At 61.2% G+C, this 115,343-nt stretch carries 100 protein-coding genes and 1 tRNA gene; 79 read left to right on the forward strand and 22 right to left on the reverse strand.

Going from position 1 to position 115,343, the window contains the following annotated elements:
* Positions 1–100: 100 nt before the first annotated feature.
* Together BSZ35_RS16040 and BSZ35_RS16045 are read right to left on the reverse strand one after the other, a co-directional pair.
* Positions 101–1,054 (reverse strand): IS110 family transposase, encoded by a 954-nt coding sequence (locus tag BSZ35_RS16040; RefSeq protein ID WP_105013385.1) that lies wholly within the window; start codon positions 1,052–1,054, stop codon positions 101–103.
* 497 nt (positions 1,055–1,551) lie between these two features.
* Positions 1,552–2,277 (reverse strand): ABC transporter ATP-binding protein, encoded by a 726-nt coding sequence (locus tag BSZ35_RS16045; RefSeq protein WP_105013386.1) that lies wholly within the window; start codon positions 2,275–2,277, stop codon positions 1,552–1,554.
* A gap of 424 nt (positions 2,278–2,701) precedes the next feature.
* Between BSZ35_RS16045 and BSZ35_RS16050 the strand changes: the two genes are divergently transcribed.
* The 4 genes from BSZ35_RS16050 to BSZ35_RS16065 all read left to right on the forward strand — a co-directional run bounded on the left by BSZ35_RS16050 (position 2,702) and on the right by BSZ35_RS16065 (position 10,121).
* A complete protein-coding gene (locus tag BSZ35_RS16050) occupies positions 2,702–3,601 on the forward strand; it encodes an ABC transporter ATP-binding protein (RefSeq protein WP_105013387.1) in 900 nt (299 codons plus the stop codon).
* A 116-nt stretch (positions 3,602–3,717) separates the two neighbouring features.
* Positions 3,718–7,392 (forward strand): M1 family aminopeptidase, encoded by a 3,675-nt coding sequence (locus tag BSZ35_RS16055; RefSeq protein WP_105013388.1) that lies wholly within the window; start codon positions 3,718–3,720, stop codon positions 7,390–7,392.
* A gap of 51 nt (positions 7,393–7,443) precedes the next feature.
* Positions 7,444–9,189 carry a serine hydrolase gene (locus BSZ35_RS16060; RefSeq protein WP_105013389.1) on the forward strand — a complete coding sequence of 582 codons (1,746 nt, stop codon included), beginning with the start codon at positions 7,444–7,446 and terminating at the stop codon, positions 9,187–9,189.
* A 47-nt stretch (positions 9,190–9,236) separates the two neighbouring features.
* On the forward strand, positions 9,237–10,121 hold the full coding sequence (locus BSZ35_RS16065; RefSeq protein WP_105013390.1) for a DUF4097 family beta strand repeat-containing protein: 885 nt from the start codon (positions 9,237–9,239) through the stop codon (positions 10,119–10,121).
* Between the two features lie 223 nt (positions 10,122–10,344).
* Here BSZ35_RS16065 and BSZ35_RS16070 read toward each other — a convergent pair.
* The 3 genes from BSZ35_RS16070 to BSZ35_RS16080 all read right to left on the reverse strand — a co-directional run bounded on the left by BSZ35_RS16070 (position 10,345) and on the right by BSZ35_RS16080 (position 12,498).
* A tRNA-Met gene (locus tag BSZ35_RS16070) sits at positions 10,345–10,421 on the reverse strand.
* Between the two features lie 91 nt (positions 10,422–10,512).
* Positions 10,513–12,060, reverse strand: coding sequence for an amidase family protein (locus BSZ35_RS16075; RefSeq protein ID WP_105013391.1), 1,548 nt, complete (start codon positions 12,058–12,060; stop codon positions 10,513–10,515).
* Between the two features lie 93 nt (positions 12,061–12,153).
* Positions 12,154–12,498: a twin-arginine translocase TatA/TatE family subunit gene (locus tag BSZ35_RS16080; protein ID WP_105013392.1), complete on the reverse strand. Its 345-nt coding sequence runs from the start codon at positions 12,496–12,498 to the stop codon at positions 12,154–12,156.
* 454 nt (positions 12,499–12,952) lie between these two features.
* On the opposite strand from BSZ35_RS16080, the gene add reads away from it, so the two are divergent.
* The 4 genes from add to BSZ35_RS16100 all read left to right on the forward strand — a co-directional run bounded on the left by add (position 12,953) and on the right by BSZ35_RS16100 (position 23,235).
* Positions 12,953–14,038: an adenosine deaminase gene (gene add, locus BSZ35_RS16085; protein ID WP_105013393.1), complete on the forward strand. Its 1,086-nt coding sequence runs from the start codon at positions 12,953–12,955 to the stop codon at positions 14,036–14,038.
* Positions 14,039–14,410: 372 nt separating this feature from the next.
* Complete coding sequence (locus BSZ35_RS16090) at positions 14,411–15,922, forward strand: aminotransferase class V-fold PLP-dependent enzyme (protein ID WP_105013394.1); 1,512 nt, start codon at positions 14,411–14,413, stop codon at positions 15,920–15,922.
* A 430-nt stretch (positions 15,923–16,352) separates the two neighbouring features.
* The gene (locus BSZ35_RS16095; RefSeq protein ID WP_105013395.1) at positions 16,353–19,478 is read left to right on the forward strand and encodes a PD-(D/E)XK nuclease family protein; all 3,126 of its coding nucleotides are present in this window, start codon (positions 16,353–16,355) and stop codon (positions 19,476–19,478) included.
* Between the two features lie 349 nt (positions 19,479–19,827).
* Positions 19,828–23,235 (forward strand): UvrD-helicase domain-containing protein, encoded by a 3,408-nt coding sequence (locus BSZ35_RS16100; RefSeq protein WP_105013396.1) that lies wholly within the window; start codon positions 19,828–19,830, stop codon positions 23,233–23,235.
* Here the strand turns inward: BSZ35_RS16100 and BSZ35_RS16105 are convergent, their stop codons facing one another.
* The 3 genes from BSZ35_RS16105 to ruvB form a co-directional block, all read right to left on the reverse strand.
* Positions 23,236–23,766 carry a gluconokinase, GntK/IdnK-type gene (locus tag BSZ35_RS16105; protein ID WP_219846659.1) on the reverse strand — a complete coding sequence of 177 codons (531 nt, stop codon included), beginning with the start codon at positions 23,764–23,766 and terminating at the stop codon, positions 23,236–23,238. It lies immediately after the preceding gene.
* Positions 23,767–23,799: 33 nt separating this feature from the next.
* Positions 23,800–24,144, reverse strand: a complete 345-nt coding sequence (fdxA, locus tag BSZ35_RS16110; protein ID WP_105013398.1) for a ferredoxin FdxA — start codon at positions 24,142–24,144, stop codon at positions 23,800–23,802.
* Positions 24,145–24,366: 222 nt separating this feature from the next.
* Positions 24,367–25,431, reverse strand: a complete 1,065-nt coding sequence (gene ruvB, locus BSZ35_RS16115; RefSeq protein WP_105013399.1) for a Holliday junction branch migration DNA helicase RuvB — start codon at positions 25,429–25,431, stop codon at positions 24,367–24,369.
* 326 nt (positions 25,432–25,757) lie between these two features.
* Here ruvB and rpoN point away from each other — a divergent pair, with 326 nt between their 5' ends.
* Positions 25,758–27,263: an RNA polymerase factor sigma-54 gene (rpoN, locus tag BSZ35_RS16120; protein WP_105013400.1), complete on the forward strand. Its 1,506-nt coding sequence runs from the start codon at positions 25,758–25,760 to the stop codon at positions 27,261–27,263.
* A gap of 122 nt (positions 27,264–27,385) precedes the next feature.
* Here rpoN and BSZ35_RS16125 read toward each other — a convergent pair whose 3' ends face one another.
* Positions 27,386–28,168, reverse strand: a complete 783-nt coding sequence (locus BSZ35_RS16125; RefSeq protein ID WP_105013401.1) for a hypothetical protein — start codon at positions 28,166–28,168, stop codon at positions 27,386–27,388.
* A 202-nt stretch (positions 28,169–28,370) separates the two neighbouring features.
* Here BSZ35_RS16125 and BSZ35_RS16130 point away from each other — a divergent pair, with 202 nt between their 5' ends.
* The 40 genes from BSZ35_RS16130 to BSZ35_RS16325 all read left to right on the forward strand — a co-directional run bounded on the left by BSZ35_RS16130 (position 28,371) and on the right by BSZ35_RS16325 (position 66,310).
* The gene (locus tag BSZ35_RS16130; RefSeq protein ID WP_181149379.1) at positions 28,371–28,577 is read left to right on the forward strand and encodes a heavy-metal-associated domain-containing protein; all 207 of its coding nucleotides are present in this window, start codon (positions 28,371–28,373) and stop codon (positions 28,575–28,577) included.
* Between the two features lie 27 nt (positions 28,578–28,604).
* Complete coding sequence (locus BSZ35_RS16135; protein WP_105013403.1) at positions 28,605–28,883, forward strand: metal-sensitive transcriptional regulator; 279 nt, start codon at positions 28,605–28,607, stop codon at positions 28,881–28,883.
* Between the two features lie 82 nt (positions 28,884–28,965).
* A complete protein-coding gene (locus BSZ35_RS16140) occupies positions 28,966–31,590 on the forward strand; it encodes a heavy metal translocating P-type ATPase (protein WP_105013404.1) in 2,625 nt (874 codons plus the stop codon).
* A 58-nt stretch (positions 31,591–31,648) separates the two neighbouring features.
* A complete protein-coding gene (locus BSZ35_RS16145) occupies positions 31,649–32,587 on the forward strand; it encodes an alpha/beta hydrolase (protein ID WP_181149380.1) in 939 nt (312 codons plus the stop codon).
* Positions 32,588–32,703: 116 nt separating this feature from the next.
* Complete coding sequence (locus BSZ35_RS16150; RefSeq protein ID WP_105013406.1) at positions 32,704–32,970, forward strand: thioredoxin family protein; 267 nt, start codon at positions 32,704–32,706, stop codon at positions 32,968–32,970.
* Positions 32,971–32,997: 27 nt separating this feature from the next.
* Positions 32,998–33,435 (forward strand): heavy metal-responsive transcriptional regulator, encoded by a 438-nt coding sequence (locus tag BSZ35_RS16155; protein ID WP_105013407.1) that lies wholly within the window; start codon positions 32,998–33,000, stop codon positions 33,433–33,435.
* A 2-nt stretch (positions 33,436–33,437) separates the two neighbouring features.
* Positions 33,438–34,082, forward strand: a complete 645-nt coding sequence (locus tag BSZ35_RS20240) for a mercuric transporter MerT family protein (RefSeq protein WP_105013408.1) — start codon at positions 33,438–33,440, stop codon at positions 34,080–34,082.
* An 11-nt stretch (positions 34,083–34,093) separates the two neighbouring features.
* Positions 34,094–34,300: a GDCCVxC domain-containing (seleno)protein gene (locus BSZ35_RS20080; protein WP_105013891.1), complete on the forward strand. Its 207-nt coding sequence runs from the start codon at positions 34,094–34,096 to the stop codon at positions 34,298–34,300.
* Positions 34,301–34,420: 120 nt separating this feature from the next.
* Positions 34,421–35,653, forward strand: a complete 1,233-nt coding sequence (locus BSZ35_RS16170) for a permease (RefSeq protein ID WP_105013409.1) — start codon at positions 34,421–34,423, stop codon at positions 35,651–35,653.
* Between the two features lie 24 nt (positions 35,654–35,677).
* Positions 35,678–36,100, forward strand: coding sequence for a hypothetical protein (locus BSZ35_RS16175; protein ID WP_105013410.1), 423 nt, complete (start codon positions 35,678–35,680; stop codon positions 36,098–36,100).
* Between the two features lie 36 nt (positions 36,101–36,136).
* Positions 36,137–37,183 (forward strand): DUF2231 domain-containing protein, encoded by a 1,047-nt coding sequence (locus BSZ35_RS16180; protein WP_105013411.1) that lies wholly within the window; start codon positions 36,137–36,139, stop codon positions 37,181–37,183.
* Positions 37,184–37,418: 235 nt separating this feature from the next.
* On the forward strand, positions 37,419–37,844 hold the full coding sequence (locus BSZ35_RS16185; RefSeq protein ID WP_146110134.1) for a hypothetical protein: 426 nt from the start codon (positions 37,419–37,421) through the stop codon (positions 37,842–37,844).
* Positions 37,845–37,978: 134 nt separating this feature from the next.
* Complete coding sequence (locus BSZ35_RS16190; RefSeq protein WP_105013892.1) at positions 37,979–38,746, forward strand: Spy/CpxP family protein refolding chaperone; 768 nt, start codon at positions 37,979–37,981, stop codon at positions 38,744–38,746.
* Between the two features lie 181 nt (positions 38,747–38,927).
* Positions 38,928–39,557, forward strand: coding sequence for a hypothetical protein (locus BSZ35_RS16195; RefSeq protein ID WP_146110135.1), 630 nt, complete (start codon positions 38,928–38,930; stop codon positions 39,555–39,557).
* A gap of 73 nt (positions 39,558–39,630) precedes the next feature.
* Positions 39,631–39,855, forward strand: coding sequence for an SHOCT domain-containing protein (locus tag BSZ35_RS16200; protein ID WP_105013893.1), 225 nt, complete (start codon positions 39,631–39,633; stop codon positions 39,853–39,855).
* Between the two features lie 23 nt (positions 39,856–39,878).
* On the forward strand, positions 39,879–40,547 hold the full coding sequence (locus BSZ35_RS16205; RefSeq protein ID WP_105013414.1) for a class I SAM-dependent methyltransferase: 669 nt from the start codon (positions 39,879–39,881) through the stop codon (positions 40,545–40,547).
* Between the two features lie 210 nt (positions 40,548–40,757).
* Positions 40,758–42,689 carry a copper-translocating P-type ATPase gene (locus BSZ35_RS16210; protein ID WP_105013894.1) on the forward strand — a complete coding sequence of 644 codons (1,932 nt, stop codon included), beginning with the start codon at positions 40,758–40,760 and terminating at the stop codon, positions 42,687–42,689.
* A gap of 95 nt (positions 42,690–42,784) precedes the next feature.
* The gene (locus BSZ35_RS16215; RefSeq protein ID WP_105013415.1) at positions 42,785–43,213 is read left to right on the forward strand and encodes a hypothetical protein; all 429 of its coding nucleotides are present in this window, start codon (positions 42,785–42,787) and stop codon (positions 43,211–43,213) included.
* 67 nt (positions 43,214–43,280) lie between these two features.
* The gene (locus tag BSZ35_RS16220; protein WP_105013416.1) at positions 43,281–43,970 is read left to right on the forward strand and encodes an NAD(P)-binding oxidoreductase; all 690 of its coding nucleotides are present in this window, start codon (positions 43,281–43,283) and stop codon (positions 43,968–43,970) included.
* Positions 43,971–44,039: 69 nt separating this feature from the next.
* Complete coding sequence (locus tag BSZ35_RS16225; protein WP_105013417.1) at positions 44,040–44,462, forward strand: MerR family transcriptional regulator; 423 nt, start codon at positions 44,040–44,042, stop codon at positions 44,460–44,462.
* 228 nt (positions 44,463–44,690) lie between these two features.
* Complete coding sequence (locus BSZ35_RS16230; RefSeq protein WP_258096751.1) at positions 44,691–45,194, forward strand: cupredoxin domain-containing protein; 504 nt, start codon at positions 44,691–44,693, stop codon at positions 45,192–45,194.
* Positions 45,195–46,091: 897 nt separating this feature from the next.
* Complete coding sequence (locus BSZ35_RS16235) at positions 46,092–48,038, forward strand: copper resistance system multicopper oxidase (RefSeq protein WP_105013419.1); 1,947 nt, start codon at positions 46,092–46,094, stop codon at positions 48,036–48,038.
* A 148-nt stretch (positions 48,039–48,186) separates the two neighbouring features.
* On the forward strand, positions 48,187–48,915 hold the full coding sequence (locus BSZ35_RS16240; protein WP_219846660.1) for a copper resistance protein B: 729 nt from the start codon (positions 48,187–48,189) through the stop codon (positions 48,913–48,915).
* A gap of 384 nt (positions 48,916–49,299) precedes the next feature.
* On the forward strand, positions 49,300–49,989 hold the full coding sequence (locus BSZ35_RS16245; protein ID WP_105013421.1) for a class I SAM-dependent methyltransferase: 690 nt from the start codon (positions 49,300–49,302) through the stop codon (positions 49,987–49,989).
* Between the two features lie 35 nt (positions 49,990–50,024).
* Entirely contained in the window at positions 50,025–50,423 is a 399-nt protein-coding gene (locus BSZ35_RS16250; protein WP_105013422.1) for a DUF302 domain-containing protein, read from the forward strand.
* A gap of 97 nt (positions 50,424–50,520) precedes the next feature.
* Positions 50,521–51,447 carry a cytochrome c gene (locus tag BSZ35_RS16255; protein WP_181149381.1) on the forward strand — a complete coding sequence of 309 codons (927 nt, stop codon included), beginning with the start codon at positions 50,521–50,523 and terminating at the stop codon, positions 51,445–51,447.
* Positions 51,448–51,509: 62 nt separating this feature from the next.
* Positions 51,510–52,166, forward strand: coding sequence for a class I SAM-dependent methyltransferase (locus BSZ35_RS16260; RefSeq protein WP_105013424.1), 657 nt, complete (start codon positions 51,510–51,512; stop codon positions 52,164–52,166).
* 143 nt (positions 52,167–52,309) lie between these two features.
* Complete coding sequence (locus BSZ35_RS16265) at positions 52,310–53,320, forward strand: zinc-binding dehydrogenase (RefSeq protein ID WP_105013425.1); 1,011 nt, start codon at positions 52,310–52,312, stop codon at positions 53,318–53,320.
* 5 nt (positions 53,321–53,325) lie between these two features.
* Positions 53,326–53,634, forward strand: coding sequence for a hypothetical protein (locus BSZ35_RS16270; RefSeq protein WP_181149382.1), 309 nt, complete (start codon positions 53,326–53,328; stop codon positions 53,632–53,634).
* A gap of 128 nt (positions 53,635–53,762) precedes the next feature.
* Positions 53,763–54,377, forward strand: a complete 615-nt coding sequence (locus BSZ35_RS16275) for a superoxide dismutase (protein ID WP_105013427.1) — start codon at positions 53,763–53,765, stop codon at positions 54,375–54,377.
* A gap of 376 nt (positions 54,378–54,753) precedes the next feature.
* Positions 54,754–55,062: a monovalent cation/H+ antiporter complex subunit F gene (locus tag BSZ35_RS16280; protein ID WP_105013428.1), complete on the forward strand. Its 309-nt coding sequence runs from the start codon at positions 54,754–54,756 to the stop codon at positions 55,060–55,062.
* Positions 55,059–55,418, forward strand: coding sequence for a monovalent cation/H(+) antiporter subunit G (mnhG, locus tag BSZ35_RS16285; protein WP_105013429.1), 360 nt, complete (start codon positions 55,059–55,061; stop codon positions 55,416–55,418). The genes BSZ35_RS16280 and mnhG overlap by 4 nt, the downstream gene beginning before the upstream one ends.
* A 107-nt stretch (positions 55,419–55,525) precedes the next feature.
* The gene (locus tag BSZ35_RS16290) at positions 55,526–57,883 is read left to right on the forward strand and encodes a putative monovalent cation/H+ antiporter subunit A (protein WP_105013430.1); all 2,358 of its coding nucleotides are present in this window, start codon (positions 55,526–55,528) and stop codon (positions 57,881–57,883) included.
* 64 nt (positions 57,884–57,947) lie between these two features.
* The gene (locus BSZ35_RS16295) at positions 57,948–58,388 is read left to right on the forward strand and encodes a Na+/H+ antiporter subunit B (protein ID WP_181149415.1); all 441 of its coding nucleotides are present in this window, start codon (positions 57,948–57,950) and stop codon (positions 58,386–58,388) included.
* 38 nt (positions 58,389–58,426) lie between these two features.
* Positions 58,427–58,819 carry a Na+/H+ antiporter subunit C gene (locus BSZ35_RS16300; RefSeq protein ID WP_105013432.1) on the forward strand — a complete coding sequence of 131 codons (393 nt, stop codon included), beginning with the start codon at positions 58,427–58,429 and terminating at the stop codon, positions 58,817–58,819.
* 50 nt (positions 58,820–58,869) lie between these two features.
* Positions 58,870–60,357, forward strand: coding sequence for a Na+/H+ antiporter subunit D (locus BSZ35_RS16305; RefSeq protein WP_105013433.1), 1,488 nt, complete (start codon positions 58,870–58,872; stop codon positions 60,355–60,357).
* A gap of 48 nt (positions 60,358–60,405) precedes the next feature.
* Positions 60,406–60,930 (forward strand): Na+/H+ antiporter subunit E, encoded by a 525-nt coding sequence (locus BSZ35_RS16310; protein ID WP_105013434.1) that lies wholly within the window; start codon positions 60,406–60,408, stop codon positions 60,928–60,930.
* Between the two features lie 89 nt (positions 60,931–61,019).
* The gene (locus tag BSZ35_RS16315; protein ID WP_105013435.1) at positions 61,020–61,670 is read left to right on the forward strand and encodes a 4'-phosphopantetheinyl transferase superfamily protein; all 651 of its coding nucleotides are present in this window, start codon (positions 61,020–61,022) and stop codon (positions 61,668–61,670) included.
* Positions 61,671–61,948: 278 nt separating this feature from the next.
* Entirely contained in the window at positions 61,949–65,455 is a 3,507-nt protein-coding gene (locus BSZ35_RS16320; RefSeq protein ID WP_105013436.1) for a methylmalonyl-CoA mutase family protein, read from the forward strand.
* A 312-nt stretch (positions 65,456–65,767) separates the two neighbouring features.
* Positions 65,768–66,310: a hypothetical protein gene (locus BSZ35_RS16325; protein WP_105013437.1), complete on the forward strand. Its 543-nt coding sequence runs from the start codon at positions 65,768–65,770 to the stop codon at positions 66,308–66,310.
* Positions 66,311–66,334: 24 nt separating this feature from the next.
* Here the strand turns inward: BSZ35_RS16325 and BSZ35_RS16330 are convergent, their stop codons facing one another.
* The 4 genes from BSZ35_RS16330 to truA form a co-directional block, all read right to left on the reverse strand.
* Positions 66,335–67,153: an MBL fold metallo-hydrolase gene (locus tag BSZ35_RS16330; RefSeq protein ID WP_219846661.1), complete on the reverse strand. Its 819-nt coding sequence runs from the start codon at positions 67,151–67,153 to the stop codon at positions 66,335–66,337.
* Between the two features lie 138 nt (positions 67,154–67,291).
* Entirely contained in the window at positions 67,292–68,590 is a 1,299-nt protein-coding gene (locus BSZ35_RS16335; protein ID WP_105013439.1) for an arginine deiminase family protein, read from the reverse strand.
* 397 nt (positions 68,591–68,987) lie between these two features.
* A complete protein-coding gene (locus BSZ35_RS16340) occupies positions 68,988–69,173 on the reverse strand; it encodes a hypothetical protein (RefSeq protein WP_105013440.1) in 186 nt (61 codons plus the stop codon).
* A 133-nt stretch (positions 69,174–69,306) separates the two neighbouring features.
* Positions 69,307–70,092 carry a tRNA pseudouridine(38-40) synthase TruA gene (gene truA, locus BSZ35_RS16345; protein ID WP_105013441.1) on the reverse strand — a complete coding sequence of 262 codons (786 nt, stop codon included), beginning with the start codon at positions 70,090–70,092 and terminating at the stop codon, positions 69,307–69,309.
* Between the two features lie 183 nt (positions 70,093–70,275).
* Here truA and BSZ35_RS16350 point away from each other — a divergent pair, with 183 nt between their 5' ends.
* Positions 70,276–70,827 carry a shikimate kinase gene (locus tag BSZ35_RS16350; RefSeq protein WP_105013442.1) on the forward strand — a complete coding sequence of 184 codons (552 nt, stop codon included), beginning with the start codon at positions 70,276–70,278 and terminating at the stop codon, positions 70,825–70,827.
* Between the two features lie 12 nt (positions 70,828–70,839).
* On the opposite strand, the gene BSZ35_RS16355 is transcribed toward BSZ35_RS16350, so the two are convergent.
* On the reverse strand, positions 70,840–72,036 hold the full coding sequence (locus tag BSZ35_RS16355; protein ID WP_258096752.1) for a DUF819 family protein: 1,197 nt from the start codon (positions 72,034–72,036) through the stop codon (positions 70,840–70,842).
* A gap of 185 nt (positions 72,037–72,221) precedes the next feature.
* Here BSZ35_RS16355 and BSZ35_RS16360 point away from each other — a divergent pair, with 185 nt between their 5' ends.
* The 5 genes from BSZ35_RS16360 to BSZ35_RS16380 all read left to right on the forward strand — a co-directional run bounded on the left by BSZ35_RS16360 (position 72,222) and on the right by BSZ35_RS16380 (position 78,301).
* Positions 72,222–72,953 carry an acetylglutamate kinase gene (locus tag BSZ35_RS16360; RefSeq protein WP_105013443.1) on the forward strand — a complete coding sequence of 244 codons (732 nt, stop codon included), beginning with the start codon at positions 72,222–72,224 and terminating at the stop codon, positions 72,951–72,953.
* Between the two features lie 173 nt (positions 72,954–73,126).
* Positions 73,127–73,318, forward strand: a complete 192-nt coding sequence (locus tag BSZ35_RS16365) for a histone H1 (protein WP_105013444.1) — start codon at positions 73,127–73,129, stop codon at positions 73,316–73,318.
* Positions 73,319–73,567: 249 nt separating this feature from the next.
* Positions 73,568–74,539 carry a DUF3078 domain-containing protein gene (locus tag BSZ35_RS16370; protein WP_105013445.1) on the forward strand — a complete coding sequence of 324 codons (972 nt, stop codon included), beginning with the start codon at positions 73,568–73,570 and terminating at the stop codon, positions 74,537–74,539.
* 91 nt (positions 74,540–74,630) lie between these two features.
* Positions 74,631–76,919: a hypothetical protein gene (locus tag BSZ35_RS16375; RefSeq protein ID WP_146110138.1), complete on the forward strand. Its 2,289-nt coding sequence runs from the start codon at positions 74,631–74,633 to the stop codon at positions 76,917–76,919.
* A 62-nt stretch (positions 76,920–76,981) separates the two neighbouring features.
* Positions 76,982–78,301, forward strand: coding sequence for a type IX secretion system plug protein domain-containing protein (locus BSZ35_RS16380; protein WP_105013447.1), 1,320 nt, complete (start codon positions 76,982–76,984; stop codon positions 78,299–78,301).
* 153 nt (positions 78,302–78,454) lie between these two features.
* On the opposite strand, the gene BSZ35_RS16385 is transcribed toward BSZ35_RS16380, so the two are convergent.
* A complete protein-coding gene (locus tag BSZ35_RS16385; protein WP_105013448.1) occupies positions 78,455–78,670 on the reverse strand; it encodes a cold shock domain-containing protein in 216 nt (71 codons plus the stop codon).
* Between the two features lie 343 nt (positions 78,671–79,013).
* On the opposite strand from BSZ35_RS16385, the gene BSZ35_RS16390 reads away from it, so the two are divergent.
* The gene (locus tag BSZ35_RS16390) at positions 79,014–80,054 is read left to right on the forward strand and encodes a saccharopine dehydrogenase NADP-binding domain-containing protein (RefSeq protein ID WP_105013449.1); all 1,041 of its coding nucleotides are present in this window, start codon (positions 79,014–79,016) and stop codon (positions 80,052–80,054) included.
* A 127-nt stretch (positions 80,055–80,181) separates the two neighbouring features.
* Here BSZ35_RS16390 and BSZ35_RS16395 read toward each other — a convergent pair whose 3' ends face one another.
* The gene (locus BSZ35_RS16395; RefSeq protein WP_105013450.1) at positions 80,182–80,613 is read right to left on the reverse strand and encodes a CoA-binding protein; all 432 of its coding nucleotides are present in this window, start codon (positions 80,611–80,613) and stop codon (positions 80,182–80,184) included.
* 406 nt (positions 80,614–81,019) lie between these two features.
* Between BSZ35_RS16395 and leuS the strand changes: the two genes are divergently transcribed.
* Complete coding sequence (gene leuS / locus BSZ35_RS16400; RefSeq protein WP_105013451.1) at positions 81,020–83,626, forward strand: leucine--tRNA ligase; 2,607 nt, start codon at positions 81,020–81,022, stop codon at positions 83,624–83,626.
* A 56-nt stretch (positions 83,627–83,682) separates the two neighbouring features.
* On the opposite strand, the gene BSZ35_RS16405 is transcribed toward leuS, so the two are convergent.
* The gene (locus BSZ35_RS16405; RefSeq protein WP_105013452.1) at positions 83,683–83,910 is read right to left on the reverse strand and encodes a hypothetical protein; all 228 of its coding nucleotides are present in this window, start codon (positions 83,908–83,910) and stop codon (positions 83,683–83,685) included.
* Positions 83,911–84,032: 122 nt separating this feature from the next.
* On the opposite strand from BSZ35_RS16405, the gene bshB1 reads away from it, so the two are divergent.
* The 15 genes from bshB1 to prmC all read left to right on the forward strand — a co-directional run bounded on the left by bshB1 (position 84,033) and on the right by prmC (position 98,971).
* A complete protein-coding gene (bshB1, locus tag BSZ35_RS16410; protein ID WP_105013453.1) occupies positions 84,033–84,800 on the forward strand; it encodes a bacillithiol biosynthesis deacetylase BshB1 in 768 nt (255 codons plus the stop codon).
* A 341-nt stretch (positions 84,801–85,141) separates the two neighbouring features.
* Positions 85,142–86,320 (forward strand): cell division protein FtsZ, encoded by a 1,179-nt coding sequence (ftsZ, locus tag BSZ35_RS16415; RefSeq protein WP_105013454.1) that lies wholly within the window; start codon positions 85,142–85,144, stop codon positions 86,318–86,320.
* A gap of 489 nt (positions 86,321–86,809) precedes the next feature.
* Positions 86,810–87,394: an elongation factor P gene (efp, locus tag BSZ35_RS16420; RefSeq protein ID WP_105013455.1), complete on the forward strand. Its 585-nt coding sequence runs from the start codon at positions 86,810–86,812 to the stop codon at positions 87,392–87,394.
* A gap of 22 nt (positions 87,395–87,416) precedes the next feature.
* Positions 87,417–88,109: an acetyl-CoA carboxylase biotin carboxyl carrier protein gene (gene accB, locus BSZ35_RS16425; protein ID WP_258096753.1), complete on the forward strand. Its 693-nt coding sequence runs from the start codon at positions 87,417–87,419 to the stop codon at positions 88,107–88,109.
* A 179-nt stretch (positions 88,110–88,288) separates the two neighbouring features.
* Positions 88,289–89,650 (forward strand): acetyl-CoA carboxylase biotin carboxylase subunit, encoded by a 1,362-nt coding sequence (accC, locus tag BSZ35_RS16430; RefSeq protein ID WP_105013456.1) that lies wholly within the window; start codon positions 88,289–88,291, stop codon positions 89,648–89,650.
* An 89-nt stretch (positions 89,651–89,739) separates the two neighbouring features.
* On the forward strand, positions 89,740–90,114 hold the full coding sequence (gene gcvH / locus BSZ35_RS16435) for a glycine cleavage system protein GcvH (protein WP_105013457.1): 375 nt from the start codon (positions 89,740–89,742) through the stop codon (positions 90,112–90,114).
* A gap of 137 nt (positions 90,115–90,251) precedes the next feature.
* Complete coding sequence (gene guaA, locus BSZ35_RS16440; RefSeq protein ID WP_105013458.1) at positions 90,252–91,829, forward strand: glutamine-hydrolyzing GMP synthase; 1,578 nt, start codon at positions 90,252–90,254, stop codon at positions 91,827–91,829.
* A gap of 190 nt (positions 91,830–92,019) precedes the next feature.
* Positions 92,020–93,675, forward strand: a complete 1,656-nt coding sequence (locus BSZ35_RS16445) for an ABC transporter substrate-binding protein (RefSeq protein ID WP_105013459.1) — start codon at positions 92,020–92,022, stop codon at positions 93,673–93,675.
* A gap of 224 nt (positions 93,676–93,899) precedes the next feature.
* Positions 93,900–94,760 carry an outer membrane protein assembly factor BamD gene (gene bamD, locus BSZ35_RS16450; RefSeq protein WP_105013460.1) on the forward strand — a complete coding sequence of 287 codons (861 nt, stop codon included), beginning with the start codon at positions 93,900–93,902 and terminating at the stop codon, positions 94,758–94,760.
* Between the two features lie 88 nt (positions 94,761–94,848).
* Positions 94,849–95,448 (forward strand): nicotinate (nicotinamide) nucleotide adenylyltransferase, encoded by a 600-nt coding sequence (nadD, locus tag BSZ35_RS16455; protein WP_105013461.1) that lies wholly within the window; start codon positions 94,849–94,851, stop codon positions 95,446–95,448.
* A gap of 181 nt (positions 95,449–95,629) precedes the next feature.
* Positions 95,630–96,223 carry a thioredoxin family protein gene (locus BSZ35_RS16460; RefSeq protein WP_105013462.1) on the forward strand — a complete coding sequence of 198 codons (594 nt, stop codon included), beginning with the start codon at positions 95,630–95,632 and terminating at the stop codon, positions 96,221–96,223.
* Between the two features lie 150 nt (positions 96,224–96,373).
* Complete coding sequence (locus BSZ35_RS16465; protein WP_105013463.1) at positions 96,374–96,613, forward strand: ABC transporter permease; 240 nt, start codon at positions 96,374–96,376, stop codon at positions 96,611–96,613.
* A gap of 131 nt (positions 96,614–96,744) precedes the next feature.
* Positions 96,745–97,584 (forward strand): phenylalanine 4-monooxygenase, encoded by an 840-nt coding sequence (locus BSZ35_RS16470; RefSeq protein ID WP_105013464.1) that lies wholly within the window; start codon positions 96,745–96,747, stop codon positions 97,582–97,584.
* 177 nt (positions 97,585–97,761) lie between these two features.
* Complete coding sequence (locus BSZ35_RS16475; protein ID WP_105013465.1) at positions 97,762–98,049, forward strand: acylphosphatase; 288 nt, start codon at positions 97,762–97,764, stop codon at positions 98,047–98,049.
* Between the two features lie 28 nt (positions 98,050–98,077).
* Entirely contained in the window at positions 98,078–98,971 is an 894-nt protein-coding gene (prmC, locus tag BSZ35_RS16480) for a peptide chain release factor N(5)-glutamine methyltransferase (RefSeq protein WP_258096754.1), read from the forward strand.
* A 63-nt stretch (positions 98,972–99,034) separates the two neighbouring features.
* Here prmC and BSZ35_RS16485 read toward each other — a convergent pair whose 3' ends face one another.
* The 4 genes from BSZ35_RS16485 to BSZ35_RS16500 all read right to left on the reverse strand — a co-directional run bounded on the left by BSZ35_RS16485 (position 99,035) and on the right by BSZ35_RS16500 (position 103,163).
* On the reverse strand, positions 99,035–100,822 hold the full coding sequence (locus tag BSZ35_RS16485; RefSeq protein ID WP_105013467.1) for a lytic transglycosylase domain-containing protein: 1,788 nt from the start codon (positions 100,820–100,822) through the stop codon (positions 99,035–99,037).
* Between the two features lie 284 nt (positions 100,823–101,106).
* Complete coding sequence (locus tag BSZ35_RS16490; RefSeq protein ID WP_105013468.1) at positions 101,107–102,078, reverse strand: cation diffusion facilitator family transporter; 972 nt, start codon at positions 102,076–102,078, stop codon at positions 101,107–101,109.
* A 169-nt stretch (positions 102,079–102,247) separates the two neighbouring features.
* Complete coding sequence (locus BSZ35_RS16495; RefSeq protein ID WP_105013469.1) at positions 102,248–102,895, reverse strand: CDGSH iron-sulfur domain-containing protein; 648 nt, start codon at positions 102,893–102,895, stop codon at positions 102,248–102,250.
* A gap of 85 nt (positions 102,896–102,980) precedes the next feature.
* Positions 102,981–103,163, reverse strand: coding sequence for a hypothetical protein (locus BSZ35_RS16500; RefSeq protein ID WP_146110139.1), 183 nt, complete (start codon positions 103,161–103,163; stop codon positions 102,981–102,983).
* A gap of 782 nt (positions 103,164–103,945) precedes the next feature.
* On the opposite strand from BSZ35_RS16500, the gene recQ reads away from it, so the two are divergent.
* The 3 genes from recQ (at position 103,946) to bioB (ending at position 108,625) form a co-directional block, all read left to right on the forward strand.
* Complete coding sequence (gene recQ / locus BSZ35_RS16510; RefSeq protein ID WP_105013472.1) at positions 103,946–105,784, forward strand: DNA helicase RecQ; 1,839 nt, start codon at positions 103,946–103,948, stop codon at positions 105,782–105,784.
* Between the two features lie 67 nt (positions 105,785–105,851).
* Entirely contained in the window at positions 105,852–107,195 is a 1,344-nt protein-coding gene (locus BSZ35_RS16515; RefSeq protein WP_105013473.1) for a hypothetical protein, read from the forward strand.
* A gap of 398 nt (positions 107,196–107,593) precedes the next feature.
* Positions 107,594–108,625, forward strand: coding sequence for a biotin synthase BioB (gene bioB, locus BSZ35_RS16520; protein WP_105013474.1), 1,032 nt, complete (start codon positions 107,594–107,596; stop codon positions 108,623–108,625).
* A 240-nt stretch (positions 108,626–108,865) separates the two neighbouring features.
* On the opposite strand, the gene BSZ35_RS16525 is transcribed toward bioB, so the two are convergent.
* Entirely contained in the window at positions 108,866–109,150 is a 285-nt protein-coding gene (locus tag BSZ35_RS16525; RefSeq protein WP_105013475.1) for a hypothetical protein, read from the reverse strand.
* 303 nt (positions 109,151–109,453) lie between these two features.
* Between BSZ35_RS16525 and BSZ35_RS16530 the strand changes: the two genes are divergently transcribed.
* From BSZ35_RS16530 to BSZ35_RS16545, 4 genes are all read left to right on the forward strand, one after another.
* Positions 109,454–110,005, forward strand: a complete 552-nt coding sequence (locus BSZ35_RS16530) for a sigma-70 family RNA polymerase sigma factor (RefSeq protein ID WP_105013476.1) — start codon at positions 109,454–109,456, stop codon at positions 110,003–110,005.
* 189 nt (positions 110,006–110,194) lie between these two features.
* Complete coding sequence (locus tag BSZ35_RS16535; protein ID WP_105013477.1) at positions 110,195–111,403, forward strand: FecR domain-containing protein; 1,209 nt, start codon at positions 110,195–110,197, stop codon at positions 111,401–111,403.
* Between the two features lie 191 nt (positions 111,404–111,594).
* Complete coding sequence (locus BSZ35_RS16540; protein ID WP_258096755.1) at positions 111,595–114,225, forward strand: TonB-dependent receptor; 2,631 nt, start codon at positions 111,595–111,597, stop codon at positions 114,223–114,225.
* A gap of 47 nt (positions 114,226–114,272) precedes the next feature.
* Complete coding sequence (locus BSZ35_RS16545; RefSeq protein WP_105013478.1) at positions 114,273–115,220, forward strand: hypothetical protein; 948 nt, start codon at positions 114,273–114,275, stop codon at positions 115,218–115,220.
* Positions 115,221–115,343: the final 123 nt, after the last annotated feature.

The following is a 115,343-nucleotide window of genomic DNA, read 5'->3' on the forward strand; positions in this document are numbered from 1 at the left end:
CGTCGCTCTAGGACATCTGAGATGTCCAAGCTTGACTGAGAGCCTATCTGCTGGACGGAAGAGGCTTCCTCATTCTGCTGAATAGCAACGGTGTTGATTGTCAAGCAGAAGAAGCCTGATACTCCGGATTCCAATGGGTGCCATTTTTCATCATCGTGTTCATGATCACAAGGAGCTTTCGCATGCAGGCCACCAGCGCTGTCTTCTTGGCCTTTCCTCGATCGACCAACCGATCGTAGAACTCCCGAATTTTTCGGTTATACTGGGTAGCCGAGAGAGCTGCCATATACAGGGCTTTTCGAACCGAGGCCCGACCGCCCCAGGTACTTCGTTCTCCACGATGTTTGCCGCTATCTCGGTTGAGCGGAGCCACGCCCGCGAGTTTGGCAATTTCCTGACGATTTGCTTCACCAAGTTCCGGAAGCTCCGCCATGAGAACGTGGGCGGTTGCCTCTGCCACGCCTGGAATTGAACAGAGAAGTTCCTCTTCCTGGCGCCAAAGCGGACTGTTTTCGACTGCTTCCTCGATTTGACGTTCGGTTTCTTCGAGACGCTCTTCCAGAAAGGCCAAATGCTCTTCGATGTCCGAGCGCACAGCCTCGGAAGGGGCCGTCCCGAGCCGGTTCTCCTCTGCGGTCTTCATCTTCTGTAGTTGCCGTCTGCGAGCCACAAGAGCCGAAAAGACCTCCTGATCGGCGGAAGGAGCCGGGCGAACCTCCGGTTTAATTCGTTCGGCAAAGAGAGCCAAAACGCAAGCATCGATCTCATCGGTCTTAGCCAGGCGACCTGTCGCCCGAGCAAAGTCTCTGGTCTGACGGGGGTTGACAACTGCTACCGGAAGGCCAGCGGCCGCAAGGGCGGCGCTAACCGGTCGTTCGTAGCCGCCAGTGGCTTCCAGAACGATTCGCTCGGGCTCGACCTGGGTGAGCTGTTCTTCGAGCTGATCGATACCATCGGAATTGTTGTCAAAGCGGCGAGTTCTCTTCTTATCGGAATCAAACCGAATAGCCAAGTCCAAGTGATCTTTGGCCACGTCAATGCCAACGCACGTCATAACGGGCAGGAAGACAATGAGCGAGATAGCATGTGTCGCCGCGGCCCCACCTTGCAGGATACGAACTCGAAGCGGAAGGTCTTTTCCGACTCCGGTTCAGGCAACGGTTCGGGCTCCAAAGCGACAAATTGAGGCAGCGCTCCAGCTAACAGACGGTCTCTCTTCCGGACCTGGTTGGTTACGAGCTACTGCCTCCAGAACGCGAAAGTGCTGTGTTCTGGAAGATACAAGGCTCCAAATCAAGTTTGGAGCGACGGTGTATGTCATTTCCATAGTTAATGCGATAGTTCTGGACTCTCCTGATAAGATTGGGGGAGTGGGAACTGCGACCCGGACACATCAATCCGGAATTTACGACTGGGACGCTCCGAGTTCTGTCTGAGTATGAGCGACCCGATCGGCCTTCATAGTGGTTGCAGAGCGCGAAAAGCAGAAGGTGAGCGTTCGGGGGCGAACCATTGGATAGACCTCCGGTGACTCCAAAGAGGGGAGAAGCATCATGCACTCGTCGTGAGAAAGTCGGGCTCCCCCTCGTGAAGAACGCCGCCGCGCAGGTGAAGGAGGCGGTCCGCTCGGTCAAGGGCCTCGCGGTCGTGTGTGGCGATGAGCAGGGTGGTGTCGGTCTCGCGCACGAGCTCATCCAGCAGGGCGAGGACCTGCTGTCCCGTCTCATAGTCGAGGTTGCCCGTCGGTTCATCGGCCAGCACGAACAACGGATTGTGGGCGAGGGCGCGGGCCACGGCCACACGCTGCTGCTCGCCTCCCGACAGTCGGTCGGGAAAGCTGTCGGTGCGGTCGGCCAATCCCACGCGACCCAGAATCTCCTCCGCGCGTTGGCGGGCGTCGTCAGACGTTTCCCCGGCCAGTTCGAGGGGCAGCAGCACGTTCTCGACCACCGTGAGCGTCGAGATCAGGTTGAACGACTGGAAGACGAAGCCGATATTCGACCGCCGGAACAGCGTGCGGTCGGTTTCGGACAGTTCCGTCAGCTCCGTGCCGTCGATCGAAATTCGCCCCGAGGTGGGTAGGTCGATGCCGCTGATGAGGTTAAGGAGCGTACTCTTTCCAGCGCCGCTCCGCCCCATGAGAACCGCAGTCTTGCCGCGGGCGAGCGACAGCGACAGGTCGCGGAGCACGGCCCGTTCGGCATCGCCCTCGCGGTACGTCTTGGTCACGTTGGTCAGCTGGAGAAGCGGAGACTGGGCCGGAGACTCAGAAGCCATAAACAGCAGGATCGATCAGGAAAAATAGTGTCTGTTGCACCTCTCCGGTCTGAGAAGGTTCTTGGGGGAGAGTGGACTGAGAATGATCGTGCACGCATTTTTACAGCGTTGGTGCACACGGCGAACGTGTAACGGTTCGACGGCCGTGTACGTACCCCAATCTAGTGCTCAGTCAAGCTGAGGATGTCGGGTACCGAATTGTGCTCTGCGTCCAAAGGTTGCTGTCTGCTACGAAATTATGATTCGATGAGCAACGTTCAACCCGACACGGAGAACATGACGCAGCACTAGCATCGGCGGGCGCTCATCGAATCCCGTCGACGAGCGAGCGTGTTGCTCGCATCTTCTGCCGTGGACGACGATACTCCCTCGTGTCTGAACATCGACAATCCTCACTGCTTCTCTGGTACAGTCCCGATCGTTCATGCAGCTCTCCATTGAGAACGTCTCGAAGACCTATCCGAACGGTACGCAGGCCCTAAAGGACGTGTCGCTTACCATTCCGCCCGGGATGTTTGGACTCCTCGGTCCGAACGGTGCCGGCAAATCGACACTCATGCGCACGGTTGCCACCCTTCAGGAGCCCGACACCGGCTCGATCCACCTCGGCGACATTGACGTGCTAGATGACGAGCACGCCCTCCGCAAGCGTCTCGGGTATCTGCCGCAGGAGGTGGGGGTATACGACAATGTGACGGCAGAGTCGCTGCTCGACCACTTCGCCACGCTCAAAGGCATCGACGGGCGGACGAAGCGCCGCGAGGTGGTCGATGCCCTGCTGGACCGCGTGAACCTAGCGGATGCCCGCGACCAAGAGCTCGGGGGCTACTCGGGCGGCATGAAGCGGCGCTTTGGGATTGCGGTGGCGCTCATCGGCAACCCGGAGCTTATTATCGTTGATGAGCCGACCGCCGGCTTGGATCCCGCCGAGCGGGTGCGCTTCCTCAATCTGCTGAGCGAGATTGGAGAGGACAGCGTCGTCATCCTCTCCACTCACATCGTGGCTGACGTGCGAGAGCTGTGCACGCAGATGGCCATCATCCGTGCCGGGGAGATCATCTTTGAGGGCGAGCCGCAATCCGCTATTGCCGACCTCGACGGGCAGATCTGGCGCAAAACGGTCACAAAGGACACACTGCCCGATCACGAGGCGGAGTTCGACGTCATTTCGACGAAGCTCGTGGCCGGTCGTCCCGTCATCCACGTCCACAGCGCCGAGCAGCCGCACGACTCCTTTGAGCCGGTCGAGCCCGATTTGGAGGACGTGTACTTTACCCGGATGAAGGATGGGGCGCAGTCCGAGCCTGCTCCCGCTGTCAGCTGATTTCTGTTGCGTATTTCGTATTGTGTATTCCGTTCACTTGGGCTGATCCGCAATACGCACTACGCAATACGTTATGGTTTCCACTGCTCTTTCAACGTTGACTCAGTTCCCTCTCCATGTTCTTCACCCTCGTCGGCCAGGAGGTCTCGTACCGCCTCCGGCAGATGTCCACGCACGTCTACTTCCTCATCTTCTTCAGCATCAGTTTCCTGCTGATGAATGCGCTGGGGGGCGCGTTCACGGACACCACGGTCGTGATTTTCGGCATGGGGCCGAATACGCACGCCAACAGTCCCTTCGCGATCAACGTGTGCACCCTGTTCTTGAGCCTGCTGGGCCTCATCCTCACGGCGCCGTTCATGGGGCAATCGGTGTATCGCGACTATGAAAGCGGCATCTACCCGCTCATCTTCACGACACCGATCTCGAAAGCGCAGTACCTCGGCAGTCGGTTCGTGGGGGCCGTGCTCGTGCACCTGTACATCTACGCGGGCCTCACGGGCGGCCTCATGCTGGGGGAGGTGGTGCCGTGGGTCGATGCGAGCCAATTCGGGCCGTTCAGTCTGGCGGCCTACCTCAAGCCCTATCTCCTGTACGTCCTGCCCAACCTGCTGTGGGTCGGCGGACTCTTTGTGGCCATTCCGGCGCTCACACGGAAGATGCTGCCGAACTACATCGGCGGCGTGCTGCTCTTCATGGGTTACAACATCGCTGCGGTTCTGATGGGGGCCGATGCCATGCGCAACAGCACGGTCGCGTCCATCGCCGACCCGTTCGGCCTCATCCCCACGCAGCAGCTGACGCGCTACTGGACCGTGGCGGAGCAGAACGCTCAACTGGTGCCGTTTGAGGGCATGGTGCTCATGAACCGTCTCGTCTGGATCAGCGTGGGCGTGGTGTTGATTGCGGGGCTCTATGCCGCGTTTCAGTTCTCATATCTTTCAGGCGGGAGCACGAGCAGTGGCGAGGAGACGGACGACGGGCCGCAGTCGCTCGCGGAGGTGGCCCCGACCTCGCTCATCCATGCGGTGGACCTGCCGACGATAGCGCTGTCAGAGAGCTGGGGCGCGCGGTGGCGCCAGTTTTGGTCGATCGTGCGGCAGTCCTTCACGTACGTCGTGCGCGACGTCTACTTCTACGCCATCGTGGGGGCGAGCGTCATCTTTCTGGTCATTGCGGCCTCGCAGGCCGGGCAGATGTACGGCACGGCGGTGCAGCCCGTCACCTACCACGTGCTCGACCAGCTGAGCGGCCAGTTCACGCTCTTCATGATCATTCTCATCACCTTCTACGCCGGGCAGCTCGTGTGGCGGGAACGCGACGCCCACATTCAGCAGATCCAGGACGCCCTGCCGCTCCCGAGCAGCCTCGTGATGATGGCAAAAGGGCTGGGCCTTGGGCTCGTCTGCGCCATGCTAATGCTGGTGATTCTCGTGACGGGGATCGGGACTCAGCTCAGCTATGGATTTACGGACATCGACCTTGGACTCTATCTCACCGACCTCTACGCGGTGCAGCTCGTCGACTACCTGCTGCTGGTCGTGCTGGCGTTCACGATTCACGCCGTAATCAACCACAAGTACTTCGGCCACTTCGTGATGGTGGCCTTTTTCATCGGTCTGCTCTTTAGCAGTCAGCTTGGCATTGAGCACTCGCTCTGGCAGTACGGCTCGGATCCCGGCCTGCCGTACTCCGCCATGAACGGCTACGGCCACTTTGCGACGGCCTTCGCGTGGTACAAGCTGCTCTGGGCGGCGGTGGCCGTCCTGATGGCGGTCCTGGCGCGGCTCGCGTGGGTCCGGGGCGAGGACGTGACGATTCCGATGCGGCTGCGGAAGGCCCGGCAGCGGCTCTCGCCTGCGTTGATGAGTACGGCGGGTGGGGCGCTCGTCGTGGCGCTTGCGGTCGGAGGCTTCATCTACATGAATACCACGGTGTGGAATACCTTCCGCACCAGCGAGGAGCAGACGGCCCTTCAGGTGGAGTACGAGACCACGTACGAGCGGTATGCGCAGATTCCCCAGCCGCGCATCGATGCCGTGGACCTGGACGTGGATCTCTATCCCGATCGGCGCGACGCCCGAATGGCGGGGGAGTACGTCCTTGTGAACGACACGAAGGCGGCCGTCGACACGATCTTCGTCGAAACGCCCGCCGACCTGGAGGTGAATCGAATGGAATTCGGTCGGGAGGCGGAGGTGGCCCGTCACGATGAGACGCACGGCGTGCGGCTCGTGCACCTTGCGTCGGCACTGGCGCCGGGCGACACGACGACACTCGACTTCGACGTGTGGAACCGCAACGACGGCTTCACGGACAGCGGCAGTCAGACCTCCGTCGTTCACAACGGCACGTTCATCAACAGCGCCGTCCTGCCGCATATCGGCTACAACGAGAATGCTGAGCTCAGCTCCCGGTCCCAGCGCGAGGAGCAGGGGCTCGACGAGGAGCCGCGGATGCAGCCCCGCAGCGACACGACGGCCCGGATGCGACCCTACGTCTCCCGCGACGCGACGTGGCTCGACTACGAGGCCACCGTCAGCACCAGCGCCGAGCAGATTCCGCTGGCGCCGGGCACGCGCGACTCCTCGTGGACGGCGGAGGGGCGCCGGCACGTCCGCTTCCGGACGACGGCCCCGACGCTCGGCTTCTTCTCGTTCTTGTCCGCCCGCTACGAGGCGGTGCGTGAGACCTGGACGCCTGCCGACTCGTCCCAGAACCGCGGGCAGCCGGTCGACATTGAGATTTTCCATCACCCGTCGCACGACTACAACGTGGACCGGATGGTGGAGGCGACCAAGAAGTCGCTGGACTACTATACCGAGCACTTTGGGCCGTATCAGAGCAAAGAGGTGCGCATTGCGGAGTTCCCGCGGTACGCGACGTTCGCGCAGTCCTTCCTCGGCACCATTCCGTACTCGGAGAGCATCGGCTTCATTGCCCGCGTCGATCCGGAGACGGACATCGACTATCCGTACTACGTGACGGCGCACGAGATGGGGCACCAGTGGTGGGCGCACCAGGTGGTGAGCGGGCCGGTGTGGGGGGCGACGATGCTCGTGGAAACGCTGGCCCAGTACAGCGCGCTCATGGTGATGGAGGACACGTACGGGCGCGACAAGATGAAACGGTTCCTGGAGTACGAGCTCGACGATTATCTGAGTGGGCGGAGCACGGAGCCGCGCGAGGAACGACCGCTGATGGACGTGGCCGCGAGTCAACAGTACATCCACTACCGGAAAGGCTCCGTGGTCATGTACGCGATGAAGGAGTACCTGGGCGAGGAGACCGTGAACCGCGTGCTGCGGGAGTTTCTGCGCGAGCATCGGTATGAGACGCCGCCATTTACGACCTCGGAGGCACTGGTGGAGCGCTTCGAGGCCGCCGCACCCGACTCGCTGGAGGGCTTCGTGCGGGATCGCTTCCGCAAGATCACGTTTTACGACAACCGGGCTGTGGAGGCGACCTACACCGAGACCGACGACGGCCGCTACCGTGTCGAGCTTACGGTGCAGGCTGGTAAACAACAGGTCGATAGTCTTGGTGGGTCTCCGAAGCCCGTGCCGGTGGACGACGTGGTCGAGATCGGCGTGTTTGCGACGGCGGCCGACGTGGATGCAGACGACCAGCACACCCTCTATCGGGAGAAACATCGGCTCACGGATGGGGAGCAGACGATCACCGTTACGGTCGACGAAGAGCCCGCACGGGCCGGCGTCGATCCGTTTACGCTGCTCATCGACCGCGAGACCAACGACAATCTGACAGCGGTGACGGCGGCGGACTCGTGAGAAGAACATCCGGCCGAATTCATTTCTCAGACCAAACGCTCGTGACGACCCATGATTCAGCGTGTTGCCATTTTGCTCCTGTTCGCACTTGGGGGCACCGTCCCGGGATTTGCTCAAGGAGACGTTCCGGTCCAGCGCATCGATTCGCTCGTGTCGGCCTACCATGATGCCCGTCTCTTCAACGGCGCTGTACTCGTGGGGACGGGCGATTCGGTGGCGTATGCCACGGCGGTGGGAGACGCCAACATGGAGTGGGATGTGCCCAATACGACCTCCACACGTTTCCACATTGGATCGGTGACGAAGCAGTTTACCGCGGCCCTCATTCTGACGCTCGTCGCCGAGAATACGGTTGCGCTGGATAGCACAATTTCCACCTATCTTTCCGGGTATCCCGGACCTGGGGCAGATCGGATCACCATTCACCATTTGCTTGCCCACCGGTCTGGGATTCCGAGTTTTACCGCCTTCGAGGACTACGAGTCGCGCACCATGCGGCTGGAGTGGGAGCCGGACTCGCTCGTTACGACGTTTGCAAGGCGGGGACTCCAGTTTGAGCCCGGGCGTCAGTGGAGCTACTCAAACTCCGGCTATTTTCTTCTCGGCGTGATCGCGCAGGAGGTGACGGGTCAACACTACGCCGCGGCCCTGCGCGAAAAGGTGTTGGCCCCGCTCGGGCTCGACGGCCCGATCGGCTACGCGTTCAGCGAAGAGGTCATTGAGCGAGAGGCCAGCGGCTACACCCAGACTGTGTGGGGCTATCAGCGAGCCGAGCCGATTGAGGCCTCCGTTCCCTTTTCCGCCGGGATGCTCTACGCGACACCGACGGGACTGTACCGGTGGACGCGGGCGCTGCACACGGGACAGGTTCTGCCGGATTCGCTTTACGAGGCGATGACGACGCCCCACTCGGAGAATGGGTACGGATATGGCCTCGTGATGCAGAGTGATACCATTGGGGGCACACTGGTCTCAATTACGGGGCACGGGGGTGGCATCAATGGGTTTACGACGTCGCTCAACTACACCACCCCGGGCGACTACACGGTCCTGGCGCTCGACAACACCACGAGCGAGAGCACGAGCCGCCTTACCGAGGGCATTCGTCAGGTGTTGCACGGGGGGACACCCCCGTCGCCCCAGCCGTCGGTGGCTCGGGCGCTCTGGCCGGTCGTGCAGAAGCAGACGGTGGCCGACGCAACGGCGCGCTATCGGACGCTCAAGCAGGAGCGGCCCAACGCCTACGTGTACGATCCTACTGAGCTTGTTCGCCTCGGCGATGCGCTTCGGGAGAAGGAGCGGCCCGCCCGAGCGATTGGCATCTACGAGTTTGCCCTCTCGATGGACTCGACGCTCGCAGACGCGTATGCCGGGCTCGGCCTTGCGGAACGGGCGCTAGGAAATGACGCAGCTGCCGAACCCCACCTCCAAACGGCACTGGATCGGAATCCGGCCCTGGAGCAGGCACAGCGGGCCTTGCGAGAAATGGGAGTAGAAGAGGGCACGTCTACGGTGACGCTTTCCCCGGAACTGTTGGAGCGATACACGGGAGTATATGCCGCCCAACAGCGTCCCAGCTTTAAGCTCACGATTACGCGAGAGGGGAAGCAACTGTACGGGCAGGCCACCGGGCAGGCCCGATACCGACTTTATCCCTCCTCCGAGACGCGATTTTTCCTGAAGGTGGTGGACGCGCAGGTTGAGTTCACCGTAAAGGAGGCGAGCGTTCCTCAGCTCACCCTTTATCAGCGGGGCCAGGAAATCCTCTTTACGCGAACGGAGGAGTCCCCCGAGTAATGCCGCATCCCTGTCATCAGTTTTTTCCTTCGGACCCACGCACAGTTATGGATTTCCGGACTCTCCTCGTTCTCGTCAGCATTCTGTTTGGCAGTGGGCTTGGAGGCGCCTTGCATGCCCAACCGTACGAGCGCACCCGGAGCGACACCCTTTCGGACGCGCCGGCGGCCCTGGCGATTGACAATCGAGAGGGCAGCATTACCGTTTCGTCCTGGTCCCGCGATGGGGTCGTGTATACGGCCCGCATCGTATCGGGGCAGGCCCAGGAGATTGTTGAGGAAACCATGATCGAAGTAGACCGCTTCGATCAACGGCTCTCACTGACGAGCAACATGGATGAGATTGACCCCCAGTGGGCGTTTGGGCCCGAACTGTATGGCTACGGCGTTACGTACCCTGAGGTGCACTATACGGTCCGGGTGCCGCCATCGGTCGCTGTGACAATTGAGGACCAGGAGTCGACTGTTGACGTCGCCGGGCTTGCAGCGCGGCTACGGGTCGACACCCAGGAGGGAGCGATCACCGTGCGCAACCATCGGGGCCCGGTTCGGCTCGATACCCATGAGGGGACGTTGACACTGACGGATATCGTCGGCGACGCAATGATCGATACCCACGAGGGATCGGTTGAGGCGCAGGGGCTTCGGGGGCGGTTGCGACTCGATACCCATGAGGGGCAAGCGGCGGTAGCAGTCGACTCGCTCGGAACCACCACCGTTGATACGCACGAGGGAGAGGTGACCCTCACCGTCCCGTCCCGCAGCGGGTTTGACCTGTCGACAGACCTTGGGGAAGAGGGGATCCTGCGGAGTGATTTTGCGATCGATGCGCTTCGGACGGAGGACGGACAGTACGAGGGGCGTGTCCACGGCGGGGGGCCGCTGCTTCGGGTGTCTTCGGTAGAGGGAGTTGTGCAAGTGCTACGCCCGTGAGGACGGGACAGCCTTGGCTTGCCTTTTTGCCGTGAGAATTGCACAACCGCATTCAGGACAAAGAGACTGCGGCGGCGGGAGGCAACCCCGTCTGTTGCAGGTTTCTCCAGGAGGGCCAGCACTAGTACTGGAAGATTCCTCCAGGGGCACGGCACCTGGGGAAAGACGCGCCGTAGAAACACAAAAATCCCCTCCCAGCGCCGCTGATAGGGGATTGTGTGATTGGTAGCGTGGGGGGGATTTGAACCCCCGACCTCCGGGTTATGAATCCGACGCTCTAACCAACTGAGCTACCACGCCAGAAAGTCGACCTGTTATATCGAATCGGGCGCGCAGAGTGTTTCCGAGTCGCCGTGAAGAAGCAGTGGACGAGTCGTTCTTTAGGGACGGCCTATTCGCTCGTGAGCACGTCGCCGACCTGAAGGAGCACCGACTCGTCAAAGTGCGGCCCGAGGAGCTGCAGGCCCACGGGCAGGTTGTCGGTCTCCGGATGCGAGCCGATGGGCACCGTAAGGCCCGGGATGCCGGCCAGGTTGGCGGTGACCGTGTAGATGTCGTTCAGGTACATCTCCAGCGGGTCGTCGGTCTTCTCGCCGAGCTGAAACGGCGGGGTGGGCGTGGTGGGCGTCACGAGTACGTCGACGTCCTCGAAAGCCCGGTCAAAGTCGTGGCGGATGAGGGTGCGCACCCGCTGGGCCTTCTCGTAGTACTTGTCGTAGTAGCCAGCCGAAAGGGCATAGGTGCCCAGCATGATGCGGCGTTTTACCTCGTCGCCGAAGCCTTCGGTGCGGGTGCGGGTGTAAAGGGCGTCGAGGGCGCTTTGCTCGTCGTCCAACTCCGCTTCGAGTTCCGTCACGCGATCGTCGTCGCCCTTCGTTCGAGCGGCAGAGAGCTCGCGTTGCAATTCTTTGCGTCGTTCCCGGAGCTCGTGCTTCGTTTCCTGCAGGTCGGCGCGGAAGCCGTACCGGATGCCGTCGTAACGGGCCAGATTGCTGGAGGCCTCGGCGGTGGCGAGGAGGTAGTATGTAGCCACGCCGTACTCGGTATGCGGAAGGGAGACCCGCTCGATCTCGGCGCCCTGATCCTCCAGGGTCGCCACCTGGTCGCGCACCATATGCCGGATGGTGGGATCGAGGCCCTCGGTAAAGTACTCGTCCGGCAACCCCACCTTCAGCCCCTCCACCTCGCCCGTGAGGGCCTGCGTGTAGTCCGGCACGTCGACGGGCGCGCTGGACGAATCGTTCGGGTCTTCGCCCGCCATCACGTTCAGGAGCGTTGCCACGTCTTCCACGCTGTTGGCAAGGGGCCCGATCACGTCGAGCGACGAGGCGAAAGCCACGAGGCCCGACCGGCTCACGCGGCCGTAGGTCGGCTTCAGGCCCACGACCCCGCAGAACGCCGACGGCTGCCGCACCGATCCGCCGGTGTCGCTGCCAAGGGCGGCATGGCACATGCCCGCGGCCACCGCGGCGGCCGATCCGCCCGACGAGCCGCCCGGCACGTAGTCCGGATCGTGCGGGTTGCGCACCGGACCAAAGTGGGAGGTCTCGTTCGACGAGCCCATGGCGAACTCGTCGCAGTTCGTCTTGCCGATGAAGATGGCCCCGGCGTCGCGAAGACGCTCAATCACCGTCGCGTCGTACAGCGACGAGAAGTCTTTGAGCATCTTCGACCCGCAACTGACTGGGTAGCCGCGAATGCAAATATTGTCCTTTACAGCGAGCACGAGCCCCGAGAGGGGACGTGCATTCCCACGCTCTCGCTGGCTGTCGAGGTACCGGGCGTGGTTAAGGGCGCCGTCGCGATCGACGGTCGTGAAGGCATTGAGTTCGTCGTTTCGGTCGTCGATGCGATCCAAAAACGACGAGACCAGCGCTTCACACGTGGTCTCGCCGGCGTCGAGGGCCCGATGGGCCTCGGCAAACGTCGGTTGATCCATACTGAAGGGCGATTCTGCGCAGAACGGAGGCGAGAGCAAGAGAGCGGAGATGCCCGACGGGGCACGACTCGGAATGCTACTTCCGACGACAGATTAGGAGGCTTCCTTCTTGGGGTTCGCAGATTCGGCATCGGCGGCCTCGGAGTCGGACGAGCCGTCGCCGGAGGAGTCGGACGCGTCCGCGGCCGATCGCTCCTGTTGCGGTTGCTGCTGGGACTGGCGCGCCTGCGGCTGCCCCTGTTGGGGCGACTGCGGCCGATTGATTTGCCGGTTCTGAGCCTCGGATTCCAGCTCCTGTGAGATCTCGCTCGTCGCGTCCTTGAATTCGCGGATGCCTTTGCCGATGCCGCGGGCGATCTCGGGGATACGCTTGGCCCCGAAGATCAGGAGCACAACCAGGAAGATGAGAATAATTTCGAGGGGGCCGAAGCTGCCCATGACCGAAAACGGGATGGGTGAGAAAGTACGGTGGGACGCGTCCGCTCGGAGAGAGCGAACCGAACGACGAAAGCCTCCCGGTACGGGACCGAAGAGAACGTTGTGTCGCTCGTTCTACAGGACCCAAACAACCAACAGCAAAGGGTGGGGGTTCCGTCCGCAGAGATTGGGGGGCGTGTCGTCGGAATTGAGCATGGAGACGGCCGCGCGAATTGCATATGAACGGGGGCAAGCAGGGAAAGACGCAAGGGAACTGGCTGGGCCGGGGGAACGGGGCGCTCCGCTCAATCGGGGCGAAAAAAATCGCTGACGGCATTCGGAAGAGCGAATTCCTCAAGATGATTCCTTCCGGGATCCGGAAACAGCCCCCGACGCGCCATGTTGGCAAAAATCACTTTCGCGCGCCCTTCGACGGGCCCGTCCCCTCTGTCTGTTGCATTGATGGCTTCCAGCTATGGCTTCTCCAACGACGTCCGATCCGGCTCCGCTTACCCGCGACGACATTCAGGCCTGGCCCAAGGCCGAGCTTCACTGCCACCTCGACGGCTCGATGCGGCTCGAGACGATGCTCGAGCTGGCGAAGACACAGGGCAAGCGGGACGTGCTTCCGTCCGACAGCGTGGAGGGGCTTCGGGACGAACTGCGGGCCGTGGAGGCGTCCGAGTCGCTGGAGGCGTACCTGAGTTGGTTCGGGTATGCGCTTCCGCTCCTGCAAACGACGGAGGCCCTTCGACGGGCCGCCTATGAGCTGGCGGAGGACAATGCCGAGGAAAATGTGCGGTACCTGGAGGTGCGCTACTCCCCGATTTTGCACGTCGAGGAGGGCCTGAGTTTGGAGGCCGTGAACGATGCAGTCTTGGACGGACTGGCTCAAGCGGAGCGCGACTTCGACATCACGACCTCACTCATCATCTGTGGGCTGCGGGACCGGTTTGAAAGTGCGTCGATGCGACTCGCTGAGATGGCGGTCGAGTACAAGCACGAGGGCATCGTGGCGTTCGACCTGGCGGGCGGCGAGGCCGGCAATCCCCCCAAAGGGCACCTTCACGCCTTCTACCACGCCCGCAACAATCTCCTCAACCTCACCATCCACGCCGGCGAGGCCTGGGGACCGGATTCCATCCGGCAGGCCCTCTTCTACTGCGGCGCTCACCGCATTGGGCACGGCATCTCGCTGCGCAAGGATCCGGAGCTGATGCAGTACTTTGCCGATCACCGCATTCCCCTTGAGGTGTGCCCGTCGAGCAACGTGCACACGCAGGCGGTGCCGAGCCTGGAGGCTCATCCCATCGAGACCTTCGTCCACTCCAACATTCCGGTGACGGTGAACACCGACAACCGTCTCTTCAGCCGCACGTCGGTAACGGAGGAACTGTGGCGCGTGTATCAGCACTGTAACCTGGACGCCTCGGACCTGCGCGAGATTGCGCTCAACGGATTCCGCTACGCCTTCCTGCCGTACGAGCAGAAGCAGAGTCTTCTCCGGTCCACCATCGACGATTTTCCGCTGAAGGCCGGTCCGGAGACGCCTCTCTGGTAGGATACGCTGGCGCCAGTGATTCGAAGCGCCTGGGCAACGGGGCACTCCTCGTTTGGTTGAGGCATCAGGTGGGGGACGGGACGCCCCCCACCATCGTCATCCCGTGCGTCTTCTGCGACGGAGTCGGGAATGGACGGCTCGCCGTCGTAGGGGGACGAGGCTGTATCGAGGTCGGCCCAGACGGTATGGGGGGCGAGCAGGAGAGCGGAAAACTGGGCACGAGCTGTCCATGCTGTGCTATCCACCCCACATGGAAAAATCCGAGGTGCACTGGGCCAAGAAGACCCGAGTCCGTGAATCTCCTGAAGGCGCTTGCAGTTTACCCCCTCGTAGCCACGGCCATCCCGCTCGTCTCATTGACTCGTTTCCGCTATGATCGACTCCACACTCCCGACCCAGATCGACCCGCTCGGGGCCCGCACCGAGCGACAGCAGCGGCTGGAGGCGCTACGGTCGCAGTTCACCGGCCTCGATACGGAGTATCCGCTGGCCGACGACACGACGGCCCGCCGCATCTATCTCGACAGTGCGGCCTCCAATCTGCGTCTCACGGTGGCCGACGACGTGGTGCGCCGTGCGCTCCGACACTACGCCAACACCCATTCGCAGCTGCACTTCGGGGCGCGGGTGATGACGCACCTCTACCACCGGGCGCACGAGATTGTGGGCGACTTTGTGGATGCCTCCGACGACTACACCGTTATTTTCAACGGGAGCGGCGTCACCGGCGGCCTCAACCGCACTGCGCGCGTGCTGGCCGAGCGGCGGCCCGAGCGGGACCTCGTCATCACCACGATGATGGAGCACCACGCCAACGACCTGCCTCATCGCAAGCACGTGGGCGAGGTCGTGCACGTCCCGCTGGAGAAGGACCCGGACGGGGAGGCGGGACGCGTGGACATGGCGGCGCTCCGGGCAGCCATTCAGGAGCACGCCGATCGGCTCAACTACGTGGCTGTGACGGCCGCCTCCAACGTGACGGGTGTCATCAATCCGGTGCACAAGATTGCGAGCATGGCACACGAGGTGGGGGCGCTGTGCGTCGTGGACGCCGCGCAGTCGGCCGCCCACCTGCCGTTCAGCGTACAGGGCGGAGCCGAGGACGAAGCGATCGACGTTCTGTGCATGAGCGGGCACAAAATCTACGCGCCGGGCAGCCCGGGCGCCATTGTGGCCCGGAAGGCACTTTTCGAGGGACTGGAGCCGCAAGAGGTGGGTGGCGGCATCGTGAATCGGGTCGAGACGGATCGGTATGAGATCATGGAGGAGCTGCCGGAGCGGGAGGAGGCCGGCACGCCCAACTTGCCGGGCGCCCTGCGGCTGGCCGCCACGCTCTACCTGCTCGGGCGGATCGGGATGGACGTGATTGAGGAGGACGAGCGCACGCTCACGCAGTACGCGCTGGAACGATTCGAAGCCATCGACGGGCTCCAAATCTACGGCTCGCATCGCCTGGAGGTGGCCGATCGGATCGGCGTGATCACGTTCAATCTCGACGACCTTCCCCATGGACTCGTGACCGCTGCGCTCAACGACTACTTCGGCATTGCCGTGCGGAACGAGTGCTTCTGCGCGCAGCCGTTTGTGCGGGAGCTGCTGGGCCGAACGGGCGGAGAAGGGGCCTCCTCCACCGAAGGGGAATGCGCGCCTGACTCGCAGCCGGGCATGGTCCGCGTCTCGTTTGGGCTCTACAACACGAAGGAGGATGTGGACGCCGCTGCCGACGCCCTGGCCGACATTGCGGCCCGGCCCGACGAGTATCGGGCCCAGTACCGCCCGCTTCTCAACGGCAGTGGCGATTGGACGCACCGCACGTTCGAGTATCCGCCGGAAGAGGCCTTTTCGATGGAGGACGAGATCGACGATTGGCTCCGCTCTGCGTAATTTCTTGGAGCTGGAGTATCGAGGAATTCAGGGCTGATGTTTTCGGGTTAGGAAGAAGAAGCGTCAGTGATCGGTTTCTGCTCCCCGGCCTGAAAACTCAGGCGCCCGGTCGGCGGCGACGGCAAGATGTCTCTGCTGCGCGTTCTTGTTTGAGCGGAAGCGAGATTACCGGTCTGAGATCGGTTGACGCGCAGAGTCTTGCCGGAGCAGGGAATCTGGGATTCCCAGCGTCAGCCTGAGTTTTCACAGCCTTGATCTTTTTGGCTCATTTTTCCATCAAGGCAAAAATGAACATCAAATCATTAGTGATGGGTCCAACCGTTGCCGAACGCTTATCTGATTTCTAAAAGAACGTGGGAGACGCACATCTTTGAAAAAGGGCACGAAGACGCATAATCGAACATTGGCATTAGGAGATAATACTGACCGAATGACGCCCAGCATTCTCGTCGAGCAGTTGAATCGGCTGCGGGACACCCATCCGCGCGCCCCGCTCGTCGTCTTCGTTCCTCGTACACAGCTGGGACATGCCCTCGAAACAGCCCTCGCCCGACACCGCGGCGGATGGGAGGGGCTGCAGTTTCAGATCCCCCGGCACTACGCCGAAGCGGTTGCCCAGATCGATGTTTTGACGTCCGGGCGACACGAGGCACCAGTGGAAGCACACCTGTTTCGCACGGCCCGCATTCTCCAGGAGCGCCCCCAACAGAAGACGGACAGCCTGCCGGGCTGGCACCTGCTTGCCTCCACGGTCGCACGCGCGATCGACACGCTTCGAGAGGGTGATGTGTCTGTCGAGGCCATTCGGCAACGGGCCACAGCGCCCGACGCGTCGGAGACGCTCGGCATCGTGGCCGATTGCTATGAGCAGTACAGGGAAGAGTTGGAGGCACGCGATCTCTATGATGACGCGACCGTCTACCAGTGGGCCACGGAGCGCGTGCAGGCCGGAGACGCGCCGGGCGTGGAGGACACGGTGTACGCCGTTGCGGGCGCCGCTGAACTTTCGGAGCACGCGGCGCAGTTTCTGAAGGCCCTTCAGGCACACGCGAAGGACGTTCTGCGCCTTGGGGTCGACGGTTCAGGCCCCGCGGCGATGGCGCCCCCGGAGACGGCCGCGGCACGGTTCGGCAATGTAGACGTGGTGCCCGTCTCGACTGCGGAGGATGAAGCGGAGACGGTCGACGATCGCTTCGTACGGGCCGTGGGCGCCACGAACGAGGTGAAGGCCGTCATTCGGGATCTTCTGGAGGACGGGGTTGCCTTCGACGACGCGACGATTGCCTATGCGAGCTCACAGCCGTACGCGAGCCTGATTGCGGATGAGGCTGAGCGGGCCGGCATCCCCATCACGATGGGCACCGGCCTTCCGGCGGAGCAGACCCGCACGGGGCGGGCGCTGCGCGGGCTCTACGAGTGGGTGCGTGAGAACTACGATCCGGCGATTCTCATCCGGATGCTGCGCGAGCGGCTCCTGCGGACGGATCGCTGGCTCGATCGCGAAATTGACGACTCTGATGAGGGCAATCTGCCGAGCCTACGTCCGCACGAGGCGGCGACGCTTCTGGCCGGCCGATCCTACGAATCCGGTCGGGACGGGCTGCTCGGCGGCCTTCAATCGGCGATTTCCTCTGTGAAGAAGAAATCGGAGGAACGGGCCGATTGCACCCTAACGGATCGGGAAGAGCGGCGCCTGGAGCGACGTCGGTTGCTGGCCGGATACCTGAAGGCGCTCGTGGAATTGGTGCCGCGCGAGGGCGACGTGCGGATGCTAGCAGAGAACAGTTGCACGTTTCTTCAGACGTTCGGTCCGTTGGATCCTGTAGAAGATGTGGCGGAGGAGGAGCGCACGCTCGACGAGGCGGCCCGCCAGCTCCTCTACGATCGCCTCACCCGACTCAGCGAGATGGAGGTTTCGTGCGAGGCGTCGGATCGTCAATTGGCCGCGATGATGGGGCGGTGGCTCGACGAGCAGGCCGTGCAGGCGCAGCGCCCTCGCCCCGGCCACGTGCACGTCCTGCCGCTCGAAAGCGCCGGCTACAGCGACCGGTCGCACTTGTCCGTCGTGGGGCTCGATGGCACCACCTTCGCCGCGCCCATGGTGGACAACGGCATGCTGCAGGACGCCGACCGGCGCGCCCTGGTGGAGTCGCTTACGACTGTTGCGGAGGAGACCCGTCCCACCACGCCCGCCGACGATGCCCTGTGGCGGGCCGCCTGTGCTCTGGAACGACACCGTGGGCCCACGGCCTACTACACGCGCATCTTCGATGTCGAGGCCGGGGAGGAGCGGGATCCGTCGTCGCTCTTTCTGCAGAAAGAAAGTGAGGCGCTTGCGGGCCAATCGGATGACGACAAACAGGAAGCGTCCCGCACGGTTGGCCTCATCCCGGCCGCTGACGGCATCGCGATTGCTGATCGCGACCGGTGGCTGTCGTCGTATCGTCGGGGACGTCAGCGCACAGAGGCGTTGGCCGACGAGGAGACCTCGGCCCGCGATCGGCTGGAGGCAGAGCATCCGTGGATTGTAGACGGTGAGGCGGCCCGGCAGGCGCGGCAGTCCGACCGCTATACCGTCCATGACGGACTCTTGCCCGCAGCCGACTATCCGGAGCTTGATTTCTTTGGGGACGATGAGCGACCCGTGTCGGCCTCGCGGCTCGAAACCCTCGCCGAGGCGCCGTACGTCTACTTCCTGAAATACGTTCTCGGCGTGCGATCCCTCGATGAACCCGCGATCAACGACGATCCGTGGTTCAACCCGCTGCGGAAGGGCACGCTCCTCCACGCGATCTACGAGCAGTTCATGGAGGACTTAAAGGGAGAGCCCCCTTCTGCTGAAGATCTCGGAGATCTGATGGAAATCGTCGAAGAGAAGTTGGAGAAAGAGATGGAAGAATCTGCGGCTCCATCCGAGGTTGCAAAGCAATCGGCGCTGCGAGCGCTCCGTCGCAACGCGAAGCTCTTCCTCCGCGCCGAGATCGAGCACGGAGAGAACTACGCCCCTGATGGGTTCGAATGGGGCTTCGGCTTTCCGCCGCATCGTCGCGAGGATCAGGACCACGACACTCCCGCTCGTCTGACGGTCGACGATCGATCGCTGCAGCTTCGTGGCCGCATTGATCGGGTGGATCGCAATCGCGAGACTGGGAATCTTGTGGCCTGGGACTACAAGACCGGCGGCACGTCGTCCTACGACGAAAGCGACCCGCTGCAGGACGGCAAAACGCTCCAGTGGGCGCTCTATGCCTACGCGCTGGAGGCCCTGTGGGGCGAGACCGTGGAGGCCTCGGGGTACTTCTTTGCGACGGCGGCGGAGGTGGGCCGTCGGATGACCGCGTCTCCCGATGCACACCGGACGGCGGTGAATCGTCTTCTGTCGCGGCTGGGGGCTCTGGCGGAGAGTGGGACCTTTCCGGTGGCGCCGCATCTGCCAGACGTGACGGACTGGAAGTGGAACGGGTACGACCGCATCGTCAAGGATCTGCGGGAGCGGCGGCGGGAGCTGAAGGGCAAGGCGTATCCGGAGGATCGGCCCGAGCCGCCCTCGTTCTGAGTCTTCTCAATTTTCAATGGTGCTTTTTCGGTCACATTCGGCACTTGCATCCTGCAGTGGGGCGTCATCCATTTTGGATGTCCTTTTTGTCTTGGTACAAAAGGGACTGAAAAGATCAAGGCTGTGAAGAAAACGGCTGAGTCCCTCGACTCGTCACTGAAATTCGGCAAACTCCCAAACCGACAGTGGTCGGTTCGCTCAGACATCCCGAATTTCGGTTGCTGTGAGTCTCAGGACTCTCCGCGCCGTTTTCTTCAAGGCCGTGGGTGTTTTCCCGTATGAAGAGAGGCCAGCAATCGTACTCTACCGTCCCTTCTTCTCTTTCAGCTTTCGGCGTCGACCTCATCTGATGAAAGCAACATCTCTCCAAGATCAGTCAGAGCGCTACGATGATGCAGCCGTCCGGCGGCGGATTGGGCCGTGGGACGAGGACGGTGTTCCCGATCTCGATGCGTTCGATCCGGATACCAATTTCGTGGTGACGGCGGCGGCCGGATCGGGCAAGACGACGGCGCTCGTGGCCCGCATGGTGGCGCTGGTGCGGCAGGGCGTGCCTGTTCGGGACCTCACCGCCATCACGTTCACGCGGAAGGCGGCGGGGGAAATGAGCACCCGGTTCTTCAAAGAGTTGCAGGAAGCGCGGGTTGTGTTGCCGGACGGGTCTGCGCAGCACGAGCGTGTCACCCGGGCGCTCGGCAGTGTGCAGTCCGCCTTCATCGGCACCATCCACTCGTTTTGTGCTCGGCTCCTGCGCGAACGGCCTCTTGCAGCGGGCCTGCCCCCGGACTTTACGGCGGGACTGGAGGACCGGGAGGAGCGACAGCTCCGGGACCGTGCGTGGCAGCAGCACCTGAGCAGGGTGCACGAAGACTCGCCAGAAAGGATTGAGCGCATTGCCGAGTACGGCCTCGATCCGCAGGACCTCACGGCCTTCTTCGAGCGGCTCTGTGCCTACCCCGAACTTTCTCCGCTCGTCGACGCACCGGACGAGCCGCCGGCGCTGGACGCGGCGGTGGCAGCGGCCCGCGAACGGCTCCGCGAGTGGGATGCTCGTCGCCCCGATACGTTGCCCAAGGGGGAAGACGACGTGATGGCGGCCTTCGACACGGCCCGACGGATGCTCCGCTATCGCGATCTGGACGCGCCCGCCGAAAAAGCGGAGTTTCTATCGTTGTTTTCCGACGTGTCGGATGCGGAGCGGGCCGACGTCAAGATCACCTACTGGAAAGGCGATCAGGTTGACAACAAGGACTGGGCGAGGTCCCTTCGCGACGATTTGTTGCCCAGCTTCATCGAAACGACCGTGCAGCCGGTCCTCCGAGACTGGGAGGCGCTCGTGCATGAGGCGGTGGTCGACTTTACACAGCCGGCTGTCGAGCGCTACCGGGAGCTACGGCGGGAAGAGGGCCTGCTCACGTTCCACGACCTGCTCTCCCATACGCGCGATCTGCTCCGTGATCACCCCGACGTGCGACGGACGATTCAAGAGCGGTACCCGATTCTTCTGGTCGACGAATTTCAGGACACCGATCCTCTCCAGGCCGAAATCCTCTCGTTCCTCGCCAGTCAGGACCCGATGGAGCGGACGTGGGACGCGTGCCGGCCTCGCGACGGCAGCCTCTTCATCGTGGGCGACGACAAGCAGTCGATCTACCGGTTTCGCCGGGCGGACAAGGGCGTGTTCGACGCCTTCCGCACGCGCATCGACGACGAGCCGAACGGAGAGGCCGTTACGCTCACGAAGAACTTCCGCTCGCGGACGCCCATCTGCGAGTGGTGCAACGACGCGTTCGGGGCCATCTTTGACGACCCCAACCTCCGAGACCTTCAGGCCGAGTACGTGCCGTTCGATCCCCAGCGAGCCGCTGGACCCGAGGGGACGGCCCTGCGCCGGAATCCGCTGGACAAAGTGGGCTGGAACCGGGGCCGTCAGATTGCCGAGCAGGACGCCACCCGCATCGCACGGTTCATTCAGGCGGCCCGGGCGGGAGACGCTGAATCTGATTTTTATCGGGATGAGGAGGGCGCCGTCTTCGAGGATGAGGTCAATTTTTCGGACTTCCTCATCCTGACCCGCGCCAAGACGCGGCTCGGGGTCTACACCGACGTGCTGGCCCGTTACGGCATTCCGTACACCGTCACCGGCAGCGAAGACCTGGGCGACAGCGACGAGCTCAAGGCCGTGGTCGACCTCCTGCGCGCGGCGCTGCGCCCGGACGATCCGATTGCGGCGGTGGCCTACCTGAAGGGGGCACTGGCCGGGTGGAGCGACGACGATCTGTATCGGTTCCGTCGGGCCGGCGGGGACTTCGGGCAGATGGACGAACCGGTGCCCGACGCCGTTTGGGAGGCGCTGGACGATGACCGGACAGATCGGATAGAGGGGGCTTTCGATCGGGTGCGACACGCTCGTTCCGTCGTGCTGTCAGAGCGACCGAGTGTTGGCATCGAGCAGATCGTCGACGCGTTCGGCCTTCTGGCCGGGGCGGCGCATCCCGACGATCCGGCCGAAGCGTCCATGCGGGCCGGGGCGGTGCTTCGCATCACCAGCTACGTGCAGCACCTGGGGGCACAGGGGCTGGGGTGGGGCGAGGTGGTGGAGGAACTCGACCTCATTCTGGAGGGGGAGGAGTCCGTGGATGGCATGACGTTAGAGACCGGTGGAGGGGATGCGGTGCGGGTGATGAACGTGCACCAGGCGAAGGGACTGGAAGCGCCGGTCGTTTTTCTGGCGGATCCCTACAGCAGTGGCAGCGCACCCAAGCCGACGCTTCACCTCCGCCGTAAAGAGAATGAGATTGTAGCGCCGGTGGTGCAGGGCGAAGGCTACTTCACGCGCATCACGCACGCCCCGCTCGGTTGGCACGACGATACGCAGGCGTCCTACCGGGGAGAAGAGGAACGGCACGAGGCGGCTGAGGAGCACCGCCTTCTCTACGTCGCAGCCACGCGGGCCGAGCGCCTGCTGGTCGTGTCTACCTACCCAGAGAAGCCGAACGACGGGCCGTGGGCGCCGCTCTACGAGCCCCTCCAGGCGGCGGACGTACCGGCGCTTGCGGTTCCGGAGGGCAAGCCGCCCATTCCCCCACGAGCACCGGCCCCGGATCTGGAAGAACATCGCACCCGGCGAACCGAGCGGATTGCAACCCAGTCGCATCCGTCCTATACCTACACGTTCGTGACCGATGAGAAGGAGGGAGGAGCGCTTCTTCGTGCAGAAGCCGGGTATGGGCGCGAATTCGGGACCGCGATGCACCGTTTGTTCGAGCAGGTCGTGCGGCACCGTCTCACGCCTCTGGAGGTGTCCGACGATGTCCTTCAACACGTGCTCGAACAGGAAGACGCCGAGGTCACAGAAGCAACGGTGCGCCGTCTGCGCTCCATGCTGGTAGCCTTTCAGGAGAGCTGGATCTGGGAGGAACTTCAGGCCGCATCAGAGCTCCACACTGAGCATCCGTTTGCTAGACAGATGACCGACAGCGAAGGAGGAGAATCGTCTGAGCAGATACTGCGAGGGGATATTGATCTGCTCTATCGGCGCGACGACACGTGGACGCTCGTCGACTTCAAGAGTGATCGGGTTGACGACGCGGAGGGGCTGGCGACGGCACTTGGACCCAATCACAAGTACCGGCGGCAGGTTCGGGCGTACGTGGAGGCGTGGACCGACGTGACCGGAGAGCCGGTGGGGACGTCGGGCCTTTGGTTTGCGGATGCGGGGACGTTCGTCTCCGATGCCGGTGCCGGGGCGGCCTAATTAGGAAGGGGAGGAGAGTTCCGACATCTGATTGCGGATGGACTCCACAATCTCGTCCGGGGGGGCGTCGATGTGCACGATCACGGCCTCCTCGGGAGTTGGCTCCTCCAGCGTGGCAAACTGGCTGTCGAGAAGGTCAGCGTCGAAGAAGTGATCGGCGCGGGCCTCCATCCGCTTGCGGATGAGGTCGTACTCGCCGCGAAGGTAAACGAGATGAGCGTTCTCGGCACCGTCCAGGAGCACGTCGCGATACGAGGATTTGAGGGCCGAGCAAGCGACGATAGCCGGATCGTTGGTCGCGAGGCGCTCGTCAATGAACGCGCGAATGGAGCGCAGCCACGGCCAGCGGTCCTCGTCTGTTAGGGGCTCGCCCCGACGCATCTTGGCCACGTTCGCGTCCGGATGGAAATCGTCTCCGTCCACGAAGTCCCAATCCAGGACCTCGGCCAGCCGGGTGCCGATCGTCGTTTTGCCCGATCCCGACACTCCCATCAACACAATGACCATTGGCCTGTCGGGATCAAATTCCACATTCATAGCTCGTCATTCCACACCTGCCGCGGTTTACACGTCCCACGTCAGGATGTCCTGCTCAGACTTGTCGGCGTCCTCCCACTCTTCCGCATTTTCGAGCGGGCCGGACGTTTCAGTGATGTTGTAGCCGAGCTCGCGCCACTGATTGGCCAGATACTCGTTCCACTGGATATAGTGCTCGTACTCTTCCGGCAGCTGATCGTCCGGGTAGATGGCCTCTACGGGGCACACCGGTACGCAGGCGTTGCAGTCGATGCATTCGTCGGGCTGGATGGCCAGAAAGTTCGGGCCCTCGTAAAAGCAATCGACGGGGCAGACCTCCACGCAGTCGGTGTACTTGCAATTGATGCAGGGCTCGGTAACGACGTACGGCATGTGGGGTGGGTGTTGAAAGGTTCGGGTTGGGCGTTTCGCGTGATGCGTTGGCTGCCGGGAACGGACTGAGCGAGAACGAACGCCGGTAGCTGATAGGTGTGGTGCGGTCTTCGGTTCCTGAGGCGGAAAGGGGTAACTGGGACTTCACCCGGGAGTAGGGATGAGGGAGACAGGGAGAAGGAAGCACGACAAAATGCTACGAGTGTCCATGCGCCTCGATCGTCAGGCGTTGTCGCTGCTGGCCGAGGAACGAGAGCCGTCCTGGTCGAAGAGGTCAGCACTGGAGGTGGACGAGCGATCGAAGTGGTCGTAGGCACGCTGCAGGGCGACGCGCCCACGGGGCGTCCGCTCCATGAAGCCCTCCTGGATCAGATACGGCTCGTAGACCTCCTCCAGGGTGCCCGATTCTTCACCGACGGACACGGCCAAGTTTTTGAGCCCGGTCGGTCCCCCGTCGAAGTTATCAATCAGCGTGAGGAGGATGCGGGTATCCATGTCGTCGAGGCCGGCCTCGTCCACGTCAAGGGCGTTGAGGGCCCGGTCGGCAATTTCCTTCGTGATCTCACCGTCGCCTTCGACCTCAGCAAAGTCACGTGTGCGGCGGAGGAGGCGATTGGCCACGCGGGGCGTGCCGCGGCTCCGGCGCGCGATTTCGAAGGCCCCTTCGTCGGTCGTGCCGACGTCCAGAATTCGGGCCGAGCGTTGCGTGATGGCCTGCAGCACCTCGGCCGAGTAGTAGTCGTACCGAAAGTCGATGCCGAAGCGGGCGCGGAGGGGAGCGGTAAGCAGACCCTTGCGGGTCGTGGCGCCCACGAGGGTAAAGGGGGGAAGGTCGATTTGCACCGTGCGGGCGTTCGGGCCCTGGTCGATTACGATGTCGATGCGGTAGTCTTCCATCGCCGAGTAGAGGTACTCCTCCACGACCGGGCTGAGGCGGTGGATCTCGTCGATGAAGAGCAGGTCGCCCTCCTCCAGGTTTGTGAGTACCCCCGCGATGTCGGCCGGCTTTTCGAGGACGGGACCGCTGGAGGTCCGGATGCGGGCGCTCATTTCGTTGGCGATGATGTGCGCTAGGGTCGTCTTCCCTAACCCCGGGGGCCCTGAGAGGAGTACGTGGTCGAGCGTTTCGCCGCGTTGGAGGGCCGCCGTCATGAAGACGTTCAGGTTTTCCTTGATCTTTTCCTGCCCGATAAACTCATCGAGCGATTGCGGCCGCAGCAGCTTTTCGACGTCGGTTTCGGAGCGGGCGGCCTCGGGATTCAGGGCGTCGGAGCGGGCGTCACTCATGGGCGAGTGGACGGAAGGGCGGGTGCGGAAAGAGGCGAGAGTGAATCTGTAGATTCAAGCAGGTACCGGGGGCAGGGTTTCATGTGTACGATTTGTGTGATCGAACGGTGGGGAATGGGATCTGGGCGCGAGGCGGGTCGGGTCCTGCATTTCAAAAACTTTCGATTGGAAAAAGCGTAGACATCACCGAGTTGCGGAATGAATTTTGCCCACTTATTTCGGTTTCTCCATTCTCATCCGTTCCTTGCATCATCCGATCGCCGCATTCTGCGGAGCGTCGGATGTTGTGCCGTCCGTTCTGACGTACCAATCCCACGGCCGATTCTATGCTTGAGCTCAAACAGGAACAGGAACTCCAGCAGAAGCTTTCCCCGCAGCAGATTCAGTACATCAAACTGCTGCAGCTCAATACGCTGGATCTTGACCAGCGCATCAAGGAGGAGCTGGAAGAGAATCCCCTGTTGGAAGAGGGGCTTGATGAGGAAGAGCAACGGGAGGAGGAAGAGCTCGACGCGACCGCCGAGGAGATGGAAAACGAGCTCGACACGGAGGAAGAGGAGGAATTCGACGTGGAAGACCTCCTCAACAATACCGACGACATGTACGGGTACAACAGTCCCGGCTACGACGCGGATGAGGAAGACCGTGATCGGCCCATGCCGGCCGACCAAACACTGGCCGAGCAGTTGCAGGATCAGATCTCGTTTCTGAACCTGGACGAGACGGACGAAATTATTGCCGATCAGATCATCGGCTCGATTGATGAAGACGGGTACTTGCGGCGTGAACTGGAGTCGATTATCGACGATATACTCTTTAATCAGGGCGTAGAGGTGACGGAGGCGGAGGTCGAAGAGGTGCTCACGCAGGTGCAGTCGCTCGACCCGGCGGGCATCGCCGCGCGCGATCTGCAGGAATGCCTTCTGCTCCAACTTTACCGCATGTCGGAAGACGTCGATGGGCGTCAGACAGCCATCGAAATGCTGGAGGACCACTATGAGGCCTTCACGATGAAGCACTTCGATAAGTTGAAGAAGCGCCTCGACGTGAACGACAAGGAGCTGAAGGCGGCGTTCGATCTCATCCGTCAGCGTCTCGATCCGAAACCGGGCGAGGGGGAGTTTTCAGAGGAGACCAACTACATCACGCCCGACTTTACGGTGCGGTACGTCGACGGGGAGTTCGTCATTACCCTGAATGGCCGCAACGCGCCGGATCTACACATCTCGCGTCACTATCGCAAGATGCTGGAGAAACTTAAGGCGCAGAAGAAGTCCGACGAGGACGGTGACATCGACGAGGAGACTCGTCAGTTCCTCAAGTCGAAATTCGACTCTGCCCGCTGGTTCATCAATTCTATCAATCAGCGCCGGCATACCATGTCGCTGGTGATGGATGCGATCGTGCAGCTACAGAAGGATTTCTTTCGGTACGGCGAGGGACACCTGAAGCCGATGATTCTGAAGGATATAGCCGAGATCATCGACATGGACATTTCCACCGTGAGCCGCGTGGTGAACGGGAAGTACGTGCAGACGGAATGGGGAGTTTATGAGCTTAAGTACTTCTTCTCGGAAGGGCTGGAGACGGTGGATGGGGAGGAGGTTTCAAACAAAGAGGTGAAGGCCGAATTGCAGCGGATCGTGGACGACGAGGATAAGACCGATCCGATGTCCGATCAGGAGTTGGCCGATGCGCTGGAGGAGCAGGGCTTTAAGATTGCGCGTAGAACGGTATCAAAGTACCGGAAGCATCTTGGCATTCCGGTGGCCCGGCTCCGCAAGGAAATTGTTATTGAGGAGGGAGAAGACGAGGCAGGAAGAGATGCGTGATTGTGTGATGCGTGAACATGCTTTTCTATTCATCACGCTTCACTTAATCATGTCGTGGTTCTCCAAATGAGGCCGGAACGGGAAGAGCGATTTCTCTAGGTTCCGGGGCTCGCTCCGAGCAATCAGGGACGCAGGTAGGAAATCGACAGCGTGAGTCCCCCGAAGGGTACAAATTCGCTGTTCTGCACGAGGTCGTTCAGGGAGGTGCCCACGAGGAGACCCGGCTGAACCCAGTTCCAGTTCCCCATGACCGAAAGGACGGCGTGGTGTTGCGTCGTGGCCGGCGTGGTGAGAAGGGCGCGACCGGTGAGGGTGAGCCCGGTGATGAACCGGTCGGTTTCACGCCATAATTGAGCGTCGTAGTGGGCGCGCCAATCCCGTGGGATGGAGGGCGTGGTGTAGGACGCATAGCCGAGGCCTGCACGGAAGCGTGCCGTCGAAAATCGTCCGATCTCCGTTCGCCAGTTGAGTAAACCGGTAATCGATACCTCATCGGATCCGAAGGCCGGGACGCGACCCATGTCGGCAGTGCCCCCGATGAGAGAAGCATTGTTGGCTGGAGCAGTAGGCACTCGGACGCCGATCTCGAAGAGGAAGGGAATCCTGGTACTGCTAAGTCCAAGACCGACGAACGGATTGCCGATCGCGGTGGAGGAGTTCACGCCGCTCGTATTGGAAGCGTAGCGGGCAAATGGAAGCTCGGTGGCCAGCTCCACGTTGTCGCTGAGGGAAACGGTCCAGGTGAAAAACGAGGCGCCGGACAGGGGAGCGACATCGTCGTCTGCATCCGGCACGATCGCTTCAAGGGCGATCTGGTTCGGCTGGTAGGGGCGCGACCAGAGCGTTTGTGCGCTGGCGGGCGCGACACAAAGACAGAGAAGGGCAACGGCGAGACAGGTGCGCATGAGGGAAAGAAGGGAGGGTCCGCTGAAAAAGCGCAGAGCGTCTTCAATGGGGGTGGGAAAAGGAAGTTCAGTTTCCGGGAGGAAAACAGAGTAAGATTCGAGAGGTCAGTGTGCCGGCCACCCCGGACGATCGAAACACCTGACTCGGGTAGGGGTAGGGGGTATACCCTTCTAAGTTCGACAAATTCCCCTAATGCTTGACATGAGTACACAGACCCTTACCATCGACGGTATGCACTGTGAGCACTGCGTCGAGGCTGTTCGGGAGGCCCTGGAATCGGTACGAGGCGTATCGGTGGAGCACGTGGAGGTTGGGCGTGCCGACGTGGCCTACGATCCCTCCGCAGTGTCTGAGGACCAGTTGGCGACGGTGTTAGACGATGTCGGATACGAGCTTTCTTCTGCATAATTTTTTTCCATCGATCCCTGAGAACCGATGCCGATCAGCGACGCTGACCAAGACACCCTGCAGTCTCGCCTCCGCCGCATTGAAGGACAGGTGCGTGGTCTCCAGCGAATGGTGGAGGAGGACCGCTACTGCGGCGACATCCTCGACCAGATTCATTCGGTGCAGCAGGCCCTGAAGTCGGTGGGCCGGGAGATTGCTCGCAATCACCTGGAGACGTGCGTGACCGATGCGATCCGCTCTGGGGACGAAGAGGCAGCCCAAGAGAGCTACGACGAGATCATGGGACTGCTGAAGAAGGAGTTGTAACATAGAGGGGGAAAGGTTGACAAGTTGAAGGTTTCGAGGGGAGTGCTTCTGCTGTCGTATTTTGTCACGAAATCAAATCGCAATGAGTGAGTCGACGACACAGCGTGAGCCGGTTCCACAAAATGAATCTGTGCAGGGCAATGGCGCACCGGCGGGGCAGGATACGTGCTCGGTGCCGCCGTCCGAGACCAACGGAAAGACCTCTGCTCCGGCGGCTGAAGGGCGTCGTCTGACGCTGCCGGTGGAGGGCATGTCGTGTGCTTCCTGCGCGCAGAGAGTCGAAGGCGCGCTGGCCAACGTGGATGGGGTCACGGGCGCGTCCGTCAATTTTGCCACCGAGCGGGCAGAGGTGTCCGTTGATGATTCTGAGGCTTGCGTCCGGGAGCTTGTCGAGGCCATTGAGGACAGCGGCTACGACGTGCGCACAGCCGAGACGACCTTCACGGTGCAGGGGATGAGTTGTGCGTCGTGTGTCTCCCGTGTTGAGGACGCGATTGCGGCCCTGGACGGCGTACTGGAGACGAACGTGAATCTCGCCACCGACCGCGCCACGGTGCGCTACGTGCCCGGGACGGTGGCACCAGCCGATGTGACGACGGCGATTCGTGACGCCGGGTACGACGTGGTGGACACGGACGGGGGCGGCGACCGGTCGGACGTGGAGAAGCAGGCCCGCGAGGAGGAAAAGCAGTCGATGAAACGGCGCTTTTTCTGGGCGCTGGCCTTCGCTATCCCCGTTTTCGTGCTGGAGATGGGGTTCATGCACGTTCCGACCATGAAGGCCTGGATCACCGAGCAGGTGTCCACGCAAACGCTTTACTACGTGCTCTTTGCGCTTACGTCCGTCGTGCAGTTTGGGCCGGGGCTCTACTTCTACAAGCACGGCTGGCCGGCGCTTCGGAATTGGAGTCCGGACATGAACACGCTCGTGATGATCGGGACCTCGGCGGCGTACGGCTACTCGGTTGTCGCCACGTTCCTTCCGAGCGTACTGCCGGAAGGCACGGTGCACGTCTACTACGAGGCCGCCGCGACGATTGTAACGCTCATCCTGGCGGGCAACTATATGGAGGCCCTCGCGAAAGGCCGCGCGAGCGACGCCATCCGCGCCCTGCTGAATCTGCAGGCCACGACCGCTCGGGTCGTGCGCGACGGCAGCGAGGAGGAGATTGACGTGCGCGACGTGGTGCCGGGCGACGTGATCCGCGTGCGGCCCGGCGAGAAGGTGCCGGTCGACGGCGAGGTGATCGGCGGCTCCTCGTACGTCGACGAATCGATGGTGACCGGCGAGCCCGATCCGGTGAGCAAGGGGGAGGGCGACGAGGTGGTGGGCGGCACGATCAACAAGACCGGCAGCTTCACCTTCCGCGCCACCCGCGTGGGGGAGGAGACGGTCCTCTCCCAGATTGTGGAGATGGTGGAGGAGGCTCAGGGCTCTGCTCCCCCCATTCAGTCGCTGGCCGATCGTGTGGTCAAGGTGTTCGTGCCTTTCGTTCTCGCGACGGCGGCCATCACGTTCGCCATCTGGATGGCGTTTGGCCCGGACCCGGTGCTCACGTACGCACTGGTGACGGCCGTGTCGGTCCTCATCATTGCCTGCCCGTGCGCGATGGGCATCGCCACGCCGATCTCGGTGATGGTGGGCACGGGCCGCGCCGCCGAACTGGGCGTGTACGTGCGGGAGGGCGAGGCCCTGCAGGCGCTCCACACCGCCGACATTGTCGCGCTCGACAAGACGGGCACCCTTACGAAGGGGCAGCCCGAAGTCACGGATTTCCGTCCGCACAATGGCTTTGACGAAGAGGACCTGCTGCGCTGGGTCGCGAGTGTCGAGACGCAGTCCGAGCACCCGATCGGCGAGGCGATCGTGGCACGGGCACAGGAGCGGGAGCTGGACCTGCCGGACGCCACGGACTTCGACGCCATCCCGGGGCACGGTGTACAGGCGACCGTCGAGGGACGGACGATCGCCGTTGGGGCGGCACGCCTCATGGATCGGCTGGACGTGTCGCTGGACGGGCAGGAGGCCGTCGCGGACGAACTGGCCAATGCCGCCAAGACGCCGCTCTACGTGGCGGTAGATGGACAGCTGGCCGCTATCGTCGCTGTGGCGGATCCGATCAAGGACTCGACGCCCGCTGCGCTCGACGCCCTGCACGAGCTCGGCATCGAGGTAGCCATGATTACCGGCGACGACGAGCGAACCGCGCAGGCCATCGCCCGCGAGCTTGGCATCGACCGCGTGCAGGCCGAGGTGCTGCCCGAGGACAAGGCGGAGGCCATCAAGTCGTTCCAGGCGGACGGGCAGACGGTCGCGTTCGTCGGGGACGGCATCAACGACGCGCCGGCCCTCGCCACGGCCGACGTGGGCATTGCCATCGGTACCGGCACGGACGTGGCCATCGAAAGCGGCGACATCGTGCTGATGTCCGGCGACCTGCGCGGCGTGCCGAACGCGGTGCATCTGTCGCAGCACACGCTCCGCAACATTAAGCAGAATCTGTTCTGGGCGTTCGCCTACAACGTCGTTCTGATTCCAGTGGCGGCCGGTGTGCTGTATCCGTCCTTTGGCCTGTTGCTCTCGCCTGCCCTGGCGGCCCTCGCAATGGTCTTTTCGGACCTGTTCGTGATTGGCAATGCGTTGCGCCTGCGGCGTCTGGAGGTGGCCGTCGGAACGGAGACGACCGCTGCTTCCGCGGCGGCATAACCCGTCAGGCAGGGGGAGTACTGCCCGTCGTGTTGCTGCAGTAGACCGCGACAATGGCATGATCAACCCAGATCGGCCAGAGGGATACGTGTCGTTTGACCGGGTGCACGACACCCTTCCCGAACCGACGCCCGTTGAGGTTTCCGGGGACGTGACGCTGAACATCCTCCACGTCTCGGGGCCTGCCCCCGCCCTCGTGTTTGTCCATGGCGGGCTCGGCTCGCTCTGGAACCCCTATCCGCAGCTACATGCATTTCGAGGGGAGCAGGAGCTTCTGACGTACGCCCTGGCGGGAAACGGCGAGTCCTCGTACCGCCCCGCCCAGTCGATCGAAGGGCACGTGGCCGACTTGAAGCATCTGCTTGATGTGGTAGGCGTTGATCGTCCCATTCTCCATGGGCACAGTTATGGCACGGCAATAGCGATCGAATACGCGAAGCGGCATCCGGTACGGGGACTCGTGCTACACGCCGGGGGCGACCACGACCTGACGCCTGCGTGGGAAAAGCCACTGCTGCGACTCTTTTTGGCCCTTCGACTCTACCGGCTGCTCGGCCGCAACGCACTCATGGACGTCCTTGCGCGCTGGGTTGCCTGTCACGACGATACGCCCCAGGCCGTAATCAACGACATTCTGCAGTCGAACCCGATGCCCCGTCGCCGATCGGCGTGGCGCACCGTGACCGAGGCGTTTTGGGGCTACGACGGGCGCGACGATCTCGACTGCATCGAGGCCCCGACCCTCGTGCTACACGGCCCGGCTGACCGGATCGTCCCAATCGATGTTGCCCGAGAGACGGCCCGGCGCCTTCCGGAGGCGGTCTTTTGCCGGATCCAGCGCACGGGCCACGTCGCCATGATGGAGCGACCGATCGTCTACAACCGATTGCTCCGTGCCCTCGTCCGGGCCGTTCAGACGAGTCGGGACTTGGACGCCGTTCTGCAGGGGATTGAGGAGGTTCAGCGACGCGATCGGGGGTGGTACGTTGCTGAGTAGTAGATCCGTTTTGTCTCTCAGAGTGTGAAAATTTGGAAACGCAACGAAACGCTGTACCATGGTACAGCCCGTGTGAGGGAGTGCATCCATTTTCCCTCCAAACCGTCCCTAGAGCAATGGCTGATACTCGAACCGTCGAGGTCTTCACTGCCGGCTGTCCTCTCTGCTCCGACATCGTGAGTCTGGTGCAGGACCTCGCGTGCGACTCCTGTGACGTACACACTGTGAACCTTCAAGAAGACGACGGCCACCGACGCGCCCGGGAGGTAGGCGTCGAAACCGTCCCCGCCGTGGCCGTCAATGGCACGCTTGCGGATTGTTGTCGGGGGGGCGGCGTCAACGAAGACGACCTGCGCGCTGCCGGTGTGGGGAAACCTCTCTAATCGTTTCTTTCAAACGGTTCTGTTTTTATGGATGGCATGACCCGCGGGGAGGTGGCCGAAAAGGCCGGCGTGAATCCCGAAACGCTCCGCTACTATGAGCGAAAAGAGCTCATTCCCAAACCACCCCGTTCAGATGGCGGCTTTCGCCTGTATGGCGACAGCTACGTCGATCGACTCCGTTTCATTCAGCGGGCAAAAGACCTCGGCTTCACGCTTGCGGAGATCAAAGATCTTCTGGAGTTGCGCGTCGACGACGAGGCGACGTGTCGCGACGTGAAGGTCCAGACCGAGGAAAAGATCGACGAGGTCGAAGAGAAAATCCGAGCCCTAGAACGCATCCGGAAGGCCCTCACACAACTAGCCGCGGATTGTGAAGCCAGTCAAGGGCCGACCAGCGAGTGTCCGATCCTCGATGCCATGGCAAATGAGAATGCACTGAACCTGAACGCTTCCAACTCGACGTGAATATGCAGGAGTCCTCGAACGCCGATACGAATTGGAGCCTCGGGACAGCGATCGGGGCGGCCCTCGGCGCCTCGGCCTGTTGCACGATTCCACTTGCCCTGGTGAGCTTTGGCGTTGGCGGGGCGTGGATCGGCAGCCTCACCGCTCTCGCGCCGTACCGCTGGCTGTTCGTCGGTCTTGCCCTCAGTGCTCTTGGCTATGCCGGGTACAACGAGTGGAAGATGAGCCGACGGACGGACTGCAACTGTGACACCGTTGTTTCCTCGACGACGCGCCGGACACTGTTGGGAACGGGCTCCCTGGCGGTGGTCCTTCTCATCGTGAGTCCCTGGGTGTTCGGGGGGGTGTCTCCTGCTCCATCTCACCAGATTCCCACGACTGGGGCCGGATCGACGGCAGCCTCCGAGTCGAGCACTCCAGCCTCGTTCCGGCAGGTCGTTCTAGAGGTAGAGGGCATGACCTGCAAGACCTGTCCCGTCACCGTGCGAAGGGCGCTCAGCGACGTTCAGGGCGTCTACAGCGCGAAGGCGACGTTTGAGCCCCCGCAGGCTGTCGTCCGCTTCGATCCGGAGACGACCTCGGTCGAGACGTTGACCCAGGCGACCAAAAATGCCGGCTTCCCGTCCCGCCCCAAGTCCAACTCCTAGCCGTGCGGACGATCCAGACGATTTCCACCATCACCTGTCCGGAGTGTGGAGCCGAAGCGGAGGCAGACATGCCCACGGACAGTTGTCAATTCTTCTGGACGTGCGACGAGTGTGACACGACGCTCCGGCCCCAGCCGGGCGACTGCTGTGTCTTTTGCTCCTATGGGAGCGTCCCGTGTCCACCAGTGCAACGAGATGAAGGATGCGGGAGAACGTAGAGAAATCAAGACTGTCTATAGAGGGAAACGTGGGGTACCCCCTAGGGGTATGGGGTATGCGAGATGAGAAAGACGACTTCTTTCCTCCTCAGCATCCTCTAAAAATCCCACTCCCACTCGATGAGCAGTTCGATTTGGGCCTGGTACGGCGAAGCGGCGAAAACGGCCGTCGGGTTTTTCTGGAAGAGCGGCTGGGCATTTGTGCTCGGCTACACCATCAGCGCCATGATTCAATCCTTCGTGCCGAAGGCGCGGCTCACGAAGTATATGGGCGCGCCGGACGCGGAGAGCATCGGGCTATCCACGATCTTCGGAGCAGCCTCTTCGTCCTGCTCGTTTGCGGCACTGGCCGCAGCCCGCTCGCTGGTGGCGAAAGGGGCGCACTTCGTGAGTGCCGTGGCGTTCATGTTTGCCTCGACGAACCTCGTGATCGAGCTTGGCATCCTCATTCTCATCTTTCTCGGGCCGCAGTACCTTGCCGCCGAGATTGTCGGCGGACTGCTGCTCATCGCCATTTCCAGCCTGCTGATCCGGTGGACCTATCCGTCCGACTGGATTGAGACTGCTCGCAAGAAGGCGGAAGAGGGGGCGCCGGACATGGAGGACGACTTCGACTGGAAGGAGCGCATCCGGAGCCGGATGGGCTGGCACATGGTCGGCAAGTCGTTCGTCGACGAGTGGAAGATGGTGTGGGAGGAGATCCTGATTGGTTTCACGGTGGCCGGCTTCGTGGCCGTTCTTGTGCCCCAGAGCTTCTGGGAGGCCCTCTTCCTGACCAACTTCCAGGGCCAGTTGCCTGCGTGGCTGATTGCCCTCGAAAATGCTGTTGTTGCCCCGTTCGTGGCGGCGGCCACCTTCATCGGATCGATGGGCAACATCCCGCTGGCCACCGTCCTGGCATCGAACGGCGTTCTCTTCGCCGGCATCATGGGCTTCATCTACTCCGACCTGATGGTGCCCCCGCTCGTCGCGGCCAACGCCAAGTATTACGGTTGGCGCGTCGCGCTCTACATCGCCGGAATTATGTTCGTGAGCATCGTGGCGACGGCGTTGCTACTGGACGGGGCCTTCGCTCTCGCCGGGTGGACGCCGCAGGGTGCTCGTGAGATCGCTGGCCTGACTCAGTTCAAAATCGACTACACCTTCTGGATGAACGTCGTCTCGGTGGCGGTGGTCGGCGGCCAGATGTATCTTCGTCGCCAGCACCGACAGATGCACGAGGGAGGGCATGGTGGGCATGACCACGATCATGGGGAGGATGGGGTATCAATCAAGCGGCTCGTCGTGTATCTCTTCATCGCCGTGCTCGTCGGCGGTCTCGTGGCCTTTGCTCTGACGGGCGGCACTGCGTAACCTCGATCCCAACCTCTGAGTCTCATGGAGATCATTGCCGGACTGATTGCGACAATAGCCATCGTTGCGCTGGGATACGCCACCCGTCAGGGCCGGTCCCTGTCGTTCTACAGCAGCGTGCTGATTGTCATTGCGTTGGGCTACGTGTTATTTGCAGCAATGGCAGGCACGCCGCGCAAAATTGGGATTGAGAGCGCGATTGCCGCCGGATTCATCGTCATTGCTGTGGCGGCGGCGCGGTGGGGGACTGTGCGCACGGCCGGGTGGTTGATGGCCGCCGGGCTCACTGCGCACGGGGTGTACGACCTCGTGCATTCCAGTGTCGTGACGAATCCGGTGGTGCCTGCCTGGTGGCCGCTGTTCTGCGGCGTTGTCGACATTCTCCTCGGCGGATGGGTGCTTGTACTATTGAGACGCGACAGGTTGATGGCCCCACCTGCGGAGTGAGCCATTCGTTCTCTTTGACGATTTCCGATTCGACTCATGGAACTGATTCCAGAGTGGGCGCCCAACCTTCACCCGATGCTCGTTCACTTCCCGATTGCGCTCCTTCTAGGCGCAATTGGGGCGGATGTGATGGCGCTCGGCCTGCGGCGGTGGGCCGTCCAGCGGCCCTTGAACTGGCTTCGACCGGCCACGGTCGCGCTCTACGTGGCAGGGGCGGTGAGTGCGGTGGTGACTTACTTCACCGGCTCTTGGGCGGCGGACGCGGTGTCGGTGCCCGCCGCGGCGGAGGCCACCCTCAGCGAGCATGCCAATCTCGGATGGTGGACGATGTGGTTCTTCGGGATCTATGCTCTGGTGCGACTCGGAGCGCATCTCTGGCCGAAAACACGCGAGCGAGTCTCTGTTCACGTCGTGCTGTTGCTGGTTGCCCTCGGCGGCGGATATCTGCTCTACGAGACGGGCGAGCACGGTGCGGAGATGGTGTATCGATACGGGGTGGGGGTACAGCAGGCCGAAGCGGAGAGTGCGTCAGTGGAGCCCGGTTTGACGATCGGGGAAAACGGCTGGCAGTGGCAGCCGCAGTCGGACACGGCCTGGACGTCGCGCATGACGTGGCTGGAAGGGCGTCCGACCGACGTGCAGGCGTCACTCGACACCACGAACGCCGGACGTGTCGTCCTCGCGCTCCGGCCGACGGCTCCGGTCACGTTTGTCGTGCCGGATACGCTCGGCGCCGTGCAATTCAGCGCAGAAATGAACCTGGACGGATTTGAGGGCACCGCGTCGCTCCTCCACCACGTGCAGGGGGCGCAATCGTATGATTTCCTCACGGTGGACGGCTCGACGCTGCAGCAGGGGCGCATGACGGATGGCACGCGATCGACGTTTGCCACGAGCACCGTTGACGGGGGCGGTTGGCGGACGATCCGGGCCGTTGGGGACGGCACACACTTTCGCGGATACGTGGACGGAGAAATGATGGTGCACGGGCACGGCGACGCTGCGGAGCCGGGATCGGTGGGGCTCCGCCTGGAGGGGACCGGCACGGTTCGGATTCTTCGTCTTGCGGCGGAATCGTTGTAGTCTCAGGGGAGAGGTCAGCGTCGCTCGTCTTCAGACACCCGAAACGGTGAACATTGATCGAATCCAACACCCTGTACCCGACTATAGGGTTTCGAAAACGGAAACCCTATACCTCACTATAGAAGTATAGAGCAACAGCGTGACACAGAAGGCCTTTCGGGGCCTGCTTCAACGCTCGCGTTGGGGGGCGACACCCCCGAACCTTTTGACAGAGGCGTTTTCCCGTACTGCTACCATGCGCTGCCCAACCCGACATTCTCGGTCACGAATTGCCACCACGCTGGTGTTTTTCATCGGCGTGGGGTTGGTCGGGATCGGGAGCGTCTGTTTGTCTCTTGCGGGCAGTCCGGGGGCCGTGCACGACGCCATCTCGTCCTGCTGCGGTGAGCAGGTTGGCCAGGAGGCCGCCTGCACCGTCGCCTCCGAGTGCCAGGGGGAGGAGGCCGTCGTTTCGCACTCGTCGGCAATTCTGACGAACTCCAGCTGCGGCGTCAAAGCGGATCGCTCTGCTCCGGCGTTCGGAGCCGATGCTCCTTCCGCTCACATAAAGGCCAAAAAGCGGGCGTTGGGCGTCATCCGTTCTTTCTTCTCTCTTGGGTGGACGACGGCATTTTCTCCACCCGTATCTCTCCACCTCCTGTACGAGGTGTTTCTGGATTGAGAAGGTCGGCCTACCCGCATAGGGTCGACTGACTACCTCTTCGATGGAGCGGAGGAGGGGAATCCCCGTCGCGGGGACTCCTACGTTTCCATCCCGCACCCAGACAATACTCGTACCTCAATCCAGAGATGACCATGAAACGCTTAACCATTGCACTTTCGATTCTTCTTACCCTCGGACTTCTCACTCCGATTTCTGCCAGTGCGCAGCACCCGCAGCATCACGGCCAGCGCGGGATGATGGCCCGCTCCGACAGCATGCCCGGCGGGATGATGGGCATGATGCAGGGCGGCATGATGGGCCAGGGCATGATGCAGATGATGCGGGGCATGCACCAGCAGATGATGCAAAACCCCATGCACCGGTCTCACATGACGGCCTTTATGCTGCCGGCCCTCGCAGATACGCTGGGGCTCTCCGACCAGCAGGTCGACCAGATCAACCAGTTCAAGAGCGAGGCGATGAGCCAGCACAGCGAGCACCAAGCGCAGATGAAGGCACAGCGCGAGGAGTTTATGAGCCTGTTTGAGACTGAGGGACAGCCGTCGGCCGAGGCCGTGCGCCAGCACCTGACGGCGATGGCTGAGATGCGAGCGGACCAGCAGGCTGCTATGTACGAAGCATCCCAGCAGATGCGCCAGGTGCTCACCGATGAGCAGCGCACGATGCTCGACAGCCTTCCCCCTCAGCAGAAAATGCGGCAGATGATGTCACGCATGCCCATGAAGGACATGATGCAGATGATGGGATCGATGGGCGGCGGCATGGGAGAGTGCCCGATGGGCGGCGGCATGATGAGCGGCATGCAGGGCATGCCCATGATGCAAGGCATGCATCAGCAGATGATGCAGCAGGGGGGCATGCAGAACATGCCGATGCAGCAAAATCGCCAGAACCAGTAAACGCATCCCGCCGTGGGGAGGAAGACCCGAGGAGGTGGTGTCCTCGGGTCTCCCCTCCGGGTGATGGGCGTGCTCGGCATCAGACCGATATTTCCTTCCCCTTCCAGCCCCCGGAACCATGTCATACCCTTCCTCCAGAGCTCGACGAATGAGACCGTCGGGCAAGAGCTTCGGGGTTCCCGTGATTGTTCTCTTCGCTGCGATTGTGCTCGTACTCACGGGCTGCGACTTTGCTGAAGAAGAACGCGAGTCGCACGATGACCTCTATCCGATGTACGTCGACGGCAATGGAAATGGGGTAAACGACTACGTTGAGAGATCGGGCCATGACAGTGGAGAGGCAGAACAGGCCCGCTCGACCTCGTCCAAGGACATGCCTGGAGGGATGCCGGTGGGGCCTGCCTCGCCCGGACATGCCTTCGTTGACGAAAATGGCGACGGGATTTGTGACTACGCGCAGAACGGAAGTGCTACGTGGCACGGCCCCGGATTCACGGACGAAAACGACAATGGAATTTGTGACTACTGGGACGAAGCGTCGCCCCGGCACCACCGGCACGACGGGATGCAATTCCAGGATCACAACGAGAACCGGATCAACGACTTTTTCGAGGAGGGGACGCATCGGGGGCCAACGCATACGTTCGTCGACGAGAACGGCGATGGGATCTGCGACCACGCTCAGGATGGAAGCTCGACCTGGCACGGCCCGAATTTCGTCGATGAGGATGGGGACGGGCGCCCCGACCCCTGGGAGCCGGGTGGCCGTGGCCACGGCGGTGGTCATCACGGCGGGGATGGAAGGATGTAGGTCATCAATTATAGATTTCGATACATTCAATTTAGAAATTATGTTTGGAGGTGAACATCACATGTTTAACGGAATGCACGATGGATGGATATGGGGGATACACTTTGGGTGGTGGATTATTTGGATTCTCCTGATTGTGGGCGTAGTATGGGCAATCAATCGCGCGCAGTCAGAAAGCACATCTTCCCGTTCACAACGGGAGACGCCGCTGGAAACGCTGAAGCGTCGCTACGCCGAGGGAGAACTCTCGACCGAAGAGTACGAGGAGCGGAAAAAGCGTCTTCAGCGCGATCAGTGACGAAACAGGTTCCCCGACGACGGATGAACGAGCCAAACGTAGACACAGGGACGTCCCCGGACGCGACGGCGACCGACCACACGCGGAGCCGCTACGACCTGGCTGCGCCGGTGTATGACCTGATGGAATGGCCCATCGAACGAGGGCTGTACCGATCCTGGCGAGAGACGCTCTGGGCCGAGGTCGACGGGCCGCAGGTGCTGGAGATTGGGGTTGGGACGGGGAAGAACATTCCGTACTACCCGGAGGGAGTACACGTGACGGCCATCGACCTGTCGCCGGGCATGCTGAAGCGAGCCCGGCGGGTCGCTGATCGCCATCCGGAGAAGCAAGTGACGCTTCGAGAGATGGACGCGCAGGCGCTCGACTTCGCGGTCGAGACGTTTGACGATGTAGTGGCGACGTTTGTGTTCTGCTCCGTACCCGATCCCATCCAGGGGCTTCGAGAAGCACTGCGCGTGACGCGGTCCGGCGGGGGGCTTCACCTCCTGGAGCACATGCGGGCATCGCCTTCCTGGCTTGCTCGCCTCATGGAGGTGCTCGATGGGCCGATGCACTGGCTCACCGGCGTTCACATCGCTCGCCAGACCGTTCAGAACGTTGAGGCGGCCGGATGGACCCTCGACGAGGTGTCCACTTTGAGTTGGGGGGACATCTATCGACGAATTACCGCTCACAAATCACCTGATTGAAAAATTTCAGGCAAACCGTCGCCCACTCTCTAGCGCCCTCTCACATTTCTATCAGATCGATTCATGAACGACAATCAGGGGTCACCAACCACGACCGCATCGGAGCACGCCTCCGGACACGAGCACGGCCACTCCGCCCACGACGAGCATAGCAGGCACGAGCACGAGGGGCACGGGGATCATGAAGGTCATCACGACCATCACGCCCAGATGGTCGAGGACTTCCGGCGGCGCTTCTGGATCTCGCTCATCCTCACAGTCCCGATCCTCCTGCTCTCGCCGCTGATCCAGAGCGTGCTGGGCATCGAAGAGGCGCTGCAGTTTCCCGGCGACCTTGTAGCGCTCTGGGGCTTTTCCTCGGTGGTCTTTGTGTACGGGGGCTGGCCGTTCCTGAAGGGCATTTATGAGGAGCTTTCGGACCTCACGCCCGGCATGATGACGCTCATCGCCGTGGCCATTACGGTGGCGTACGTCTATTCGAGTGCCGTCGTCTTCGGGCTCACGGGGAGCATCTTCTTCTGGGAGCTGGCCACGCTGATTGACGTGATGCTGGTGGGGCACTGGATCGAGATGCGCTCGGTGATGGGGGCCTCGAAGGCGCTGGAGGAATTGGCCAAACTCATGCCGCAGACGGCCCACCGCCTCACCGAGAGCGGCGACACCGAAGAGGTGCCTCTGGAGGCGCTCCAGCACGGCGACCGGGTGCTCATCCGGCCCGGCGAGAAGATTCCGGCCGATGGCGAAGTCGTGGAGGGCTCCTCATCCGTCAACGAGGCCATGCTCACCGGAGAGTCGGTGCCAGTCCCCAAGGAAGAGGGCAACGAGGTCATCGGCGGCTCGATTAATGGCGAAGGCTCACTCACGGTCGAGGTGCAGAAGACTGGGGAGGAGGGGTACCTCTCGCAGGTGATCGACATGGTGCAGGAGGCGCAGGAGACGAAGTCGAAGACGCAGGACCTGGCCAACCGGGCGGCCGTCTGGCTGACCGCCATCGCGCTTGGGGGCGGGGCCATTACGATGTTCGTCTGGTCGGTCGTGATGGGGGCGGACTTTGCGTTTGCGCTGGAGCGCACGGTAACGGTGATGGTGATTACCTGCCCACACGCACTGGGACTGGCCGTGCCGCTCGTCGTGGCCGTTTCGACGGCGCTCTCCGCTCAGAACGGCCTTCTCATTCGCGACCGCACCGCGTTCGAGGCGGCCCGCAACCTGGAGGCAGTCATCTTTGACAAGACGGGGACGCTTACGGAGGGGCGCTTCGGTGTCACCGACACGATTAGCTTCAACGGCATGTCGGAGGACGACATTCTCACGTATGCGGCGGCGGTTGAGAGCCGGTCGGAGCATCCCATTGGCAAAGGCATCGTTGATGCGGTTGACGATGCCCCCGCGGTCGAAAACTTCAATTCGATCACCGGGAAGGGCATTGAGGGTCGTGTAAACGGCCGGGACGTTATGGTCGTCAGTCCAGGGTACCTTCGCGAGAACGGGTACGAAATGACCGACGCGCGGTACGAAGAGCTCTCCGGGCAGGGAAAGACCGTGGTCTTCGTTATCATCGACGAGAAATTGGAAGGGGCCGTGGCGTTGGCCGACATTATCCGCGAGGAGTCACGGGAGGCGATCCGCGTGCTGAAGGACATGGGCATTCAGGTGATGATGCTGACCGGCGACAACCGTCAGGTGGCCGAGTGGGTGGCCGGGGAGCTTGCACTCGACGACTACTTCGCCGAGGTGCTGCCCGACGAGAAGGCAGACAAGGTGAAAGAGGTGCAGAGTCGCGGCCTCACCACGGCGATGGTGGGCGACGGTGTGAACGACGCCCCGGCCCTCGCCACGGCCGACGTCGGCATCGCCATCGGTGCCGGGACGGACGTGGCCGTCGAAACCGCTGACATCGTGCTGGTGCGCAACAACCCGCAGGACGTGACCTCCATCCTGAAACTGGCGCAGAGCACCTACAACAAGATGGTGCAGAATCTGTGGTGGGCGGCCGGCTACAACATCTTCGCCATTCCGGTGGCGGCGGGCGTGCTCTACGGATGGGGCATCCTGTTCGGCCCGGCGGTGGGCGCGGCGCTGATGAGCCTCAGCACCGTCATCGTCGCCATCAACGCGCGCCTGCTGACCGTGGAGCGGTAACCGGCCGCACGGGAACGGCAGGAGCGCTGCCGAGGACACGTTTTCAGCAGTCCTCCTGCCCATTTAGGAAATACGAACCTAACATTTCTGCTCTCATGAATCGATCCATCTTGCCCTCTTTTCGCACGCCGGGCGCTCTGCTCCTGGCCCTCGTTCTCGTTCTTGCGCTCGGCTGGGCGCATCAGGCCTTCATTGCTTTTGAGGAGGCAGACGTTGCGGGAGAGAACGGTCAACGTACCGTCGTGGTCAACCTCACCGACACGCCGAGTACCACCGGGGAGCTCCACGCCACACTGGTGAGCGGCGAGCTTTCGTCGGGCGCTCATGAGGCGACGGTTCTCTCCGACCGAGACTGCGCACCGGACGCCAATGGCATTTCGCACTGCCTCAACGAACTGGCCCTCGGGGACACCCGCATCACTGTTCGACATCACCACCGGATGAACGAAATCCCCTGCCTGCGCCCCGGGGAAACGGTGACGGTGATACGCAAGGCAAACGATGCACGCCGCCGTGCCTCGTGAGGGAGCAGTGAGACGACACCCTGGATTGCAGAGTCAGATATTGGAAGAATAGCTCCTCTACGCACTCATGGACATTGCAGTCTTTGGGGCCACAGGAGGAACGGGACAACAGCTGATCGGACAGGCGAGACAGGCAGGGCACCGACTGCGCGGACTTACGCGCTCCCCCGAAAAGCTATCGTCGGAAAGCAGCGTCAAACCCGTCGAGGGAAATGTCCTCAATCCCGAACACGTTCGAAAAACAGTAGCAGGGACGGAAGCGGTCGTATGCATTCTCGGACGGACGAAGAATAACCCATCGGATGTCGTGTCCAGGGGGACCCGAAACATCGTCGATGCGATGATTCAGTGCGGAGTCGAACGGTTGGTCGTCGTCACGTCGATTGGGCTCGGGTCGAGTGTTCAGAACCTGCCGTGGTATGGTCGTCTCGCGAACGCGACGGTTCTCCAGAATCTGATGGCCGACAAAGCGCGACAGGAAGAAATCGTCATGGAGAGTCCCCTCGACTGGTCGATTGTGCGCCCGGGCGGGCTCACAGACGGCTCGCAGACCGGAGAATACGTTCATGGCGTCGAGATCGACGTGAACGCTGCCCCCATTTCACGGGCGGATGTTGCGGATTTTTTGCTCACTGTCCTTGAAGATCGGCTGTATGTTCGAGAGGCTCCGCTCGTTACGACGAAGGAAGAGATCGGACTGTCGTTTTTATGGGAGCAAGTCACGGACGTAACCGATCGGCTCTTGTGGGGGAAATAGGAGCTCGGCGCGAGTGGCCTGGAGGGCAAACGGGTCTTGAGACATGATTCATTGAACAGGAACGAGTCTATGAGTGCAGAAACACTAACGACCGGCGAGGTCGCCGAACGGGCCGACGTAAACGTTCAAACGGTTCGCTACTACGAGCGGCGCGGGCTCATTCCAGAGCCGCCGCGATCGAGTGGCGGATTTCGGCAGTACGGCCCCGATCACGTCGACCGCATTCGGTTCATCAAGCGGGCGCAGGAGCTGGGTTTCACCCTGGAAGAGGCGCACGAGTTGCTTCAACTGAGCGTGACGGCGGAGGCCGACCGGGCCGACGTGCGGGCTGTGGCGCAGGAAAAGATCGATGAGGTTGAGGAAAAGATTCGCGCCCTCCAGCGTATCCGGGATACGCTGGGAGAACTCGTGGAGGCCTGCCACGGGCACGGGTCGACGACCGAATGTCCCATTCTTCATGCGCTTGAAGAGCCGACCTCCGGGAAGCAGTGAAGTGTCCGATTTCTATTGGATGGCGACCCGATGATATGTGGGCACGCGGGGCTTCCTGGGCTTAGGAAACGTCGTTGAACACAGAATTAAACAGGAACAGAGTCCGCGCCTTTTCAGTGCGCGTGGCTCCCGAAACGATTCTCCTGAACGAGTTGAACGAAGATCACGATGACGCCTCTCAGCACATTCTCGCGATCACTCCTCGTCACTGGCATCGCACTTGTTTTCATGGCCTGTGGTGCCGACGGTCAGCAGTCGGAATCCTCGGAGGCCACTGATGCCGCTTCAGAGTCGGCCGACACCGTCGAGGTGACGATGAAGGATTTTGCCTACCAGCCGTCCAGCATCTCCGTGCCCGCCGGGAAAGAGGTGACCCTGCAGTTCACCAACACTGGCAGTGTGGAGCACTACTTCGTCGTCGGGGATACGGTCACGAGCAACACTGACGGATTTCAGCAGAACCTCTTCAGCGGCGTCTCGATCGAGAAGAACAAGCAGACCGAGGGCCACGAGGAAGAAGAGGAAGAGCATGGGGAAGGGGAGGAAGAGGAAGAACATCACGCAAACGAGTTTGAGCTTCCGCCCGGAGGCAGCGGCTCCATCACGTTTACGCTTCCGTCCTCGAAAACGGGGACGTACACGATTGCCTGCTTCGAGACCACGGGCAATGAGAAGCACTACGACATGGGCATGAAAGGCACCCTGACGGTCACTGCCTCCGCCGAGAACTAACACGGGTGGTGCTATTGAAAAATTTCTCACACGTTAGGAAAAAGCACCTTCATCGCTCCTGGACATCTAGATGTCCAAACTTGATTTGAAGCCCATCCAGCCGAAAGGAGGGGCCACGACAATCAGTAGATGGGCTCTGAGTCATGCTCAGAGCGACGATGGAGTTCATTTCTCACGTTTGGTGAGTGGTTTCATGATTCAATAGCACCATCCGTACTAGCGGCAGCAGGCACCGGGCGACATTTGGGGAGGAGGGGAGATTCCTGGAACGGACCGCTGAGAGAACTAGGAACATGTACCCCTACCCCCCATACGTATACCGACCTTTTGGCAAGAGCTGGTTGACTCTGTGACCCACGCATCTGCGACACATCGACTCACTGCGGCCCTTGTAGCCGTCGTGTTTGGGGTGAGTTGGGGCGCTCCAGTGCTACAGGCGTTCTGTACGCCGACGGGGCACAGGGTGCCGGATCATTGCAACTCGTCTCCGGCCACAGAGCACTGCTGCGAGCGTGAGACCCCCCCGGCCGTCTGCGAGGCCCAATACGTCAGGCAAGACCTACGGTCGGTAAACGGGCCGACACCGGAGCCGTCGTTCGGCGGGGAAGCCCTCGGTGGGTTTATTCCGGTTCCTGAAACGGGACCCAGTTCCGTCACATTGATTTCGTCATCTCGGCGCGCACTTCGTCGTGCCATCCGTCGCCACGCCCACGTCGGGGTGTGGCTTGAGTGAGTAGGGAGAGGACAACCACGCATCCGCCGTCGAATTGCTGGCGGAGAAGATCGCGTCGGTTCGTCCACCAGTCGTCACCATGCGGGAGTGCACCTAGCATCCCGCGCTGGGGCCCGATATGCCCCGTTTGTCTCTGACTGTGAATTCCTCCCTACACGTTTTCTATGGCTATCGACGACTCTGTATCTGTATCGAATCCGGATGCGTCGGACTCGAACATTCTGAGTTCTGAATCGAAATCGCCTTCCGTCTCGCGCCGCGACTTTTTGCGCAGCACTGGTGCTCTGGCCGCGATGGCCGGCGTACAGACGCTTTTGCCAGGTTGGGCCCTCGCGTCCGGACCGGCGGCCCAGGGCGGACTCTCGTCCCTGGAGCCCACACGGCGCGTCGGCAACCGCGTCGAGTATGACATCACCATTGAGAAGACGCCCTTCGAGGTGGCCGGCAAGCGCGCAACGGCGATAACGATGAACGGCACGGTGCCGGGGCCGCTCATTCGACTGCAGGAGGGCGAGGAGGTAATCCTGCGCTACCACAACAAGCTGGAAGAGGAGACCTCCATCCACTGGCACGGGCTTCTGTTGCCCAACCAGTTTGACGGCGTGCCGAAGGTCAACTATCCGGGCGTGGCACCGGGAGAGACCTTCGAGGCAGGCCCCTTCGAGGTGCGCCAGTACGGCACTTACTGGTATCACAGCCACTCGGGGCTCCAGGAGCAGCTGGGCCACTACGGACCGCTCGTCATCGACCCGGCCGGAGAACAGCCGCAGGAGTACGACCGGGAGCACGTGGTCGTTCTCTCCGACTGGACCTTCGACGATCCGCACGCAATCCTGTCCAACCTGAAGAAGGAGGGGCACTACTACAACTTTCAGCAGCGGACCGTCGGCGAGTTCTGGAAGGACGTGTCCGAGGACGGCTTCTGGGACACCCTCAAGAACCGCCTCAGCTGGGATCGGATGCGGATGAGCGCCGCCGACATCTCCGACGTGACGGGGTCGACCTACACCTACCTCATGAACGGCCAGGCGCCGAGCACGAACTGGTCTGGGCTCTTCAATCCGGGCGAACGCGTGCGGCTGCGCTTCATCAACGCCAGTGCGGCGACCATTTTCGACGTACGGGTGCCGGGCCTGGAGATGGACGTGGTGCAGGTGAGCGGGCAGAACGTCGAGCCCGTGCCCACCGACGAATTCCGCATCGGGGTGGCCGAACGGTACGATGTGATCGTGGAGCCGACCGAGGATCAGGCGCACACGGTGTTTGCTGAGGCCATCGATCGGAGCGGGTATGCCCGTGGCACGCTCGCCCCCCGCGAGGGCATGGAGGCCCCCGTGCCCGACCGTCGTGAGCGTCCCACCCTCACCATGGCGGCGATGGGCATGGACGATGGCAACATGGAGGGGATGAATCACGGGGAGATGGAAAGCGGGGACATGGACCACGGCAATATGGACCATGGGGACATGGATCATGGCAACATGTCCGGCGGCATGGACTCGGAGAACGAAAGTGGTCTGCGTCCGCCGGGAACGCTGCCCGAACCGGTGATGCACGACCCGGACGAGGACCACGGGCCCGGTGAGGCCGGACTCCCCATGATGACGAGTTCACGGCTGCATGAGCCGGGCATTGGGCTGGGCGACGATGGGCGTCGAGTGCTCACCTACGACCAGCTCAAGGCGCTCGACGAGAAGGACGAGTTCCGCGCGCCCGACCGCGAGATTGAGCTGCATCTGACGGGCAACATGGAGCGCTTCATGTGGGGCATTAACGGTGTCGAGTTTTCCGACGCCGACCCGATTCGTGTCGAGCACGGCGAACGGGTGCGCCTCACCATGGTGAACGACACCATGATGAATCATCCGATGCACCTGCACGGGCAGTTCATGGAGCTGGAGAACGGGCACGGGGAGCGCGCGCCCCTGATCGACACCATTACGGTGAAGCCCGCCGAGCGCGTGTCGCTCTTGATCGACGGTCACGAGGAGGGGCCGTGGTTCTTCCACTGCCACATCCTCTACCACATGGATTCGGGGATGGCCCGGGTGTTCTACGTCGAGCCCGCCCCCGAAAGCGACGAGGAGTTCTACTACGACCTCCCGGCCTGACTCCAAGTGCGGAGTTGGGAGTTCGGATTGTGGAATGGCTCCGCAATGAGGCCTCGTGCCGACGAGGAGTCAGACACCATATCCGTTCGCCCACACCCGTTCATCTCGCGCGAAGCTCCCCGTACTCTTTGAATCCCACAGAATTATGATGATGCGTATCGTTCAGTACACGATTGGACTTCTCGTTGCGGGCACGCTCTTGGTTGGGGGCGCGGCGGAAACGGCCCACGCTCAGACCATGGACGACAAGCCGCACACCTACATTCTCTTTCACAAGCTCGAATACGTGCCTGAGCCTGCCGAACAGCCCATCAGCCTGGAAGCTACGAGCTGGATTGGGGGGGACGTCAATCGGCTCTGGCTCCGGGGGGAAGGCGAGCAGTCGACCCTTCACCGTGAGGGAGAGGCCGAAGTCGAGGCCCTCTACGGCCGACTCATCAGTCCCTTCTTCGACGTGGTGGCCGGGATGCGAGTGGATCGGCGTTGGGGAGGAGACGGCCAGACCCGCGGTCATCTTGCCGTGGGCCTGCAGGGACTGGCCCCGTACCGGTTTGAGGTCGAGCCCACCCTCTACGTCAGCCACAAGGGCAACGTCTCGGCCGGACTGGCGGCCAGCTACCACGTGCTCTTCACGCAGCGGCTCATCATGGAGTCGGAGATGGAGGCGAGTGCTGCCCTGCAGGACGTACCGGAGTGGGGCGTCGGATCGGGGTTCAACGACCTCGGCCTCGGCGTTCGACTTCGCTACGAGTTCCACCGCAAGTTTGCCCCGTACGTCGGCTACGACCATCACTGGTCGTTCGGCGAAACAGCCGACCTTGCCGGTGATCATGCGAGCAGTGGGGCGTTCGTCTTCGGCGTGCGTATCTGGCGCTAAAGACATTGTCATTTTGTCCGTAGAGACCGTCCGCGCCCCCGTTGGACGATGGGTCAGAGGCGCCCGGGGGCGGGCGGTCGCGGGCGAGAGTCCCCGCAGAGCGCTTGCCGCTGACTGGTGAACGGCGGCATCGGCTTGGTGGGGGAGCGCCGGAGCAGTACGTGCGTCTGCATGCGGTCGCGCATCTTTCGGGAAGACCCGATGCAGATAACGTAGTCCGCGGCGCTGGCTTGAAAGCAGAGGGAAGATGCCTAGGCGTGGGAGATCCGGAGTTCCTAACTCACCGAAGGAGCAGAAAGGGAGGGAACTTTGTTTGTGTGTACATGTAATTACAATCAGAATATTTCCTCTCGTCGCCTCGTGTTCGTCTGACTCGAAATGAGAATGAACGACAAGGACGTAGCACAGGGCTCCGTCGCCTCGTCTCAGAAGCCAATTCGTCCGGATCCGGCGGCGACGGCGCACACGCGGCATCGGTACGACCTCTGGGCGTCCGTGTACGACTGGGCGGAGTGGCCGGCCGAGCAGCTTCTCTTTCGGAAATGGCGCGAGCAGCTTTTGGCGCCGGTGGAAGGACCGGAGATCCTGGAGTTGGGTGTGGGGACGGGGAAGAACGTACCCTACTACCCCGACGATGCGCAGGTCACGGCCATCGACCTTTCGCCCGAGATGGTGGCTCGTGCTCGACGACGGACCCAGCAGTCTCCGGAGAAGACAATTACGGTCCGCGAGATGGACGTGCAGGCCCTCGATTTTGCCGAGGGGCAGTTCGACGAGGTAGTAGCCTCAATGGTGTTCTGCTCGGTTCCCGATCCGGTTCTCGGATTGCGGGAAGCCATTCGCGTGACGAAGCCCGGTGGACGCCTCCGGTTGTTGGAGCACATGCGGGCCACGTCCCCCGCTCTCGGGCGTCTCATGGATCGCCTCGATGCCCCCGTTCACTGGATGGGCGGAATGCACATTGCCCGTCAGACCGTCGAGAACGTGCGGCGGGTGGGCTGGGAGATTGAAGAAGAGACCTCCCTAACGCACGCCGACATCTTCCGCCGCATTGTTGCACGGAAACCGAAGTAACGGATTCTCACTCACAATCAATCGATTTGTCCATTATGGAAGCCACAGCAACCTACTATTACTCAAAAGTCGTTGACCTTTCTCCCGAAGATGCAGAAGCCCGCGTGCGGGAGGAACTGGAAGAAGAAGGGTTTGGAGTCCTCACGGAAATTGACGTGACGGCGACGCTCAAAAAGAAGTTGGACGTTGATTTCCGGCCCTACAAGATTCTGGGGGCCTGCAATCCGCCGTATGCCCACAAGGCCCTGGAGGCGGAGGACAAGATTGGCACGATGCTGCCCTGCAACGTCATCGTGCAGGACAACGGAGACGGACGCACGGAAATCGCTGCCGTTGATCCGGTGGCCTCGATGCAGTCTGTGGAGAACGAGGGCCTGCGTCCGATTGCCGAGGAGATTCGGGACCGGCTTCGCACGGTGATCGACAACGTGTAGACGGGCTGTTTCGGCATGCGTCCTCGCGAAAGTTAAGCGCGGGGGCGTGTGTCCATCCGTTTTTCTTACGACACAAGGACATCTTATCGTCATGAGGATGAATGCCCCTCGCGGAATCTTCGTAATCGCGCTCGTGCTGGTTGGGGGAATTGCCTGCAATGATACGTCCCCGGAAGCGACCCCGCACATGGGGCACCGAGTATTGAACGACTCGATCGAGGCCGGGTACGAGCGTCTCCAGCGGGCGTACGATTCTGTTGACACTATGCCCCCTGCCATGCGACAGATGCACGGGGCGATGGGACAGATGCATGCGCAAATGCATGGCCGAATGCAGGGGGAGCGGGGCATGGGGGGGGGCATGCATGGGAACCGTGAAATGCATGGCATGCATGAGGGAGCGGGGATGCACGGGGACCGGCGTGCACAGGGCGGAAGGCACGATTCCATGCAGATGCGGGAGTGGCATCAGCAGATGAGAGGGATGCACGCGCAGATGGCTCGGATGCACGATCAAAGTGGACGGGGAGGGCTGGCGAAGCAGCACCGTCACATGGAGCGACGGCATCAACGAATGATGGAGGCGTTGCCGTCAGGGGCAGAGCCGTCGGAGCAGCAGGCAGAGCCCGATGAGGATCCGGAGACGCGAACGGTTCGGGGCGAGGGGCTCTACGTGCAGCACTGTGGGAGTTGTCACGGACCACAGGGGGACGGGATGGGAACGGCGTTTCCGCCGCTATCCGAGACAGACTGGGTTACGGGCAAAAAAGAAAGGGCGATCCAGATCTTGCTGCACGGCCTTGAGGGACGAATCCAGGTGAAAGAGCAGTCGTACGCTGGTGTGATGCCGGCTTTTGGGCGTCGGCTCAGCGACGAGGAAATCGCTGCGATTCTCTCGTACATTCGGTCCTCGTGGGGCAATGCAGCAGGAGCGGTTTCGCCGAACGACGTCCGCAAAATTCGCCGCCGGTACGCCGACCGCGTGCAGCCGTGGAGTGCGGCTCAGTTGCGAGGAGAGCGCTGAGAACGGCACAGCACGAGCACGCTGAAGCGACCCGTCCGATTGTTCTCTGCCCCTCCCCATTCATGTCCGATTCCTCGCGCGAGTCGCGTCGACAGGACCCGTCTGTTCCCGATCAGTACGACGCCTGGGCGACGGTCTACGATCTGTTTTGGGCCCGCTACATAAACCAGACCCTTCCCGTTTTGCAGCGGGCAGCCAACGTCGCGTCGAGAGAGCGGGTGTTGGACCTTGCCTGTGGAACGGGCGAGCTGGAGCGGCGCATACTGGACGAGACGCCCCCGTCGCACATCGTCGGGGTTGACCTCGCCCCGTCCATGGTAGAGCGGGCCCAGGCCAAGCTTGCCGGACGGTCGAGCGTTCGGGTCGAACAGGCGGACGTACATGATCTGCCGTTCGAGGACCGTGCCTTTGACGTGGTGGTGTGTGCCAACACCTTTCACTACTTCACACATCCCACGCAGGTGCTACGGGAGGCGCATCGCGTGCTGGCGCCCACCGGACGGTTGGTAATGCTCGACTGGTGTCGCGACTATTGGGCATGCCGCGTCATGGACGCGGTATTGCAGGTGGTCGATCCGGCCTATCAGCATTGTTATACGCTCGATGAGATGAGGGCTTTGTTCGAGCGAGCCGGCTTCTCAATCTCCCGACAGTTTCGGTACCGGTTTGATCTCATTTGGGGCATGATGGTCGTGGAAGGAGTACCAGAAGAAGCGTGAGAGCGGACGCAGGTCGTTTTTGGAAGGGCGTAGAGTTATTATTACGCTCAGAGAGGAAATTTGCGGCACAGATGTAACATTGCTTCAGTACGTCTTTTCTTCAGAAGAGACCCGCTCCCCCCAACCGATCCGATTGCTCCTTCATGGCTGAGACCTACAGAAAGCTCGTCGCGACCTCGATCAGCACCGACTTTCGTAAGGCCGCTGAGGTTGTAGAGGAAGAACGACCACGGCCCGGTCCTCATGAGCTCTTGGTACGAAACCGATACGCGGCCGTCAACGCGACCGACGTCAACATCACGGCGGGCCGGTACGATCCCAACGCAACATTGCCCATGGATCTTGGCGTCGAGGCGGCCGGCATTGTCGAGGCAGTCGGCGATCAGGTGCGACAGGTAGAGCCGGGCGACGCCGTGGTGACGAGCACGCTCGGGGGCGGGTATCGGGAATATCATCTCGTCCACGAGAGCAACGCCATCCCAGTGCCCGAGCCGTCGCCCGAGGCGCTCAGTATCATGGTGAGTGGCCTAACCGCCTCCATTGCGCTGGAGGAGGTAGGGGCTCTTGGGCACGGCGAGACGGTGCTGGTGACGGCCGCGGCCGGAGGAACCGGTCAATACGCCGTTCAGCTGGCGAAGCGGGCGGGCAATCACGTGATTGGCACGTGCAGTACCGACGAGAAAGCCGCCTTTCTGGAGGAGATTGGCTGTGACCGGCCGATCAATTACCGGACCGAAGAGGTTGATTCCGTGCTCGCTGCCGAATATCCCGACGGGCTCGATCTGGTGTACGAGGCCGTCGGCGGTCCGCTTTTCGACACGTGCGTGGAGCACCTTGGCCGCCATGGGCGCCTGTTGTCGATTGGGTATGTGAGCGAGTACCAGGACGGGCCCGAAAAGGTCACCCGTGAACGCATCTATACCGACCTTATTGCCAAGTCCGCTTCGATTCGGGGATTCTTTCTGCCGCATTTTGCTCCCCACTTCGAGGCCCACATGAAGAAGCTCATGCAGCGACAGCGGAGCGGCACCCTCGACGTTCGGATTGACGACAAGAGGTTTGAGGGAGTTGCGGCCATCCCCGATGCCGTGGAGTATCTGCAGAGTGGAGAGAGTATGGGGAAAGTGGTGGTCCACTTTCCGGAAGCGACGTAAGTAACGTGCGTACCGGTATTCAGAAAACGATGGCATCTACAGAAGTCTCGTCCGATACTCCTGCTCTCCACTGGCCGACCGTTGTGGCCGTCTACGCCGGATTGTTGCTCGGCATGGGGTGGTTACTGTACTGGGGGGACTACCGAAACGCGACCTGGCTGGGCCTCATCGGGGCCGGGGGGGCGTGTACAGCGTACAGTCGAGTGCTACAAAGGCGGGGGACGGCGTCGGCCGAGCGATGGGAGTGGGCAAGTCTTCTTTTTTACGGTGCCTTTTTTCTATGGGCCGGGAGCGTACTGCTGGAGACCCTATAGCCTCCATGTAGAAGGGACCCCCGCTTCGGTGTGTGATCCAAAGGGTGGAAAACAAAAATCACTCGCAGGCCGTTTCTCGTTTCGCAGAATCACGACACAGACATTCCCAACCAAATCTCAACGCACTCATGGCTTTCGAGCTTCCCGATCTGCCCTACGATTACGACGCGCTGGAGCCGCACATCGACGAGCGCACGATGCGGATCCATCACGACAAGCACCACGCGGGCTATACCCGCAAGCTGAACAATGCCCTGGAGGGGCATGGAGATCTTGAGGGACACTCCATCGAAGAGTTGCTAGCTGGAGTCGACAGCCTGCCGGCCGATGTCCGCACGGCGGTTCGGCAGAACGGCGGCGGCTTTTACAACCATCGTCTCTTCTGGAACGTCATGTCGCCGGACGGGGGCGGTGCGCCGACGGGCGATCTTGCCGACGCGATCGACGAGCAGTTTGACTCGTTCGACAACTTTCAGGAGGAGTTCAACGCTGCCGCTACCGGGCGCTTCGGAAGTGGATGGGCCTGGCTTGTGGCACAGCCGAACGGCGATCTCTCTATCACCGACACGCCGAACCAGGACAATCCGTTGATGGACGGCGACACGCCGATTCTCGGCGTGGACGTGTGGGAGCACGCCTATTATCTCAACTACCAGAACGAGCGCGGCACCTACGTGGATGCGTGGTGGAACGTCATCGACTGGGACGCGGTGAGCGATAACTACAACGCTGTGCTCGCGTAGTTTGTGCAGGCGACGTCCTCTTCACGCTAGTGGGGAGTCCCATTTTCCACGTCGAGTGGAACGTTGAGTGACGGACTGTATGTAGTCCCTGAAGTCGTATTCAGGTCAACGGTTCGCTTACCACATCTGACGCTTTTGGGGGGCAGGACCACTAGCGCCCCCTGGTCGTCGTTCCTGTAGAACAGCGTGTTTGGGGTGGCCGGTCGCCGGTCACCCCTTTTTTATATGCACTTCAGCGGGAGGGGCGGACGGAGCAAGAAATTCAAGGCTGCTTGTCGGGGAAGGCTGGACTCTTTCCAGCCAAGACATTAGTATAGATCCTGTGCGGAGTGCCCCCTGCGCCGTCTATGTGTTTCCTGGTTGTTTTATCCGGCTCATGAGCGTTTTTACCGTTGAGGGTCCGCTGCTGTGGGCCATTTACGTCACCCTCGCTACGCTCAGCCTCTCGATTCTCGGGGCCTTGTTGCGTGTGCTTTGGGGACCCAGTCTTGCCGACCGCGTCGTGGCCCTGGATCTGGTGGCGTATCTGGCAATGGGGTTTCTCACCACCTACGCAATTCTGGTCGGGGAGGATACGTTCATCGACGCTGCCCTCGTGCTGGGATTGTTGGCCTTTCTGGGCACTTTGGCTGTGGCCCGTTACATCGAGCGTGTTCGTTCCGGAGAAGCCCTCGTGGACTCATGAGCAGTATTGTGGCCGGCCTCCTTATGATCGGGGGCACGGTGTTTATGTTGGTGGCGGCAATTGGATTGCTGCGGTTGCCTGACCTGTACACGCGCATGCATGCGCTTACGAAGGCAGGGACCCTCGGTATTGGACTCATTCTCGTGTCCGCGACGGTCGCCTTTGCGGATGTCAGTGTGGGAACCCGGGCTATCGTCGCCTTTCTCTTCGTCCTGTTCACGGCTCCGGTATCGGCCCACATGATTGGGCGGGCGGGCTATTTGGGGGGCGTCTCTCTCTGGGACGGGACGTCGTTCGACGATTGGCAGGCGGGATACGGCGATCTCCGGCGGGAAGGAGAGGAGCCTGAGTCGTGAGTGAATCGGTCATGACGTTTCCCCGGTTGGAGACGCCCGCCCGTAGTCGAAGTGTGGATCGCTCCGCCCGTGACCCTCGGATTCGGCCATAGTAGGAACCGTTTTTCATGCTGTTTGCCGTTCTCAGTATCTTTCTTGGTGCTGCACTGTCCCCGCTCGTAGTTCGGGTGTCGCGGCAGGCAGCAGGCTGGATTTTGGGGCTCCTTCCGCTGGGCGTGTTCGTCTTCTTTGCGCGGCAGGTGCCCACTGTGGCCCATGGCGAGACTGTTCGTCAGTCGTTCGAGTGGCTGCCGTCGCTCAATATTCCGCTCTCGTTTTACCTGGACGGGTTGAGTCTGCTCTTTGCCCTGCTCGTCACAGGCATCGGCACGCTCATAGTCGTGTACGCGGGGGGGTACCTTGCTCATCACGAGCAGCTGGGACGCTTCTACGTACAGCTCCTGTCGTTCATGGGGGCGATGCTTGGGCTCGTGCTGGCGGACAACATCTACGTCTTTTTTATCTTCTTTGAGCTCACGAGCCTCACGTCGTACCTCCTGATTGGCTTCTACCACACCGAGGAGGAATCTCGCGTGGCGGCCCGCAAGGCGCTCGTCGTAACCGGAGGGGGCGGGCTCGCGCTTCTGGGGGGACTGCTGCTGCTCGGGCAGGTGACGGGAACGATGGAGTTTAGCGAGATGCTGTCGATGGGGGCAGCGGTGCAATCGCATCCGTACTACCTCGCGATTTTCGTTTTGGTGTGTGCCGGGGCCTTTACGAAGTCGGCGCAGTTTCCCTTTCACTTCTGGCTGCCGGCGGCAATGGCGGGACCCACGCCGGTGAGCGCCTACCTCCACTCCGCGACAATGGTCAAGGCCGGCGTCTTTCTGCTTGCCCGATTGAGTCCGGTGCTGGGCGGAACGGCGGTATGGGAAGGCACGCTCGGCATTGTTGGCGGCTTCACGATGCTGATGAGCGCGTGGCTCGCCCTGCGCTACACCGACCTGAAGCAGATCCTGGCCTACACGACAGTAATGGTGCTCGGGCTTCTGACCATGCTGCTGGGCGTGGGGGGCGAGGAGGCCATCACGGCGATGGTGACCTTTACGGTCGTGCATGCGCTCTACAAAGGGGGGCTCTTCATGATGGCCGGAAGTATCGACCACGAGACCGGCACCCGGAACGTGCGGGAGCTCGGCGGCCTGCGAAATGCGATGCCCTGGACGATGGCAGGAGCCGTAGCGACGGGGCTTTCTATGGCGGGCATTCCGCCTCTCTTCGGCTTCATTGGCAAAGAGATGACCTACGAGGCTGCCCTTCACGCCGATTCCTTTGGGATATTGCTCTTGGGGGTGAGCGTACTGGCGAACGTGGCGCTCGTCGCGTCCGGGCTCGTGGTGGGCCTGAAGCCGTTTATCGGGGAGCAGAAGGGGGCCTTCACGCGGGAGCCGCACGAGGCGCCCGTGAGCATGTGGCTGGGGCCGCTCGTGCTGGGGGCCCTTGGGCTTACGTTCGGGGTGTATCCGGCGCTCATCGATCATTCGTTGCTTCAGTCTGCGCAGACCGGCATCCTGCAAGAGTCGCACGAACTCCATCTCGCCCTCTGGCACGGCTTCAGTCCGGCGCTGATGGCGAGCCTGGTAACCTTTGCTTTGGGCTTCACCGTGTACGCAACCTGGGAGTCAATCCAGGAGAGTGGGGTCATGGCTGGATTGGGCACTGCATTCGGTCACGGGCCGGGCCGGGTCTTCGAACGAGGATTGTACGGACTCGCCCGGTTCAGTGAGGGCATCACGGTTCTCTTCCAGAATGGGCGCTTTCGCTGGTATCTGTTTGCGATCTTCACGTCCGTGATCGTGCTGGTGGGGGGCGGGCTGGTTGAGGCGCAGGTCGGCTGGCCCGAATTTGACGGAGATGTAGCGTACTACGAGGCTGCGCTGGCCGGCCTCATTATGCTTTCGACGTTCGTGGCCGTTCGGACGACGGGGCGGTTCATCGCCATCCTGGCCCTCAGCGTGGGGGGCTACGGGGTGGCGCTCCTGTACCTACTCTTCGGGGCGCCCGACCTAGCGATGACGCAGTTCGCCATTGAGACGTTGACGCTCATCCTGCTCGTGATCGTCATCATCCACCTGCCGGGAATCGAGGAGGAAGAGCCGCTCGGCGTTCGGCTGCGGGACGGGGCAATAGCGTTGGGCTGTGGGGCGCTGTACACCGTGATGATGAGCGTAATCGTCAGCTCCCCGCTCGACCGCCGCGTCAGTGAGTACCTCGCCCAAAACAGCTACACTGAGGCCCTGGGACACAATGTCGTTAACGTGATCCTGGTGGACTTTCGGGGCATTGACACCATGGGAGAGATCACTGTACTCACGATTGCGGCAATCGGGGTCTACGTGTTGATGCGGATGCCCCGTCGGGACGCGCATGCAGAGGCGGACGACGAGGTCCCGGCAGAGGAAGGGGCGGCGTCGACGGCTGAATAGGTCGTCTGCGTGCGAGGGAAGGGGCGGAGGACGTGCATTGTACCTTGGTAGGAGCGATTCGGCACTGATGCTTTATTCTTTAATCTTGCGAGTGGCGGCCCGACTGCTGGTGCCTCTACTCCTGCTCTTTTCGGTTTTTATGATGCTTCGCGGGCATAACCTGCCGGGGGGAGGATTTGTCGGGGGACTCGTTGCGGCAAGTGCGTTTGTGTTGTATGCGCTCGCGGCAGGGGTGCAGCAGGCACGAGAGGTCTTGCGCGTTGAGCCGCACACGCTGCTTGGCGTTGGGCTCGCGCTTGCGTATGGGGCGGGGGTCCTGGCACTGGTGCTGGGGAAGCCCTTCCTCACAGGATTGTGGTTGCATCCGCATCTGCCGCTGATTGGAGATTTCCATCTCGGGTCTGCCCTACTCTTTGACCTCGGAGTGATGCTGGTGGTGGTGGGGACCGTGCTGCTCATGGTGTTTTCTGTGGAAGATCGACTGCCGGGGCTCGTCGAAGAGTGAGGGGCGCATCGTGTTTTGATTCAAGCTGGATTGTTGTTATGGAACTGATTATTTCCGTTGTGTCCGGGGTCCTGCTGGCCGCCAGTTTCTATTTGCTGATGCGGCGCAACCTCCTCCGCTTCGTCATTGGGGTGATCATTTTGGGCAATGGAGTCAACCTCCTCATCTTCACGATGGGGCGACTTACCCGGGCAGAACCGCCAGTCATTCCAAAAGGACAGAAGGTGCTGGAGGGAGCCTACGCCAATCCCCTGCCGCAGGCCCTCATCCTCACGGCCATCGTGATTAGCTTCGGGCTGTTGGCCTTTACCCTTGTGTTGGTCTACCGCAATTTCGCAGCCAACGAGACCATCCAGTCCGACGAGGTGCGGGGCTCCGAACCCACCGATACGCTTGACGTGCACGAGGAATCGAAGCGCCTCCCGGCCTGACCGATTTTTCCTGATCCGGCTGCTCTTCTCACGCTCGCCTCCCCTGCAGTATGAACACGCTTCTCATTCTGCCCATCATTGTGCCTGCCATCACGGGCATGCTGGCGCTGCTTGCGCGCAACTACCCGACCGTGCAGCGAGGACTGAGCGTGTTGGGGGCGATCGTCATGTTTGGGGTTGGCGGGGGACTGGTGTACCAGGTCCAGAGCCACGGCATTCTTGCGGTGCAGATGGGCAACTGGCCGGCGCCGTTCGGCATCACGCTCGTGGTCGATTATTTCAGTGCCGGACTAGTAGCCGTCTCCGGCTTCGTGGCCCTGGCCGTCGCCGTCTACGCGCTTGCCGGCATTGATGAAACCCGAGAGCGTTTTGGGTTCCACATTCTCTTTCATCTGCTGATCATGGGCATCAACGGGGCGTTTATCACGGGGGACCTCTTCAACATGTACGTCTGGTTCGAGGTGCTGCTGATCTCCTCGTTCGTACTGCTGGTGCTGGGCAACGACCGAGAGCAGCTCGACGGGGCGGTCAAGTACGTGGGGATCAACCTTGTGTCCTCGGCGGCCTTCTTGACTGCGATCGGACTGCTCTACGGCCTCACGGGCACCCTGAATCTGGCGGATCTTTCGCAGAGCATGGCGCCGGTCCGAGAGGCCGGGCTCGGCCCAGCCATCGCGATGCTCTTCCTCATCGGCTTCGGCATCAAGGCGGGACTTTTTCCGCTCTACTACTGGCTGCCGGCGTCGTACCACACGCCGCCCGCGCCCATCGCCGCCATCTTTGCGGGGCTACTCACGAAGGTCGGCATCTACTCGCTCATCCGAATCTTTACGCTTCTATTTCCAAACCCCGATGGGTATACGCAGGCCGTACTGCTGGTCGTGGCGGGGGCTACGATGCTTCTTGGGGTGTTCGGGGCCCTGGTGCAGCGTCACATCCTGCGTCTGCTGGCCTTTCTCGTCATCAGTGCGATGGGCTACGTGGTGATGGGCCTCGGCTTCCTCACGACGCTCGGGCTGGCGGGAGCTATCTTTTACGTCTTTCAAGACGTGCCGGTGAAGACGACACTCTTTCTCATTGGCGGTCTCATGGAGCGCGAGACGGGCACTACCAACATTTCCAAGATGGGAGGGCTCTATGAGCACCGGCCGCTTCTCGCGACGATGTTTATCGTTCCGGCGTTCTCGCTGGCAGGCTTTCCGCCGTTTCCGGGCTTCTGGGGCAAGTTGACCCTCCTACAGGCAGGGGTGCAACAGGAGCAGTGGGTTCTCGTGGCGGTTGCGCTGGTGGTGGGACTGCTCACGCTGCTAGCGGTCGCACAGGTGTGGGGCCGGGCGTTCTGGCGCCCGAAGGAAGGAGAGTTGCCCACGATGGAGGCCCTCAATGCCCGCTTCCTCATGAATGGACCGGTGGGGGTGCTCGCACTCGCACTCTTCGTGCTTGGGTGTTATGCAGAGCCGGTTTTCTCATTCGCACATAAAGCGGCAGCGCACCTCACAGACACGGGGCCATACGTGCAGGCCGTGCTGGGAGGGTAGAGATGTTCTCATTCATGATTTCCAAGATCCGTCTGAGCGGAGGTCGGTATGGTCGCAACAAGCGTACGCATCTTTTTGCTCACGCTCATCTGGGTGGCGCTACAAGGCACGCTCAGCGTGGGTAACGTGCTTTTGGGGGTGCTTTTCGGCGGAGCCATTCTCCGCGTGACTCGTCCGCTCTTCGACGTGGAGGACCCGACCGAGTCGCGTCGGCTGAGCGAGGGCGTGCGTCCCTTGATCCGGACCTGGCGCGTGCTTGTGCTCCTGCTGGTCTTTCTGCGAGAACTGATGGTGTCGGCCCTTCAGGTGGCCCGCTATACGATCCAGCCGACCCTCGACATCCAACCGGCGATTATTCGGTATCCCCTGGATGTGACGACGGGCCGTGAAATCACCGTATTGGCCAATCTCATCTCGCTCACCCCCGGTACACTAAGCCTTGATGTCTCGCCGGACTGCGACTTCCTGTATGTACATGCCATTTCCGTGGAGACTGAGGACGGAGCGGATGTCATTGACGACATCAAGGGCTCGTTGGAGAAGCACGTTCGCCGAGCGCTCGGCCCGCGGTGAGGTTCCCTTGGAGAGTCGCGTCCTAAACGGGGGATAGGAATGCGGGTCTGTGGGACATTCCCCATTTTGCCGGCCATTGTAGCCCCATAATGATGGACTCATTTGCCCAGTTGTTGCCGTCGTCCGTCCGGGCGCGAGCAGTGGTGTACGAAGAAGAGGCAGCCGAAACGTGGCACCGATGGCTGTCGCATGAGGAATCGGCTTGTCACGCCTCGTTTGGGTCGGAAAAACGCCGGCAGGAGTTCGTGGCGGGGCGCGCCGCAGCTCGTCGTCTTCTGGCCGATTGTCTCAACTGTGCGCCGGGCGAGGTTCCTCTCCGACGGGCTGACGATGACGCTGTGGACGTAGAGGCGACCGACTGGCACGTGTCGATTGCTCACTCCGGTCTTCGGGCAATTGCGGCCTGTGCGCAGCACCGGATTGGGGTTGACCTGGAGCGGATCCAGCCGCGAGATTCAGCGATTGCCCGCTTCCTGTTCGCGCCCGAGGATCGGGGGCTCGTAGAGGCTCTTCCCTACAGTTCGGATGCATCGCTCATCCTTTGTTGGACACTGAAAGAAGCGACGCTAAAGGCGCGGCGGTCCGGCTTCCGAACCTCTCCAAAAGCTCTCATGCTCGACGTTCAGCCAGAGGCGGGACGGGCAACGGTTCGGATCAAGGAGGAGCGCCAGTGGACGGTTCGCTTTTCTCGACTCGACGGCTTCTGGGCAGCGATTGCAGTTCCGAGTTCGAGATCGTGAGCGATTTAAGAAGCTGTTTTGGGTGCATACGCTGTGGGTCCGGCAGGACGCAACGATTGTCCTCCGAATGGAAGCCGTTGTCAATGAACGGACTCTTGTATCCGTTTGCGTCTCCGCCCGGCACGGGAGAGCCCCTTCGTTCAAACATCTGTATCCTCCAGTCGTACCAACAGGTGGAAGCGCTTTCAAATTATAGGAAAAATCGAATCCCCCCTTCTGACTCTGGGTATTGAGTGTAGCCTGCCTCTCCGTTCTGTTCTCACAGTTGGTTTTTCCGAATGGACGTCGACCGCTATCAGCCCACCCATCCCGTACGTTTCGTTACTGCCACGAGCCTGTTCGACGGGCACGACGCGGCGATCAACATTATGCGTCGGATTTTACAGGCTACCGGAGCAGAGGTGATTCATCTGGGACACAATCGGTCGGTGAAAGAGATTGTGGACACCGCGATTCAAGAAGACGCCCAGGGCATTGCCGTGTCCAGCTACCAGGGTGGGCATATGGAGTACTTTAAGTATATGCACGATCTGCTGGAGGAGCGAGGGGCGGGGCACATTCGGGTCTATGGGGGCGGCGGCGGTGTCATTGTGCCAGAGGAGAAGAAAGAGCTGGAAGCCTACGGCATCGCCCACATTTATTCACCCGATGAGGGCATGGAGATGGGCCTTCAGGGCATGATCAACGACATGGTGAAGGAATGCGACTTCCCGGTGGTGGACGCAGACTTTCACGTGCCGGAGGACGTGCCGAAACGAGATTCTCGCGTCGTTGCTCGACAACTTTCACGCGTCGAGGCGCCGGAGCCGGAGCGGGCGGCGGTCGTGGTTGGGGCTGAGCAAGAGGTTGAGGCGCCTTCTACTGATGGAGAACCAAGAGGGGATGGGAGTCCAGAGGCATTGGACGTGGGAGCCTTGAAGGTTGAAGGGGCGAGAGCGCCAACACTGGGGATCACCGGTACGGGGGGGGCTGGAAAGTCAACGCTGACCGACGAAATTGTGCGGCACTTCCTCAATGACTTCGACGACCTGGAGGTTGCGGTCCTGTCGATCGATCCGACCCGCCGCCGTACGGGCGGGGCGCTCCTGGGCGACCGCATCCGCATGAACGCCATCTACGGCCCGAACTCGGACCGCGTATACATGCGCTCCTTCGCTACCCGGGAGGCCAACCGCACGACCACCGAGGCGCTCAAGGAAGCGATTGGCGTGTGCCAGGCCGCCGCCTACGACCTCATCGTCGTGGAGACGGCGGGCATCGGGCAAAGCGACACGGAGATTGTGGATCTCACCGATCTCACGCTCTACGTGATGACGCACGACTTCGGTGCGCCGACGCAGCTGGAGAAGATCGGGATGCTCGACCTTGCCGACTTTGTGGCGATCAACAAGTTCGAAAAGCGGGGCTCCGAAGACGCCCTGCGCGACGTGCGGAAGCAGGTACAGCGCAACCGTGTCCGCTTTGACGAGGATCCGGAGGACATGCCCGTCTACCCCACGATGGCGGCGCACTTCGGCGATCCCGGCGTGACGCGTCTCTACAAGGCTCTCCTCGACCGCCTCAATGAGGACCTCGACTTCAACCGCGAGACCCAGACGTACGCGGGAGAGGTGCCGGAGCCGGACCCTGCCGAAGTGTCCATCATCCCCCCCGAACGGGAGCGCTACCTAGGCGAGATTGTGGAGACCTGTGAGCAGTATCGCGACTGGGCGGAGCAGCAGGTCGAATATGCGCGCAAATGGGGGGAGGCGAAGGGGGCCCGCGAGCAGGTAGAGGACTGGGCGCCGGAGGATCAGAAGCAGATTGAGGGGCGCCTTGACGAGATGCAGCAGCACTGGTGGGACAAGCTCGATAAGCAATGCAAAGACATTCTGGACGGCTGGGACGACTTGGCGGAGGACTATCAGGAGGAGGAGTTTACCTACACGGTTCGCGGTCGCGACTTCACCGTGCCCCTCTACCGTGAGAGCCTGAGCGGCACCAAGGTTCCGCGCGTCGCCCTGCCCAAGACGGAGGATCCTGGAGAGCGACTGGAGTTCGCTCTGCTCGAAAACCTCCCCGGCTACTTCCCTTATACGGCGGGCGTCTTTCCCTTCAAGCGCGAAGGCGAAATGCCGACTCGTCAGTTTGCGGGCGAGGGCTCGCCGGAGCGCACCAACCGTCGCTTTCACCTCGTCTCGCAGGGCGACGAGGCCAACCGCCTCTCCACCGCCTTCGACAGCGTCACCCTCTACGGTCACGACCCCGCGGAGCAGCCCGACGTGTACGGCAAGGTCGGCAACGCAGGCGTCTCCATCTGCACCCTCGACGACATGAAGAAGCTCTTCTCGGGCTTCGACCTCTGCGACCCGAAGACGAGCGTGTCGATGACGATTAACGGCCCGGCGCCCATGTTGATGGCCATGTTCTTCAACGCGGCCATCGACCAGCAGATCGAGAAGTACCTGAAGGAAGAGGGCCGATGGGAGGAAGCCGAATCGGTGATTGACGAGAAACTGGGGGATGATCGTCCGGAGTACGTGCCGTATGGCCCGGACGGACGAGAGGACAAGCTGCCCGAGACCCACGACGGCAGCGGGCTTGGCCTGTTGGGCACGAGCGGGGAGGAGCTGGTGGAGTGGGGCGTGCTCGACCGCGAGAAATACGAGGACATCAAGGCCGAGACGCTCAATGTCGTCCGCGGCACAGTGCAGGCCGACATTCTGAAGGAAGACCAGGCCCAGAATACCTGCATCTTCTCCACGGACTTCTCCCTCCGGATGATGGGGGACATCCAGCAGTACTTCATCGACTGGGACGTGCGGAACTACTACTCGGTGTCCATTTCCGGCTACCACATCGCCGAGGCCGGAGCCAATCCCATCACGCAACTGGCCTTCACGCTGGCCAATGGCTTCACGTACGTGGAGTATTACCTGAGTCGAGGCATGGACATCGACGACTTTGCCCAGAACCTCTCGTTTTTCTTTTCGAACGGCATGGATCCGGAGTACAGTGTTATTGGACGGGTGGCGCGTCGCATCTGGAGCGTCGCGATGCGGGACCTTTATGGGGCCAACGAGCGCTCACAGAAGCTGAAGTACCACATCCAGACCTCCGGTCGTAGTCTGCACGCGGAGGAGATCCAGTTCAACGACATCCGCACCACGTTGCAGGCACTGATGGCTATTTACGACAACTGTAACTCCTTGCACACCAATGCCTACGACGAAGCCATCACCACGCCGACGGAAGAGAGCGTGCGGCGCGCCATGGCCATCCAGCTCATCATCAACAAGGAGCTGGGCATGACGATGAACGAGAACCCGCTCCAGGGCTCCTTCATCATCGAGGAGCTGACGGACCTGGTGGAAGAGGCCGTGATGCAGGAGTTTCGTCGCATCAACGACCGGGGCGGCGTGCTGGGGGCGATGGAGTCGATGTATCAGCGTGGCAAGATTCAGCAGGAATCGATGAAATACGAAGAGCAGAAGCACTCCGGTGAAAAACCCGTCATTGGGGTCAACACCTTCACGAAGGAAGAGGAGAATGGAGAGGTCTCCGAGACGGAGGTCGACCTGATGCGGTCGTCGACGGAGGAGAAGGAGCACCAGCTCCGCAATCTCCACGCCTTTCAGGAGCGTTACGTCGATAAGAACGACGCTATGCTCGCCGAGCTCAAAGAAGCGGCCCGCGAGGGCGAGAACACGTTCGAGGTCCTCATGGACGCCGTGAAATACTGCTCGCTCGGGCAAATCACAGAGGCGCTGTTTGAGGTTGGCGGAGAGTACCGGCGGAATATGTAGCGGGCGGGGAAGGCCGTGGGGTTGGGCACTAGAGAAAGCCCGCAGTCGGAACGATGCTCCCGACAGCGTATTCTTCGTGCCAAGGGACGGGTGTTCAGAACGAGTCCGGAGGATCTCCAGGGGAGGGACCGTACGCCCATTTGATGAGGATCAGGATACGTTTTGCCCTACGAGCAAATTGCGGTTGCATGTTCGCTCGTCCCCGCACATCTTGTAGGTATGTAGATTCACCACTCCGTTATTCATGAGGCCGAGCCGATCCGGACGGACGTTTGTTTCGGGGCGGGCCTCATCATCATTGTACCCAGACCCGTGGATATCGAGAACGAAACTGTAGTCATCCCGCGTAAGGAAAACACCACTAAGAGCGAGGAGCCGGTTGAGGTGTGGCCACTCGTCGAGGCGTCCCTCGACTCAATCGAGGCCGACCCGACGACCCGACAAGCCGCCCAGGCGGCTCTGGAGGTCAGTGACGGCTGTGCCACGCTCGCAAACTTCTTGCTGAGTCAAGAGGACGAGGTGCCGAAGTTGGACTTTCAGTCCAAGGTCCCGCTTCTCGTTCGGGCCGCCAAGCTGGCACAGGACGACGGCGGTGTTGACAGCATCTATGACCCGGACGAGGGAATGCTGTACTTCGAAACCGACGATCACCCGTTTGCCTTTCCCGTCCACGAGGAATGGACGGTGGACTGGGAGCGTGTAGCCGATGAGGTGCAAGAGGGGTATCCCTGGGACGGCACCGAAACCGAGGTGTGGGCGCTCGACTGGCTGATGGCCTACCTCGAAATTCCGTCTGACGACTACATGGTCGACGACGAAGATGAGGACGACGACCAGTACTACAGTCGCATCTGACGTCCTCCTCTCTGGAGCGGGGAATTAGAGGGTGAGGCCCTCGTACGCAGCCGTGCAGTCGATGCCGTGGGGCGCAAGTTGCTCCCGCGCTCGGGATTGCATCGTGTCGAGGGCCTCGTCCGACCGGTCCGGGTCGTGGTGGAAAAGAACGAGGTGACCGACGTCTGCCTCTGCGGCGAGGCGGCACACGTCCGTCAGTACGCTGTGTCCCCAGCCCGACTTTTCTGGCATGTCGTCCTGGATGTACTGAGCGTCGTGGATGAGCACGTCGGCCCCGTTGCAAAAGGACACGAGCTCATTGAACGACGTGACGGCCGCCCCGGGGGGATCGATTTCGTTGTCGGGAATATGGACGGCGGTCCGTCCGTTCAATGAAATGCGATATCCGTATGCGCCGCCCGGATGATTGACGGGGCGTCGAGAAAGGGGGAAGCCTTGATCGTTCAAGAACGCCATCCCATTTTCCTGTACGCGGTGGAGCGTGGCAGGAATCTCCATCTCGGTCAGCGGAAAATGAAAGCCGTCAAAACGCTCCAGGAGGCACCACTGCGTGTCCTCATAGTTGTGGTCCACAAGATGGATGGTGCGTTCCTCTTCGTAGACCGGTTTGAAGAAGGGAAAGCCCTCCACGTGATCACTGTGCACGTGGGTGAGGACAATATATATCGACTTGTCCGTTCCTAGGAGTTCGTGTCCAAGGCGCCGGATACCCGTGCCGGCATCGATAACGAGAAGGCGGTCCTCCGCCTCAACGGTCACGCAGGAGGTGTTGCCCCCGTAGCGTTGATTCTTCGGGGTGGGGGCGGGGATGGAGCCCCGTGTGCCCCAACAGGTGATCTGCATGGCAAAAGACATGGATCCCCTCGAAAAACGGGTGCGATCTCCCGTAAACATAAGGAGCACATTGGCCAAAGCAAATCGGGGAAGAAGCAGCCGTTCTGGAGCGAATCCAGAGCGGAGCGTTTCCTATTCTCCCGATTCCTAGGCGTTGTCCCCCGTCGGCTGAGTATGGCGGGCCACCGGAAGGGTCATGCAGCGCGGACCGCCCCGTCCTCGAGACAGCTCGGTACCGGCCAACTGGATGGCGACTTTTTCGGAGCCGGGGACGAAGGGACTCGACTCGTAGTATGACAGGAAGCTCTCGGCGGAAACGACACGATACCCGTGCTCCTGAAGAAGGTTGAAGGTGCGCCGATTGCGCTCGTAGCCTAGGATGGCACCGGGAGCAGCGGCAAACACATTGGCTCCGTCGGTCCACTGTTCGCGCTCCTGGTGAAGCCGCTCGGTTCCTCCACAGGGAATGTAGGTCAATTCCCGATCAAGCAGATCGTCGAGTGTATCTCGGAAGTTGGGCCGCATGTCGGTCATGAATTGCCCCGGCTCGTCGGAGGGCATGAGGTGCATTGCGTAGCCGAAGCCGTGGGACTCCAGAAGGGGCGGGAAGGCAATGACCTCCGTTGGGGAGGCAAAGGTAAACACCGTGTCGAGGTGCATTGTCGCCCGGCGGCGCGGCAGGTCTACGGCAACGACGTGCTCGACCGGGGTCCGCTCGAACAGCTCGTGGGCGATGGTCATGATCGCGCCGAACGAAGTGCGCTCCGAGTGTCCGATGAGAACCGTATCGGGGCTGGCGACGAGCAGGTCGCCTCCTTCGAACGTCACGCCGGGGGGGAGTTCAATCACCTTGTCGCTGTATGGAGCGAAGCGGGGATGGTGATTGAGGATAACATTGATGATGATGCTCTCGCGAGTGCGGGCGACGGTGGCCGCATGGCTCAGGATGATGTGGTCGTGGACAACGGCGGCCAAATCCCGCGTGAACATCAGGTTGGGCACGGGCTGCACACGGATGGGGAGGTCCGACTCGCCCGTAAGGGCAAACTGTTGTAGGTCCTGCGGCGAGAACTGCTTCAATTCGTTCTCTACAGTGCCCAGGTTCTGTTCGGGGAGGCTCCGGCACAGCTTTTCTACGAATGTGTGGCGTGCCTCCTCCTTCTTAAAGGCCTCCAGGAGCAGATCGCTAATCTGCAACACCGTTTCCGGCCGGCCCACAATCTTCTCGAAGATTGAGCACATGAGTAGGTGCTCTTTTCGGGCGTTCCCTACGAACAAAATGTCGTCGAAGAGAAGCTCTTCACGGTTATCGGGGGCCACCAACTCCATCTCCTGCCCTGGGGTATGGACAATCACCTGCTTCAGAAGATGAGCCTCAGCCGGAATTCCAAAGACGTCCTCGGCACTGTCGGTGGAGGGAGGAGACGGGGCATCGATCGTGTCCACAGTAGAGAGGAGCAGTAATTCAAAGGATGAGGGAGGATACCAAACCTTTCTGGGAGGAAGGTGTGCCCGAGTGGACGTAGAGACTGTTTTGAATTTTGCCGGTCTGGGCGTGGAGTCTGTACGTCAGCACCGGGGCCCCCGCAGTACAGAAAAAGCTCGATAGACCGACATGAGCGATTCGCAGCAACGCGTTCTACACCCTCGTTTGAGGGCGAAACAGTCTCTGGTTATCACTCCCCGTAGATCTATACACAGTGTCCAGGGGCGAATCGATTCCGAGTGCCTCTTCATCCAATGGAGGGTTTGCATTGGAGGACGGGAGGGCGCCGTTCGCTAAGGGCACGAGTTCTGTACGGGACGGAGCTCGGAAATGGGCATCCACCTTCGGGAGACGGCATTAATCTTCAGATCCGCTCAGCAGACGAAGGAGGAAGAGAACCACAAGAACAACGACGCCGGCTTTGAGGGTCAGCCAGAGGAGGGTGCTGGCTACGTCCACAAGGACGCCCAGCAGACTAAGGCCGATGAGGGCTAGGAGGCCGTAGACAAGCCACCGAAGCACCGTGTCGAGGTCAAGATCCATAGGACGAGAGGAACAATGAGAGAATAGACTCACCCCGAATACGCCCATCGGGGCTTGGATGTTACCGACTCGTGGAAGGGGGCAGCGGAGGGGGGATCGGGGTGCGCTCCTTCCAGGAAGAGGGGCGGCCCGATCAGGAGGGGCGAGCGGGGGACGCTTCGGCGTGTTCGGTCCAGAGATCTGTTTCGTACTGAACTGTTTTCAGGACCAACCCCTCTGGCGGCATGGACGGACCGGCAGCGCGACGGTCTCGGGCATCGATCACAGTGGGAAGGGCATCGGCGGGACGCTTTCCATGCCCGATTTCGATAAGAGTGCCTACAATGGCGCGGACCATTCCGTGCAGGAACCGGGTGCCGGCAATCTCGAACCGCCAAAAACCGCGACGACACTCCTGTACCCAGCGGGCATGCGTAAGTGTACAGACGCGATTTTTGGTTTCCGACTGAGTGAGACAGAAGGACCCAAAGTGCTGGGTTCCGATCAGGTCGGGCGTAGCGGCCGCCATTCGTTCGAAGTGGGGGACGGGACGAACGTGGGTGCGGCGGCGGCGCTCCAGGGCGCAGGGCTGTGTGTGGAGGAAATAGTGGTACCGGCGATGGCGAGCATCGTAGCGGGCGTGGAAGTGGTCGGGCGCGCGTTCAACGCGTCGCACGGCGATCGCGGCGGGCGTGAGCCCGTTCAGAGAGCCGCGCAACCGAAAAGGATCTCGGGGAGAAGGAAGATCGACGTGCGCAACCTGCCCATGTGCATGAACACCCGCATCCGTTCGTCCGGAGCCCGTTACCCGGCAGGCGGTGGACGCGAGGGTCTCAACCGCCTCTTCGAGCGCTCCCTGGATCGTAGGGACGTCGGGTTGGATCTGCCATCCGTGGAAGTCGGTGCCGTCGTATTCGACGAGCATGCGGTAGCGAGGCATGAATGGGAGCGAAGCGGTTGTGGGGCAGGACAATCGTAGGGAAGAGGCGCGTGAGCAGAGGCCCGAACTCCGGAGGAACGGGCTGGTTCTACGGAGTTGTGTTGGGAAACGGGCTGAACGGACGTCGTTACAGCACAAAGCATCTGCACATCAGACTCCAACGTTTAAAAGGTATACCCCGGAATGCGTTTGTACTTAAACGGCTTCATGGCAAGTGGGAAATCCACCGTCGGGCCGCGCGTAGCGGCCCGGTTGGGCATGACCTTTCTCGATCTGGATCGCCTCATCACGGCCCACGCTGGGCGCTCCATTCCCGATATTTTTGCTGAGGATGGGGAAGAGCACTTCCGTCATCTGGAACGCACGGCCTTGCGCCAGACGGCGGAGACGGACGAGCTCGTCGTGGCACTAGGCGGCGGCGCCCTCATAGATGAGGAAAATCGGGCGTTTGCGAAGGCACATGGCCGCGTGGTGTACTTGAAGGTAGATCCGGAGACCGTTCTGGAACGCGTGGCGGACGAGGCCGATCAGCGTCCCCTCTTGCAGGACGACGACGGGGAAGCGCTATCGGGCTCAAACATGCGAGCGCGAATTGAGCAAATGTTGTTCGATCGACGCTCTGCCTACGAGGATGCACATCACACCGTGGATGCTGCACGTTCGGTCGATGCGGTCGTTTCCCGCTTGCAGCAGATCGGGAAGGCACACGGGGAAGGAACGACGTCGGGGGCGTAAAGGAACAGCGTCCTACAGTCCCACGGCGACCAGTCCCAGAAGCCAGCTGCAGCCCAGCGCGGCATAAATGCCCAGAATGTATCCCGCCACGCCCATGAGGAGTCCCACCGGGGCCATCGCCGGTAGGTACACGCCCGCCACGATGGGGGCGCTAGCGGCTCCGCCTACATTGGCCATGCTGCCGGTTGCTACAAAGAAGAGTGGCGCGCGGACCATCCGGGCGGCCGCCATGAGGAACGCGATGTGGATCGCAATCCACACGATGCCGGCCAGCAGGTAGAGGGGCACGTCGAGGACGGCCATGAGGTCGGCCTTGGCCCCGATGGAGGTGAGCAGGAGGTAGAGCGCAAAGTAGCCCATCCGCGACGCGCCTGCGTTCTCCATCTCCTGAAGAGGGGTAAACGAGAGGAGCAGGCCTGCCGTCACTACGATAAGGATGGCCCACGTGCCGGCTGTGATAATGGTCGGATCCCCTAGTTCCGGCAGTCCGTCTGCGATGGCCTTTGCGCCCACGGTGGCGGCAAGGGCAATGCCCACCATGACCGACAGGTCCCGAAGTGTGACGGGACGCCGATTGTCGTCCGCGTTTTTCATCTTTTCCTGCAGCGCATCCATCGTGGAGGTGTCCGCCTGCATCCAGGTGTCAAACCGATCCTGATAGGCACTGAGGAAGATGAGCACGCCCATCCACCCGTACCCTGCCACCACGTCTACCACCAGCAGGGGGCCGAGCGTACTGTCTGGGGTTCCCACGCTCTGCTTCATGGCCACCATGTTGGCTGTGCCCCCAATCCAACTGCCCGAGAGGGCGGCAAATCCCTTCCAGGCCATCGGGTCTTCGAAGAAGGGCCCGAAGATCGCAAAGGCGACCGGTCCCCCCACAACAATGCCGAGCGTGCCTGCACACATCATGAACAGGGCCATGGGACCGAGGCGGAGGATGGCCTTCAGGTCCACCGTGATCATCAGCAGAAAAAGCGAGAATGGAAGCAGGTAGGTCGACATCCAGTCGTAGACCGCGCTTTCGGCCGGCGTGATCCCGATGGTGGTGCACAGCATCGGCACGAAGTACGCCCAGATCACCGGCGGCAGGTATCGAAACACCGACTCCAAAGCGTCAAAGGAGTCGAGCCAAAAGACCGTGCCCAGAATCGCAGTAAAGAGGGCTATGATCGCCATCGGCTCGGAGACGAGGGGGGAGGCAAACACGGGCAGGGATGGGTTACGAGAAAACGAGAAAAGTACCGCCCATAAGCTGTTATCTGAGCCGGACAGGGTCAAGGGGCGGTGGACTGCGCGAGCAAAGGTGCAGGGCCGTCGGGAACGATTTCCGCAATGTTCGATGCTGTGGGGTGTCCCTCATTGGTTTTCCTCTTAACACCGCGAGGTTTTTCATGCAGACCCTGTACGTCGTCTATCTTGATCGACATCACTTGGGCGACGAGCTCTTTTTGAAGTCTATGGCCCAGCATTTTGCGGAAGGAGCGAGTGGGGAGCCGGCCTGTCTCCTTGTGCATGGCAGTGGCGAGAAGGTCGAGCGCACCCTTGAGTCGAAGGGCTACTTTCCAGAGCGGACCGACGGGGTGCTCGACCTGGACACGGAGGAGCAGCGCCGACTTGTGGAGCGGGCGGTGCGGGAAACCAACCAGGAAATTGTGGCGACGCTCACCGACGAGGTGGTATCGACAGTGGGCATTCAGGGGGTCGACCGAAACCTTCTGGGGCTGGATGAGGACGGACAAATTACCGCTACGAACGTGGGATGGATGGCAGCCCTCCTCAAGCAGCGCGTGGTCCCGGTCGTGTCGGCCCTCGTTGAGCAGGAGGACGCCGGGACACGAGAAGTGTGGGGAGCCGACGTGGTTGTGGCGCTGGCTCAGGCGCTTTCCAGCTCGTTCGACCCGGTAGCCTGTGGGTTTACCACGTCGGATCAGCCCGGTCTTCGGGATGCCACGGGCATGAAGGACGAAGTGGGGGCGGATGTCCTCGACACGGCGGACGAAATACCCGAGCCTGACGCTCTTCGTCGCATTCATCGGGCGGGCGTTCCCCTGTTGATCACAAACGTACAGGGTCTCCTCGGAGGAGAGGAACCGCAGGGAACCCGGCTCCAGGGGGCTGATTAACCCCGTTCAATCGGGGCTGAACTTGAACCTTTTGACAAATTACGTTCGGAACGGGCATCGGCGTGTCTCCCCCGGAATTCCACCTTGACAGCGGTAGAGGGACGTATTACCTTCTTCGTTCCTAATCGAATCGCGCAATTCTACTTCCAAGAATCTGACGGAGGCGATCCGGCATGAGTACATTCGACGAACGCTACAGCCAGCTTACCGACGTGGTAGAGGGGGCTGAAGAGGACCTGATGAAGTTTTACGAGAAGGGCAACAAGGCTGCGGGAACCCGAGCCCGGAAGAGCCTGATGGAACTGAAGAAGCTCGCCCACGAAATCCGGCAAGAGATTCAGGATATTAAGAACAACGATCTCTAGCAGCACGGTCCCGCTCGGGACGCAAAAAAGGCCGTCATACGGTACGGGCTATGTCGTTTCGGCATAGCCTTTTTTTCTTGTTCTTTGCGGGGTTTTGGGCAAGAGTCACGAACTGATTCCGTTCTTTTTCATTCTGGAGGAGGCGTTCCAGGGCCAGGCCGTACGTCCCGTGGGTATCGAGAGCGAGTACCGGATTCTTCGGTCTGACGCGTCTGGCTTTCCTTTCCCCCACCGTAGGACCCCCCTTGTATGATTCACCGTGCCTTTTGCTTTTCGGCTTGCATACTCTTCGCCGTTCTGGCTTCTGTTGTCTCCGCTCACGGACAGAGCGCAGATCCCGTCCCTGATCCAAAAGACCCGACGGAAGCAGCTCCAGATTCGCTGATTGGGGTTTGGCAGTACGGGGCCACCGCGCGCCTTAACGTCTCTCAGGCCGCGTACAAGGATTGGGAAGAAGGGGCGGGAAACAGTTCACTCACGTTTGCCACCACTCTGGGAGGACAGGCCAGCCAGCGGGGAGAGAACTGGATCCAGGCCCACGAGCTTCGCCTCGCATTTGGCATCATCAATCAGTCCAACACCGAGGGAAGGGATTTGCGGAAGTCGGAGGACCAGATCCTGTGGAATTCCAGCATTCGATACGAGGGAAGCCGGTTTTTTCAGGTTTTCAATCCGACGATTGCGGCTGATCTCCGGACACAGTTTGCGAAGGGATTCGATTACTCCGCGAATCCCTTCGAGGGAGAGGTGCCGGACGAGGATCCGAGGCTTGATCAGAACACTCCGGTACAGACATCCGCTTTTCTCTCTCCCGCCTTTATTACCGAGTCGTTGGGCTTGACTTACGAGCCCTTTTCCGATGTCACTATGCGCCTCGGTGCGGCGTCGAAACAGACGATTGTACTGGAGGAAGACTTTCGAGTCCTGTACGGAGTCTCCGAACGGAAGCGGATGCGTGTGGAGGCGGGGGCAGAGTTTGCCTCGGCCCTTGACCGCAATCTTACGGAGAGCATCCGGTACCGCTCACAGCTGAATGTCTTTTTCTCATTCAATCAGCTGGAGGAGCCGCCCGACGCCCGGTGGCAAAATACCATCAACCTAGAAGTCAACGACTGGCTCAGCACGGATCTCCAATTTGTAGCCCTCTTTGATGAGGACATCACCGATGCTATTCAGCTAAAGGAGACCATCTCTGTGGGGCTGTCGTTCACGCTTCTGTAGCCCGATGAGGTTGGATCGGGGACTGGGGACAGAAGGATCGGCAGAGGGAGGGGACGTTTCGCGTGGTTTCCTCATCTCCCAGACGCATCCTGTGTCTGTATCATTACGTCGCTGCTGGACTTTGCTCGTCGGGACGCCAGCGGGGCGCGTCTGTCTCGTTTACACGGGGCTTGGCCTGGCGCTGTGGCCGGTGCCGTTGTTGAACGTGCTGCAGGTGGAGTCAGCGGCGGTGGTCGCGTTCGTCTCATATTTTGCTGCGGGCTGGGCCGCTCTTGCCTATTTCCGGGCGGGAGAGGACGCGATACTACGAGTCTTGGGACGGCAGATGCTGGCACTGGGAGTGCCTTTGGGAATGCTCTCGCTGTCTCGTTTTTGGGCTCCCAATTGTACGTACGGTCAGGGCCTCCTCTTTTACGCTCTTTTCCCGGGCATTACGGTCGTTTTTGCTGTTGCCCTTGCCTACGGAATTTCAGGAGCCAATCCCTCGCGCCCCTATCTGGTACTGGGCGGAATCGGCGTTTTGGTTGGGGTCGGAGGGCCGGTGTACGACCTGGGATTCCATCCCCAATTTTATACCTACAACCACGTGTTTGGGGGAATTCTTGGGCCGATCTACGACGAGCAGTTGGCCGTCCGACCAGGGCTCTTCGCATTTCGGGGCCTGACGCTTCTCTGGGCAGGTGCAACGGGACTTCTGGGGCGTGTGCTTCGGGGGAAGGGGGGACGCTGGGGACTTGCGGGTATTGCGGTCGGCATTGCGTGCATGTATGTATTTGCGGCACCGCTCGGATTCAACACAACCGAGGCGCATTTGCAGGCAGAGCTGGGGGGGCATGTGCGTACGGCAAACGTTGATCTATACTACGACCCGGACCGGCTCGGGCGGCGGGCGGTGGAAGCCCTCGCGGACGATCATGAGGCCTACTACGCGCGCCTTCGAGATCAGCTGCAACTCGGAGGGGAGGAAACGGGGCGAATCCAGAGCTATCTCTATCCGAATCCAGACGTGAAGGCGCGGCTGACGGGAGCACGGTACACAAGTGTCTCGCCGGTGTGGCTGGGAGAGCCTCAGGTACATCTCCTTGTGGGACAGGCGGAGGCAAGTCTGGGACACGAACTTGCCCATGCCGTAAGCCGCCCGTATGGATTGCCGGGACTTCGGGCCTCGTGGGCCCCCGGGTTGGTGGAGGGATGGGCGGTGGCACTGGAGCCTCCGTCGCCGGTGCCGTCGCCGCATGATCTTGTCCGCGTGGCGGCAACCACGGATACGACACTAGCGCTTTCCTTATCGGCCGAGGCCCTTGCGGGCCGACTTACTCCGTGGGGGTTCTGGACGGGGCGGGGGGCGGTCTCGTACGCCACCATGGGATCGTTCGTCCACTTTCTATTGGAGGAGTATGGCGCCGAGCGCCTGAAACAGGTGTATGCCTGGGGGGATTTCGAGACGGTTTACGACCGGTCCCTCTCCACGCTGGTGCAGGAGTGGACGGCCTTTTTGCAGAGACAACCTTTTGTGGCACGGGCCGCCCATGAAATCGTGACACAGCAGTTTACGCGGCCCTCACTCTTTGAAACCGAGTGTCCGCATTACGTCTCTCCCCACCGAAGACACCTGCAGGCTGCCCAGCGTGCCCGCCGCCGCGGTGATTCCGTAAAGGCGAACCGGCAGGTGCAGGCAGCCCTAGAGGCAGAGCCTCGCTACGCCGCCGCGCATGCCGCCCTCGCCCGGCGCCGCCTGGCGGAGGGAGCGCCCGCCGCGGTGCGTCGCCAGCTCGACACGCTTGCTGCGCCCTACCAGACGACGGAGCTCTATCTACACCAGGCCGATGCCTGGGCGCTTCTGGGAGATGCAGCTACTGCCCGACGGATCTACGAACGAGCGGCGGATCGTATTCCGCGGTATGCCCCCGCCGCCCGCGTACGCCTGATGCTCCGAACCGCGAGTGCCGATCGCCCGGCCGTGCTTCGGAAGCTCACGAGTGACCACTCGGCGCTTCGGCAGGCGGAGGCCCTGGAGACTCTAGCGGTCGAAGACAGGGGGGTAGTTCAGGTTTGGCAGGCACTTCGATACCAGAACGCCCATCGCTATGCGCGTGCGGACTCGTTGTGGCGCCGGGGGCTACAACCGATTCCGAATGAATGGAGTCGCGCTGAGCAACAGGTCTGGCATATTCAACGGCGGGCCTGGGCGGCTGAGGCGGCCTACCGGGCCGGGCACTGGACGCGAGCTGAGACGCAGGCCCAAGCAGCCGCGACCCACGCGCGGGCACTTGGAGCACAGGCCTGGGCCGAATCAATCGCAGCCTGGGCGGAGCGTGCGACTCGGGCACGGGGCCAACCGAAACGGGATCGTGAGGTCCACACTTCTGAAATGAACTAGACCCTGCGCCCCCGGTTCATGCCCGCACGCGTTAGGTTTTTCGGTCAGGACGTTGTTGTGGAATGCGATCAGTGGTGTGTTGGGGGCTCCTTCTCGGCGGGACAGCGCTCGTTCTTTTTGGGGGGAGTGGATGTGTGTCGTCTGAGCAGGCCGAGGGGCAGGCCGACGACAGTGTGGCCACCCGGTCCGAGACACCTCGCACGGCCGGGCCTTCTTTGGCTCCGCAAGACGAGGACATCCGGACTGTGCAGTTGTATCGAGGAGAGAATGAGCGAAATCTGCCGATCACGTCTCTTCAGTCTCCGGAGCCGCTAACCCTGGAGTTTGACTTAATGGCGCAGCAGGGCCGGCCACTCTCCGTCTATTTTGTGCACGCCAACCGGGAGTGGAAACGCGATCTGTCGCCCAGCCAGACCCTGGAATCCTACCACGACGACCGGCTTGTGGACTACCGGGGGTCTCAGGGAACGGAGGTCCCTTACGTTCACTACGAGTATCGCTTCCCGAACGACGATATCCGCTTCCGGGTGAGCGGCAACTACATCCTGCGTGTTACGGAGCAGGGACGGCGAGACTCCGTGTTGTTCGAGCGTCCGTTCTTCATCAGCGACGAGACGGGGGACTTGCAACTTGGGGCGGAAGCCCTCATGGTGCCGGGGCAGCGACAACGATCTCTTCGGCCCATCGCCCGGTACAATCCCCCCGCAGCGCTGAGAGGAGACCCGTTCGGCTACACGGTGTGCTTCGTGCGCAATGGGCGGCTGCCGGATACGCGATGTCAAGGTCGTCCCTTGCTCGCTCAACAGCCCCGACTCGAGTTCGAGTTGGATCGGGACGAGGCCTTTGCTCCGATCACGGCCGACTACACCGTTGACCTCGGCGATCTTCGTACCGGAGCGAAGATCGAACGGACGAACCGCACCGTGTCCCCTCTAGAGGTGTTGCTAGAGCCCGACTACGCCCAGTTCTCGGGTCGGGATCTCGATGCCGCCCTGAACGGACAAATCGTGGTGAAGGCGGCGGTGGACGGACGCGCAACACCTGCGCTCACTGCCGAATACGTGGAGACTACGTTCGCATTCGTCCCACCGCGGGAGCAGCCCCTTGCCGGGCGCGTGGTGGTCGCCGGAAGCTTTTCCGGCATGAATCCCGCTCAGGGCACCCGGATGGAGTGGCGGCCCCTTCGCGGGCGATACGAGGGCGAGATCTTGTTGAAGCAGGGCCTATACCAATACTTTTACCACACGCCTGATGCTCGGCTCCGAGACGCCGTTCGCCGATCACAGGCCCGCATCCAGAGTATCTATACCAGTTTTGTGTACTACGAAGATCCGAGTGTAGGCACTGATCGGCTCCTCCGCGTCAACAGTGTCCGCCGGTAGTCGTTGATCTCCCGTGGGTCAGCGTCCGACCGCTCATCCGTTTTCGGGAGTGACTGCACACAGAAAGAGTCGGGCCGCGGGGGCTGTCCGAAAAAACTGCCCCATCCCGGAAGGAATGGGGCAGAGGCATGCACAAAATGGGGGACGAAACCGCTACCCAATGACGACCACGTCTTGTGCATTGGGGCCCTTATCGGTATGCCCGACAGTAAACTCGACCCGGTCATCCTCGTCGAGACTCTTGAAGCCTTCCGTGTCGATTTCGCTGTAGTGCACAAAGAGGTCCTCACCTCCCTCTTCGGGGACAATGAATCCGTAGCCCTTCTCGTTGCTGAACCACTTCACGGTTCCGGTCTGTCGCTCTGCCATGGTGCTGCGTTGAGTTTCGAAATAGAAAAAGCATATACACAGCGGCAGAGCACCCGATAATCTATCGCCCGGCGTCCACGGGGACGCGTACCGAGAGATGTGATGAACTGCCACTCTCCAGTACAATACGGTATTGTAAGGCCCAATGTCAAAGTCTCTTTGCAATTTTTGGCTTGTTCGGAGGTGGACCAAGTCCTTTTTCTAATTCTATCTACGAATCTATATCGTCTTCTGGGAAAAACAGGGGCCACACAGGAAGGGCGGATTCGAATGAATCCTTGTCCTCTTGAATGAATTGGAGGGATGTGATTCATCGCAACGTTCCCTACACTCTACAGCCTTCATGTCGTACCTCATCTATGGCGCTTACGGCTACACTGGTCAGCTTATTGCCCAACGCGCTGTAGAGGAGGGACACGAGCCGGTTTTGGCCGGCCGTGACGAGGAGGCGTTGGAGACCATGGCCTCCAGCCTTGGATTGCCCTTTGAGGTTGTGTCGCTCAAGGCCCCGGGGCGTCTCCAGGCCGTGCTCAACGACGCGGAGGCGGTCGTGCACTGTGCCGGTCCGTTTGTCCGTACCACGGGGCCGATGGCGGCGGCGTGTTTGGAGACCGGCACGCACTATCTCGACATTACCGGCGAGATTCCGGTGTTTGAGGCATTGGCCGATCGAGGAGCGGCGGCGGAGCGGCGAGACGTCATGCTGCTGCCGGGCATCGGGTTCGATGTGGTGCCGACCGATTGTCTGGCGCGCTCGTTGGCTGAGGAGGGGGGCTCGGCGACGACGCTCGAATTGGCCGTCTATGGGTCGGGGGGAATTTCTAAAGGCACTCTCAAGTCTGTGATCGAGCACGCGGACGTTGGCGGGCGCGTGCGACGACAAGGAGCGCTCGTCGAGGTGCCCCTTGGGTGGAGTACGCGCACAGTCGATTTTGGGGACCGGACCCGCACGGTGGTGTCGATCCCCTGGGGAGACCTCGTAACGGCTCATCACAGTACCGGCATTCCGAATATAACGGTGTATGTGGCGCTGCCGCCGATCGGGCGTCTGGCCTTTCGGATGGGCGAGTATCTAAAAGGACTGCTGGGGTGGCCTCCATTGAAGACGCTTCTGCAGCGGGGCGTGGATCGGTGGATGGACAATCCCTCTTCGGAGGCGCGCCGGAACGGGCGCACTCGCGTGTGGGCGTCCGTTCGGGAGGACACCGGCGAGCGTCGGACTGCTCGTCTTACAGGGCCGGAGGCCTATACCTTTACGGCGCGGACCGCCGTGGAGGCGGCGGGGCGCGTCATGGAGGGCACAGCGCCGCCGGGCTTTCAAACGCCGTCGACGGCATTTGGGGCGTCGTTCGTGGCCGACATAGAAGGTGTGGAGTGGGAATAGGGGATGTCGTGTCGACCGACTTGTGCATGGGCCAGCGTACCTGTATTCCCTTCGTCTGGGTCCGTGCTTCGGATCGCACGAGTCTCGTGTGGTGGAGCGACTCTGCACCCATGGGGGCCGTTGGTCGTCAGGCCAGCAGCCGATCGTACGCCACCTTGATGCATCGATTGCGGACGTAGGGGAAGCCCGCCTCCGCGGCCAGCGTCTCTGCGGCCGAGCTTGATACCCCCAACTGGGTCCAAATTACCGGCTTTTTCCCGGTTTGGTGAGACCGGTCGACGGCCGTCTGCACCATGTCCGCCGTGTGCTGCGGGGCCCGGAAAATGTCGACAATGTCGATCTGAACGTCGTCAGGAATGCTGGGAAGGTCCGGATAGCAGGACTCGCCGAGTATCTCGTCGTAGTTGGGGTTCACCGGCACGATGCGGTAGCCCCGCTCCTGCATGTAGCGGGCAATCTTGTGACTGGTACGCATCGGCTGGGCCGAGCATCCCACGACGGCGATGGTTTCGGAGGACTCGAGGACGGAGCGAAGGTCAGGGGACTGAACGTCAGGCATTGGAGGGAGGGGAGGAATCGTTACGATGTTCGGCGAGAAACGGGACGGCCGTGTGCTCCGTCTCCGAAACAGATGGATGGGTCAAGAGCATGAGGATTTCTGCACGTCTCTACGTTTCCGTGCTGTTGGTAGAGCGGCGGAATGCGAATCTCCGTCGTGACCATGCATTTCCACAGGACGGCCGGGCGGCGGGCATAGAACAATTGAATTTTGGGCTTGAGGGTGGAGAGCGGAGAACACGGTCGGTACCCTGTTTTTGCCCGTTTTTGGCGCTCCCTCGGGGATCCTTTCCCTGGATGAGGGACGTAAAACACGGTTGTCGTTACGCATGGAGTCCCGGAAGAGTATTCCGCGGATCCGAAAGAGACGCATCGTCCATCCCTTGAATCCCCAACGTTGCACGCCCATGGCCTATCCATTCCAGGACATCGAACCAAAGTGGCAGGAGTACTGGGAGGAGCATCAGACCTTCCGCACGCCGGAGGATGTACCGGAGGATGAGGAGAAGGCGTACGTGCTCGACATGTTTCCGTATCCGAGCGGTTCAGGGCTTCATGTGGGACACCCGGAAGGATACACGGCCACCGACATTGTGGCTCGTTACAAGCGCATGCAGGGCGTGCACGTGCTACACCCAATGGGGTGGGATGCCTTTGGCCTGCCTGCTGAGCAGTACGCCCTGAAAACCAACACTCATCCCCGCGAGACGACGAAGCAAAACATTGCCCAGTTCAAGCGTCAGCTTAAGCGGCTGGGCTTCTCGTACGACTGGCAGCGGGAGATTAACACCACCGATCCCGACTACTACAAATGGACGCAGTGGATCTTTTTGAAGCTCTATGAGAAGGGGCTGGCCTACCAGTCCGAAGAGCCGGTGTGGTGGTGCGAAGAGCTGGGGACTGTACTGGCCGATGAGGAGGTGATCGACGGCAAAAGCGAGCGGGGTGGGTATCCGTGCGAGCGTGTCCCCATGCGGCAGTGGGTGCTCAAGATTACGGAGTACGCCGACCGGCTGCTGGAGGGGCTCGATGATCTCGACTGGCCGGAGAGCACGAAGGAGATGCAGCGTAACTGGATCGGCCGGTCGGAGGGGGCGGACATCTACTTCGACCTGGCGGGCGTGGACGATACGCTCAAGGTCTATACTACGCGTCCCGACACAATTTTCGGGGCCACCTACATGGTCTTAGCGCCCGAGCACGACCTCGTCGACGAGATCACGACCGACGAACAACGGGCTGAAGTGGAGCGCTACATTGATGAGGCCCTTCAGAAGAGCGACGTGGAGCGCAAACAGGAGGACAAGACCGGAGTCTTTACCGGTGGGTATGCGGTCAATCCAGCCACCGGAGAGGAAATTCCCGTCTGGGTGGCCGACTACGTACTGGCCTCGTACGGAACGGGTGCGATCATGTCGGTTCCTGCTCATGACGAACGGGACTACGCGTTTGCCCAGAAGTTCGACCTGCCCATTCGCGAGGTTGTGAAGGGCGGTAACGTCGACGAGGAGGCATACCCCGGCGACGGACCGCACGTCAATTCTGCCAATGACGACGTGGACCTGAACGGCCTCAATAATGATAAGGCGCAGAAGCGCATCGTCGAGTGGCTGGAAGCAGAGGGCGTCGGAGAGCACAAGGTCAATTATCAGTTGCGCGATTGGCTCTTCAGTCGCCAGCGCTATTGGGGCGAGCCGTTCCCCATCGTCTTTACCGAGGATGGCGAAGACAAACCGGTTCCGGAAGACGATCTTCCGGTCACGCTGCCCGACATCGAGACCTTTGAGCCGAGCGGATCGCCCGAAGGGCCGCTCTCCAATATTGAGGACTGGGTGGAGACGACCGATCCGGAGACCGGCGAGCCCGCGACTCGAGAGACCAACACGATGCCGCAGTGGGCCGGCTCCTGCTGGTACTACCTCCGCTTCATCGATCCTGACAACGACGAGCAGCTGGTCGATCCGGAAAAGGAGCAGTATTGGATGCCGGTCGATCTCTACGTGGGGGGCTCCGAGCATGCGGTGCTCCACTTGCTCTACGCCCGATTTTGGCACAAGGTGCTCTACGACGCGGGGGTTGTCTCGACCAAAGAGCCCTTCCAGACGCTCGTCCATCAGGGCATTATCCTGGGGGAGAAGGAGTACACTGCGTTCCGAAATGCCGACGGCGAATACGTCTCTGACGAATATGTTGACGACGGGGTAGATGAACGCACCGGTGAGGAGCTGACGCGTGAGGAGCTAGACGAGGACGACGTCGAGAAGGACGGCGACGTGTTCGTTCTCACAGAGCGGCCGGACGTTCAGGTCGAGGCGCGCAGCCACAAGATGAGCAAGAGCCGGGGCAACGTCGTCAATCCCGATGACGTGGTGGACGAGTACGGTGCCGATGCCCTCCGGCTCTACGAGATGTTCATGGGACCGCTGGAGCAGGTGAAAGCCTGGAGCACGAGCGATGTGGACGGGGTCTTCCGTTTCCTGAACCGCGTCTGGCGCCTCATCGTGGACGAAGAGAGCGGCGAACTAGTCGTAACTGACGAGGAGCCGGAGCGCGAGCAGTTGCGCGAGCTGCACCAGACGATCAAGAAGGTGACGCAGGACATTGAGCACCTGGACTTCAACACCGCTATTGCGGCGATGATGGAGTTTGTGAATGTGGCGAACAAGTGGGATGCGATGCCGCGGGAGATTGCGGAACCCCTGGTCCTGCTCCTCAGCCCGTTCGCTCCTCACATCAGCGAAGAGTTATGGCGCCGGTTGGGGCACGACGATAGTCTCGCTTACGAGGACTGGCCGGAGTACGAAGAAGCGTTGCTCCACCGCGAGGTGGTGGAAATGGCCGTGCAGGTGAACGGTACGGTTCGCGGCACTATTGAGGTGGAGGCCGATGCCGACGAGGAGAAGGTACTGGCAACGGCGAAAGACGACGATAATGTGGCGCGCCACCTCGACGGCAAGACCATCCAGCGCGAAATTTACGTTCCGGGTCAGATCGTCAACTTCGTCGCAAATTGACAGTCCGTCGGGGGCGTTCCGGTTAACGGGCACAACGGAAGGATTGCGGCGTCCGGTTAATTTCTACCGGTGACCAGGTCGGGCCCCGGCGCGTCGCCGTGAAGCACGTACCAGACGAGCATCGCCTTATCGGTGTCGCCGTAGGGAGAGCCGACGTCTCGGTAGGCCTCCCACGCCTGGCGGTACAGGTTCAGGGCACACTGCTGCATGGCAGGCGAGAGGTCCGACGAAGGAGGGTTTTCGTCGCCCAGGGGGAGAAGAGGAAGCTCGTTGCGGTCGGGCATGAGTGCGGAGAGCGTGTGTCAATTGATCGGAAATCGAGACGATTACGGACGGGGAACCGATCCCGGCCGGCGTCCTCATTCATTTGCCAAAACTGTTCCATCCCTCATCCTTTACCGCTTCTATGTCTAATGCCCCTTCGCTTGACGTTCTTGCCTTTGCCGCTCATCCCGACGACGTAGAGCTTTGTGCAGGAGGGACGATGTGTCTGCTTGCCCAGCAGGGCTATGACGTGGGCATTGTCGACTTCACGAAGGGCCAACTCGGCTCTCGCGGCACGCCGGAGCTGCGCATGGAAGAGGCAGAGCAGGCCTCAGAAATTATCGGGCTCTCGGCCCGTGAGAATCTCGGCATGATGGACGGGGACATCCAGAACACGAGAGCGAACCAGCGGGACGTGATCGAAGTGGTGCGCCGCTACCGCCCCGACATTGTGCTCACGAATGCCCCGGAAAGTCGACATCCCGATCATGAGGATGCGGCGGAGCTGTCGACCGACGCTCTGTACTACAGCGGCTTGAAAGAGATTGAGACGACCGGTCCAGACGGGGCCTCGCAGGATCCCTGGCGCCCGCACCACGTGCTTCACTACATGCAGGCGGTGTCGTTTGACCCGACGCTGGTGGTGGACGTGACGGACGTGTGGGATCAGCGCATCGAGGCGCTTCAGGCCTTCAAATCGCAATTCCACAATCCCGATTATGAACCGGACGACGATGAGCCGGAGACGTTTGTGTCCAACCCGCAGTTTTTTGAGTGGGTGAAGTCTAGGGCGCGCACGTATGGGTACAAAGTAGGCGCGACCTACGGCGAACCGTTTCTCTATCGTCAGGGGCCCTTCGGCGTGACGGATTTGCCGGCCGTGCTCAGCAAAGAAAAGGAATTCCGGTAACGAGGAGAGGGAGGAAGATTGTTCTTGCCGTGTCGTTCAGGAAGGCGGAAGACCCCGGGGGCACACTCATCTCCCGAAAAGGAAGAGATTCCCGAGGCCCTTCCCGTCTGTTCGGGGAGAAATGCAATCTACAAGGACACAGAGCTCTAATCCAACTCTAGCGGGGAGGAGAGTTCTCTGGAACAAGGGCAGTTATCGGAAAGCGGTTCCGGAAGGGAAAGAAAGCCGTACAATGGGTCCGTCGTCAATTCGTTCGATGTAGAAGGAGGAAGAAGCATTTTTCTACAGGGGATTGGTAAAGGGGAGGTCCGTTGGAATCGAATTGACGAACACCCAGAAATATGTTTGAACGCTTCTACAATCGGACGCTTCGACGGTTTTTTGGATCACGGTTCACGGGGGACGCTCGCATTGCGGTTGTTGGAGTCGGAGGCGGCGGGGGAAACGCGGTCAACAACATGGTTGAGAACGGAATCGAGGGCGTCGATTTTATCGCAGTCAACACCGATTCTCAGGTGCTCGCCACCAACAAAGCAGACCGCTGCATCCAGGTAGGAAAAGAAGCAACAGGGGGACTGGGAGCAGGGGCACGCCCCGAGGTAGGAGTAGATGCGGTAAAAGAGAGTCGGGACGTGATTGAGCATGCCATTCAACCGTACGACATGATGTTTATCACGGCGGGCATGGGAGGAGGCACCGGGACTGGAGGGGCGCCCGTTCTGGCCTCGATTGCTCAGGAGTTGGGCATCCTCACTGTAGGCATTGTAACCCGTCCCTTCGAATGTGAGGGCCCCCGCCGCCGACGGATTGCCGATCAGGGCATTGAGCAGCTCCGCGAGCAGGCCGACACCCTGCTCGTGATTCCCAACGAGCGTCTGTTAGACCTTGCCAATGATGGGACCAGTCTCGAAGAGGCCTTTTGGATGGCCGATGAGGTGCTCTACGATGCGACCCGAGGCATCGTGAATCTCATTACCTACGAAGGGTTGATCAATCTGGATTTTGCCGACGTCGATCGGACCATGAGGAACGGTGGGACCGCACTTCTCGGCATCTCCACGCAGTACAACATGCGTCAGCATCGGACGCCTCGGGGAAAGGCCCAAAAGACCGATGGAGGGCGCAACGACACTGGCGAAACCACGAGTCGCCCCGAAGAAGCGGCGGTCGAGGCCATTTCAAGCCCACTTTTTGATGGGCGATCCATTGACGGAGCGGACAAGGTATTGGTCAATGTGACCGGAGGGCCGTCGCTTGGTTTTCGAGAAGCGATGTCAGTCGTGGAGGTGATTCAGGCCGAGGCAGGGGAGAACTGTGAGGTAATCTTTGGGGCGGTCACTGATGAAAGTATCGAGGGTCAGTTTCAGGTTACGGTGATTGCCACTGGGCTCGACGAAGAGCAGACCGCCAACCACGCCGTACGGATTCCTTCTCAGGGGATAGATCAGATCAAAATCCCCAACAGCCACATCGTTGAGAGCGAATCTGTCCCTGTTGCCGCGGAAAACGGCAGGGGATAAGCACCATCGGAATCATTCCTTTTTGGACGCTCGCAGACCGTCTATTCCTGTACGGAAGTGAGCTGGCACGAGGAGTCCAATCGTTCTGCCACGGGCACGTCCCGCTCCACGGGGCCACGTCTGCCCCTGGCATGTCTGCATTTCCTGATTGAACCGCCATCTTTGTGTATCGTAGCGGTTCTGGCTCTGCGTTCAGCAGGGAGAAGGCATTCGAATATCGGTCTCCTCCGGCACCGAAAGGGAGCAGTCGATCCCTGGGAGAAGTCTCGGCGCCAGGAAAACGTGGCGTTGGAACCAGTGAAGGAGGAGGCCTGCTGCCAGGTGAATTGTCGATGTCGGGTGGCCTACTCTGCAACAAAGAGTCGGCGTGCGACTTTAGAAAAAAGTCCCGTGGTTTGATGCCGATTCATCGGGACGAATTGACACCGCAGGCGGCGGCGCGGTATATTGCCTCCCGTCATCCTTCTCGAATGGAGCAACCACATCCGTATGGCGGATACGAGTGATTTCCGAAACGGCATGACCTTTATCTGGAAAGACGATCTCTGGGAGATCGTCGATTTCCTGCACGTGAAGCCCGGCAAGGGCGGGGCATTCGTGCGCACCACCCTTAAGAATGTGAAGGACGGCCATGAGGTGGAGGAGACCTTCCGGGCCGGAGCCAAGGTCGACGAGGTACGCATCGAGCGGCGCCCGCACCAGTACCTCTATGAGGACGATTACGGCCTTCACTTCATGAATACCGAGAACTACGAGCAGTTCTCCATGCCCCCCGAACAGGTCGAGGGACGCGAGTACCTAAAGGAGGGCGGTGACGTCGACATTCTGTTTCGGACGGATACGGAAAAGCCGCTCCGCACCGAAGTGCCGATGAAGGTGGAGTTGGAGGTAGTCGACACGACGCCGGGGGTCAAGGGCGACACTGCACAAGGGGGCGACAAGCCGGCAACGCTCCAGAGCGGAGCCACCGTGGACGTGCCTCTCTTTATTAACGAGGGAGATGTTGTGCGCGTCAACACGAAGACGGGGGAGTATGAGACCCGGGTCTCGGAAGCGGAGGGGCCGACCGTGTGACACTGTTCGTTCAGAAGGATGCGTGCCCGCAGGTTTTTTCGCAGACATCCACCAGACGATGAAGCTCTCGAAGATTCAGGAACTGCTGCGACTCGTTGCCGAAAGCGGCGTGTCGGAGGTTGAGATTGAAGAAGACGATTTTAAGCTCACCATCCGGCAGAACAGCCCGCAGGTGCTCATGCAACCAGCCGCCTATCCGGCCCAGCAGGGATACGGGGCCCCGCAGCACATGCAGCCCCAGGCGCCGCCCCAGCAGGCCCCTGCCCCTCCCCAGCAGCCAGCACCGCAGCCGCAGGCGCCTCAACAGCAGGCAGCCTCCGCGGGGGGACAGGCACAACAGCAGGCCCCGGCCGGAGGAGGACAGCAGGCGGCTGCTGGAAGTGCCGAACCGGAGGGCACCTCGTCCGCCGCATCGGCACAGGAGACGGCCGAAAACGGCACGGCCGAAGCGGATACGGACACGGCCGCCGAAGAGCATGTCGTGAAGGCGCCCATCGTGGGCACGTTCTACCGCGCACCGTCTCCTGACTCTGATCCGTTCGTGGACGTGGGGGATACCGTTTCTGAGGGCGACGTCCTCTGCATCATCGAGGCAATGAAGTTGATGAACGAGATTGAGTGCGAGACGTCAGGCACCATTCAGGAGATCCTGGTGGAGGACGCCGAGCCCGTCGAATTCGATCAGCCGCTCTTTGTGATCGAAGAAGAATCGTAACCACCGGCTGTTGCTTTTCCGGCGCCGGGGCGTGAGGAAGGCATATTCCGTATTGCGTGGAGTTGTGGGATACGCAATACGACGTACGCACCGGCCCGCGTCGCACCTTGTCTCGTTTCTCAGGACGTGCTTCAGCCGCAGACCGAGAGCCTGCCCGTCGAACCTGTTTCTGACTCCGAATGAGTGACATCCGAAAAATCTTGATTGCCAACCGCGGCGAGATTGCGCTGCGGATTATTCGCACCTGCCACGAGATGGGGATCAACACGGTCGCCGTCTACTCGACGATGGACCGAGACGCCCTGCACGTCCGCTTTGCCGATGAGGCGGTCTGCATCGGCCCCCCTGCCTCGGCCGATAGTTACCTGCGGCCCGACCGCATCATTGCGGCCGCGGAGGTGACCGGCGCTGATGCCATTCATCCCGGCTACGGCTTCCTCTCAGAAAACGCGGAGTTTAGCCAGATCTGTGCGGACAACGACATCGAGTTCATCGGCCCGAAGCCGGAAACCATGCGGCTAATGAGCAAGAAGGACGTCGCAAAGGAGACGATGGCCGAAGCGGGCGTCCCCATCGTGGAAGGGTCCGACGGTACGATCAGCGACATCGACGAGGCTCGGAGTCTGGCAGCTGACATTGGCTTTCCGGTGATGATTAAGGCGGCGTCGGGCGGCGGCGGTACCGGAATGCGCCTGGTGTGGGAAGAAGAGGAATTCGACAACAAGTTTAAGGGGGCGCGCTCGGAGGCCGACGCGGCCTTCGACGACCCGGAAGTCTACATCGAGAAGTTTGTCGAGAATCCACGTCACGTCGAGATCCAGCTTTTGGGGGACGGGAAGGGCAACGTTATGCACTTTGGAGAGCGCGAGTGCTCCATCCAGCGTCGTCACCAAAAGCTCGTGGAGGAGGCACCGTCGCCGATCATGGACGAGGAGCTTCGGCAGGAAATGGGCGAGGCCGCCGTCCGTGGCGCCGAAGCCGTCAACTACGAGGGCGCCGGCACGATTGAGTTTCTCGTAGGGGCCGATCGCAATTTCTACTTCATGGAGATGAATACGCGGATTCAGGTGGAGCACCCCGTCACGGAGGAAGTGACGGACTGCGACCTTGTAGAGTATCAGATTCGCGTGTCGATGGGGGAGACGGTGGAGCGCACGTCCGCCGAGATGGAGGGACATGCCATCGAGTGTCGAATTAATGCCGAGAACCCCTTCAAGAATTTCAGTCCGGCCCCTGGGGAAATTACGGCCTTCCACCAGCCGGGGGGGCACGGCGTACGCGTCGATACGGCGGCGTACGCGGGTTACATGATCCCGCCCACCTACGACTCGATGATTGCAAAGCTCATCACGTACGGGAAGACCCGCGATCACGCGATTCGGAAGATGCGCCGGGCGCTCGACGAGTTCATCATTGAGGGCGTGGACACGACCATTCCGTTCCATCAGCAGCTCATGGACGATGAGCGTTTCCAGAACGGAAACTTCGACACCCGTTTCCTGGATGACTTCGAAATGGAGCCAGCGCCCGCAGCGGCTTGATCTCTGACTGGGATCTCACGTTGGGATTCCCCGCCGGGCATCGTATATTTTGCTGAATCGTTTTCTCAACACTTCCCTTTTCCAATCGGATGGATACCCCCGACGATCTCTACTACACCGAGGACCACGAATGGCTGCAGGTCGACGACGGTACTGCCATTGTAGGCATCACTGATTTTGCTCAAAGTGAGCTCGGCGACATCGTCTTTGTCGAAATTGAGCCGGAGGGCACCGAGCTTGGGCAGGGCGAAGTCTTTGGAACTGTGGAAGCCGTAAAGACGGTTTCCGAATTGTACATGCCTGTGAGCGGCACCATTACTGCCTTCAATGACGAGCTCGAGTTGGAGCCGGAACTGGTAAACGACGACCCCTACGGCGATGGCTGGATGGTGGAGATGGAGCTTGCCGATGAGAGCGAACTGGAGGACCTGATGGACGCCAGTGCGTACGACGAGTACATTTAACCGGAGAGAGAAGACTCAGGCACTGGGAGAGTTGGGCTCAATGGCAGCGTATTGCGTGGTACGTATTGCGTAATGCGTATTCCGTAGTGTGTGAGCGTGGCCCCGAGTACGCAATACGAAATACGCAATAGATCGAGATGCACGAGAAGATTGTCATTCTGGACTTCGGGTCCCAGTACACTCAGCTCATTGCGCGTCGTGTGCGGGAAACAGGGGTCTACTCCGAAATCTATCCCTGCACAACGCCGACGGAGGAGATCGCGTCACTGAATCCGAAGGGAATTATTCTTTCTGGAGGGCCATGCTCGGTCTACGACGACGAGGCGCCTCAACTCGACCCCGACCTGTTGGAGCTGCGGCAGGACGACGGGCGGCCCGTGCCGGTTCTTGGCATTTGTTACGGCCTTCAGGCCATGGCGCACCTGCTGGGAGGGCACGTACAGCGGGCTGAACGGCGCGAGTTTGGCCGAGCGCACATCCAGGTTGAGGGCGACGGGGCGGCGACCGATCTCTTTGCCGACGTGCCCGACGGGTCGACGGTCTGGATGAGCCATGGCGATCACCTCACCGAACTGCCCGACGGATACGAGGTCATAGCAAGCACCGAGAACGCGCCGGTGGCGGCCGTGCATGATACACAGGCGCCCCACTACGGCGTGCAATTTCATCCCGAAGTGGTGCACACCGACTTCGGACGGCAGATCCTAGAAAATTTTGCGTACAACATTTGCGGCTGTAGCGGCGATTGGTCGCCCGCCTCGTTCGTTGAAGAACAGGTTGCTGAGATTCGGGAGCGGGTGGGCGATCGGCACGTGATACTCGGCCTCTCTGGAGGGGTCGACTCGTCGGTGGCGGCAGCACTGTTGCACCGCGCCCTTGGCGATCAGCTCCACTGTATCTTTGTAAATAACGGTCTCCTCCGCAAAGGAGAGTGGGACCAGGTGCAGGACACCTTCCGGGGGCACTTTCAGATGGACCTCCATACGCAGGATGCCACGGACCGATTTCTGGAGCGTCTGGAGGGGGTCGTCGATCCAGAGGAGAAGCGTGTTCTCATTGGCAACACGTTTATTGAGGTATTTGAGGAACAGACCGATGAAATTGCCAGCGAACTGGGGCACCGGCCCGAGTTTTTGGCACAGGGGACCCTCTATCCGGACCTGATTGAGAGCGTGTCGTTTAAGGGGCCGTCGGAGACCATTAAAACCCATCACAACGTGGGCGGCCTGCCGGAGGAACTCGACTTTGAGCTGATTGAGCCGTTTCGGGAGCTGTTCAAGGACGAGGTGCGCGAGATTGGGCGCCTTCTGGAGGTGCCGGAGCCGATTGTGGGACGGCATCCGTTTCCGGGACCCGGGCTGGCGATTCGCATTCTGGGGCCGGTGACCCGGGAGCGGCTGGCCCTCCTGCGCGAGGCCGACGCGATCTTTATTGACGAGCTGCGGGCCCGTGATCTCTACGACGAGGTCTGGCAGGCCTTTGCTGTGCTACTTCCGGTGCAGAGTGTAGGCGTGATGGGGGACGAGCGGACCTACGAGAACGTCTGTGCCTTGCGGGCCGTGACCAGTGTTGATGGCATGACGGCCGATTGGGCCCATCTTCCGCACGACTTCCTTGGGCACGTTTCGAACCGGATTGTGAACGAGGTGCGTGGCATTAATCGGACCGTGTATGACGTAAGCTCGAAACCGCCGGCTACAATTGAGTGGGAGTAGGCCGATTTGAATGACAATGTCGTGCCCTGCTGCTGGAAGGAAGCGGTGGGGGAGAGCGTGTGCCTCCGTGCTTCTTGTTCATCGTCGGGAGCGCCTGTCCGTGTGCATGGGCGGGTGATAGGCCCGGGTGCCCATTCCGTCCAGTCGCAGATACGCAATCATCTCTTCCGCTGTGAACTTCTTTCTTTGCATGACGAGTCGAGCATCCCTCGCCGTTCGCGCTGTCCTCGTGATCTTCTGTGCCGGTCTGCTGGCTGGTCCGTCCGTGGTGCAGGGACAGGTGCAAGACACCGTCCCCCGCAATTCGGACGCCGAACTCATGTTCGAGCAGGGCCTAGCGGCGTTCGAACAGGGACAATACCAGCGGGCGGCTGAGCGCTTTCGCCTGGTGAACGACTACCAGCTGAATCGGAAAACCACAGCGGCCCTGGTGATGCAGGGCAAGGCGCTTCTTCGGCTCGGCCGGTTTCAGGAGACCGTCGACGTGCTGACCACGCTCCTCGATCGGTATCCGCAAACCTCCTACCAAGGGGAAGCCGAACGCATTCTCGATGTCGCCCGCACGCAGCTCCGCCGTCAGGGTCAACGCGTTGACACCCTTCGTATCGGCATTGCCCTCCCGATGACCGACAGGGCGGTAGGCCTCACCCAAGCAATGTTCAACGGCATTCGGCTGGCGGTGGACGGGCACAATGGACTGACGCGACGCTACGTCCCCCCACCGGGACTTCGGGCCTCTGTCGACTCCTTTGGGGTTGCCCGCACGGCCGAGGTGTACGGGGACAGTCTCGCCGAGGCAGAGGGGCGCACGACGGTCACGACCCGGACCGACACAATTCGCGTCGACTCGCTCCAGATCCTGACCGAGCAGCAAGGACAGCCGAACTGGGTCGCCAAGATGCATTTTCGTCGCGTGAAGGATCGTCCAGAGTCGGCCCGAGCAGCGGTCGATTCCCTCGTCCGCATAGACAATGTAGATGTGATTGTCGGGCCCTTGTACAGTGAGACGGCTCGAGTTGCAGGGGCCGCGGCGGAGGAGGCACGGATTCCGCTGATTGCTCCCCTTGCTACGGATGAGAGTGTGTCCGCGGGGCGAGACTACGTCTTCCAGGCCAATCCCACGATTCCGCTTCGGGGGCGCATCATGGCCCGTTTCGCTTCGGAGGGCCTTCTCACCGAGAGTGTGTCGATGATTTATGAGAAAGGCGCGCCCTACAGCAGGCGAATGGCCGATGCCTTTCGGGACGAGGCACGACGCCGAGGGCTCACTACCCCATTTACGCTGGAGTTGGATAATCCACGTCAGTGGTCGCAGCTGCCTGAGGCCTTGGAGGCAGATTCCACCATAACGGACTCTATGTTTGCGGCCACAGAAGCCTTCTATCTGCCCATTTCGGGTCAAAACGCCACCGGGAAAATTCAGGATGCTCTCACGGGGTTCGGGCGTCTCAATACGACTGCTCGGATTCTCGGAAACTCCAGCTGGCACGACCTAACGGTGGTCGAAAAGGCCAGTGCCTTTACGACTACGTACGCCACGGATTTCAACGTGCAGACGAAACGGCCCGACGTTCAAGACTTCATTCGGCAATACCGGCTTCTGACTGGCAATACTCCCGACCAGCTGTCCGTGCGGGGACAGCGATTGGCGTACACCGGCTACGACATCGCCCATTTCCTTCTATCCACCGTCGACCCGTCGCCTCCGCCCCCGAGCCCACAGGACTTACGAGAGGCTGGGACCTACGAGGGACTGGGCGTGCGTCTTGACTTTCAGGAGGGCAATGTGAATCGGGCCATGTTTTTTCAGCGGTACCGCAACAATCGAGTAGAGCGTATCCGGTAGGGGGCGTGCGCCGTGGACAAATCGCGTGACGGTTCGGGGAGGTCTCCAGGAGACTAATGTTTAGCGGCTTTTGGATGGATTGGGAACGTAGAGAGGAACAGACCCTACCCGGTGCCGTTTCGGCTCCGCGTCATTGATTAGGGCCGTCTCCAGCATTCTGGGGAGGGTCCGAGAAATGTGGCGTGACCGGCCTTTCATTGATCTTGCGGACTGTGCTTACGTCTATGCGTCTTTCGGTTCTCTCGTCGGTGTTGAGCCTGGCCCTTCTCATCGGACTGGTCGGCTGTTCGGGCAGTCAGGGCATTACGACCAGCGGCCCGCAGGATGCCTACGAAAAAGGGGTTGCTGAGTATGAGGAGGAGGACTATGATCGGGCCATTCGCTACTTTCGATCCGTGCTCAACTATGGGCGGGGCAACGAGTGGGCCCCCGACGCCCAATTCAAGCTGGCCATGGCCCAGCGGAAGAAAGGGAAGTATCTCGTAGCGGCAAACGAGTTTAGGCGATTCACGCAGCTCTACCGCAACAACCAGATGGTGCCGCGTGCCGAGTATGAACAGGCGCGTGCGTACTATGCCCGTTCTCCTGGCTATCATCTCGATCAAACCGACACGCGGAAGGCCATCGAACTCTTCCAGCTCTTCCGGGACCGACATCCGGACCACAAACTTGCCCCGAAGGCGCAGGACAAAATCGATGAGCTTCGGGCAAAGCTTGCCCATAAGCAGTTCGACGCCGCCAAGTTGTATGAGCGTCGCGATATGTGGCCGGCCGCTACGGTGGCATACGAGTCAGTCTTTGACCAGTATCCGGATACTCCCTGGGCCGACGATGCCCTTCTCGGAGCTCTACGCTCTTACATCCGATACGCCGATCGCAGCATTCAAGAGAAGCAGGCCGAGCGATATCAGCAGGCTCTTGATCAGTATGCTCGTCTGCAGCAGCTTTTCCCCGAGAGTCCGGTGTTGGAGCAGGCCGAGCCGCTGCGGGCAGAGGCCCGGCGCAAGCTGAAGGAAGTGCGATCACAAGAGCAGCGCACACAGTCGCTTGCGCGAGAAGGGGGAAGCGCTGACAGCGCAAACTAAACGGAGGAGGTCGGTCCTGAAGATAACTGTTCAGGGCGTACCCGTCGGATGGGGGGAGGCAGAAGTCGTTTTCAACTGGCGCCACGTCATGGACATCGGTCTGTTTGGGGGTTCGTTCAATCCGCCACACGTGGCTCATCTCGTCGTTGCGGAAATCGCGCGGGACCAGCTTGGGTTTGACGAGGTGTGGTGGATTCCCAATGCGACCCCCCCACACAAGTCTCACGACGAACTGGCCGCCGTGGAGCACCGTCTGGCGATGACGCGCCGTGCGATTGCCGATAATCCGTCCTTTCGAGTCTCCGAGATCGAAGTAGGGCGAGAGGGGGTCTCCTATACTGTGGATACGCTTCGGGTTTTGCAGGACGAACACCCCGATACTGACTTTGGGCTTCTCCTGGGCAGCGACAGTCTCGATCATTTCGGGGAGTGGCACCGGCCCGACGAAATTATGGAGCGGGTTCCGTTGGTTGTGTACAAACGGCCGGGCATCATCGAGGACGTTCCCGAGCCGCGCTTCGCCAACCGCGTACGGTTCGTCTCGGCCCCCGTAATGGAAGTCTCCGGTACCGAAATCCGGTCCCGCCGCCGTGCGGGACGATCAATTCGGTACCTCGTGCCTGAAACCGTGCGCTCCTACATCCGCGAGCATAATCTTTATCGGGGGACGGAGATGGACGGGGAGTAAACCGCTCTCTTCGAAGTCAAGCGGCTGAGATAGGTAGACGGGGGAATATTTACGCCGCGTAACACGACGTTGCGTCTTCCCTCCGAACCTCGGCGTGCAGGAAAAGTAAGAGACAGTAGCGAAGTCTCAGGGCAATTCTCGTCTGCTTTCCATACTCTGTAAAACCGGATCCGACGTTGCAATGGCTGTTACTGAATCGACGATGATGGAGTTGGGGCAGGAGGCGCCCTCTTTTACCCTTCCAGCCGCCAATCCGGAGGTGGATGACCGTGGCGACGAACAGCGGTCTCTCGAGGACTATGCCGACGCCGAGGCCCTCGTCCTTGTGTTCACATGCAACCACTGCCCATACGCCCAGCATGTGGAGGAGGCTATGATCGATATGGCCCGCGAGTATCAGGAGAACGGTGTGCAGTTTCTCGCCATCTGCTCGAACGACCCGGAGAATTATCCGGAGGACTCGTTCGAGAACATGGCTGAGCGGGCGGCAGCGAAGGACTATCCCTTTCCCTACCTTCAGGACGAGAGCCAGGAGGTCGCCACGGCATACCAGGCGGCCTGTACGCCCGACTTCTACGTGTTCGATTCCGATCGAACGCTTGCCTACCGCGGTCGCTTCGACGACACGCGACCGGATCACGGCGAGGCCCACGGCGGCGACTTGCAAGAGGCCCTGGAGGAGCTTTTGGAAAGTGGCACCGTGAACATGGAACAGAAGCCGTCCATGGGATGCAACATCAAGTGGAAGCCGGGACAAAAACCGGCACATGCGTAACGCCCGTCGGTCCGTGCCGGTTGCTGGGAGTGCGGCGGGACCTACCAGCCCGAGCAGATCAACGCCTGGGATCGTTCTCCGAGCCCGTCCCTGAAGGAGGATCATCTGCCGGTCTCGGATTTGCTGTCTCCCCTCACTCCTTCCAATGGTATGTTTGACGGACGGGCCTTCCGGTCCTGGGGACACATAATTGCCGGGGCATGTGTCGTTGCTGGACTCTTTCTTGGAATTATGCTTATGGCCGAAGAGGTCGTGGGCAATGGAGCGCGGCTCACGCGGGCTGCCGTGACGATTGCGCTCGCGGCGTTTTTCGGCTATGTGGGCACGGCTTGGATCATACGGCTCGATCTGTCGGTGGACGAGGGGCTGGGGGACGGGACGGGGTGGTAGAATCATGTCCCTACAAAAGGCGTTTCAGCAGTGGTCTCTTTTGTCGAGAGGACCACGACCTTTACTTATGATGTTGGAAGCGCTTCCAAAGTTATCGTCTCTTTCGTTCATTCAATACTGACCCGCTAGCCATGAATGACAACCCCCATGATACGACGACTCCGGACGAGGAGCGCTCGGCTTTCGAAAAGGCCCAAGAAGAGCAGGAGGACGTAGATCCGCGCACGATTCCCCAGCGCTTGGAAGAGCCGCCGCCCGTGGGAGAGGAAATCGAGTACCCGGACTACTCGGCAGAGGATCATGAGACCTGGCAGATTCTCGTCGAGCGTCAGATGGAGCAATTGCCGGGCCGGGCCTGTGAGGCCTATATGCGGGGACAGGACGTGTTGCAGCTTGAGGCGGACCAGATCCCAAGCCTTGCCAATCTGAGCCGCCGCCTTAGCGCAGAAACGGACTGGACTGTCGCGAATGTCCCCGGTCTGATCCACGAAAAGAATTTCTTTGAGCTCCTGGCCGACCGCAAGTTTCCCTCGACCAATTACGTTCGGGGACGCGATGAGCTTGACTACACGCCCGCACCGGACTGCTTCCACGACATCTTCGGTCACATGCCGATGCTTACGCAGCCGGATTTTGCTGATTTCTATCAGCTATTTGGGCGGGCAGCCCTGAATGCTGAGGGTGCGGATCGTCCTCGCCTCGAACGCTTCCACTGGTTTACCGTGGAGTTTGGACTCATTCGGGAAGAGGGAGAGAAGCGTATTTTTGGGGCCGGCATCGTCTCCTCCAATGAGGAGGTCACGCATGCCCTTTCCGACGAAGTGACACTCCATCCGTTCGATCCGGCCCACATCGTGGAGAAGGACGATTATGAGGTGTACAACCTGCAAGATGAGCTCTTTGTGCTCGATTCCTTTGAGCAATTGGTTGACGGCTTCCGCAGCTGGACCAAGAGCCGGGGACTTCTCTGACAATTCCGTTGTTGAAGCGAGGGAAACCCTTGACGAGACAGGCGCTTATCAAAAAACACCGATCTGTGCGGGTGGAGTCGGGCCTGTGTTCGAGGGGGCTGACGGGTCCAGCTATTCTTGGGGATCTGTACGGATCGGTGCTCACTGGTCCAAATGTGAATGAGTTCTCCCGGAGTTATGGAAACGGATACGCAGGAACGACTCTCCGCTCAAATCGAAGGGCGGGTACAAGGCGTGGGCTTCCGCAACTTTACCCAGATGCGCGCCCGGCAACTGGGCGTCACGGGCTGGGTCCGCAATGAACAGGACGGCTCCGTGCGTCTGGAGGCCGAAGGGCCGCGGGCCGCGCTCGAAGAGTTGCTGGAGGCCGTGCACGAGGGGCCACGAATGGCTCAGGTTGAGAGTGTGGAGGCCGAGTGGGCCGGCGCGAACGATGAGTATGAGGGGTTTCGCGTGCGCCGATAGCGGGTTTGTATCCACGCATCGTCAGTCGATGGCACAATCTGAGCTCCCAAACGACTCGCGGCAGGCCCTACTGGAATGGGCACAGCAACGGCTTCGGGCGGCCGAGCAGGACGCTCCCCGTCGCACAGCCGAATGGGTGTTGATCGACGTGCTTGGAATCGATCGGGGGCAGTTGTACGCCCGCGCCCGAACGCCGGTGGCCCCGGACGCCGCGCAGGAGTTCCGCACAATGGTGGAGCGCTGCCTGGAGGGGGAACCGCTCCAGCATGTGCTTGGCTACACCTCCTTTCGGGGGCTCCGCATCGACGTGTCGCCTGCCGTTATGATTCCGCGGCCCGAGACGGAAGAGGTCGTGGAAGCGGCCCTCCGGGCCGTCTCGTCCGTGGAAGCGCCCCAGGTGCTCGACGTCGGGACGGGGAGCGGCTGTATTGCCCTTGCCCTGAAGCACGAGCGCCCCGATGCACAGGTCGAAGGATGGGACGTGAGTGCCGAGGCTCTTGCGGTTGCCCGCCGCAATGCCGACCGGCTGGACATGGATGTTCATTTCGCTGAGGTGGATCTGTTTGCGGCACAGGTTGGAGACCAATTGGCCCGTCCGGTCGATCTTCTGATCTCCAATCCGCCGTACATTCCGAACGAAGAGGCCCAAACGCTCCCGGCCGTCGTCCGCGAGTACGACCCGCCGGAGGCGCTCTTCTCGGGAGAGGATCCCCTTCGATTCTATCGCACACTTGCCACCTGTGCCTCCGTCGTCTGCGCGCCGGGGGCGGCGATTGTGCTGGAGACGCACGCCGACTACGCCGAGGAAGCAGCAGCGGTGCTACGAGAAGCAGGGCTTGCGAAGGTATGCGTCGAGACCGATCTCAGCGACCGCCCCCGTATTCTAACTGCCCGCTATCGGGGACCAACGGAACGCGAGTAAACGGACCTCTTCGGGAGCGGGGCATCGCTCGCTCGTCGGTGTATGCCGGGGGATGGGGAGAGCCTACTCTGAAATCTGCAATCGCTGTCCCGGATAGATGCGGCTGCCGTTGAGATCGTTCCAGGCGCGCAACTGGCGCACCGAGATTCCGAAGCGCTCCGCAATGCCGCCGAGCGTATCGCCCTGCTGAACGCGGTAGACCGATGACACTTCGTCGGTGGAGCCCGAAGAGGAAGATCGGGCGGCCACGGTGCTTGGGGAGGCGGAGGCAGACGTTGTCGCCTCAGTGGATTGCGTCTCAGAGGTTGTGTCGATCGGGTCCAGGGGGCGAACGGGCGTCGACGTGCCGTATTGCACCCGCATTGGGCGGTCGTTCTCGGCTTCTGTGGTGAGGGCCCCGTCGTAATCATTGACGGGCACCACCAGGTGTTGTCCCTGTCGGATGAGCGTGTTGTCGAGGCCGTTGAGACGCTGGAGCACGTCGGTCGACGTGCCGAACCGCTGGGCAATTTCAGACAGAGTGTCCCCGGAGCGCACCCGATAGGTGGTGGCCGGCTGCTTTTGGGGGGCGGGCAGCTCAGCATAGTTCCAAACGAACCGGGGATAGCTGCCCAGCGGAATGCGCAGATGGTACCGGTCTTTCGACGGCGGAATGCGGCCGCGCCGAAGTTCTGGATTCAAGGATTCGAGAACACTGCGCTTCGTTCCGGACAAGTCCGCCAGGGTGCTGAGCGAGAGCATGCTGCCGTGCACGGCCACGTAGTCGTACGAAAATGCCGGGGTGGGCGGGGCCGGTTCAAAGCCGTATGCCTCGGGGTTTTGCATCACGTGGGCTGCGGCGATAAACATGGGTACGTAGCCTCGCGTCTCACGGGGGAGGTAGTCGTAGGCATCCCAGTAGGACGGGTCCGGTTCGTCGGCCCGGCGAATGGCACGGCGGACGCACCCGGCGCCGCAGTTAAAGGCGGCCATGGCAAGATGCCAGTCCTCAAATTCCTCATAAAGGTCCCGCAGGTGTCGTGCGGCAGCACGAGTGGCTTTTTCCGGATCGCGCCGTTCGTCGACCCAGGCGTTAATGGACAGGCCGTAGCGGCGTCCGGTGGACGGCATAAACTGCCACATGCCCACAGCGCCCGCCCAGCTGCGCGCGTTCGGATTCAGTCCACTTTCGGCCATGGCGAGATAGCGGAGTTCAAGCGGGACATTTTCCTCCGCGAGGATGTGATCGATCATCGGCCCATACACCTGTACGCGTCGGAGCCAGCGCTCCACGTGCCCGTCCGGCTCGTCCTGCAGATAACGGATGGTCTCGTTGACCAAGCGGTTGGAGGTCATTGGAATCTCAGTGCCCGTGACCTCGGTGTTTTCCACAGGGGGGGATTCCTCCAGCAGGGGGTTGTCAAGCGCGTTGAGGGAGGAGAAGAGCTGGGCCCGCACCGAGAAAATCTGCCCGCGGGCCATTTGCAGGGAGTCCGGATCGTTGCCGTAGCCGTGGTAGCGGCGATACTCCGTCGTAAGGCCGCTGTAGAGATCGCGTACAGCATTGTCTTCCAAGGCGTTCGGCTGCTCACGAAGAAAGGTCGCGAGCTCCGACATGGCTTGATTCAGCAGTTGAGCCCGGCGGGTGCTGTCCTCCGTCGAGAGGATTTCGGCCTCCAGGGCGTAGAGACGAGCGACCTCCGGGCGCAGAGAAGTGGTGTCGTTGGTTGTCACCACGACGGTGTCCTTGGGAATCCGCTTCGTCTCTGTTTCAGTCGGCAAGACGGAGGAGGCGGTTCCACAACCGGACAGCAGGGCTACGCACAGCACGATGGCCGCGCCGATCACTGTCGTCTTATCAAGAGGGAGCATAAGGAAGAGTGAGTAGCTGAAATCAAGCAGGATGGGTACGAGGCGGCGCCATGCGTAAACGGAGCAAGGAAGCAGGGACGGCGGCCACCTATGGATGAATATTGAATTTCCGGGTCATCGTCAACAGAAGCAGGGCGTAGCCCCTGACATGAAAAGCCGGACGCCCCCCAAACGGACGAGTCGGGGGGCGGTTCGGGTACGAAAAAGACATCTCAAGGAGCAAAGGGGCGCCCTAGCGCGCAGATGCAACTTCTGCAACGATTTCGGGCCAACCTGAGTGGGCATCAGGTTGAGGAGGACTCCTGAGCGGCTCGGCGTCCCGTCAGGCTTTCGGCCTCAATAAAGATGAACTGGACGGGAGCGTGCCTCTTTCGAATTTCTTGCTCGATGCGGTCGATGGCCGCCGCGACTTCCTCCGCATTGAGGGACTCGTCGAATTGAAGGTCCATATTGAGAACCAGCGTATTCGGGCCCATATAGAGCGTCATCATCCGATGGACGTCGGCCACCGTGCCATCCTCGCGGGCAATGCGACGGATATCGGCGCGCATCTCCGGATCGGCCGCCTCGCCCAGCAGCAGTTTTTTGCTCTCCCACACCAGAAAAGAGGCGACGGCGCAGAGGATGAGGCCGATGAGGATCGACGCGATGCCGTCAATGATGGGCATGTGGAGCGCCTCCGTGAGGTGGACGCCGAGGAGGGCCACGATGAGCCCGGCCATGGCGGCACTGTCCTCAAAGAGCACAGTGAACGTCGTCGGGTCTTTGCTTGATCGGATGGCGTCCAAAAGGCCCTGATCCCCGCGCACTTTGTTGAATTCCTGCCAGGCTGTGCGGAAGGCAAAGCCTTCGAAAATGATGGCGGAGACGAGCACGATGGTATTGAGCGTCAGACCGCCGATTGTATAGCCAAACACCGTGGCGCCGGTGGGCCCCCCGTGGCCCGGGTCGAGCGTGTGCAGAATGCCTTCGTACAATGAGATGCCCCCGCCGAGGCCGAAGATGAGGACGGCAACGATCAGGGTATAAAAGTAAAGAGACTTCCCGTAGCCGTAGGGGTGCTGCTCGTCGGGGGGGCGTTTGCTGCGGCGGATGCCAAGGAGAAGCAGGCCGCCGTTGCCGGTATCGACGAGGGAGTGGATGCCCTCCGTGAGCATTGCTGAGCTTCCACTCACCGCGGCGCCGAGAAACTTTGTGACGGCAATCGCGAAGTTGCCGAGGATGGCGGCGTAGATTGCTTTTTTCGAGGAGGCCATGTTTGCTGCTGAGCGTGGGAGATAGAGAGACTGGAGAACGGGCGAATGAGATGAGGAAGGAGCACTCGGACGCACGAGGTGAAGAAAGTCTCGACACGCCCATGTTCCTGCGCTCTCAAACCAGTTTGCGGAGGCACTCTGTACAGGAGAGAGCGAAATTGATAGAGCGTCAATCGGCCTTGAAATCAACCTCACTGTGGCTTCCGTCGCAGAACGGCTTGCTGCCGGAGGCCCCGCAGCGGCAGAGGGCGCCGCGAGAGCCTGAGATCTCCTCATCGGCCCCTGTAATTGAGACCGGACCCTCGACCACGAACGGTCCGTCCTCGGTGGCGCGAATGCGAAGCGGACCGCTTTCGTCGGCGTCGTCCGGTGTGGAAAGAAGGTTGACCGCGATGTGCCCGTCGGCCGCAAAGCCCTCGTCGTGGCTGCCGTCGCAGAGCGGTTTGTTATCGGACAGGCCACAGCGGCAGAGGGCCATGCGCGTATCCGTGAGCAGCGTCTCGCCGTCGCTGTCGATGAGTTCGGCGTCGGCGTGGACGTAGAGGGGGCCGTTTGGGGAAATGGAGATGCGGTTTGCGTCGGGCGTGGGCTCCGGGTTGGTGTCGTTGCGGGTGAGGTGGAGTGCACCGGTGGGACAGTGGGGCACGACGGCTTCCACGGCGTCGGCCTCGGCCTGGTCGGGTTCGATCCAGGGGCGCCGGTTCGGGTCGAACACGCTGGGCAGTCCCTTCACGCAGGCCTCGGCGTGGATGCAGCGCGCGCGGTCCCAGGTGACCGTGACCTCGTCGCCCTCGTAGGTGTAGACGTTGGTATCCATAATGGAAGGAGGTACGTGGAGGAGAGTGGAGGAACCGTCGTTGGTACGACCCGAATCCGGAGGCGTTCGGTGGTGGCTCCGGACGCTACGATGGTGAGGGCACTTCTTCTCGGAGGGATCCGATCGCCACGAGTTGATCGTGCATGGAGGCGTCATTGTCAAGCGGGTGGCACTGCTTTTGCCACAAGACGTAGGCCTCCTCGGCAAGGGGGATGATGTGCTGATGGTAGTGGTCAGTGAGCAGGACGTAGTCTCGTTCGAACTCCACCTCCACCAGGCGTTGTTCACCGCCAGAGAGAGTGCATGCCTTCTGATCGTTCGGGCACAGTGGGGACTTGGTATAGGCATAGGACGTTTGCCCGCGTCATTCTCACTGTCGGATGTGCTCGATGTCCAAGGCCGTTTCCATGACGTTGATTTTCCCATTCGCATCCCAAGACGATATCCCCGTGTGGCGTCGTCAGAACCAGTAGAAAGACCCGAACCAGAAGCAGACACCCAGGAAGGTGGCGATGAAGCCATTAGCGAGTTCGGGCACGTGATTTGTCCAAACGCCCTTGTTTCCGGTGCTAGAGTCGCCGGTGATTCCCTTTTTCAACGAGTCATATCCGAAGTAGAGGAAAACAGTACCGAGTACGTTCATGCAGAGAAAGACCGCTGGATCGTTCATAGCGGGGCATCGTGCGCCGTTTCGAGAAGAGCGAATCTCAAGGGGATGGAGTCACCTACGAAGAACGAGAGCTGATCCTCGAATGTCAATCTGTTTCATCCTCTTGTAAATGATCGTCCACCAAGGGTGAGAGGGTCTCGCGCGTAAAAAGGCCGCGGAAACCGGCGATCGCGTACGTTCGTGCCGATCCTTTCCGACTGTAGTGTGTTGACTCGTACGCCTCTCTGCTCCACGAAGATGGGCAGTTCAAGGAGGAGCTTTATCGGGATAGTGGGATGACGCCGACACCCACAACCCGAGCCCCGGTTGGATAGGGGCGGCCCTTTTCGCCCCCCCCCCATTTTGACCTCACCTCTAGACGCTCAACCCTGCACGTATGTATGGACGTCACCGGCACCGATCCTCAGCACGTCCTCCAGTCCGTCTTTGGGTACGAGTCGTTTCGCCCGTACCAGGAGCCCATCATTCGCCGGGTTATTGAGGGCGGCGACGCGGCAGTCGTTATGCCCACGGGGGGCGGCAAGTCGATCTGCTACCAGATTCCGGCGCTCGTGCGGTCGGGGTGCGGCGTCATCGTCTCGCCCCTCATCTCGCTGATGCAGGATCAAGTCGATGCCCTTCAGCAGCTTGGCGTGCGGGCGGCCGTCCTCAATTCGAGCCTTAGCCCCGACGATCGCCGCGCGGTGGAGGAGCAACTCACCCATGGCCGCCTCGACCTTTGCTACGTGGCGCCGGAACGCGCCAACCGCCCACGGTTCAAGCAAATGCTCCGCAAAGCAAATCCGGCTCTTCTTGCCATTGACGAGGCCCACTGCATCTCGCAGTGGGGGCATGACTTTCGGCCCGAGTATATGGCCCTTGCAGACCTTCGGGAAGAGTTTGCCCAGGTGCCGTGCATCGGCGTCACGGCCACCGCCGATCCCCCCACGCAACAGGTCATCCTTGATCGGCTGGGCATGACGGAGGAGGATTTGTTTGTTGCCGGCTTCGACCGCCCCAACATCCGCTACGTAGTGGTGCCCAAGCAGAGCCGCCCGCGCCGCCAACTGCACAACTTCATTCAAGAAGAGCACCCCGGGCAGAACGGCATTGTGTACTGCTTGAGCCGCAACGGCGTCGAGACGACCGCCGACTGGTTGAACGATCACGGCCATACCGCCGTCCCGTACCACGCTGGTCTCACGGGCGACACGCGAGAGGAGCATCAGCAGCGATTTCTGCGGGAGGAGGGCCTGATCGTCGTGGCGACCGTGGCCTTTGGTATGGGCATCGACAAGCCCGACGTGCGCTTTGTGGCCCACCTCGACGTGCCGAAGACGCTGGAAGCCTACTATCAGGAAACCGGCCGGGCCGGGCGGGACGGCCGGCCTGCGACGGCCTGGATGGCCTACCGCCGCGGCGATGTGGTGCGGATGCGCCAGCTTATCGATGACTCCTCCGAAAACGATGAGCACCGCTGGACGCAGCGGCACAAGCTGAATGCGTTGCTCGGGTACTGCGAGGCGCCGGATTGCCGTCGCAAGGTGCTTCTAAACTACTTCGGTGAGGAGATGGAGGGAGAGACGTGTGGCAACTGTGATAACTGTGAGCATCCTCCGGAGACCTGGGACGGCACAGTGCCTGCGCAAAAGGCCCTTTCCTGTATTGCACGCACCGGGCAGCGGTTTGGCAGTGGGCATGTGACGGACGTGCTTTTGGGCAAGGATACTGAAAAGATTCGCCGTCATGATCACGATGAGGTGTCGACCTATGGGATTGGAGAGGACCGGTCGAAGGCCGAGTGGCGCACCATCATCCGCCAGCTAGTGGCCAAGGGGATGGTTGAGGTCGATGTGATGGGGTACGGCGCGCTCACCCTCACGGAGGCGTGTCGGCCTGTACTTCGGGGAGAACACGACGTCGTCTTTCGGGAAACGGAATCGGCCCAGTCGGCGTCTTCATCATCCTCAATGAAGCAGGCGTCTCCCGACTCGGTTCCGGTGGAGGGGCCGGAGCGCGACCTCTTTGAAACGCTGCGTGAGCGACGCTTGGCGCTGGCACGGGAGCAGGATGTACCGCCCTACGTTATTTTCAACGACAAAACACTTCGGGCCATGGTGGAGCATCGTCCACAGACCGCTCGGGAGTTTCGAGCGCTCCACGGGGTTGGCGACGTGAAGTTGGATCGCTACGGCGATACCTTCCTCTCCATTCTCCAAGATTTTGAAGAGCAGGTGTAACGTTCAGGGGTACTATTGCGGCTATATCCATCCATTTCTTTTTCGGTACTTTAGAGGCCGTTTATCCATGACTCGCACCTTGGTTATCCTCGTGGCAGGGCTTTCGCTATTATGCTTCTCGGTGGAACCGGGGTACGCCCAACAGGCGGATTCCGTTGCTGCAGACACGTCCGCTGTCGAGGCGCGTCGAGGGCAGGGAAGCGGGACGGTTGCGCTCACAGACTGGCCGACGTCGTTGGGGCAACTTCTCGATGAAATGGGACGGAGGGCCCCGTATCTGCTCCCTAAGATCGATTCCCTTGCGCTCGACTATCGGTACGCCGCCAACGACTCTACGTCGCAATGGTCATTCGTCTTGGGGTGGCAACCAGGCACCCGCGTGCTGTACAAAGGCAACGTGCTTTCGCGCCGGTCGGGCCCGGCGAACGTGCGCATGGTGAATGTGGAACTCCGGGCACAGGTGCATGCGGACGGTCGGCACGTAGGGGATATGATCGTTGCCGTGGATAGTATGACGCTGGCGCCCCTGCCGGGCATTTACTCGTTTGAGGTGACGGTGGGGCACAGCCGGGTCTTTCTGGAGGGATCGGCGGCAACGGCTCGCCAGGCATTGCTTGAGGGAGCCACGCTCGACAGCCTCGTTGTGGAACGGATGGGCTTCGTGACGGATCGTCCGTCTAGTTCGCAGCGCCGCCGTCCGGACGTTCAAGAGCGCCGGCCGGTGCCGGGTCCGGAGCCGAGTATCTACGAGCCCCGGACGCGCATCTTCATCGGCTGGCGGGTGGCCCCGCGGCCCTACTACGTAGCAGAGCGGAACGGCAAGCGTACGGTACAGCGCCGTGAGGCAACAATTGGCCGCGGATCGACCGATGAGGGGCGACAGGACCGTACGGCGACGCGGCGAGGGGCAACAGCCGCGGAGGAGGGCGGGCGGAAAAGTGGACGATCCAAAGAGGAGAAAGAGGACGAGGAGGATGACGATACCAGTCTGCGGGGACCGGCCCTCGGGGCTGCGATGGCGGTCGGCCTCGTGGCAATGGTTGGGGGAACGGTGGGGCTCTACGGACGGGGAGACACGCCCCTCGGACTCGCTGCCGGATACACAGATCCGCGAGGGGGAGTCCAGCTTCAGGCCGCAATTAATGGGGCCGTCATTCGAGATGACCCCGGCCAAAAACTGACGATGAAAGCATTCGGCTTCTACGACGTATTTGCGTCTCGTGTCCAGCCCGCCTTGGGACTGGGGCTGCAGGTGGATCCCTCGACGGACGGATCTGTGTCACCGGCGATCTCTCTGGGACTGGCGGCCAACTTTGGGAGCATCGTTCTTTTTGGGGGGGGAGATGTGGTCGAAGGGACGCCTGAACTTGGAATGGCGTATAACTTTCGGTATCGGTCGGGGCGCAACTAGTCCTGATTTCGAATCCTGCTGCAGACTTCAGGGAGGAGGTACGGCGACGCAAAAGCCTCTCGTATCGTCGGCACCGGCAAGGAGTGGCCCCAGAAGCGTCGTTGGATTGTGGCGTTACGAGATTAATCGCAGGACCGACATGCCGTGACACTGGATCGGTCGTTTTCGAAAAAGGTCAATATCCTCTGTGTAGCGTCGTTGGACTCCAACGACGCTACGGACGCCTGTTTCTTACCGGAATAGAGCTTCCGGAGTTGGTATGAAAAGGACGTGGGCGACCCGCGAAGCCGACCGTCGAGTGAGGACGGAGCGAGTTCACATATCCTAGACTTGGGTCTGGCAAACCTGAGTTCTATCTTGGCAGTGCGCATGATTCTTCTTCACGACCTTCCGTACGAATGCCGACGGACTGGACTGCTCTCGCCGATACTGTTTTGGATGGGTCTCCCTTGACTCGTGATGAGGCCCTGGAGGTGGCCGCGGCGCCCGACGACGAACTGCTGGCCCTCTTGCACGCGGCCTTTCGGGTGCGTCGGGCGTATCACGGACGAGAGGTGCGCGTGCACGTCCTTCAGAATGCCAAAAGCGGGGTCTGCGCTGAGGATTGTGCCTTCTGCAGCCAGTCGCTTCACTTCGAGAGTGAGGTGCCGCAATACGGCATGCAGAGTGTCGACGAGCTGGTGGCGGGAGCGGCGGAGGCCCATGAGATGGGCGCTGTTACGTATTGCATTGTCACTGCCACTCGCGGGCCCACTCACGATGAGGTCGACACGGTGTGTGAGGCAGCACGTCGGATCAAGGACCGATGGTCGATGGACGTCTGCGCCTCGCTCGGGTTGCTGAAGGAGGGACAGGCCGAGCGGTTGGCCGAGGCTGGGGTTGATCGCTACAACCACAACCTGGAAACGTCGGAGAACCACTTCTCCGAGATCGTACAGACACACGATTGGGCGGACCGCGTGGCGACCGTGCAACGGGCGAAGAGGGCGGGCATGGAGGCTTGTTGCGGGGGCATTGTGGGCATGCGGGAGGCGGTGGAGGATCGAGTGGACCTAGCACTGGCGCTCCGTGACATCGGTGTGGAGTCGGTGCCCATCAATTTGCTGAATCCGCGGCCCGGCACTCCGCTGGAAGCAGTGGAGCCGCTCTCGCCGCCAGAGGCATTGAAGACGCTGGCTCTCTTTCGTTTTGTGCACCCCGAGGCTGACGTTCGCATTGCGGGGGGGCGGGAAGAAATTCTGCAGCAGATGCAGCCGTTGGCGCTCTACCCCGCCAACTCCATGTTTACGGATGGGTACCTTACGACCCCTGGGCAGGAGGAGTCTGAAGACTATCGCATGATCAAGCAGGCAGGCTTTCGCCCAGCGGTGGTGGGGGAAGAAGCAGCGCCGGGGGCCAGGGGGCCGTGTGCACAGAACGGGCATGCCTAGTGGATGTCCCACCCCTCGACTTGTCTCCTCGTGCAACTACTCTGATACCCGTGAACGCGATCGTCGACAGCCGACGTTCGGGCCTTTGGGTAATTGCGAACTGATACCTTCCCTCACAGGATTCAGGGATTGGAGACGATCTCGGGGCGGCAATAAAGGCTGCGGCTGTGCAGAAAACAAAAAGAGGCCGGCCCGAGAACGGACCGGCCTCCATTTCCGACGAAAAGAGGGAGTTCCACGCTAGGGCTTTTCCGTTGCTACAAAGTCGGCTCGTTCGCCGGAAGGCGTACTAATGACGTCGGTGACCTCAACCGAAAAGCTTTTTTCGCGCTCCCGGCTTCGGTCGTAGAGAATGCCTTCGAACGTCGCATCCTCGTCCTCATCGGCCAACTGCTCGATGGCGTCTCCATTTTCGCCGAAGAACACGCCCTTGTAGGATTTGCCGTATACGGTCTTTTGGGAATAGGCAAAGCCTTCGCCTTCCATTTCATTCAACTTTGCATTGTGCAGGTCGTACAGGCTCATAGTCGTATAGTCGGAGGTTGAGTGGAACAACGTTCGGGTGGCAGGAGGCCCGACACAAACGCCGGAAGGGCCGGCTCTGCTGCCGCCGGTTACGTGGTAAAGTACGCCCCCGGTGAACTCCCTCAGAGACCGGGACTGCAACCGTATCCGTGGTTAATGGGGGCACCCACGAAGGAATGATAAACACGCCCCTCTTGTACGGAACGAACAGCGGTCGGTTCGCATCTAGTCACAGGATTAAATTGGGGAGAGGTTAATCCTGGCATCCGAGAATCACGTCATTTGCTGTCGGGGCTTTCCTCTATGGCTGATCCTTCTTTTGATCCCGCCCAAGTCCGCCGTGCCCAGGATGGGGACGAGCAGGCATGGAACGACCTACTCCGGCGCCTCGAGCCCGTGTTGCGGGGGTACTTCATCAAGCGGATTGGGAAAGAACCCGACGTGGATGACCTCGTGCAGAACACGCTCATGCGGCTGCACAAGGGACTAGAGGACCTCGAAAAGCCCGGTAGTCTGAAGTCGTTTGCCATGAAGGCGGCGCTCTTTGAATTGCAAGACTACTATCGGGGGCGGTACGACATGAAAGAAACGCTGTATGACCCGGAATTGCCCTCAAAGCGTACGACAGAGCCGGAGGATCGGAGTGCCCACGTGGACGTGGAGAAAGCCTTGGAGGCCTTGACCCCGAAAGCTCGACGGATCATGGAACTCCGGGAGTACGGGTACCTCTACCGAGAAATTGCTCAAATGCTCGACACCACGGAGGCGGCTGTAAAGATGCAGGTAAAGCGGGCCTTCGAGACGATGCGCGATGCCCTGGGGGTATTGTTAACGCTTCTTTGGTTTGGCTTTTGAAAACGAGGAATGTGTTACAGTCCGAATTGTAACATTTGTATGAATGTCCCGTTTCCCGTTACTTTTCCGCTAGGCAAAGCGCCTACATAAGCACACGACCCCCGTGCACAATTCTGGAGGAGACCTCTTTTCCCAGGCTCTCCTCCGTTGCCGGGGACATCGACCTACGGATGGACTGGCTGGAGACTCATGGAGGACATTTTCGATACTCTTCTTTTTGGCAACCCCACGGAAGATGAGCGCACCGTGCTCCGTGAGCGGTTTGAGGAGGAGCCCGCTCTTGCGGAGGCCTGGGCCCACTGGCGGGCTGCGCGCCGTCGCGTCCGGGAGCGGCTTCGGGACCAGCTCTCTGATCGTCGGCTCCTCGTGCTCTATGTGCTGGAGCAGGAGGGCGATGAAGAGGTGCTCACCCCGTCGGAGCAGGAGGCCCTTGCTGAGGCTCGGGACGATATTGCCCGGGCCATCGACATCATTCCTGCGCTCGAACGGGTCGTCGAACGCATCCGAGAGGAACGCACCGACTTCAACGAACTCTGGGAGACCCACGCGGACGATCTGGTTGAAGGAGAGGCGGCGTCAGGCGGAGGGGCGCAGGACGGTCGAGCACCACAGCGGAATGAGCGCGCGCCTCGCCCGCCTCAGTCGCAGCAGGGGACATCCGTTCAGCGGTGGGCACGTCGCCTCGCGGGCGCGGCCACCGTCGTTGCCCTTGCCGTGATGGCGGTCTTCTTCTGGCCGCAGGAACCAGAAGAGGCGATGAATACGGTGACGGTGGCCGACGGAACGGTGCGCACCGTGGCTTTGGAGGATGGATCCACAGTGCGTCTAGTCGGGCCCGCCACGCTGCACCACCCCGCCCAGCCGTCTCAGACGACGCGGCGTGTTACCCTCGACCGCGGACGGGCCTTCTTCGACGTGCAGCAAACGACGACCTCGTTCGTAGTGAACACCCCTACGGCGACGGCGACGGTGCTCGGTACGCAGTTTGGCGTCACCACCGCGGCCGACACGACGGAAGTGGTCCTCGCCGAGGGCTCGGTTCGGGTCGGAGCCGCAGCGTCGAGTGGAGAATCCGTTGTTCTACAACCGGGACAGAAGAGTTGGGTCGCGATAGGAGAAGCGCCCGCCTCGCCCTCCTCCGTGGATTTGACGACTGCGCTGGAGTGGACCGGGCTCTTTGTCTTCCGGTCGGTGCCGATGGAGACCGTTGCCCAACGGCTCAGTCAACGCTACGACGTGCCCATCTCCGTTTCGAAGGACCTGGCCAGCGAACCGGTCACCGGTACCTTTGAACGCGAGCAGCCCGTGCAGCAGGTGCTTCGTGCCCTCGCGGCCACATTGGGGGCGAGCGTGCAGCAAGACGACGACGGGCACTACCAACTGGTGCCGACTTCGTAATGCCGATCCGCCCGTTTTCAGCGGAAGGCGATTGGCGTTCTCGCCAGGACGGATGGGTGCCGTGGGGGAAAAGAAGGGGAGGTCAATCCTTCGTAACTCTTCCCCCACCCTCCGAACAGATGAAGCCTGTCGTGAGTTGAAGCGGCTCTGGTTTCATTCCCGGATCATCCGAGGCTTTTGTCGTGCATCGTGTGGCCGCTTACATCATTGCCCTCGCGGTGCTGGGCGGGATGTGGGGAGGAACGGGGGTGCAGGCGCAACCTCAATTTCGCCTGGAGATGGATGAGGTCCCGCTGCGAGAGGCCCTCAGTACTGTGCGTGCCCAGACCGGGCTTGATCTCGTGTATGCAGAGCGACTTGTGGCAAGCCGCACGTCGACCTGCACCTACTCAGGAACGGGTCGGAAGCAGGCCCTCCAGTGCGTCTTGGAGGGAACGGGACTAGAGGCCCAGCGGGTGCGGCGGCGTCAGTACGTGCTCGTGAAGGCGCCGAAGAGAGAGGTACGGGGCCGCGTTGCTCTTTCCGGCTACGTCGTGGATGAGGAGACGGGCGAACGGCTGCCTGGGGCTCACGTGTATCTCACGGATCTGCAGGCTGGGACCACGACGAATCGGGATGGCTACTTTGTTCTGTCCGCTCTTCCCTCCGGCGCGTACAACGTTCGCATCTCGTATCTTGGGTTCGAAACCCTCGATACGACCCTCACAGCGGGACGGTCCCCGGCTCGCATTGCTCTCGCTCCGGCCCCCATCGAGTCCGATGAAGTGCTTGTCCAAGCCGGATCGACGAGCGCAGAGGATGTCTCCCGGGTTCCCGGCATGACGTCCGTCGATCTCGGTCGACTCGATCGGCTGCCCTCGTTTACCGAACCGGACCTGTTCCGGGCGTTGCAGTGGACGCCCGGCATTCGGAAGACAGGCGCCGTGAACGGCGGACTCAGCGTGCGGGGGGCCGATCCGGACCAGAACCTTTATCTGCTCGATGGAGCCCCGGTTTACCATCCGTGGCACGCCTTCAGCCTCATCTCTACGTTTCAAACCGGCACCCTCAAGAACACCAATCTGTACCGGGGGGCGTTTCCGGTGGAATACGGCGGTCGGCTGTCCTCCGTTCTCGACGCCCAGATGAAGGACGGGAGCCGACAAAAGCCGTCCGCCACCGCTGGATTTGGGGTGCTGAGTGGTCGCTTTCGGATCGAGGCCCCTCTGTCCGAAAGCACCTCGTTTATGTTTTCGGGGCGGCGCTCCTACATCGACAAACTCATCGGACGAACGCATCCGGTAACCGACGAGAGTGGGCGTCGTGACACCCTTCGCACTGGGTACTACTTCTACGACACAAGTGCAAAGATTGCTCACCGATTCAACGAAAAGCACCGTCTTACCCTGAGTTACTACCACGGGCGGGACGATCTGGACCTGCGCCTCCCCTTTGATCTCTCGCTAGACGTTGATTCTTGGCTTCGTCCCACGGATCTCTTTTTCGAAGTAGAACAGAACTGGGAGAATCGCGTCTTGAGTGCCCAGCACCAACACCTTCTGAGTGAGGATTTTTTTGTGCGGAGTACGGCCTACTACTCGGGCTATCGGGCCCAGGAGGCCTCGTACGTACAACCGACCACAACAGCGTCTCTCGCGTCCGATTATTCGGTTCAACTCCACGATGCCGGGCTCAAGGTCGACCTCAACTATCATCACTCAGTGAGCCACGAGGTGTCAGGGGGGATAAAGCTGTCGACCCTTCAGTTTGAGAGCACTCTCGATAGCGAGCTCTTGCGGTCGGCAACCATCGCGCGTCGCCGTCAGCAAGAGAGTGAGTTGGGCGCAGTGCAGATCAGTGGGTATCTCCAGGACGTGTGGAGCCCGACGCCCGAGTGGAGCGTGCAGCCCGGCATTCGGGCTAGCTACTTCAGTGGCGGGCAACACGTGCGGGTCGCGCCGCGCATGAGTGCACAGTACGTGGTGCACCCCACTTGGCTTGTGCTTCGGGGAAGTGCGGGCATGCATGTGCAGTATCTACACCGCCTTCGCGATCGCCACTCTCTTGCCTACGATTTGGTATCGAGTCGATGGGTGCCGTCCAGTGCCCGCGTCCAGCCCTCAACGGGCCTCCAGTTTGGGTTTGAGGCCCGGACGCATCCCTGGTCCGGGTTGTCTGTTGAGCTTGATTCGTACATCCGAAGCACGAGCGACGTGCTTGTGCCGTCGGATGTCTTTCAAGAAAAAGATGAGATTGAGGGGCCGGGCATCAATGTCGGGGCCTTGCTCGGCCAGTATACTCAGGGAGAAGAACGGGCGGTCGGGACGGAACTGAGTGCCGTATACGGACGAGGAAGATGGACCGCCCGGCTCGGCCTCGGAACTGGGCGCACGATGGTGCGGGCGCCGGGACGCGTTCAGTCGGGCCTTCGCTGGCGGCCGTCGGACCTCGACATTCCCTTCTCCCTTCGGGGGGCGCTGGGATGGGCCGACGCGTCCTGGAATGCGACCCTCGCGACGGAGTGGCGGAGCGGCTACCCTATTTCCGCGCCGGTGGCCCGCTATCAAGTGGGGGATCCCGTAGAACGTGATCCAGTCACGTATCTCTATCGTCCCCGTCTCAACAATGACCGGCTGTCTCCCTACTTTCGCGTCGATCTAACCCTCGGATACTCGTTTCAGTTTCTCTCTGCCGACTGGACGGCTACGCTCACCCTCTTCAATGTGACGAGTCGAGAAAACGAACTCAGCCGCTCCTACGAACCTACGCCCACGGGGGTGAATGTGCAGTCGCAGCGGGGACTTCCGTTTTTGCCATTGCTGGAGGTGGAGATGCGAATTTAACGCCTCCTCTGTTTTGTCCCGTGGATCATGTTGTCTGGTCTGTTCCTATGCGTGTATTTCTGAAGATCATTCTGGGCGCGGGACTTCTGTTGGGACTCGTGAGGTGTGACTGGGGGCCCACGCCCGTGGATGAACAATCCCTGGTCGTGGAAGCATTTTTGGATACCGGCGCCCCGGCCCCTCCCGTCATCCTTCGACGAACCGCGCCCCTGCAACAGGGCGATGCTCATCTGCAGGATGCCGCGTCGGAGGGGCAGGTGGTGGTTACGCTGGGAGGAACGGAGATTCCCTATGAGGAGGCGGGCGGGCAGCCCGGCCGATACCAACCGACCCGCGACACCGTCGTGCCGCCGCAGGCGGCGTGGAGCCTGAGGGCCGAGTGGAGCGGAGAAACCGCTCGTGCCTCCGGACGCACCCCGATGGCCATTTCGATCGACGAGGTGTGTATCGACGTGCCGGCCCAGCCCGCAGAGGCCATTCAGGTCGATTCTCTCCGTCGCGACTCTCTCGATATCCCTGCTGATCAGGGCTACATCTATCCCATCGACGTGGCGGTGCGATGGCAAGCGAGGCCTGTGCCTCAAGAGATCGATTCGTCGACCTGGGTGCGGGCACAGCTCCGGCCGGATGCGTCTTCGTTCTCATCGGAGGTGGTTGAGTTTTTTCTGGAACCGGCCGAGATTCAACAGGAGCTAAGGTACCCGCAGGCCGACGGGGCTCGGCAGTGGAAAGGGGTGTATGCCGTCCCTGTCGATAGTAGCACGGCCCCGCTCCCGCGTCACCTGTTGACCACGTCCGTCACACGAGGCGACACTGCTTTTGCCTCCTTTGCCCAAACACGAACGGATCCGGATCGTCGGGAGCCCATCTCAAACGTAGACGGGGGGCTGGGCGTGGCCCTGGCAGTGTCGGTGGATTCTCTCTCCCGAAGTGTTGCCGACACGCTCGCCCGGGACGATAGACGGCGGTGCTGGGAGCCGGATCAAGCTCCGTAGGCGTTTTAAACGGGCAATTCCTTCCAGTACAGGGCAAGTCGATTGGGGCTGTAGGAGGCGCTCGGAAGAGGGAATCCAGCGGGCGGAGGTGTCGTACAACACGAATGATGTCTCTTCAGGACC

Origin of the sequence: Salinibacter sp. 10B (assembly GCF_002954405.1) — a bacterium.
GTDB lineage: Bacteria > Bacteroidota > Rhodothermia > Rhodothermales > Salinibacteraceae > Salinibacter.

Bases quoted from the DNA above. Each gene is read 5' to 3' on its own strand.
- truA (WP_105013441.1), bottom strand. From the start codon at position 70,092: ATGCCTCGCTACCGCATGCTCGTCGAATACGACGGCACCGACTTCCAC.
- BSZ35_RS16390 (WP_105013449.1), top strand. From the start codon at position 79,014: ATGTCGTACCTCATCTATGGCGCTTACGGCTACACTGGTCAGCTTATT.
- BSZ35_RS16155 (WP_105013407.1), top strand. From the start codon at position 32,998: ATGGATGGCATGACCCGCGGGGAGGTGGCCGAAAAGGCCGGCGTGAAT.
- rpoN (WP_105013400.1), top strand. From the start codon at position 25,758: ATGCTTGAGCTCAAACAGGAACAGGAACTCCAGCAGAAGCTTTCCCCG.
- BSZ35_RS16245 (WP_105013421.1), top strand. From the start codon at position 49,300: ATGAACGACAAGGACGTAGCACAGGGCTCCGTCGCCTCGTCTCAGAAG.
- bamD (WP_105013460.1), top strand. From the start codon at position 93,900: ATGCGTCTTTCGGTTCTCTCGTCGGTGTTGAGCCTGGCCCTTCTCATC.
- BSZ35_RS16150 (WP_105013406.1), top strand. From the start codon at position 32,704: ATGGCTGATACTCGAACCGTCGAGGTCTTCACTGCCGGCTGTCCTCTC.
- BSZ35_RS16490 (WP_105013468.1), bottom strand. From the start codon at position 102,078: ATGGCCTCCTCGAAAAAAGCAATCTACGCCGCCATCCTCGGCAACTTC.
- BSZ35_RS16340 (WP_105013440.1), bottom strand. From the start codon at position 69,173: ATGGATCTTGACCTCGACACGGTGCTTCGGTGGCTTGTCTACGGCCTC.
- ruvB (WP_105013399.1), bottom strand. From the start codon at position 25,431: ATGAGTGACGCCCGCTCCGACGCCCTGAATCCCGAGGCCGCCCGCTCC.
- BSZ35_RS16545 (WP_105013478.1), top strand. From the start codon at position 114,273: ATGCGTGTATTTCTGAAGATCATTCTGGGCGCGGGACTTCTGTTGGGA.
- BSZ35_RS16370 (WP_105013445.1), top strand. From the start codon at position 73,568: ATGATTCACCGTGCCTTTTGCTTTTCGGCTTGCATACTCTTCGCCGTT.
- BSZ35_RS16445 (WP_105013459.1), top strand. From the start codon at position 92,020: ATGACGAGTCGAGCATCCCTCGCCGTTCGCGCTGTCCTCGTGATCTTC.
- BSZ35_RS16205 (WP_105013414.1), top strand. From the start codon at position 39,879: ATGAACGAGCCAAACGTAGACACAGGGACGTCCCCGGACGCGACGGCG.
- BSZ35_RS16200 (WP_105013893.1), top strand. From the start codon at position 39,631: ATGCACGATGGATGGATATGGGGGATACACTTTGGGTGGTGGATTATT.
- BSZ35_RS16185 (WP_146110134.1), top strand. From the start codon at position 37,419: ATGCGCTGCCCAACCCGACATTCTCGGTCACGAATTGCCACCACGCTG.
- bioB (WP_105013474.1), top strand. From the start codon at position 107,594: ATGCCGACGGACTGGACTGCTCTCGCCGATACTGTTTTGGATGGGTCT.
- BSZ35_RS16350 (WP_105013442.1), top strand. From the start codon at position 70,276: ATGCGTTTGTACTTAAACGGCTTCATGGCAAGTGGGAAATCCACCGTC.
- BSZ35_RS16215 (WP_105013415.1), top strand. From the start codon at position 42,785: ATGAATCGATCCATCTTGCCCTCTTTTCGCACGCCGGGCGCTCTGCTC.
- efp (WP_105013455.1), top strand. From the start codon at position 86,810: ATGGCGGATACGAGTGATTTCCGAAACGGCATGACCTTTATCTGGAAA.
- BSZ35_RS16180 (WP_105013411.1), top strand. From the start codon at position 36,137: ATGGAACTGATTCCAGAGTGGGCGCCCAACCTTCACCCGATGCTCGTT.
- BSZ35_RS20240 (WP_105013408.1), top strand. From the start codon at position 33,438: ATGCAGGAGTCCTCGAACGCCGATACGAATTGGAGCCTCGGGACAGCG.
- BSZ35_RS16135 (WP_105013403.1), top strand. From the start codon at position 28,605: ATGCCGATCAGCGACGCTGACCAAGACACCCTGCAGTCTCGCCTCCGC.
- BSZ35_RS16485 (WP_105013467.1), bottom strand. From the start codon at position 100,822: ATGCTCCCTCTTGATAAGACGACAGTGATCGGCGCGGCCATCGTGCTG.
- BSZ35_RS16230 (WP_258096751.1), top strand. From the start codon at position 44,691: ATGGCCTGTGGTGCCGACGGTCAGCAGTCGGAATCCTCGGAGGCCACT.
- BSZ35_RS16525 (WP_105013475.1), bottom strand. From the start codon at position 109,150: ATGAGCCTGTACGACCTGCACAATGCAAAGTTGAATGAAATGGAAGGC.
- BSZ35_RS16470 (WP_105013464.1), top strand. From the start codon at position 96,745: ATGAATGACAACCCCCATGATACGACGACTCCGGACGAGGAGCGCTCG.
- BSZ35_RS16240 (WP_219846660.1), top strand. From the start codon at position 48,187: ATGATGCGTATCGTTCAGTACACGATTGGACTTCTCGTTGCGGGCACG.
- leuS (WP_105013451.1), top strand. From the start codon at position 81,020: ATGGCCTATCCATTCCAGGACATCGAACCAAAGTGGCAGGAGTACTGG.
- BSZ35_RS16170 (WP_105013409.1), top strand. From the start codon at position 34,421: ATGAGCAGTTCGATTTGGGCCTGGTACGGCGAAGCGGCGAAAACGGCC.
- BSZ35_RS16365 (WP_105013444.1), top strand. From the start codon at position 73,127: ATGAGTACATTCGACGAACGCTACAGCCAGCTTACCGACGTGGTAGAG.
- BSZ35_RS16460 (WP_105013462.1), top strand. From the start codon at position 95,630: ATGGCTGTTACTGAATCGACGATGATGGAGTTGGGGCAGGAGGCGCCC.
- BSZ35_RS16190 (WP_105013892.1), top strand. From the start codon at position 37,979: ATGAAACGCTTAACCATTGCACTTTCGATTCTTCTTACCCTCGGACTT.
- BSZ35_RS16220 (WP_105013416.1), top strand. From the start codon at position 43,281: ATGGACATTGCAGTCTTTGGGGCCACAGGAGGAACGGGACAACAGCTG.
- BSZ35_RS16395 (WP_105013450.1), bottom strand. From the start codon at position 80,613: ATGCCTGACGTTCAGTCCCCTGACCTTCGCTCCGTCCTCGAGTCCTCC.
- BSZ35_RS16235 (WP_105013419.1), top strand. From the start codon at position 46,092: ATGGCTATCGACGACTCTGTATCTGTATCGAATCCGGATGCGTCGGAC.
- BSZ35_RS16255 (WP_181149381.1), top strand. From the start codon at position 50,521: ATGAATGCCCCTCGCGGAATCTTCGTAATCGCGCTCGTGCTGGTTGGG.
- BSZ35_RS16515 (WP_105013473.1), top strand. From the start codon at position 105,852: ATGACTCGCACCTTGGTTATCCTCGTGGCAGGGCTTTCGCTATTATGC.
- BSZ35_RS16100 (WP_105013396.1), top strand. From the start codon at position 19,828: ATGAAAGCAACATCTCTCCAAGATCAGTCAGAGCGCTACGATGATGCA.
- BSZ35_RS16130 (WP_181149379.1), top strand. From the start codon at position 28,371: ATGAGTACACAGACCCTTACCATCGACGGTATGCACTGTGAGCACTGC.
- accC (WP_105013456.1), top strand. From the start codon at position 88,289: ATGAGTGACATCCGAAAAATCTTGATTGCCAACCGCGGCGAGATTGCG.
- BSZ35_RS16290 (WP_105013430.1), top strand. From the start codon at position 55,526: ATGCTGTTTGCCGTTCTCAGTATCTTTCTTGGTGCTGCACTGTCCCCG.
- BSZ35_RS16250 (WP_105013422.1), top strand. From the start codon at position 50,025: ATGGAAGCCACAGCAACCTACTATTACTCAAAAGTCGTTGACCTTTCT.
- BSZ35_RS16535 (WP_105013477.1), top strand. From the start codon at position 110,195: ATGGAGGACATTTTCGATACTCTTCTTTTTGGCAACCCCACGGAAGAT.
- BSZ35_RS16140 (WP_105013404.1), top strand. From the start codon at position 28,966: ATGAGTGAGTCGACGACACAGCGTGAGCCGGTTCCACAAAATGAATCT.
- BSZ35_RS16040 (WP_105013385.1), bottom strand. From the start codon at position 1,054: ATGACGTGCGTTGGCATTGACGTGGCCAAAGATCACTTGGACTTGGCT.
- BSZ35_RS16090 (WP_105013394.1), top strand. From the start codon at position 14,411: ATGATCGACTCCACACTCCCGACCCAGATCGACCCGCTCGGGGCCCGC.
- bshB1 (WP_105013453.1), top strand. From the start codon at position 84,033: ATGTCTAATGCCCCTTCGCTTGACGTTCTTGCCTTTGCCGCTCATCCC.
- BSZ35_RS16310 (WP_105013434.1), top strand. From the start codon at position 60,406: ATGGTCGCAACAAGCGTACGCATCTTTTTGCTCACGCTCATCTGGGTG.
- BSZ35_RS16055 (WP_105013388.1), top strand. From the start codon at position 3,718: ATGTTCTTCACCCTCGTCGGCCAGGAGGTCTCGTACCGCCTCCGGCAG.
- BSZ35_RS16465 (WP_105013463.1), top strand. From the start codon at position 96,374: ATGTTTGACGGACGGGCCTTCCGGTCCTGGGGACACATAATTGCCGGG.
- BSZ35_RS16060 (WP_105013389.1), top strand. From the start codon at position 7,444: ATGATTCAGCGTGTTGCCATTTTGCTCCTGTTCGCACTTGGGGGCACC.
- fdxA (WP_105013398.1), bottom strand. From the start codon at position 24,144: ATGCCGTACGTCGTTACCGAGCCCTGCATCAATTGCAAGTACACCGAC.
- mnhG (WP_105013429.1), top strand. From the start codon at position 55,059: ATGAGCAGTATTGTGGCCGGCCTCCTTATGATCGGGGGCACGGTGTTT.
- gcvH (WP_105013457.1), top strand. From the start codon at position 89,740: ATGGATACCCCCGACGATCTCTACTACACCGAGGACCACGAATGGCTG.
- nadD (WP_105013461.1), top strand. From the start codon at position 94,849: ATGGACATCGGTCTGTTTGGGGGTTCGTTCAATCCGCCACACGTGGCT.
- BSZ35_RS16475 (WP_105013465.1), top strand. From the start codon at position 97,762: ATGGAAACGGATACGCAGGAACGACTCTCCGCTCAAATCGAAGGGCGG.
- BSZ35_RS16265 (WP_105013425.1), top strand. From the start codon at position 52,310: ATGGCTGAGACCTACAGAAAGCTCGTCGCGACCTCGATCAGCACCGAC.
- ftsZ (WP_105013454.1), top strand. From the start codon at position 85,142: ATGTTTGAACGCTTCTACAATCGGACGCTTCGACGGTTTTTTGGATCA.
- BSZ35_RS16075 (WP_105013391.1), bottom strand. From the start codon at position 12,060: ATGGATCAACCGACGTTTGCCGAGGCCCATCGGGCCCTCGACGCCGGC.
- recQ (WP_105013472.1), top strand. From the start codon at position 103,946: ATGGACGTCACCGGCACCGATCCTCAGCACGTCCTCCAGTCCGTCTTT.
- BSZ35_RS16495 (WP_105013469.1), bottom strand. From the start codon at position 102,895: ATGGATACCAACGTCTACACCTACGAGGGCGACGAGGTCACGGTCACC.
- BSZ35_RS16305 (WP_105013433.1), top strand. From the start codon at position 58,870: ATGAACACGCTTCTCATTCTGCCCATCATTGTGCCTGCCATCACGGGC.
- BSZ35_RS16315 (WP_105013435.1), top strand. From the start codon at position 61,020: ATGATGGACTCATTTGCCCAGTTGTTGCCGTCGTCCGTCCGGGCGCGA.
- BSZ35_RS16530 (WP_105013476.1), top strand. From the start codon at position 109,454: ATGGCTGATCCTTCTTTTGATCCCGCCCAAGTCCGCCGTGCCCAGGAT.
- BSZ35_RS16360 (WP_105013443.1), top strand. From the start codon at position 72,222: ATGCAGACCCTGTACGTCGTCTATCTTGATCGACATCACTTGGGCGAC.
- BSZ35_RS16210 (WP_105013894.1), top strand. From the start codon at position 40,758: ATGGTCGAGGACTTCCGGCGGCGCTTCTGGATCTCGCTCATCCTCACA.
- BSZ35_RS16300 (WP_105013432.1), top strand. From the start codon at position 58,427: ATGGAACTGATTATTTCCGTTGTGTCCGGGGTCCTGCTGGCCGCCAGT.
- BSZ35_RS16260 (WP_105013424.1), top strand. From the start codon at position 51,510: ATGTCCGATTCCTCGCGCGAGTCGCGTCGACAGGACCCGTCTGTTCCC.
- BSZ35_RS16275 (WP_105013427.1), top strand. From the start codon at position 53,763: ATGGCTTTCGAGCTTCCCGATCTGCCCTACGATTACGACGCGCTGGAG.
- BSZ35_RS16095 (WP_105013395.1), top strand. From the start codon at position 16,353: ATGACGCCCAGCATTCTCGTCGAGCAGTTGAATCGGCTGCGGGACACC.
- BSZ35_RS16045 (WP_105013386.1), bottom strand. From the start codon at position 2,277: ATGGCTTCTGAGTCTCCGGCCCAGTCTCCGCTTCTCCAGCTGACCAAC.
- BSZ35_RS16065 (WP_105013390.1), top strand. From the start codon at position 9,237: ATGGATTTCCGGACTCTCCTCGTTCTCGTCAGCATTCTGTTTGGCAGT.
- add (WP_105013393.1), top strand. From the start codon at position 12,953: ATGGCTTCTCCAACGACGTCCGATCCGGCTCCGCTTACCCGCGACGAC.
- BSZ35_RS16050 (WP_105013387.1), top strand. From the start codon at position 2,702: ATGCAGCTCTCCATTGAGAACGTCTCGAAGACCTATCCGAACGGTACG.
- BSZ35_RS16280 (WP_105013428.1), top strand. From the start codon at position 54,754: ATGAGCGTTTTTACCGTTGAGGGTCCGCTGCTGTGGGCCATTTACGTC.
- prmC (WP_258096754.1), top strand. From the start codon at position 98,078: ATGGCACAATCTGAGCTCCCAAACGACTCGCGGCAGGCCCTACTGGAA.
- BSZ35_RS16175 (WP_105013410.1), top strand. From the start codon at position 35,678: ATGGAGATCATTGCCGGACTGATTGCGACAATAGCCATCGTTGCGCTG.
- BSZ35_RS16330 (WP_219846661.1), bottom strand. From the start codon at position 67,153: ATGCAGATCACCTGTTGGGGCACACGGGGCTCCATCCCCGCCCCCACC.
- BSZ35_RS16080 (WP_105013392.1), bottom strand. From the start codon at position 12,498: ATGGGCAGCTTCGGCCCCCTCGAAATTATTCTCATCTTCCTGGTTGTG.
- guaA (WP_105013458.1), top strand. From the start codon at position 90,252: ATGCACGAGAAGATTGTCATTCTGGACTTCGGGTCCCAGTACACTCAG.
- BSZ35_RS16380 (WP_105013447.1), top strand. From the start codon at position 76,982: ATGCGATCAGTGGTGTGTTGGGGGCTCCTTCTCGGCGGGACAGCGCTC.
- BSZ35_RS16385 (WP_105013448.1), bottom strand. From the start codon at position 78,670: ATGGCAGAGCGACAGACCGGAACCGTGAAGTGGTTCAGCAACGAGAAG.
- BSZ35_RS16145 (WP_181149380.1), top strand. From the start codon at position 31,649: ATGATCAACCCAGATCGGCCAGAGGGATACGTGTCGTTTGACCGGGTG.
- BSZ35_RS16405 (WP_105013452.1), bottom strand. From the start codon at position 83,910: ATGCCCGACCGCAACGAGCTTCCTCTTCTCCCCCTGGGCGACGAAAAC.
- BSZ35_RS16125 (WP_105013401.1), bottom strand. From the start codon at position 28,168: ATGCGCACCTGTCTCGCCGTTGCCCTTCTCTGTCTTTGTGTCGCGCCC.
- BSZ35_RS16225 (WP_105013417.1), top strand. From the start codon at position 44,040: ATGAGTGCAGAAACACTAACGACCGGCGAGGTCGCCGAACGGGCCGAC.
- BSZ35_RS16320 (WP_105013436.1), top strand. From the start codon at position 61,949: ATGGACGTCGACCGCTATCAGCCCACCCATCCCGTACGTTTCGTTACT.